109 protein-coding genes, 6 pseudogenes and 1 riboswitch (1 of these 116 only partly in view) are annotated in these 113,706 nt (G+C 53.8%); of the genes and pseudogenes, 54 read left to right on the top strand and 61 right to left on the bottom strand.

Annotation, left to right across the window (positions count from 1 at the left end; genetic code table 11):
* The 7 genes and pseudogenes from uca to ACLGE8_RS00545 all read right to left on the bottom strand — a co-directional run.
* Positions 1-3,599: the 5' portion of an urea carboxylase gene (gene uca / locus ACLGE8_RS00575; protein ID WP_410995801.1), read on the bottom strand. The gene continues 4 nt to the left of window position 1, outside the view; the window shows 3,599 of its 3,603 coding nt (coding positions 1-3,599); it begins with the start codon at positions 3,597-3,599; the stop codon falls past the left edge of the window.
* A 152-nt stretch (positions 3,600-3,751) separates the two neighbouring features.
* Positions 3,752-4,384 carry an urea amidolyase associated protein UAAP2 gene (locus tag ACLGE8_RS00570; RefSeq protein ID WP_410995800.1) on the bottom strand — a complete coding sequence of 211 codons (633 nt, stop codon included), beginning with the start codon at positions 4,382-4,384 and terminating at the stop codon, positions 3,752-3,754.
* Positions 4,385-4,395: 11 nt separating this feature from the next.
* Complete coding sequence (locus tag ACLGE8_RS00565) at positions 4,396-5,112, bottom strand: urea amidolyase associated protein UAAP1 (RefSeq protein WP_410995799.1); 717 nt, start codon at positions 5,110-5,112, stop codon at positions 4,396-4,398.
* 4 nt (positions 5,113-5,116) lie between these two features.
* Entirely contained in the window at positions 5,117-5,893 is a 777-nt protein-coding gene (locus ACLGE8_RS00560) for an ABC transporter ATP-binding protein (RefSeq protein ID WP_185666342.1), read from the bottom strand.
* Positions 5,890-6,705, bottom strand: coding sequence for an ABC transporter permease (locus ACLGE8_RS00555; RefSeq protein WP_185666343.1), 816 nt, complete (start codon positions 6,703-6,705; stop codon positions 5,890-5,892). Before ACLGE8_RS00555 ends, ACLGE8_RS00560 begins: the two co-directional genes overlap by 4 nt.
* 17 nt (positions 6,706-6,722) lie before the next feature.
* Positions 6,723-7,781, bottom strand: coding sequence for a putative urea ABC transporter substrate-binding protein (locus ACLGE8_RS00550; protein ID WP_410995798.1), 1,059 nt, complete (start codon positions 7,779-7,781; stop codon positions 6,723-6,725).
* 57 nt (positions 7,782-7,838) lie between these two features.
* Positions 7,839-7,937, bottom strand: a riboswitch (guanidine-I (ykkC/yxkD leader).
* Between the two features lie 224 nt (positions 7,938-8,161).
* Positions 8,162-8,827: pseudogene (locus tag ACLGE8_RS00545) on the bottom strand (ABC transporter permease); the annotation flags it as partial.
* Between the two features lie 121 nt (positions 8,828-8,948).
* Between ACLGE8_RS00545 and ACLGE8_RS00540 the strand changes: the two are divergent.
* Genes ACLGE8_RS00540 through ACLGE8_RS00530 form a run of 3 tightly spaced genes read left to right on the top strand, consistent with a single transcriptional unit; the run spans position 8,949 to position 11,052 of the window.
* On the top strand, positions 8,949-9,473 hold the full coding sequence (locus ACLGE8_RS00540; RefSeq protein ID WP_410995797.1) for a PAAR domain-containing protein: 525 nt from the start codon (positions 8,949-8,951) through the stop codon (positions 9,471-9,473).
* A 2-nt stretch (positions 9,474-9,475) separates the two neighbouring features.
* Positions 9,476-10,654 (top strand): hypothetical protein, encoded by a 1,179-nt coding sequence (locus ACLGE8_RS00535; RefSeq protein ID WP_410995796.1) that lies wholly within the window; start codon positions 9,476-9,478, stop codon positions 10,652-10,654.
* Positions 10,655-10,656: 2 nt separating this feature from the next.
* On the top strand, positions 10,657-11,052 hold the full coding sequence (locus tag ACLGE8_RS00530) for a hypothetical protein (protein ID WP_410995795.1): 396 nt from the start codon (positions 10,657-10,659) through the stop codon (positions 11,050-11,052).
* 132 nt (positions 11,053-11,184) lie between these two features.
* Here the strand turns inward: ACLGE8_RS00530 and ACLGE8_RS00525 are convergent, their stop codons facing one another.
* Both ACLGE8_RS00525 and ACLGE8_RS00520 read right to left on the bottom strand, forming a co-directional pair.
* The gene (locus tag ACLGE8_RS00525; RefSeq protein WP_410995794.1) at positions 11,185-12,399 is read right to left on the bottom strand and encodes a citrate synthase family protein; all 1,215 of its coding nucleotides are present in this window, start codon (positions 12,397-12,399) and stop codon (positions 11,185-11,187) included.
* A 31-nt stretch (positions 12,400-12,430) separates the two neighbouring features.
* Positions 12,431-13,492, bottom strand: a complete 1,062-nt coding sequence (locus ACLGE8_RS00520) for a DctP family TRAP transporter solute-binding subunit (protein WP_410995793.1) — start codon at positions 13,490-13,492, stop codon at positions 12,431-12,433.
* A 529-nt stretch (positions 13,493-14,021) separates the two neighbouring features.
* Between ACLGE8_RS00520 and ACLGE8_RS00515 the strand changes: the two genes are divergently transcribed.
* The 4 genes from ACLGE8_RS00515 (at position 14,022) to ACLGE8_RS00500 (ending at position 17,650) form a co-directional block, all read left to right on the top strand.
* Positions 14,022-15,350 carry an MFS transporter gene (locus ACLGE8_RS00515; RefSeq protein WP_410995792.1) on the top strand — a complete coding sequence of 443 codons (1,329 nt, stop codon included), beginning with the start codon at positions 14,022-14,024 and terminating at the stop codon, positions 15,348-15,350.
* 85 nt (positions 15,351-15,435) lie between these two features.
* Positions 15,436-15,813, top strand: coding sequence for a VOC family protein (locus tag ACLGE8_RS00510; RefSeq protein WP_410995791.1), 378 nt, complete (start codon positions 15,436-15,438; stop codon positions 15,811-15,813).
* A gap of 70 nt (positions 15,814-15,883) precedes the next feature.
* Positions 15,884-16,837, top strand: coding sequence for a 2-hydroxyacid dehydrogenase (locus tag ACLGE8_RS00505; protein WP_410995790.1), 954 nt, complete (start codon positions 15,884-15,886; stop codon positions 16,835-16,837).
* A 57-nt stretch (positions 16,838-16,894) separates the two neighbouring features.
* Positions 16,895-17,650: an SDR family oxidoreductase gene (locus ACLGE8_RS00500; protein WP_410995788.1), complete on the top strand. Its 756-nt coding sequence runs from the start codon at positions 16,895-16,897 to the stop codon at positions 17,648-17,650.
* 84 nt (positions 17,651-17,734) lie between these two features.
* On the opposite strand, the gene ACLGE8_RS00495 is transcribed toward ACLGE8_RS00500, so the two are convergent.
* Positions 17,735-18,307, bottom strand: a complete 573-nt coding sequence (locus ACLGE8_RS00495; RefSeq protein WP_410995787.1) for a hypothetical protein — start codon at positions 18,305-18,307, stop codon at positions 17,735-17,737.
* A gap of 185 nt (positions 18,308-18,492) precedes the next feature.
* Between ACLGE8_RS00495 and ACLGE8_RS00490 the strand changes: the two genes are divergently transcribed.
* The 4 genes from ACLGE8_RS00490 (at position 18,493) to ACLGE8_RS00475 (ending at position 21,890) form a co-directional block, all read left to right on the top strand.
* A complete protein-coding gene (locus ACLGE8_RS00490; RefSeq protein WP_410995786.1) occupies positions 18,493-19,263 on the top strand; it encodes an alpha/beta fold hydrolase in 771 nt (256 codons plus the stop codon).
* Positions 19,264-19,329: 66 nt separating this feature from the next.
* Complete coding sequence (locus ACLGE8_RS00485; RefSeq protein WP_410995785.1) at positions 19,330-20,007, top strand: heavy metal response regulator transcription factor; 678 nt, start codon at positions 19,330-19,332, stop codon at positions 20,005-20,007.
* Positions 20,004-21,404: a heavy metal sensor histidine kinase gene (locus tag ACLGE8_RS00480; protein WP_410995784.1), complete on the top strand. Its 1,401-nt coding sequence runs from the start codon at positions 20,004-20,006 to the stop codon at positions 21,402-21,404. Before ACLGE8_RS00485 ends, ACLGE8_RS00480 begins: the two co-directional genes overlap by 4 nt.
* Positions 21,405-21,605: 201 nt before the next feature.
* A complete protein-coding gene (locus tag ACLGE8_RS00475; protein WP_410995783.1) occupies positions 21,606-21,890 on the top strand; it encodes a VF530 family DNA-binding protein in 285 nt (94 codons plus the stop codon).
* Here the strand turns inward: ACLGE8_RS00475 and ACLGE8_RS00470 are convergent.
* Complete coding sequence (locus ACLGE8_RS00470; protein ID WP_410995782.1) at positions 21,880-22,869, bottom strand: zinc-binding dehydrogenase; 990 nt, start codon at positions 22,867-22,869, stop codon at positions 21,880-21,882. The genes ACLGE8_RS00475 and ACLGE8_RS00470 overlap by 11 nt on opposite strands.
* Positions 22,870-23,082: 213 nt before the next feature.
* Here ACLGE8_RS00470 and ACLGE8_RS00465 point away from each other — a divergent pair, with 213 nt between their 5' ends.
* Positions 23,083-24,366, top strand: a complete 1,284-nt coding sequence (locus ACLGE8_RS00465; protein ID WP_410995781.1) for a glycoside hydrolase family 10 protein — start codon at positions 23,083-23,085, stop codon at positions 24,364-24,366.
* Between the two features lie 276 nt (positions 24,367-24,642).
* On the top strand, positions 24,643-25,911 hold the full coding sequence (locus ACLGE8_RS00460; RefSeq protein ID WP_410995780.1) for an amino acid permease: 1,269 nt from the start codon (positions 24,643-24,645) through the stop codon (positions 25,909-25,911).
* 208 nt (positions 25,912-26,119) lie between these two features.
* On the opposite strand, the pseudogene ACLGE8_RS00455 reads toward ACLGE8_RS00460, so the two are convergent.
* From ACLGE8_RS00455 to cfa, 3 genes and pseudogenes are all read right to left on the bottom strand, one after another.
* Positions 26,120-26,260: pseudogene (locus ACLGE8_RS00455) on the bottom strand (type II toxin-antitoxin system HipA family toxin); the annotation flags it as partial.
* Positions 26,253-26,567: a helix-turn-helix domain-containing protein gene (locus tag ACLGE8_RS00450; protein ID WP_185669095.1), complete on the bottom strand. Its 315-nt coding sequence runs from the start codon at positions 26,565-26,567 to the stop codon at positions 26,253-26,255. The gene ACLGE8_RS00450 and the pseudogene ACLGE8_RS00455, both read right to left, overlap by 8 nt.
* A gap of 181 nt (positions 26,568-26,748) precedes the next feature.
* Positions 26,749-27,903: a cyclopropane fatty acyl phospholipid synthase gene (gene cfa, locus ACLGE8_RS00445; RefSeq protein WP_410995779.1), complete on the bottom strand. Its 1,155-nt coding sequence runs from the start codon at positions 27,901-27,903 to the stop codon at positions 26,749-26,751.
* A 106-nt stretch (positions 27,904-28,009) separates the two neighbouring features.
* Between cfa and ACLGE8_RS00440 the strand changes: the two genes are divergently transcribed.
* A complete protein-coding gene (locus ACLGE8_RS00440) occupies positions 28,010-28,816 on the top strand; it encodes a helix-turn-helix domain-containing protein (RefSeq protein ID WP_410995778.1) in 807 nt (268 codons plus the stop codon).
* Here ACLGE8_RS00440 and ACLGE8_RS00435 read toward each other — a convergent pair.
* Entirely contained in the window at positions 28,813-29,163 is a 351-nt protein-coding gene (locus ACLGE8_RS00435) for a PerC family transcriptional regulator (protein ID WP_410995777.1), read from the bottom strand. The two genes, ACLGE8_RS00440 and ACLGE8_RS00435, sit on opposite strands and share 4 nt — an antisense overlap.
* A 260-nt stretch (positions 29,164-29,423) precedes the next feature.
* On the opposite strand from ACLGE8_RS00435, the gene ACLGE8_RS00430 reads away from it, so the two are divergent.
* Both ACLGE8_RS00430 and ACLGE8_RS00425 read left to right on the top strand, forming a co-directional pair.
* Positions 29,424-30,200, top strand: a complete 777-nt coding sequence (locus tag ACLGE8_RS00430; protein WP_410995776.1) for an MBL fold metallo-hydrolase — start codon at positions 29,424-29,426, stop codon at positions 30,198-30,200.
* A 14-nt stretch (positions 30,201-30,214) separates the two neighbouring features.
* On the top strand, positions 30,215-31,177 hold the full coding sequence (locus ACLGE8_RS00425) for a GlxA family transcriptional regulator (RefSeq protein WP_410995775.1): 963 nt from the start codon (positions 30,215-30,217) through the stop codon (positions 31,175-31,177).
* A gap of 312 nt (positions 31,178-31,489) precedes the next feature.
* Here ACLGE8_RS00425 and ACLGE8_RS00420 read toward each other — a convergent pair.
* From ACLGE8_RS00420 to sad, 8 genes and pseudogenes are all read right to left on the bottom strand, one after another.
* A pseudogene (locus ACLGE8_RS00420) lies at positions 31,490-31,603 on the bottom strand (GNAT family N-acetyltransferase); the annotation flags it as partial.
* An 89-nt stretch (positions 31,604-31,692) separates the two neighbouring features.
* Positions 31,693-32,607 (bottom strand): bestrophin family protein, encoded by a 915-nt coding sequence (locus ACLGE8_RS00415; protein ID WP_410995774.1) that lies wholly within the window; start codon positions 32,605-32,607, stop codon positions 31,693-31,695.
* Between the two features lie 286 nt (positions 32,608-32,893).
* Positions 32,894-34,345 (bottom strand): tagaturonate reductase, encoded by a 1,452-nt coding sequence (locus ACLGE8_RS00410; RefSeq protein ID WP_410995773.1) that lies wholly within the window; start codon positions 34,343-34,345, stop codon positions 32,894-32,896.
* A gap of 114 nt (positions 34,346-34,459) precedes the next feature.
* On the bottom strand, positions 34,460-34,987 hold the full coding sequence (locus ACLGE8_RS00405; protein ID WP_410995772.1) for a GNAT family N-acetyltransferase: 528 nt from the start codon (positions 34,985-34,987) through the stop codon (positions 34,460-34,462).
* An 87-nt stretch (positions 34,988-35,074) separates the two neighbouring features.
* Positions 35,075-36,067 carry a diguanylate cyclase gene (locus tag ACLGE8_RS00400; RefSeq protein ID WP_410995771.1) on the bottom strand — a complete coding sequence of 331 codons (993 nt, stop codon included), beginning with the start codon at positions 36,065-36,067 and terminating at the stop codon, positions 35,075-35,077.
* A 165-nt stretch (positions 36,068-36,232) separates the two neighbouring features.
* Positions 36,233-36,598, bottom strand: coding sequence for a DUF4186 domain-containing protein (locus tag ACLGE8_RS00395; protein ID WP_410995770.1), 366 nt, complete (start codon positions 36,596-36,598; stop codon positions 36,233-36,235).
* Positions 36,598-37,524 carry a glutaminase B gene (gene glsB / locus ACLGE8_RS00390; RefSeq protein WP_410995769.1) on the bottom strand — a complete coding sequence of 309 codons (927 nt, stop codon included), beginning with the start codon at positions 37,522-37,524 and terminating at the stop codon, positions 36,598-36,600. Before glsB ends, ACLGE8_RS00395 begins: the two co-directional genes overlap by 1 nt.
* Positions 37,525-37,594: 70 nt before the next feature.
* Positions 37,595-38,980 carry a succinate-semialdehyde dehydrogenase gene (gene sad / locus ACLGE8_RS00385; RefSeq protein WP_410995768.1) on the bottom strand — a complete coding sequence of 462 codons (1,386 nt, stop codon included), beginning with the start codon at positions 38,978-38,980 and terminating at the stop codon, positions 37,595-37,597.
* Between the two features lie 105 nt (positions 38,981-39,085).
* On the opposite strand from sad, the gene ptrR reads away from it, so the two are divergent.
* Positions 39,086-39,955: a putrescine utilization regulator PtrR gene (ptrR, locus tag ACLGE8_RS00380; protein ID WP_410995767.1), complete on the top strand. Its 870-nt coding sequence runs from the start codon at positions 39,086-39,088 to the stop codon at positions 39,953-39,955.
* On the opposite strand, the gene ACLGE8_RS00375 is transcribed toward ptrR, so the two are convergent.
* Entirely contained in the window at positions 39,918-40,388 is a 471-nt protein-coding gene (locus ACLGE8_RS00375; RefSeq protein WP_410995766.1) for a GNAT family N-acetyltransferase, read from the bottom strand. The two genes, ptrR and ACLGE8_RS00375, sit on opposite strands and share 38 nt — an antisense overlap.
* Before the next feature lie 156 nt (positions 40,389-40,544).
* Here ACLGE8_RS00375 and ACLGE8_RS00370 point away from each other — a divergent pair, with 156 nt between their 5' ends.
* Positions 40,545-41,489, top strand: a complete 945-nt coding sequence (locus tag ACLGE8_RS00370) for an L-lactate dehydrogenase (RefSeq protein WP_410995765.1) — start codon at positions 40,545-40,547, stop codon at positions 41,487-41,489.
* Positions 41,490-41,503: 14 nt separating this feature from the next.
* Here ACLGE8_RS00370 and ACLGE8_RS00365 read toward each other — a convergent pair whose 3' ends face one another.
* From ACLGE8_RS00365 to dtnK, 3 genes are read right to left on the bottom strand one after another with little or no spacing between them, the layout of a single operon-like run.
* Positions 41,504-42,265 carry a DeoR/GlpR family DNA-binding transcription regulator gene (locus ACLGE8_RS00365; RefSeq protein ID WP_410995764.1) on the bottom strand — a complete coding sequence of 254 codons (762 nt, stop codon included), beginning with the start codon at positions 42,263-42,265 and terminating at the stop codon, positions 41,504-41,506.
* A 1-nt stretch (position 42,266) separates the two neighbouring features.
* Positions 42,267-43,253 carry a D-threonate 4-phosphate dehydrogenase gene (locus ACLGE8_RS00360; protein WP_410995763.1) on the bottom strand — a complete coding sequence of 329 codons (987 nt, stop codon included), beginning with the start codon at positions 43,251-43,253 and terminating at the stop codon, positions 42,267-42,269.
* Positions 43,246-44,484 (bottom strand): D-threonate kinase, encoded by a 1,239-nt coding sequence (dtnK, locus tag ACLGE8_RS00355; protein ID WP_410996079.1) that lies wholly within the window; start codon positions 44,482-44,484, stop codon positions 43,246-43,248. Before dtnK ends, ACLGE8_RS00360 begins: the two co-directional genes overlap by 8 nt.
* A 172-nt stretch (positions 44,485-44,656) precedes the next feature.
* Between dtnK and ACLGE8_RS00350 the strand changes: the two are divergent.
* The 6 genes and pseudogenes from ACLGE8_RS00350 (at position 44,657) to ACLGE8_RS00325 (ending at position 50,705) form a co-directional block, all read left to right on the top strand.
* Positions 44,657-45,802: pseudogene (locus ACLGE8_RS00350) on the top strand (iron-containing alcohol dehydrogenase).
* A 20-nt stretch (positions 45,803-45,822) separates the two neighbouring features.
* The gene (locus tag ACLGE8_RS00345; RefSeq protein ID WP_410995762.1) at positions 45,823-46,704 is read left to right on the top strand and encodes a dihydrodipicolinate synthase family protein; all 882 of its coding nucleotides are present in this window, start codon (positions 45,823-45,825) and stop codon (positions 46,702-46,704) included.
* 275 nt (positions 46,705-46,979) lie between these two features.
* On the top strand, positions 46,980-47,741 hold the full coding sequence (locus ACLGE8_RS00340) for a TerC family protein (RefSeq protein WP_410995761.1): 762 nt from the start codon (positions 46,980-46,982) through the stop codon (positions 47,739-47,741).
* 29 nt (positions 47,742-47,770) lie between these two features.
* A complete protein-coding gene (locus ACLGE8_RS00335) occupies positions 47,771-48,943 on the top strand; it encodes a sialidase family protein (RefSeq protein WP_410995760.1) in 1,173 nt (390 codons plus the stop codon).
* Positions 48,940-49,410, top strand: a pseudogene (locus tag ACLGE8_RS00330) (YhcH/YjgK/YiaL family protein). The gene ACLGE8_RS00335 and the pseudogene ACLGE8_RS00330 overlap by 4 nt, the downstream one beginning before the upstream one ends.
* Positions 49,411-49,424: 14 nt before the next feature.
* Entirely contained in the window at positions 49,425-50,705 is a 1,281-nt protein-coding gene (locus ACLGE8_RS00325; RefSeq protein ID WP_410995759.1) for an SLC13 family permease, read from the top strand.
* 65 nt (positions 50,706-50,770) lie between these two features.
* Here the strand turns inward: ACLGE8_RS00325 and ACLGE8_RS00320 are convergent, their stop codons facing one another.
* Positions 50,771-51,559, bottom strand: a complete 789-nt coding sequence (locus tag ACLGE8_RS00320; RefSeq protein ID WP_410995758.1) for a PhzF family phenazine biosynthesis protein — start codon at positions 51,557-51,559, stop codon at positions 50,771-50,773.
* A gap of 200 nt (positions 51,560-51,759) precedes the next feature.
* Here ACLGE8_RS00320 and ACLGE8_RS00315 point away from each other — a divergent pair, with 200 nt between their 5' ends.
* Positions 51,760-52,959, top strand: coding sequence for a sugar transporter (locus tag ACLGE8_RS00315; protein ID WP_410995757.1), 1,200 nt, complete (start codon positions 51,760-51,762; stop codon positions 52,957-52,959).
* A gap of 51 nt (positions 52,960-53,010) precedes the next feature.
* Here the strand turns inward: ACLGE8_RS00315 and ACLGE8_RS00310 are convergent, their stop codons facing one another.
* Positions 53,011-53,679, bottom strand: coding sequence for a MarC family NAAT transporter (locus ACLGE8_RS00310; protein WP_220440156.1), 669 nt, complete (start codon positions 53,677-53,679; stop codon positions 53,011-53,013).
* A 229-nt stretch (positions 53,680-53,908) separates the two neighbouring features.
* Here ACLGE8_RS00310 and marR point away from each other — a divergent pair, with 229 nt between their 5' ends.
* Genes marR through marB form a run of 3 tightly spaced genes read left to right on the top strand, consistent with a single transcriptional unit; the run spans position 53,909 to position 54,990 of the window.
* Complete coding sequence (gene marR, locus ACLGE8_RS00305; RefSeq protein WP_185669036.1) at positions 53,909-54,343, top strand: multiple antibiotic resistance transcriptional regulator MarR; 435 nt, start codon at positions 53,909-53,911, stop codon at positions 54,341-54,343.
* A gap of 20 nt (positions 54,344-54,363) precedes the next feature.
* Positions 54,364-54,747 (top strand): MDR efflux pump AcrAB transcriptional activator MarA, encoded by a 384-nt coding sequence (gene marA, locus ACLGE8_RS00300; RefSeq protein WP_035895737.1) that lies wholly within the window; start codon positions 54,364-54,366, stop codon positions 54,745-54,747.
* A gap of 30 nt (positions 54,748-54,777) precedes the next feature.
* Positions 54,778-54,990 carry a multiple antibiotic resistance protein MarB gene (marB, locus tag ACLGE8_RS00295; RefSeq protein WP_185669037.1) on the top strand — a complete coding sequence of 71 codons (213 nt, stop codon included), beginning with the start codon at positions 54,778-54,780 and terminating at the stop codon, positions 54,988-54,990.
* A gap of 39 nt (positions 54,991-55,029) precedes the next feature.
* Here marB and eamA read toward each other — a convergent pair whose 3' ends face one another.
* The gene (gene eamA, locus ACLGE8_RS00290; protein ID WP_410995756.1) at positions 55,030-55,932 is read right to left on the bottom strand and encodes an O-acetylserine/cysteine exporter; all 903 of its coding nucleotides are present in this window, start codon (positions 55,930-55,932) and stop codon (positions 55,030-55,032) included.
* Positions 55,933-56,127: 195 nt separating this feature from the next.
* Here eamA and ydeE point away from each other — a divergent pair, with 195 nt between their 5' ends.
* The gene (ydeE, locus tag ACLGE8_RS00285; protein ID WP_410995755.1) at positions 56,128-57,318 is read left to right on the top strand and encodes an efflux MFS transporter YdeE; all 1,191 of its coding nucleotides are present in this window, start codon (positions 56,128-56,130) and stop codon (positions 57,316-57,318) included.
* An 86-nt stretch (positions 57,319-57,404) separates the two neighbouring features.
* On the opposite strand, the gene ACLGE8_RS00280 is transcribed toward ydeE, so the two are convergent.
* Both ACLGE8_RS00280 and ACLGE8_RS00275 read right to left on the bottom strand, forming a co-directional pair.
* Positions 57,405-58,508 carry a cobalamin-independent methionine synthase II family protein gene (locus ACLGE8_RS00280; protein ID WP_410995753.1) on the bottom strand — a complete coding sequence of 368 codons (1,104 nt, stop codon included), beginning with the start codon at positions 58,506-58,508 and terminating at the stop codon, positions 57,405-57,407.
* Between the two features lie 151 nt (positions 58,509-58,659).
* Positions 58,660-59,058 (bottom strand): rhodanese-like domain-containing protein, encoded by a 399-nt coding sequence (locus tag ACLGE8_RS00275; RefSeq protein ID WP_410995751.1) that lies wholly within the window; start codon positions 59,056-59,058, stop codon positions 58,660-58,662.
* 84 nt (positions 59,059-59,142) lie between these two features.
* Between ACLGE8_RS00275 and ftrA the strand changes: the two genes are divergently transcribed.
* Together ftrA and mgtS are read left to right on the top strand one after the other, a co-directional pair.
* On the top strand, positions 59,143-60,132 hold the full coding sequence (gene ftrA, locus ACLGE8_RS00270; protein ID WP_410996077.1) for a transcriptional regulator FtrA: 990 nt from the start codon (positions 59,143-59,145) through the stop codon (positions 60,130-60,132).
* An 84-nt stretch (positions 60,133-60,216) separates the two neighbouring features.
* The gene (gene mgtS, locus ACLGE8_RS00265; protein ID WP_185669042.1) at positions 60,217-60,312 is read left to right on the top strand and encodes a protein MgtS; all 96 of its coding nucleotides are present in this window, start codon (positions 60,217-60,219) and stop codon (positions 60,310-60,312) included.
* A 138-nt stretch (positions 60,313-60,450) separates the two neighbouring features.
* Here mgtS and ACLGE8_RS00260 read toward each other — a convergent pair whose 3' ends face one another.
* Both ACLGE8_RS00260 and dcp read right to left on the bottom strand, forming a co-directional pair.
* A complete protein-coding gene (locus ACLGE8_RS00260) occupies positions 60,451-60,621 on the bottom strand; it encodes a hypothetical protein (RefSeq protein WP_410995750.1) in 171 nt (56 codons plus the stop codon).
* A 349-nt stretch (positions 60,622-60,970) separates the two neighbouring features.
* Positions 60,971-63,016 carry a peptidyl-dipeptidase Dcp gene (dcp, locus tag ACLGE8_RS00255; RefSeq protein ID WP_410995749.1) on the bottom strand — a complete coding sequence of 682 codons (2,046 nt, stop codon included), beginning with the start codon at positions 63,014-63,016 and terminating at the stop codon, positions 60,971-60,973.
* Between the two features lie 521 nt (positions 63,017-63,537).
* On the opposite strand from dcp, the gene ydfG reads away from it, so the two are divergent.
* Entirely contained in the window at positions 63,538-64,287 is a 750-nt protein-coding gene (ydfG, locus tag ACLGE8_RS00250; protein ID WP_410995748.1) for a bifunctional NADP-dependent 3-hydroxy acid dehydrogenase/3-hydroxypropionate dehydrogenase YdfG, read from the top strand.
* Positions 64,288-64,379: 92 nt separating this feature from the next.
* Positions 64,380-65,066: a GntR family transcriptional regulator gene (locus ACLGE8_RS00245; protein ID WP_410995747.1), complete on the top strand. Its 687-nt coding sequence runs from the start codon at positions 64,380-64,382 to the stop codon at positions 65,064-65,066.
* Positions 65,067-65,099: 33 nt separating this feature from the next.
* Here ACLGE8_RS00245 and ACLGE8_RS00240 read toward each other — a convergent pair whose 3' ends face one another.
* The 8 genes from ACLGE8_RS00240 to ACLGE8_RS00205 all read right to left on the bottom strand — a co-directional run bounded on the left by ACLGE8_RS00240 (position 65,100) and on the right by ACLGE8_RS00205 (position 74,616).
* Positions 65,100-65,528 (bottom strand): universal stress protein, encoded by a 429-nt coding sequence (locus ACLGE8_RS00240; protein WP_410995746.1) that lies wholly within the window; start codon positions 65,526-65,528, stop codon positions 65,100-65,102.
* Positions 65,529-65,749: 221 nt separating this feature from the next.
* On the bottom strand, positions 65,750-67,207 hold the full coding sequence (locus tag ACLGE8_RS00235; RefSeq protein ID WP_410995745.1) for a mannitol dehydrogenase family protein: 1,458 nt from the start codon (positions 67,205-67,207) through the stop codon (positions 65,750-65,752).
* Positions 67,208-67,374: 167 nt separating this feature from the next.
* The gene (locus tag ACLGE8_RS00230; protein WP_410995744.1) at positions 67,375-68,916 is read right to left on the bottom strand and encodes an MFS transporter; all 1,542 of its coding nucleotides are present in this window, start codon (positions 68,914-68,916) and stop codon (positions 67,375-67,377) included.
* A 25-nt stretch (positions 68,917-68,941) separates the two neighbouring features.
* Complete coding sequence (uxaC, locus tag ACLGE8_RS00225; RefSeq protein ID WP_410995743.1) at positions 68,942-70,348, bottom strand: glucuronate isomerase; 1,407 nt, start codon at positions 70,346-70,348, stop codon at positions 68,942-68,944.
* A gap of 83 nt (positions 70,349-70,431) precedes the next feature.
* Entirely contained in the window at positions 70,432-71,808 is a 1,377-nt protein-coding gene (locus ACLGE8_RS00220; RefSeq protein ID WP_410995742.1) for an MFS transporter, read from the bottom strand.
* 51 nt (positions 71,809-71,859) lie between these two features.
* The gene (locus ACLGE8_RS00215; RefSeq protein ID WP_410995741.1) at positions 71,860-72,879 is read right to left on the bottom strand and encodes a Zn-dependent oxidoreductase; all 1,020 of its coding nucleotides are present in this window, start codon (positions 72,877-72,879) and stop codon (positions 71,860-71,862) included.
* A 13-nt stretch (positions 72,880-72,892) separates the two neighbouring features.
* Entirely contained in the window at positions 72,893-74,107 is a 1,215-nt protein-coding gene (rspA, locus tag ACLGE8_RS00210; protein WP_185669055.1) for a starvation-sensing protein RspA, read from the bottom strand.
* Between the two features lie 182 nt (positions 74,108-74,289).
* Complete coding sequence (locus tag ACLGE8_RS00205) at positions 74,290-74,616, bottom strand: YnfA family protein (protein ID WP_410995740.1); 327 nt, start codon at positions 74,614-74,616, stop codon at positions 74,290-74,292.
* A 150-nt stretch (positions 74,617-74,766) separates the two neighbouring features.
* Here ACLGE8_RS00205 and ACLGE8_RS00200 point away from each other — a divergent pair, with 150 nt between their 5' ends.
* Positions 74,767-75,105, top strand: coding sequence for a DUF1283 family protein (locus tag ACLGE8_RS00200; RefSeq protein ID WP_333499849.1), 339 nt, complete (start codon positions 74,767-74,769; stop codon positions 75,103-75,105).
* A gap of 57 nt (positions 75,106-75,162) precedes the next feature.
* Here ACLGE8_RS00200 and ACLGE8_RS00195 read toward each other — a convergent pair whose 3' ends face one another.
* Positions 75,163-75,873 (bottom strand): YnfC family lipoprotein, encoded by a 711-nt coding sequence (locus tag ACLGE8_RS00195; protein WP_410995739.1) that lies wholly within the window; start codon positions 75,871-75,873, stop codon positions 75,163-75,165.
* 183 nt (positions 75,874-76,056) lie between these two features.
* Here ACLGE8_RS00195 and ACLGE8_RS00190 point away from each other — a divergent pair, with 183 nt between their 5' ends.
* Entirely contained in the window at positions 76,057-76,311 is a 255-nt protein-coding gene (locus tag ACLGE8_RS00190; RefSeq protein WP_410995738.1) for a DUF1161 domain-containing protein, read from the top strand.
* 33 nt (positions 76,312-76,344) lie between these two features.
* On the opposite strand, the gene ACLGE8_RS00185 is transcribed toward ACLGE8_RS00190, so the two are convergent.
* Positions 76,345-76,746 carry a dTDP-glucose pyrophosphorylase gene (locus ACLGE8_RS00185; RefSeq protein WP_410995737.1) on the bottom strand — a complete coding sequence of 134 codons (402 nt, stop codon included), beginning with the start codon at positions 76,744-76,746 and terminating at the stop codon, positions 76,345-76,347.
* Between the two features lie 271 nt (positions 76,747-77,017).
* Here ACLGE8_RS00185 and ynfE point away from each other — a divergent pair.
* The 5 genes and pseudogenes from ynfE (at position 77,018) to clcB (ending at position 82,910) form a co-directional block, all read left to right on the top strand.
* Positions 77,018-79,449 (top strand): annotated as a pseudogene (ynfE, locus tag ACLGE8_RS00180) (selenate/tellurate reductase subunit YnfE).
* 10 nt (positions 79,450-79,459) lie between these two features.
* On the top strand, positions 79,460-80,077 hold the full coding sequence (locus ACLGE8_RS00175) for a DMSO/selenate family reductase complex B subunit (protein WP_410995736.1): 618 nt from the start codon (positions 79,460-79,462) through the stop codon (positions 80,075-80,077).
* Between the two features lies 1 nt (position 80,078).
* Positions 80,079-80,936, top strand: a complete 858-nt coding sequence (locus ACLGE8_RS00170; RefSeq protein ID WP_410995735.1) for a dimethyl sulfoxide reductase anchor subunit family protein — start codon at positions 80,079-80,081, stop codon at positions 80,934-80,936.
* 47 nt (positions 80,937-80,983) lie between these two features.
* The gene (gene dmsD, locus ACLGE8_RS00165) at positions 80,984-81,598 is read left to right on the top strand and encodes a Tat proofreading chaperone DmsD (protein ID WP_410995734.1); all 615 of its coding nucleotides are present in this window, start codon (positions 80,984-80,986) and stop codon (positions 81,596-81,598) included.
* Positions 81,599-81,614: 16 nt separating this feature from the next.
* A complete protein-coding gene (gene clcB, locus ACLGE8_RS00160; RefSeq protein ID WP_410995733.1) occupies positions 81,615-82,910 on the top strand; it encodes a voltage-gated ClC-type chloride channel ClcB in 1,296 nt (431 codons plus the stop codon).
* Here clcB and bioD read toward each other — a convergent pair.
* From bioD to ACLGE8_RS00145, 3 genes are all read right to left on the bottom strand, one after another.
* Positions 82,863-83,558 carry a dethiobiotin synthase gene (gene bioD, locus ACLGE8_RS00155; RefSeq protein WP_185669100.1) on the bottom strand — a complete coding sequence of 232 codons (696 nt, stop codon included), beginning with the start codon at positions 83,556-83,558 and terminating at the stop codon, positions 82,863-82,865. The genes clcB and bioD overlap by 48 nt on opposite strands.
* A 131-nt stretch (positions 83,559-83,689) precedes the next feature.
* Positions 83,690-84,907 carry a sugar metabolism global transcriptional regulator Mlc gene (gene mlc, locus ACLGE8_RS00150; protein ID WP_333010650.1) on the bottom strand — a complete coding sequence of 406 codons (1,218 nt, stop codon included), beginning with the start codon at positions 84,905-84,907 and terminating at the stop codon, positions 83,690-83,692.
* 113 nt (positions 84,908-85,020) lie between these two features.
* On the bottom strand, positions 85,021-85,938 hold the full coding sequence (locus tag ACLGE8_RS00145; protein ID WP_410995732.1) for a LysR family transcriptional regulator: 918 nt from the start codon (positions 85,936-85,938) through the stop codon (positions 85,021-85,023).
* Positions 85,939-86,052: 114 nt separating this feature from the next.
* Between ACLGE8_RS00145 and ACLGE8_RS00140 the strand changes: the two genes are divergently transcribed.
* A complete protein-coding gene (locus ACLGE8_RS00140) occupies positions 86,053-87,303 on the top strand; it encodes an MFS transporter (RefSeq protein ID WP_410995731.1) in 1,251 nt (416 codons plus the stop codon).
* 155 nt (positions 87,304-87,458) lie between these two features.
* On the opposite strand, the gene ACLGE8_RS00135 is transcribed toward ACLGE8_RS00140, so the two are convergent.
* Complete coding sequence (locus ACLGE8_RS00135; RefSeq protein ID WP_410995730.1) at positions 87,459-88,097, bottom strand: hypothetical protein; 639 nt, start codon at positions 88,095-88,097, stop codon at positions 87,459-87,461.
* Between the two features lie 326 nt (positions 88,098-88,423).
* On the opposite strand from ACLGE8_RS00135, the gene ACLGE8_RS00130 reads away from it, so the two are divergent.
* The 3 genes from ACLGE8_RS00130 (at position 88,424) to ACLGE8_RS00120 (ending at position 91,438) form a co-directional block, all read left to right on the top strand.
* Positions 88,424-89,620 carry an MFS transporter gene (locus tag ACLGE8_RS00130; RefSeq protein ID WP_410995729.1) on the top strand — a complete coding sequence of 399 codons (1,197 nt, stop codon included), beginning with the start codon at positions 88,424-88,426 and terminating at the stop codon, positions 89,618-89,620.
* Between the two features lie 170 nt (positions 89,621-89,790).
* The gene (gene asr, locus ACLGE8_RS00125) at positions 89,791-90,279 is read left to right on the top strand and encodes an acid resistance repetitive basic protein Asr (protein ID WP_410996075.1); all 489 of its coding nucleotides are present in this window, start codon (positions 89,791-89,793) and stop codon (positions 90,277-90,279) included.
* Between the two features lie 334 nt (positions 90,280-90,613).
* Positions 90,614-91,438 (top strand): trypsin-like serine peptidase, encoded by an 825-nt coding sequence (locus ACLGE8_RS00120; RefSeq protein WP_410995728.1) that lies wholly within the window; start codon positions 90,614-90,616, stop codon positions 91,436-91,438.
* Here the strand turns inward: ACLGE8_RS00120 and ACLGE8_RS00115 are convergent.
* The 3 genes from ACLGE8_RS00115 to mdtJ form a co-directional block, all read right to left on the bottom strand.
* Positions 91,435-93,600 (bottom strand): putative bifunctional diguanylate cyclase/phosphodiesterase, encoded by a 2,166-nt coding sequence (locus tag ACLGE8_RS00115; RefSeq protein WP_410995727.1) that lies wholly within the window; start codon positions 93,598-93,600, stop codon positions 91,435-91,437. The genes ACLGE8_RS00120 and ACLGE8_RS00115 overlap by 4 nt on opposite strands.
* Before the next feature lie 92 nt (positions 93,601-93,692).
* A complete protein-coding gene (mdtI, locus tag ACLGE8_RS00110; RefSeq protein WP_410995726.1) occupies positions 93,693-94,022 on the bottom strand; it encodes a multidrug/spermidine efflux SMR transporter subunit MdtI in 330 nt (109 codons plus the stop codon).
* On the bottom strand, positions 94,015-94,383 hold the full coding sequence (gene mdtJ / locus ACLGE8_RS00105; RefSeq protein WP_410995725.1) for a multidrug/spermidine efflux SMR transporter subunit MdtJ: 369 nt from the start codon (positions 94,381-94,383) through the stop codon (positions 94,015-94,017). Before mdtJ ends, mdtI begins: the two co-directional genes overlap by 8 nt.
* A 404-nt stretch (positions 94,384-94,787) precedes the next feature.
* Here mdtJ and ACLGE8_RS00100 point away from each other — a divergent pair, with 404 nt between their 5' ends.
* On the top strand, positions 94,788-95,819 hold the full coding sequence (locus ACLGE8_RS00100; protein WP_410995724.1) for an AI-2E family transporter: 1,032 nt from the start codon (positions 94,788-94,790) through the stop codon (positions 95,817-95,819).
* Positions 95,820-95,821: 2 nt separating this feature from the next.
* On the opposite strand, the gene ACLGE8_RS00095 is transcribed toward ACLGE8_RS00100, so the two are convergent.
* The 10 genes from ACLGE8_RS00095 to ACLGE8_RS00050 all read right to left on the bottom strand — a co-directional run bounded on the left by ACLGE8_RS00095 (position 95,822) and on the right by ACLGE8_RS00050 (position 104,931).
* The gene (locus ACLGE8_RS00095) at positions 95,822-95,995 is read right to left on the bottom strand and encodes a GhoT/OrtT family toxin (protein ID WP_333499864.1); all 174 of its coding nucleotides are present in this window, start codon (positions 95,993-95,995) and stop codon (positions 95,822-95,824) included.
* Between the two features lie 197 nt (positions 95,996-96,192).
* Positions 96,193-96,429 carry a hypothetical protein gene (locus tag ACLGE8_RS00090; protein WP_410995723.1) on the bottom strand — a complete coding sequence of 79 codons (237 nt, stop codon included), beginning with the start codon at positions 96,427-96,429 and terminating at the stop codon, positions 96,193-96,195.
* Positions 96,430-96,558: 129 nt separating this feature from the next.
* Positions 96,559-96,804, bottom strand: coding sequence for a hypothetical protein (locus ACLGE8_RS00085; protein ID WP_410995722.1), 246 nt, complete (start codon positions 96,802-96,804; stop codon positions 96,559-96,561).
* A 35-nt stretch (positions 96,805-96,839) separates the two neighbouring features.
* Entirely contained in the window at positions 96,840-98,264 is a 1,425-nt protein-coding gene (gene patD / locus ACLGE8_RS00080; protein ID WP_410995721.1) for an aminobutyraldehyde dehydrogenase, read from the bottom strand.
* 14 nt (positions 98,265-98,278) lie between these two features.
* Entirely contained in the window at positions 98,279-99,094 is an 816-nt protein-coding gene (locus ACLGE8_RS00075; RefSeq protein WP_410995720.1) for an ABC transporter permease, read from the bottom strand.
* On the bottom strand, positions 99,084-100,013 hold the full coding sequence (locus tag ACLGE8_RS00070) for an ABC transporter permease (protein ID WP_410995719.1): 930 nt from the start codon (positions 100,011-100,013) through the stop codon (positions 99,084-99,086). The genes ACLGE8_RS00075 and ACLGE8_RS00070 overlap by 11 nt, the downstream gene beginning before the upstream one ends.
* Positions 100,014-100,025: 12 nt before the next feature.
* Positions 100,026-101,039 (bottom strand): ABC transporter ATP-binding protein, encoded by a 1,014-nt coding sequence (locus tag ACLGE8_RS00065; RefSeq protein WP_410995718.1) that lies wholly within the window; start codon positions 101,037-101,039, stop codon positions 100,026-100,028.
* A gap of 17 nt (positions 101,040-101,056) precedes the next feature.
* On the bottom strand, positions 101,057-102,202 hold the full coding sequence (gene ydcS, locus ACLGE8_RS00060) for a putative ABC transporter substrate-binding protein YdcS (RefSeq protein WP_410995717.1): 1,146 nt from the start codon (positions 102,200-102,202) through the stop codon (positions 101,057-101,059).
* A gap of 273 nt (positions 102,203-102,475) precedes the next feature.
* Positions 102,476-103,888 (bottom strand): PLP-dependent aminotransferase family protein, encoded by a 1,413-nt coding sequence (locus ACLGE8_RS00055; protein ID WP_410995716.1) that lies wholly within the window; start codon positions 103,886-103,888, stop codon positions 102,476-102,478.
* An 89-nt stretch (positions 103,889-103,977) separates the two neighbouring features.
* Complete coding sequence (locus ACLGE8_RS00050) at positions 103,978-104,931, bottom strand: AraC family transcriptional regulator (protein ID WP_410995715.1); 954 nt, start codon at positions 104,929-104,931, stop codon at positions 103,978-103,980.
* 91 nt (positions 104,932-105,022) lie between these two features.
* Between ACLGE8_RS00050 and ACLGE8_RS00045 the strand changes: the two genes are divergently transcribed.
* The 9 genes from ACLGE8_RS00045 (at position 105,023) to ACLGE8_RS00005 (ending at position 113,612) form a co-directional block, all read left to right on the top strand.
* The gene (locus ACLGE8_RS00045; RefSeq protein ID WP_410995714.1) at positions 105,023-106,876 is read left to right on the top strand and encodes a DUF2264 domain-containing protein; all 1,854 of its coding nucleotides are present in this window, start codon (positions 105,023-105,025) and stop codon (positions 106,874-106,876) included.
* A 4-nt stretch (positions 106,877-106,880) separates the two neighbouring features.
* The gene (locus ACLGE8_RS00040) at positions 106,881-108,131 is read left to right on the top strand and encodes an oligosaccharide MFS transporter (RefSeq protein WP_410995713.1); all 1,251 of its coding nucleotides are present in this window, start codon (positions 106,881-106,883) and stop codon (positions 108,129-108,131) included.
* Between the two features lie 30 nt (positions 108,132-108,161).
* Positions 108,162-109,313, top strand: a complete 1,152-nt coding sequence (locus ACLGE8_RS00035; protein ID WP_410995712.1) for a glycoside hydrolase family 88 protein — start codon at positions 108,162-108,164, stop codon at positions 109,311-109,313.
* A gap of 55 nt (positions 109,314-109,368) precedes the next feature.
* Positions 109,369-110,073: an oligogalacturonate-specific porin KdgM family protein gene (locus ACLGE8_RS00030; protein ID WP_410995711.1), complete on the top strand. Its 705-nt coding sequence runs from the start codon at positions 109,369-109,371 to the stop codon at positions 110,071-110,073.
* A 149-nt stretch (positions 110,074-110,222) separates the two neighbouring features.
* Complete coding sequence (locus ACLGE8_RS00025) at positions 110,223-110,546, top strand: hypothetical protein (RefSeq protein WP_410995709.1); 324 nt, start codon at positions 110,223-110,225, stop codon at positions 110,544-110,546.
* A 145-nt stretch (positions 110,547-110,691) separates the two neighbouring features.
* Positions 110,692-112,083, top strand: coding sequence for a cytochrome ubiquinol oxidase subunit I (locus ACLGE8_RS00020; protein WP_410995708.1), 1,392 nt, complete (start codon positions 110,692-110,694; stop codon positions 112,081-112,083).
* Positions 112,080-113,090, top strand: a complete 1,011-nt coding sequence (gene cydB, locus ACLGE8_RS00015) for a cytochrome d ubiquinol oxidase subunit II (RefSeq protein ID WP_410995707.1) — start codon at positions 112,080-112,082, stop codon at positions 113,088-113,090. The genes ACLGE8_RS00020 and cydB overlap by 4 nt, the downstream gene beginning before the upstream one ends.
* Entirely contained in the window at positions 113,090-113,215 is a 126-nt protein-coding gene (locus ACLGE8_RS00010; protein ID WP_410995706.1) for a DUF2474 domain-containing protein, read from the top strand. The genes cydB and ACLGE8_RS00010 overlap by 1 nt, the downstream gene beginning before the upstream one ends.
* Positions 113,216-113,342: 127 nt before the next feature.
* The gene (locus ACLGE8_RS00005; RefSeq protein ID WP_410995705.1) at positions 113,343-113,612 is read left to right on the top strand and encodes a hypothetical protein; all 270 of its coding nucleotides are present in this window, start codon (positions 113,343-113,345) and stop codon (positions 113,610-113,612) included.
* Positions 113,613-113,706 lie beyond the last annotated feature (94 nt).

The following is a 113,706-nucleotide window of genomic DNA, read 5'->3' as shown; positions in this document are numbered from 1 at the left end:
GCCGTTTTTTCCAGCACCACCACACACTGGCCCGCTCGCACCGAAGAACCCGGCTGAACGCGTACCTGGCTAACCACGCCGTCCTGCGAGGCTAGCAACGGGATCTCCATTTTCATCGACTCCAGGATCACCAGTACGTCCCCTTCACGTACGGCTTTACCGACCTCAACGTTAACCTGCCACAGGTTGCCTGATATCGGGCTGTCGATACCCGCCTGCCCTGGCCGCAACGGTGCATCATCGCCCTCATCCACCACCACGTCGCTGCTGTCGAAATGGGCCTGGCCGTTGGCAATCCAGCGCTCGCGCTCGGCGTCAAATGCCCCCTGTTGATGGGCGCGGAATGCATCAATGCCAGGCGCTTCATCCGCGAGGAACTGTTGGTAGTCGGCCAGATTCAGCGTGGTATGTTCGATACGCAGCGGATAGCGCCCCAGCGGAAAATCACGGCGAATGGTCAGCAGTTCATCGGCGGAGACCGGGTAGAAACGAATCTGGTCAAAGAAGCGCAACAGCCACGGCTTACCGCCAAAATCGTCAACCGCGTGATAGCGATTCCACATCTGCAGCGTACGCCCAACGAACTGATAGCCGCCCGGCCCTTCCATGCCATAAACGCAGAGATAGGCCCCACCAATTCCTACCGAGTTTTCCGCCGTCCAGGTTCGGGCCGGGTTGTACTTGGTGGTGACCAGACGATGGCGCGGGTCGAGCGGTGTCGCGACCGGCGCACCAAGATAGACATCCCCTAACCCCATTACCAGATAGCTGGCGTCGAAAACCGTCTTATACACTTCATCAATATTCGCCAGATCGTTGATACGACGAATAAACTCCAGATTGCTCGGACACCATGGCGCATCGCGGCGCACGGTGGTCATGTATTTGTCGATGGCTTTCTGACATGCCGGGTCGTCCCAGGAGAGCGGCAGCCAGACAATACGCGACGGCACCGCCAGCGACGCCTGCTCGCAAACCCCTTGCCATACCCCGGAGATTATCTCCAGAAGGGTTCCCAGACTTAGCGTTTCCGGCTGATAGTGAATTTGCAGCGAGCGGATCCCCGGCGTGAGATCGACGATCCCGCACAGTGATTTTTCCTCCAGCGCCTGCATCAACGCATGCCCGCGAAAACGCAGTACCAGATCCAGCTCCGGCTCGCCAATCTCCAGCAACAGATGGGTATCACCGGAGAGTCGCGCTACCAGGCGCTTGTCTGCGCGCCCTTGTTCCAGCACCACCGGTGACTCAAAGTGAACGGGTTCCCAGACAATCTGCTGCGGTTCGAGGCTGGCGATCTCTGCTTTCTGAGCCTGCGCCAGACTGCGCGCGGTGGCGATATCAACCGGCACAAAACGGATTTTATCCCCGGCTTTCACCTGCCCGACTGCCGGTAAATCGGCCTCGATAATGGTCACCGGGCAGACAAATCCGCCCAGACTTGGGCCATCCGGCCCCAGGATCACCGGCATATCCCCGGTGAAATCGACCGCGCCAATGGCATATGGGTTGTCGTGAATGTTTGACGGATGCAGACCCGCCTCGCCGCCGCTCTCACGGACCCACTCCGGCTTCGGCCCGATCAGGCGCACACCGGTCCGGCTGGAGTTAAAATGCACTTCCCATTCGGTGGCGAAAAAGGTCGCCATATAGCCCGGCGTGAAATATTCCGGCGCGCCGTGTGGGCCGTAGATCACCCGCAGTTCGCGTACGGCACCCAGCGTAGTGCGCAGGGCATAAGGCAGTTCGTTCTCCTGAACCGGTTCCGTTAACGGCGCAATATGCAGCACGTCACCGGTGCGCAGCGCCCGTCCAGCGTGGCCGCCGAACTGCCCGAGGGTGAAAGTGCTCTTGCTGCCCAAATAATCCGGCACGTTGAATCCGCCGCGTAGGCAGAGGTAGCTGCGCACCCCCTGATTGCTGATTTCGCCCATGCGTAGCGTCATGCCTGCCCGCACGGTGAAAACACGATTATTCACCAGTGGCTCATTATCCAATGTCAGCGCAATCTCTGCCCCGGTGACTACCAGTTGTGCATCGCAGTTAAATTTGAGCATCGGGCCGCTGAGGGTGATTTCCAGCGCGGCGGCACTTTCATCATTGCCTAACAGGCGGTTGCCTAACCGCAGCGCTCGACTGTCCATCGGGCCAGAGGGCGGAACGCCTACCGCCCAGTATCCTGTCCGCCCAGGATAATCCTGCACCGTAGTCTGCGTACCCGCGTTAAGCACTTCCAGCGTAAAGGCCTGATAATTTAGCCCTTCCAGGCAGCGGGTCCAGGGTTCACCGCAAGCAAATGGCGTGAAGGTTAAAATCTGCTGCAGATAGCTGCGGTTGGTTTCTACGCCGTAAAGACGGGTTTCTCCCAGCGCGGAATGTAACGCCTGAACGGCGGCTTCGCGCGTCGGTTGCCAGGCGATGATTTTCGCCAGCATCGGGTCAAAAAATGGCGGGATATCGCAGCCGGACTCCACCCAGCTGTCAATGCGCAGCGTGCGGCGATCGTTTGCCGGAAAAGCCACTTCGGTAAGCAGCCCCGGAGACGGCTGAAACTGGCGACCGGGATCTTCAGCATAAACGCGGGCCTGAATAGCATGACCATTCGGTTTGAGGGTTTGATTTAATTCCGCCAACGGAGGTAACGTCCCCGCCGCCAGTTCAATCATCCAGCGCACCAGATCGACGCCCCATACCTGTTCGGTTACGCCGTGCTCAACCTGCAAACGGGTGTTCACTTCCAGGAAGTAAAACCGTTCGGCGTGGCTGTCGTAAACAAATTCAACGGTACCCGCGCTGCGGTAGTTGACCGCTTTACCCAGCTTAATCGCCGCCTCACACAACGCATTTTCCATGCCGGCAGGCAGGTTTGGCGCGGGGGTCTCTTCCAGTACCTTCTGGTTACGGCGCTGCACCGAGCAGTCGCGCACGCCGAGGGCAATCACTTCACCTCTGCCGTCGCCAAACAGCTGTACTTCAAGATGTCGCGCCCGCTCGATGTATTTCTCGATAAACACACCCGCGTCGCTAAAGTTATTTTTCCCCAGCCGCACCACCGCGTCGAACGCGTCGTTGAGCTCTTCTGGGCTATAGCAGACGCGCATCCCGATACCGCCGCCGCCCGCCGTGCTTTTCAGCATTACCGGATAGCCGACGCGCTCAGCGGCGTGCAGCGCTTCCGCCACATCAGCAAGGAGTTCAGTACCCTCCAGCATCGGCACGCCGTGCTGCTTAGCCAGCGCACGAGCGGTATGTTTCAGCCCAAACAGGCGCAGCTGTTCCGGCGTGGGGCCGACAAAGGCTATTCCAGCCGCTTCACAGGCCTCCGCAAAAGCTGCGTTTTCCGATAAAAAACCATAACCAGGGTGAATAGCCTGAGCGCCACTGGCCTGCGCGGCGGCAATCAATTTATCAATCACCAGATAGGTATTGGCCGCCGGGCCCTCGCCCAGACTCAGGGCTTCATCCGCTTCACGGATATGCAGGCTGCTGATATCAGCCTCAGAATAGACCGCCACGCCGCGCAGATGCATGGCGCGCAGGGTACGCAGGATGCGGCAGGCTATCGCCCCACGGTTCGCAATCAGGAGTGTCGTCAACATAGGTCAGACTCAATCGTGGCGGGTCGTCCCGCCGGAATTCGGCTCACCCATGGTCGTCCACGGGGGCAAAAGCGTTTACGGCAGGAGGCGTCCGGCACGGACTTCAAACAGGCGATAAATCGCCTGACGCAGGCGTTGCCAGCGAGTTGGCGTTAGTTCCATATCAGCACCTCGGCAGGCGTTGGGTTCCAACCGTTGCAGGGGTTGTTCAACTGTGGGCAGTTGGAGATGAGCACAATGACGTTGCACTCGGCGCGCAACTCCACGTATTTACCCGGCGCGGAAATCCCATCTTCAAAGGTCAGCCCGCCCTGCGGGGTCACCGGGACGTTCATAAAGAAGTTGATATTCGCGCCAATATCGCGCTTTTGCAGACGGCCGTCGTGCAGGCAGGCGCAGAGGAAGTTATCCCGGCAGCTATGCATGTGCCGTTTGTCGAGGGCATAACGTACGGTATTACTCTCCTGTGCACAGGCGCCGCCGAGGGTATCGTGACGCCCGCAGGTGTCGGCGACGATGGTCAGCAGCGGGTTGCCAAGGTTCGAGTACAGCACGCTGCCGTTGGTGAGATAGGCATTGTTCTGGCGACGCAGCGTACGCTGGGCATCGTAGCGTTCGCGCGGTTTATCCGCGTTATAGAACAGCGTATCTACCGCTTGATTGCCTTCCAGATCGAGCAGACGCAGCGTTTGCCCTTTCTTCACTTCAAACAGGTAAGGTTCACCCGCCGGGATCACGTGGCGGAAGCTGGCGTGCTGGGCTTGTTTTTCGCTGGCTACGGTCATCTTATGGCTCCTTAGAGGGCAAAAAGTTGGGTGTTGGTGAGGGCGCGTTCGTTTTCCGGTCGCGTCAGCAACGCATTCATCGCAGCATCTTCATCTTCAGCTTGTCTCCAGCTCAGCTCCACTGGGCGCGGTGCATACTCGCGGGACGGGTCCATTGGGTGCGGCAACGCGGTCATCACTATCAGCGTGTCCATGGGCGCGAACAGTTCGACGTAACTTCCCGGCTGCGAATGGCCGCTGTGGAAGCTGAACTGCCCGTGGTCATCCACGGTGACCTTGCTGAAGAAGTTGACCACCATCAGCAGATCCTCAAGGTTGAGATCCCACTTGCCCATCTCGACCAGCAGATTGTCAGTACCGTTACGGTAGAAACCATTTCGCAACTCCTGGTAGCGCCCCTGCCCGTATTTTTCCGCCACTTCCTGTGCGTTCAATACGCCGCCAAACGGGTCGTGCCAGCCGCTGGTATCGGCAGCGATCCCGGCCAGCACGCGGCCCATGTCGGAGTAAAAACAGTGCCCGGCGGTGAGGCGCGCCGTGTGTTGGCCTTTCAGCGTATCGGGCAGATTCAGACGCTCGCTTTTGTGGTGCGGGTTAAGCATTAACAGGCTGACGTTTGCCCCGCCTTCCATGTCCGTCATACGCAGAATCTGCCCGCGCTTGAGCACAAAAGAAAGATGCCCGCCGCCCGGCAGAATCTCTTTGCGCAATGGTGTGTTAGTTTTCATAGGGTTAACCTTTTAATGCATAAACGTTGTCGGGAGCCGTTCCGCTCAGCGCGGAGAGCCGCGTCTCGTTGAGCGGAATGTCATAGGTAATGCGCGCACCAAAGGCATTCGGTGCCTGTGGGTCGATGCGCACTTTGTCGAACACCAGTAAACGGGTACCGAGGTTGAAGCCTTCTGAAAGATCGTGCGTCACCATAAACACGGTCATCCGGGTTTCACTCCACAGTTGCAGCAGCAGCGCATGCATGTCTTTGCGGATGCCTGGGTCGAGTGCGCCAAAGGGTTCATCAAGCAGCAGCACGCGGGGTTGCATAATGAATGCCTGAGCGATGGCTAAACGCTGCTGCATGCCGCCGGAAAGCTGCGCCGGATATTTATCCAGCGCATGGCTGAGCCCCACTTTTTCCAGCATCTCCGCCGCCCGTTCGCGCGCCGCGCGTTTTTTGGCGCCAAACAGTCGCCCGAACAGCGGCGATTGCGGCAGTTCGAGGCCAATGGTGACGTTATCCAGCACGCTGAGGTGCGGAAAAACGGAGTAACGCTGGAACACCACGCCGCGGCTGCTATCCGGCTCGGCGCTCAGCGGTTTGCCATCCAGGGTAATCGTTCCACGGCTTGGCGCTTCCTGGCCGAGCAGCAGGCGCAGAAAAGTCGATTTTCCGCAGCCGGATGCCCCAACCATCGAGCAGAACTCGCCCGCTTTGACCTGCAAGTTCAGACGCTCCAGCACGACGTGGTCGCCATACTCCTGCCAGATATTGTTGATAGTGATAAAACTCATGCCTTCCCTCCTTCCGCCCAGGGAAAACAGGTTTTATGTAACTGACGCAGCCCCAGATCCATCAGCCATGCCAGCAGCGTGATCCACAGGACATAAGGAATAATCACGTCCATAGCCATATAGCGACGGACGAGGAAAATGCGGTAACCCAGCCCGGCAGTGGACGAAATCGCTTCGGCCGAAATCAGGAATAACCATGCCGATCCCAACAGCAGGCGCAGCGAGGTCAGCAGCCGGGATAACAGCTGTGGCAGCACCACGCGCAGGACCAGCGTCCAGCTGTTGGCACCTAGCGTTTGGGCTTTAATCAGGATCTCCGGCGGGATTTCGCAGGCGCGATGCTCCAGATCGCGCGCCAGCATCGGTGTGATGCCAATAACAATCAGCATCACTTTCGACAGTTCATCCAGTCCGAAAACGATAAACAGCACCGGCAATATCGCCAGCGGCGGGATCATCGACAGTACCGTCATCAACGGTGACAGCGACGCGCGCCACAGCGGGAACACGCCGGAAGTCACGCCAATACACAGGCCCAGCAGTGAAGCAATCGCCAGCCCGACCAGCAGACGCGCCAGGCTGACCAGGGTATCGACCCAAAACAGATACTCGCCGCTGCGTTTATCCGGGGTAAACGCCATCCGCGATAGCGCGTCCAGCATCTGCTGTAGACCTGGCAGAAGCTTGTCCTGTGGGTTCGCTTCCAGCCGCACTGCGGAGCCGAAAAAGTAGGCCGCAAGCAGCAGGAAGAAAGGCAACATGACCAGCATCAGCCGTAGGCCAGAAGTGGGATGACGATTAATTTGTCGCATCGAAGTTCCGTCCGTTATCACAGCGTGCCGGCAGCGGCCATTTTCACGAAGCTGTCGTCAAAGCGCAGTTTGACGTTATGGGCATCGCCCTGGGTCACGTTGCCCGGGAAGTTCATGCCGATAAAATCAGCGCTCTGCGCCCCATCGCCCAGTAGCCCTTTATCGAAGGAGAACGCGGCCACCCGCTGCATGGTTTTCGCCAGCTCAGGGGAGCTGATAAAGGCAATGTTGTCCTGTGGGGTATAGAACAGATGGGTGGTTTTGAGCTGCGCCTGGTAGCCAGCCAGATCGGTACCGGAAGCGGCGGCCATCGCATTTAGCGCGTTAGCATCCTGGGCTTTCATCAGCCCCATCATCTCGTACCATGCGCCGGTCAACGCTTTGCCCAGCGCCGGGTTGTCCTTCAGGGGTTCACTGTTAACCACCATCATGTCGATAAGCTCACCCGGTACCTGCGAAGAGTTGAATACTTCGGTGGTTTTTGGCGTGCCTTTGATGACGGAAAGCTGCGGATTCCAGGCCACTGCGGCCTGTACGCCGGAGGTACCGAACGCCGAGACGATATCAGCATCCGAGGTGTTCACCACGGTGACGTCTTTCTCTACCAACCCAGCTTTTTCCAGGCCACGGACCAGCAAATAGTGAGAAACGGAGAGTTCTGGCAGATAGACCTTCATCCCTTTGAGGTCTTTGAGGGTTTTGCCCTCGCCCTTCATTACTACCCCGTCGTTGCCTTCCGAGTAGCTACCGAGGATCAGTGCGGTGGAATCCACCCCGCCCGCTGCCGGAATGGTGAGCGCATCCATGTTGGTCATGGTGCAGCCGTCGAACTGTCCTGCGGTGTACTGATTGATGGATTCGATGTAGTCGTTGAGCTGGACAACGTTGATTTTGATGCCGTACTTGTCGGCCCATTTATCGATGATTTTGCTACTGCTGATGGTGCCCCAGGGCATCCACCCGGCGTAAATGGTCCAGCAGACGTTGAACTCTTTTTTCACGGCAGCAAAGGTGGGGAGACTGACCAACATTGCCAGCGACAGTACAAGAGAGCGGAGTAATGGCGTTTTTTTCATGCTTGACCTCTGAGTGGCACAAAATTAGGGGGCAGCGCGACACCGACTGGTGCTGCTGTCTCCCGGGCTTTTGTCCCGCCGTGTAACCTCTCAGAGGTCGCCCGCTCTTGGACCAGTCATTCACCGAAGTGAACCGGAACCCTAGCCAGCTATTGGTCAAATTGTGTGTGCTGCCCTTTCAGGTTTATCTAAGCAAGGGGTATGCCAGGTTTAAAATATATTATTTATTATAGAGTTAGTGATTATCGGCGATGCTGGTTCACTATTTTGGGGAGGTTTTGTGGGGCGAGTGCACTGCGGTGGTGCCTGGAGGATATTATACAGAATGATAATAACCCCCCGGCACGCGAACGAACGGAGAGAACCGGTCAATAATCGCCTAACACGCAGCCATTCCCCTCTACCTTCAGTTGCAGGCGATGCTGCTCGCGCGGTGCACCTGAACCCACACGGGCATAGCGCGCTGTGCCGCGCCTCGTCCCTTCGAGCGTCAGGAATACCAGGCAGCAAAGTGCCAGCACGCCCGCCAGCATATTTGCCGCCGTGCCGCTAAACGTCGACTGGAACTGATCGTAAATGGCGGTGGTAAAGGTATCAAAACGGATCATCGCATACAGGCCATATTCCGCCAGCAGATGCAGGGTGACCAGCAAGGCCCCGCCCCAGATAGCCAGTTTCAGCTGGGGCAGAACGATACGGAAGAAAGCGGCCAAGGGCGGCGTGCCTAACGATGCGGCAACATCTTCCAGCGTCGGATCAAGGCGGCGCATTACCGCAGAGACCGGGAGATAAATAAAGGGGTAATAGGCCAGCACCGAGAGAAAGACCCTGGCGCACAAGCCATGAATGGACAGCACCGCACTGACCCAGGCGTAGCTCTGCACAAAAGCTGGGGTCGCCAGCGGCGTGACGGCCAGAACTGACCAGATACGGCGCCCGGCCAGGAAGGTTCGTTCCGTGAGCCAGGCAAGCATTACCCCTACCAGCACACAGAGAGGAACGGAAATTATCACCAACAGCAGCGTATTGCTGAGCAGTTCAGCAACAGCCCCTCCCAGATATGCCGAATTCAGGCACTGTACCGGCAACCAGAAGCCGAAGATTTTGGTTAAGTTGTGATTATTGTATGATGCCGGTGAGTATAACCGCTTATATATTGAGGGATTAATGATGGCAAGAGCACTGGCCTGTCTTGGTGATAAAACGAGTTACGGAGACATCATTTCAGCGACTGCGTCCTGGTTTGAAGGAAGTAAAGCAATAGCCCGGACCGGCGACAAGGCATCATGCAGCAAATGTAACGGGTATTTTGAAATTCTGGCCTCCGCGCAGGACTGGGCAGAAGAAGGCAAAGCGTATGCGGCCACAGGTGACAGAGTGCTGTGCCGTTGCCCAGATCACTATGTGTACGGTTCAGCCACGCAGACTACCAGCACAGGCACCGGCTCTCTGACCTCCCGCAATACCCTTCAGTCGCCTGTCCCGGCGCAGCAGGCACAGGATTCCGGCGCCCGGAACTGTATTCGCTTTCAGTGCGCCGGTGACGATGGCCAGCTAATGGCTGGTTGCCGCTACACTCTGATATTCCCGGACGGACGTTCTGAAGCTGCTGTTACCGATGAACACGGGGTTACCGGATGGCATTATGCTGAATCCGCAGAAAATATTAACCTGCATATATTAATGGATTAATTATGGCTGTTTACCATCTCAGTACCCGTATTAACTCTAATGTTCCGGCTGATTCTTTGCTGTATGACCTGTGTATTTATCGCATGGACTCCAGCAGGCATAAATCCCCCCTGGTGGATGTGAAGCTACAGCCGTTTCTGAGCAATTATGAAACACAGAGTCACATGACCAGAAATACAAATGAGTCACTCTCGACCATTTATATTATGGAAATGAAGCTTTATCGAAAAACCATGTTGCATACGCACTGTGTAACGCCTGTTCCGTTCACTAAGATGTACACGCTGGAAGAATTTGCGTCAGGTAAAGCCTGGTCTCCGGTGAAACGTGAAAACCCCTGTTATTTTGAGTCAAAAGGGACAATGAAACCTGAAAGTCAGGGGGGCGAAACAAAGCAGATAAAAATCACCATTCCTGAACGTCCATTTATAGCGAAAGAATATCCTATCGGAACACCGCAGGATCCGTTTGAAAAAAACAAAATTGATTCTGAAATAAACGACAGATTTTATCATTATTCTTACCCTTATCAGGATAGGGCAAGTGTATGTGGACCTGCTGCATTTATTTACTGTGTTCAAATGGACCGTCCTGATGTATATGCACAAGCTGCCAGGGAACTATGGCGGTATGGAAAGACTAAAATAGGTGCACTGACCATCTCCCCTCGCGAAGGGTGTAAACACCCTTCAGGTATGTTTTATACAGGTGGAGGTCAGCCAAGGATCTTAGGGCTTGACTGGATGACACTGGCTGGACTCAGGGATTCAGAGAATACCATGCTGAGCTTTGATGCTCTTGATTCGCCAGTGGCTGGTATCACAATGTGGCAAACACTGACTGAATGGTTTGAAAAGGCCGGTTATGAAAAAGTGTTCAGTAATGTAGGGATCACTCAGGCTGGTGTCCAGGGAATCAGAGATTTAAATAAGTATGTAGAGCAAGGCTATAAAGTTGTGACATTAATAAATGATGGACTGCTTGAAGGTAGTACAAACAACACGACATTACCTACGCACTGGATTGTATGGGATGGTCCTGTAATACAGGATAATAATGGATATGTTAATTTAAAATTATTTTCCTGGGGGCAATCAACTAACTGGGTTAAACAGAAAAAAGATTTGCAATTTTTTATCAATAGATTTTTCGGGGGAGTGGTTTTCAAGCCATTAAAATAGCCATGAGGATATTTTCTGTTCTTTTTATTTCATTTGCAGTATCAGCATGTACATTACATGCTGATGTTACTCCTGATGGTAATTCACTTAACGATGCTATAGTAGGAACACTGTATGCCAGTGAAATAAATATAAATGGTGGTGCTGTATCATCTTTAGATTCTAGAGGAAAAGAAAGATTCGTAGGTGAAATAACTCCATCCGATACAGGATTAACTTTAAGGTATTGTAATGATTCTCCAGCTCACAATTGCGTCAGGGTTCAGGGAGTACCAGTAAAGCCGGGGATCGTCACCGTACGAGTATCAGGCGGATTGTTTGGCACTAATGTATCGACAGGTGGGGAATTTGATAAAACATATACTATTAAGATCAAAGATTCAGAAGGATCTTTTTAAGATCGTTTGAGCGGTGCTCTCAGCATCGCCCATCAAGATACGAGAATCCGCTCAGAGAGCGGTTTCCTCACATCTTAGTGGTCAAAAAACAACCTTAACGTACAATAATTTTCGATATCCAAACTGACCCCTTTACTGGCGAGAAAAGTGGCACGGCCTCCCGACGCTATCCGAGAAACAGGTATCGCTTAGCGTCTCTAATTCTGGGCCTATATACCGCCCACGCGGGCGAATCACTTTACCAGTATTAATTTGCTCCATGGCGTGCGCCAGTAGTCCCACGCTGCGGGCGATGGAGAACAGCGCAAACGCGGCATCGCCCTGTAAACGATAGCGAGCCACCAGAGCGGCCAGTACCACATCAATGTTGGGTTGAAGGCCGGTCAACGTAATCACTTTTTCAATAAATTTTGCAATCTCCGGCGACGGCTCAAACTCTGCCAGCAGCGCGGTGGCACGCGGATCGCCATCGGGATAAAGATGATGGCCAAATCCCGGGATCGGCAGCGCCGAAGAGAGATAGCGGTTCACCACCCGATCGGCATTTGAGTGCTCAACTTCATCAAAAAGCGCCTTGACACGTTGGGTAGCATCGCCATGTAGCGGCCCGGTAAAGGCCGCCAGTCCGGTAAGCAGACAGGCGGGTAATGAGGCGCCGTTGGAAGCGGCGATCCGGGAGGCAAACGCAGAACTGGTCAATTCGTGATCGGCGAGCAGCACCATCGCCCGGCGCAGGATATTCGCCATCTCTTTTTCCATGCCCCACCCCAAAGCAAGACGCTGATGAATCGCCATCTCGGGTTGGTTGAGCGCGCCAAACGTCGAAGCCAGGTGGCCCACAAGCGTCGCGGCTTCAGCATGCAGAACCTTAAGCGTTCGGCCATGCGTCGAATGGCCCGATGCCGTTGCCTCAGCGAGAGCGATAAACGCATGGGATCGTTCCGGCGGTGACGGCGGATAATTCCGGGTGAGGACCGAAAAGCCAGAAGTGATTTCGGCATTCCATAATAAACGCGCCGTCTCTTCAAGGGTCGCGTTTTCAGAAAACGAAATAACATCTTTTCCCCGATAATATAAATGACCTTTGGCAAAGGTAGAGATGGCCGTTGGAATGCTTGGCTCGGTACCAAACAATGTATTAACGGCAAGGGTTTCGCGTTTTCTTCCCTGCTGCTTTTTCAGTTTCAGGTTTTGAATGTTTTCCGCGCTATACAGGCTACGACGCGTATTCTGCGGGTCCGGGTGTGACGCGATTAATCCACGACTGACATACGCATAGATAGTTTGTGGACGAACGCCGAGAAATTCCTGAACTTCATCCAGCGTGAGCCAGGGGGCCAACTTCATATTTGGTTGCATGGTTTAGCTCAGATACCTATCAAATGAGAGATCGGGTAAGCGGGATGCCGTCGTCGGCCAGCATGGCATTAATCTTCCTCAACCAGTCATCACCGTGTTTGTCGATAAAATCACGTTCTATCGCCGGTTTCATCAATTCTCTGAACGGTTTGGGATCAACGTCATTAACCTGCAATCCCGCGCGCTTCATCCGGGCAAGGAATGTTGCTTCATTTTCATTAGAAAAATTCCGCGTCGCCACAGCGCCAGCGTAAGAGGCGCTGAGCAAAATATCCTGCTGCGGCTTATTCAGCGAGGTAAAGGTGACGCTATTCATCACCTGAATAAGCGGACCATACATGTGGCGCGTCAGCGAGAGATAGCGCTGCACTTCAAAAAGTTGTCGCGCATAAATCACTGAAATTGGGTGCTCCTGGCTATTGATAACGCCTTCCTGAATCGCCGCATAGATAGCGCCAGACGGTAAAGGATGCGTATCGATACCCACGCTTTGCCATAATGTTTCGTGTACCTGATTGCCCGGCATGGTGCGAATTTTCAGACCGCAGAAATCATCAGGATGAACGATCGGTTTAACGTTATTGGTAAACGAACGGATGCCGTTTTCCCAAAAACTCAGCCCTTTAAGTTTTTTCGCAGCCAGGACATCCAGCATGTCACGCCCGAAGTCACTGTCCATTACCTTGTAGGCTTGCTCAACGTTTTCAAAAAGATAAGGAATATCAAAAATGTTAATCCGCCCATCAAGCGCAGCAAAGTAGCCCGCGCCGCCAAGAAAGATATCCAACTCTCCCTGCTGGACACTCTCCACCATTTTCGGGCCGTTACCCAGCTTTGCGTCGGGATAAAGTTCAAATACCATTTCCCCTTGCGATGATTGCTCAGCAACGCGAACCATCTCCTGAATGCCAACGCCCTGTGAACTTGCCATCGAGCCTTCAAAACCGATGCTAAAACGGCGCTTTTCACGGTTTCCTGCTGTTGAAAATACCATTTCCTGTACTCTCCCAAATGCCGCTGTGGACGGGTGATAAATTGAACCGAATAAGAAAACAGTACGTTTACATTTTTGGTCAATCAAGATTGATTAATTAAATCAACTGATAAATAGATCGCAAAAATGGCTGAATATGTTCCAGAGCCAGAATATTATCCATGGGCTATTTCGAAATAAGCACAATATTCTAACAATCATTTTCCGACCACCGTTCAGACGATGGTGTCAACAAGCAATTTCAATCTATCGCTACCGCATCACACTCCGGGACTATCAGCACAAATATGAGTGTTGATTTTTTTAATCAAGATTGATCCCGGCAATTCGCTAATTTAACGTCAAACCCATCAATCGTCATATGCAGTGAAGCCTGACAAATTGATGTCCTAAAAGCCAAAAACACAGCAAGCGACGGAATCGACAGAAAAAAGGGGTTTCTCGGGATTAATCTTCCGGAAGGTAAATTTACCGATTTTTTATTCGTAGAACCGTTGCTCATGAAAATCGATGGGCATTTGGGTTGGATAGACATCTTACAAAATAATGATTAACCCCCGTCTGTAAGGGTTAACGAATATACCGTATACCTACAAATCCATGAAGGACGAAAAATATGAGTAATATTCAACAACAAGAGCTGAGCGAGGCATCGATAGATGCCAGAGCAGTTCCCCAAAAGAAGGCAACTCGCATCAGATATTACATGCTGGCCCTGATACTCTTTGCGACAATTATCAACTTTGTCGACAGATCGAGCCTGGGTATTCTGGCGCCATTTATCAGTAAAGACCTGCAACTGGATAAAGTTCAAATGGGGCAAATTTTCGCCGCATTTGGTCTGACCTACGCATTTGCCCTCATTCCTGGAGGGATTATTGCGGATGTTTTAGGCTCGCGTATTGCCTACGCGCTTTCCCTTATTACCTGGTCTCTGGCTACCATGACACAAGGGGTGGCAAGCGGTTTTAATATGCTTTTTGGTTCTCGTCTGGCAATTGGCGCACTTGAAGCCCCTGCTTTTCCATCAAATGCCCGCGCCGTTACCATGTGGTTTCCAACCGGTGAGCGCGGCTTTGCTACCAGCGTTTACGTTATGGGGCAATATATCGGTACGCCACTATTCACCGGCCTGTTGCTGTGGATCGCCAACGGCTTTGGCTGGCGCTCCGCCTTTTATTTGACCGGCGGCGCAGGCGTAATATTTGGTATTTTATGGTATCTCTGGTATCGCGATCCGTTAAATCACAAAGCAGTTAACGAAGCCGAGTTGAAGCATATTCAGGACGGCGGTGGGTTGGTTGGTAAAAAAACACGGGATCGTTTTGACTGGAAAAACGCGCTGCGACTGCTGAAGCATCGACAAATCCTGGCTATTTGCCTGGGGAAATTTTGTAATAACGCCATTCTGGTTTTCTTTACGACCTGGTTTATGACTTACCTGGTTGAAGAACGCCAAATGACGATGATCAAAGTCGGTATATTCCAGGCGTTACCGTTCATCGGGGCAACCGCTGGGATATTACTAGCAGGTTTCTTCTCAGACTTCTTCATTCGTCGTGGGTATTCGATGTCTGCAGCCAGAAAAGCGCCATTGATTATCGGCACGCTGCTAGGATCATCAATATTACTCGTTAACTTTGTAACCTCTAACGAGATGATTATCGTTATTTTAACTATCTCATTCTTTGCCCAAGGCGTCGGTTCATCATCGTGGGCGGCGGTATCTGAAATAGCGCCACGGCAATACATTGGATTAACCAGTAGTATCACCAGTCTCGCCGCTAATATCGCTGGCGTCACGACGCCAATAATGATTGGCTATATCCTTCATGCAACCGGTCAATTCTTCTGGGCGCTCAATATGATGGGAATTATGTGTTTAATTGGCGCATTCGCTTATTCATTCCTGCTGGGGCCATTATCCCGCATCGAAATGGACTAATAAGTTAACGCGGGTTCACCCGGTTTGAGTCGCTATCTTCGTTCACATGTGGCTCAAACCGGCATTATAGAGATGAGGAGTAAACGTGTCCGAATATACATGGGATCATTTGCAGTTGCGTAGTCCTGACCCTGAACTGACAGCGGCCTGGTTTGAACGCTGCCTGAACGCAGAGATCGTTCGCAAGCCTGGCAAGGTGGATATCCGTTTAGCCGGTATCAATATCTTCATCGCCCCGGTCACCGAGGGGGACGGCGTTGCGCCACCGCCGCTGCCGCCCTATCAGGGGCTCGACCATTTTGGCCTGACGGTCGATAACCTTGATGAAACCGTCACCGAATTAAAAAACAAGGGCGTGGTATTCACTCAGGAGCCGATCGCTATTCGTCCCGGCGTACGTGGCTGTTTTATTCGCGGTCCGCAAAATATCTCGATTGAAATACTTGAGCGACGCTTGGGCTAATCGCCTCCGGCATACGTAAACATAAAAATTTAGCCTGCCATTTATTGGCCGTAACTATGGATATAGCATAATGAAACCCAACATCCTGCAGTTGAATCCGATCCTTATCCCCGCGATTAGCGAGAAATTAAACGCGCTTTATACCGTACACCGTTTCTTTGAGCTGGAAGATAAAGATGCGTTTATCAAAGAATATGGCAATAGCATTCGCGGCGTCATTTCTGGCGGTCACACCGGCATCAGCAATGCATTAATGGCGCAACTGCCCGCGCTGGAAGTCGTCGCTATCAACGGCGTTGGCGTTGATGCCGTTGACCTGGACTATGCGCGTAAACGTAAGATCCACGTTACCGCCACCCTAGGTGCGTTGACTGAGGACGTTGCCGACCTTGCCATTGGCATGCTGATTGCCACCTGCCGGGGAATTTGCTCAGGCGATCGTGTGGTACGCCACGGTGAATGGGCAAAAAATCCGCATCCGGGGGCGATTCCCCTCTCCCGCCGCTTCAGCGGTATGCGCGTGGGCATCGTTGGCATGGGCCGCGTTGGACGCGCCATCGCCACGCGCGCCTCGGCGTTTGGTTGCCCGGTTGCCTATACCGATCTTCATCAGATGAGCGACCTCGACTATCCGTTTATTGCCGGACTACAGGACCTGGCCCGACAGAGCGATGCACTAATCCTTGCGGCCTCTGCTGATAAAGCGGAAGGTATTGTCGACGCTGCGGTACTCGACGCACTCGGTAAGAACGGTTTCCTCGTCAATATTGCCCGTGGCAAGCTGGTCAATGAACCGGATCTGGTGGATGCCCTGGTTGCCGGGCGAATTCAGGGCGCGGGGCTGGACGTTTTCGTTGATGAACCGAACGTTCCCGCACCGCTTTTGGGGATGGATAACGTCGTGCTGCAAGCGCACCGCGCAAGCGCCACGATTGAAACCCGGACCGCCATGGGCGAAATGGTGTTGGCAAGCCTTGCACAGGCTTTAAGTGGGCAGCGTCCTGAATGCAGCCTGACTGCCTGAAAGGCAACACTTTAGCCAGCTATTCCAATAACGTTAATTAAGCAGAAGGACGTAGCCATGTTCACTTCAAGTAAAATCGCCCTGGTCACCGGCGCAGGCAGCGGGATTGGCAGAGCGACGGCCATCGCGCTGTCGAATGCCGGTTATTTTGTGGTCCTCGCTGGGCGCCGCCTGGAGCCCTTGCTGCAAACCGTGGCGGAATTTGACGGCAGCGAGCAGTCAATGGTCGTACCGACCGACGTCACGAGCCCGGAGTCTGTGGCCTCTCTGTACGCCCGGATCCAGGAAAAATGCGGCCATCTTGACCTGCTGTTCAACAACGCGGGCACCAACTTCCCCGGAATTCCTTTCGAGGAGCTGAGCTATGAGAAGTGGGCTGCAGTCGTGGACGTTAATCTGACGGGGATGTTCCTCTGCGCGCAGGGCGCTTTCCGCATGATGAAAGAACAGCGCCCTCAGGGCGGCAGAATTATCAACAACGGTTCCATCTCTGCCCACGCACCTCGCCCTGACTCGGCGGCCTACACCGCAACCAAGCACGGCGTGACCGGCCTGACGAAAAGCATCTCCCTCGATGGGCGGAAATATGGCATAGCCTGCGGTCAGATTGACATTGGCAATGCGCATACCGAACTGTCGCAGCGTATGTCGAAGGGCGTTAAACAGGCAAATGGCGAAGTGGCCGTTGAAGCCATGATGGATGTCTCGCAGGTCGCTAACAGCGTGGTTTATATGGCAGGCGTCCCGCTAGACACCAACGTGCAGTTTATCACCGTGATGGCCACGACCATGCCGTTCGTTGGCCGCGGCTGATAGGCGCTGAAAAGGCGTGATGCCGTCAAGCGGGTATTGGCAAACTGGACTTTCAATGCCCGCTTGTTCAGCGGGCATTCGCGACTAGATGCAAGGCCCGGTCGCACATCCGTACATCATATACAGCGGGAACAACGGGATTAAGGGGATCATCGCGATGGTGCCCAGCGTGGTAATCGATTGGGTCTTATCACTGATGGAGACCACAATAGGTTGCTCCAGTCGGTATGGCGCGCCCAGGTCATCAGAAGAATCAGATAAAACCCAGAAACCGCTGGCTTTAAACATCACCCCGAGATGGTCGTTATCAATCGGCTTCGCCTTATACTGATTAACCAGCACGGTTTGTTGCCCGGCATCCACTTTGCGCTTGTCAATCACCACCAGGTACTCCGCCGTTAGTTCGTGGTTCTCGGCCACAAAGTTAACTCGTACGCCTGACGCCTGTTGATGAAAGCGATCGTAGAATGTTTTATAGCGCTGATACTCCTGAGGCATCCCCGCACGCCCGAAACGATAGCTGTATTTTTCTGAACTGGCGATGATGCCTGAATCATCCGGTTTTATCGCCACAATGGTATCCGTTGGCGGCAAGTTTGGCGTGTTGGCGCATCCAGCCAGTAGCAGCACGGCCAGCAGTGAGAGGTATTTCAGCATGTTAACCTTCCCGGTTGATTATTTTTATCTCCCTGTTTACCACATCATCAGTAGCTTGCCACCTCCCTGATTCTTATAGATACGGTTTTCTGCTGTCATTTTTTTGTCATTTCAGCGTCAGCACTTTGTGGCTCCCCGGCCACTACAGTAGCCATGACCCCTATTGCTGAATCTGAGGATAGACCATGAAATTACGCCATATTGCCGTTCTGAGTTCCCTGATGCTCGGCGCATTAAGCCCGCTCGCCGCGCTGGCGGATACGCCACAGACAGTTAAAAATATCGTGCTGGTGCACGGCCTGTTTGCCGACGGCTCCAGCTGGAGCAAAGTGATCCCGCTGCTGCAGGCGAAAGGCCTGCACGTCACGGCGGTGCAGAACCCAACAACCTCTCTGGAGAATGACGTGGCGGCGGTTAAACGCGCGCTGGCGCAGCAAAATGGCCCGGTGATTCTGGTGGCGCACTCGTACGGCGGAATGGTGATAAGCCAGGCGGGCGATGAGCCACAAGTGAAAGGACTGGTCTATATTGCCGCCAGAGCTCCGGAGGCGGGTGAAGATTATCCGGCATTGACGAAACGTTACCCTGCGGCACCGGCGTCTGCTGGCCTGAAATGGAGTGATGATGGCTATGGCGCATTGAGTGAATCGGCGTTTATTCATGATTTTGCGGGCGACTTGCCAGAAAGCGAAGCCAAAGCCTATTTCGCCGTACAGCAACCTATCGGTAAAGCGATTACCCAGGCAAAAACCACGGTTGCCGCCTGGCAGCACAAACCAACCTGGTACGCGGTATCCACGGATGATCGCACGATTAACCCCGATCTGGAGCGCTTTATGGCGAAACGGATGCACGCACAGACCATCGAGCTGAAATCCAGCCACGTCTCGCTGCTCTCGCAGCCTGAAGCGGTGGCGAACCTGATTATGAAAGCGGCCCACGTGCCGGGATACTAAGGTTATACTGACAAAATTGGGGGCGCTTTCCGCGCCCTTTTCTCTCCTTTTTACAGGACCCGCTGGGTGAAAATCCTCATTATTGAAGACGAAGCGAAAACCGCCGCCTATCTGGTGAACGGGCTAAATGAAGCGGGTTATACCGTGGACTGGGCCGCCAACGGTATCGACGGGCTGCATCTGGCGCGGGAAGAACGCTATGACCTGATATTGCTGGATGTGATGTTGCCGGAAATGAACGGCTGGACGGTCATGGAACGCTTACGTGCTCATAGCCAGATTCCGGTGCTATTTCTGAGCGCACGCGGGGCTCTGGAGGATCGCCTGCGCGGGCTAGGTCTGGGCGCCGATGAATATCTGGTGAAGCCATTTTCATTTGCCGAACTGCTGGCGCGTATTCGTATAATTTTACGCCGCGGCCAGCGTCAGCCGGAGCCAGAGACGCGTCTCTCACTGGCGGATCTGGTAGTGGATATCGAAAAGTTTCGCTGCGAACGAGATGGCAAACTTATCACGCTCACCAACAAAGAGTTCAAGCTGCTGGTTTGCTTCCTGCAGCATCCCGGCCAGGTACTTTCACGAACGTTTCTCGCCTCCCGCGTCTGGGATATGAACTTTGACAGTGATACTAACGTGGTTGATGTGGCGGTACGCCGACTGCGGCAAAAAGTGGACGACCCCTTTAGCGAACGGCTAATTCATACGGTGCATGGCGTAGGTTATCGCTGCGAGAAAGCGTCATGAAGCGCAGGTCCCTGACCTTTCGGTTAGCCGTTCTACTGGCGGTGTTCTCCTTTGTGGCCTTAACCGTTATGGGCAGCGCCCTCTACTATGCGCTGCGCCAGCAATTATCGTTACGTGACGATGCGGCGCTGGTCTCTCGCGTCGACCAGATCAGTACGCTGCTGCGGGATCTTGATGCCCGTGATTTGATCCACGAAAAGCCCCATCTGTTTGCCAATATGCTGGGCAACACCGAGTCGCTGTTGATTATCCGCTACGTTGGCGGGCCGACGCTGCTGGAAGTCAATCCGATGCGGCGCGATATTCCAGCCGTTACTCCCGTTGCAGCCAACCAACTGCTTACGCCCGCGGCCGTGCATCATGCCAACAGCGTGGACGGCACGCCGATGGTCTATATGGCGGCAATCAGTCCGTCGGCCAACGGCCAGCCGCCGCTGGAAATTCTCTCTGCCAGAGTGCTAAGCGAACGCACCCATATTCTTGAGGTGTACCGTAACAACATCATGCTTTTTACCGCCATGATGGCGGCTATTTCCGTCATACTCGCGGTTATTTTTGCACGACGAGGGATGTCGCCGTTACGTCAACTGGCCGAACGCACTGCAAAAATCGGCACGCAAACGCTCTCTTCCCGGCTCGATAAACACGATGTACCGACCGAACTGGATACCCTGATTGATTCGGTGAATGCGATGCTCGAAAGGCTAGAACGTGGATTCCAGCAGCTTAAACAGGTCAGCGCAGATATGGCCCACGACCTGCGCACACCGATTAACACCCTCCTCGGCCAGACTGAAGTAGGCCTCAGCGCAGCTCGGGACAATCACTACTACCAGCAACTGTTGGGGTCAAACTTCGAAGAACTACAGCGCATGTCGCGGATGATCGACAATATGCTGTTCCTCGCCCAGGCGGAGCAGCCTGACCGGGCCATTCAGCGCCACAAGATAAACGTCGGCGAAGAGATTCAGCGCCTGAGTGACTATTTTGAGGATCTGGCCGCCGATCGTGGCGTATCCTTCCACGCCCAGGCCAGCGGAACGGTGTATGCCGATACCCAGTTGCTGCGCCGCGCGCTGGCAAACCTGCTGTCTAACGCGGTGCGTTACGCCGAGCCGCAAAGCGTGATTACGATAGCGGTCACGGCCGAAGCAGACGGCATGGCTATCCGGGTGATAAACCGGGGGGATACCATCTCACGCGATCACCAGAATAAATTGTTCGATCGTTTTTACCGAGCCGATCCGGCGCGCCACGATTCGGCTCACTCTAGCGGGCTGGGTCTCTCTATCGTGCGTTCGATAATGCAGCTGCATCAAGGGCGATGCTGGGTAGAAAGCGAAGACCATATCACCAGTTTCGGGCTGTGGTTTCCCAATAAAAATTTAACTATTTGATTTTAAATCATTTCGTTGTTTTATCGTGCGCTACGTGAATTCTGGTAATTTAGCAGTATCGTTATGCGTCAGAATTTGCGTACAGCCGCCTGAAAAGTGAGCGACATTTCAACGGCTAAACGCGAGCCATTGCCGGAGGTTCCGCTTTCTTGTAACCTTCCCCCGCTCACTCTTTTTCACTCATTGTTTAACGGACCCCGCATGACAGCACATATTTCAAAAGATCCTTTGCACGGCGTCACTCTGGAGATGCAGGTCAATGCGCTGGTGGCGCGTTTTGGGTGGGAGCAATTGAGCAAGCTGATTAACATCAACTGTTTTAAGAATGAGCCGAGCGTAAAATCGAGCCTCAAGTTTCTGCGCCGTACGCCGTGGGCACGCGCAGAAGTAGAAGCCCTCTACCTCGACTCACTGTCGGGTGATGTGGATATCGCGCCGGAAGAACCGGCGTTCAATCCGTGGGGAACCGGTCGTTCTAAGGATTAACTCGCACCAGCGGTTTGCCGCTGAACTGACGGTGACGGAGCTGGTCCAGTAGCTCCGGCAGCTTATCGAACCCGGTAGCCACCGTCTCTTCCGCCACCAGACGACCAGCGGCGAGATCGGCCATTATCTTCTCGCCGGCAGCGGTGAGCTGATACCATGCCTCATCATCGCCATACCAGTGCAGCGCTCCAAGCGCCACTTCATGCATGGACAGGGTTCTGCCGAACGGCGCACAGGGCCATTCGCTTAGCCGCCCCTGAATCGCAATAATATGGCCGTTAGCCTTCAGCGCTGGCGTCAGGCGAGCGGCGTGATCTTCATTCACGCTGTCAATCACCGCATAGAACGAAGCGGCATCCGCTTCTGGCCAGGATTGCCCTGCAGCTAATGGCCCGGCAATACAGCGCTGTGCGCCCATTGCCTGCAAACGCGGCCAGTGGCGTTGGTTGCACATCGCGGTCACCGCAAATCCTCTCGCCGCCGCAAACTGAACAAGGTAATGACCCACCGCGCCGCCGGCACCGCTAATCAGCAGCGGCGCATTAGGGATGACGGGCAGCTTTTCGATAGCTAACCAGGCGGTGAGTGCCGGGCATGGGATACTCGCCGCGGTGTCAAAGCTCACCTCATCCGGAACGCGCATCAGGGCGCGGGCGGCAACCGGCGTGTGTTCCGCATAGCTGCCGGGTTTTGCCAGGCTCTGATGATACGCCACACGCTGGCCGAGCCAACGGCTATCAACCCCTTCCCCCAGCGCAACCACCGTGCCCGCGCCATCAACGCCTGGGACATGGTCATTCTCCCAATCAATTAACCCCGGCCCCAGCACTTTCCAGTCAACCGGGTTCAGTCCGATAACCGCATTTCGAACCAGCGCTTCACCGGCGGCCAATGACGGAATGGCGATACGTTTCAGCTCGAGCGCGTCCGGTTCGGCGCTGCCTTGCCAGGTCCAGGCAAGATGTGAATGTTCAGACATAGGGCTTCCTTACTTTTTTCTGGATGAATATCCATCAACGATAAGAAATCCGTAGAAATAAGGCAAATGGCATATCGGGATGATCGTTATCATTTCGTGTGATATCAGCACAGCTAATTGATTGACTTCGTCTTAAATAGTACGAGAATGTTCTCACTTGATTTAACCCGAATAACGGCACCTATGATTCTCAGTTCTTTTCGTTTATTTCGCATGTCGAAAACAAAAAAAGCCGCAGCGCTGATTGCCGCTGCGTTATTTCTGGTCAGCTGTGACTCAAAGACTCCCGTTAAGTCGCCCTCTAGCGTCAATAGTGGCAAAACCCAGCAGAGTAATGAACCGATGCGCGGCGTCTGGCTCACTACGGTATCTCGTCTCGACTGGCCGCCGATTAGCTCCATCAATGCCAGCAGCAGCATGCAGCGCGTTATTCAGCAGCAGGCCGCGCTGCGCGAGAAGCTCGATAAGCTGAAAAGCCTTGGCATTAATACTGTCTTCTTCCAGGTTAAGCCTGATGGTACGGCACTCTGGCAGTCCAATATTTTGCCGTGGTCTGAAACCCTGACCGGCACTATCGGCCAGTATCCAGGCTACGACCCGCTACAGTTTATGCTGGATGAAGCGCACAAGCGCGGCATGAAGGTACACGCGTGGTTTAACCCATATCGCGTTTCCACCAACATAAAACCGTCCACCGTGACGGCATTGAATAATACGCTGTCGATGATGCCACCGAGCGTTTACGTTCTGCATCGTGACTGGATCCGTACCGCGAGCGACCGCTTCGTGCTCGATCCGGGCATCCCGGAAGTTCGCGACTGGATAACGAGCATCGTGGCTGAAGTGGTCTCCCGCTATCCGGTTGACGGCGTGCAGTTTGACGACTATTTCTACACCGAAACCCCCGCTTCAGCGCTCAATGACAACGCAACCTACCGTCAGTACGGCCAGGGCTTTGCGTCGAAAGCCGACTGGCGTCGCAACAATACGCAGCAACTGATTGCCCAGGTTTCTCACACCATTAAACAGCTCAATCCAAACGTCGAGTTTGGCGTGAGCCCGGCGGGCGTCTGGCGTAACCGTTCACACGACCCGGCCGGTTCCGATACGCGCGGCGCGGCGGCTTACGATGAATCTTATGCCGATACTCGCCAGTGGGTGCAGCAGGGTCTGCTCGACTATATTGCCCCGCAGCTTTACTGGCCGTTTGCCCGCGATGCAGCGCGCTACGACGTGCTGGCAAAATGGTGGGCCGACGTGGTGAAACCAACCAATACCCGCCTTTATATCGGCATTGCGCTGTATAAGGTAGGTGAACCGTCGAAGAATGAGCCGGACTGGGCGGTTCAGGGCGGCGTGCCGGAGCTGAAAAAGCAGATTGATATGAATGAGTCCGCGGCAAATATCGATGGCACCATCTTGTTCCGCGAAGGCTACCTCGAACAGCCACAAACTCAGCAGGCAGTTGATTATTTAAAAAGCCGCTGGGGTAATTAACCGTCATCAGGAATCGGCGAGCGATCGCCGATTCCTTTAATATTAATGGTAATAAGTTAAGATGGTGTGAATGTGTGTTATTAACCATCTTGTAGTTTCCAGAAAATACCAAAAAACAGTTGCGAGGCTTATCCCGCTGCCAGTAGTATCGAAAAGAAGGCATTAGAATCGCCTCAAGTAATAATAAATCAATGCTACCCCGTTTATTCTTTCCGCTTAGGTTACCCCAATAACTCTCCATTAACGTTCGCGTTATTCTCGAAATATATGAGTACTATGACTAAAGAAACAGCTATATCTCGTCCTCAGTGGACGAAAAAAGATACCATCTGGATGATGGGTGTTTATGGCGCTACTGTTGGTGCAGGCACGCTTTTCCTACCGGTGGAAATTGGTACTCGCGGCCCGCTCGTCTTTATTCTGCTACTCCTTCTTGGATTTCCGCTATCGTTAGTGCCGCACGTGCTGATTTGCCGCGTCTTTATGCGCGATCGGCAGGGCGATGACGGAGAGGATCGGACGCTGCCGCTGTTTGGATCGTTCTTTGGGCCAAAAGGCCGTCAGGCGATGAAACTGTTTTTCTGCGTGGCGCACTATCCGGTGACGCTGGTCTACGCCGTGTCGCTAGTAAACGCCCTCAGCCACTTCCTGAGCGAACGTTTGCACATTGCCGGTATTAACCGTGCTACGCTGACGCTGGTGGTGCTGCTGATCCTCCATCTGGTGCTGAGCAAGGGCCGCGACCGGGTTGTCAGTACCATGAGTGCGCTGGCTCTGCCGTTTGCAATTGCGATTATCGTTATCGCTGCCTCGCAGATTCCGGCATGGGACATCAGCAACGTGACGCACGCCTGGCAGCAGACCCACGCCTCAACGGTTGGCAGTTCGCTGAAAGATTTGTGGCTGACGCTGCCGCTTATCGCCTTTTCTCTCTGCTCTGCTCCGCTGATTCCTGCGCTGGCCTCCTGGTATCGTGAACCGGGTAACGGCGGCGAAGAACAGTCGGTACGGGTTATCCGTCGCGCTTACGGCCTGATTTTCTTCAGTATTATCTTCTTCGTACTGAGCTGCATTTTAAGCACGCCGCGCGAAACCTTTGAAATGGCGAAAGATCAGAACCTGAACGTGCTGTCGGTGATCGGCGGCAACGGCGGCATGAGCGCGCTGCTCTATCTGGCACCGTTTATTGCGATACTGGGGATGACAAAATCCTTTTTAGGCATTTCGATGCCGGTGGCCGAAACCTTTAACGTCCTGGCGACCGACCTGTTTAAGGTTAAACGTACCAGCCATATTAAGCGGATTAAGTTAATCACTTCGGTGCTGATGTTTATTGTGACATCGGCAGTGGTTTATATTAACCCCGACGTCATTAATATGATTGAAACCCTCTGCGGGCCGTTAATTGCGATCTTCCTGTTTGTGATCCCAACCTGGCTGATATTCACCCGTCCGGCACTGAAAACTATGCGCGGATTTACCACAGTGATGGTGATGGCGAGCGGCGCGTTGACCGTTTCGGCGCTGCTGTATGCGATGTTTTAATTGAGTAAAGTGAGGGGCGGTGCGAACGGCCCCTCACCACAACCTCTCCCCAAAGCGGCGAGGAAACTGCTGTGAGAATGGTCAGAGTGGCTTTTTTAATCGACTGATATTATCGCGAATCTGCCGCTGAATCTGCCCCAGCGTCCCTTCGGTAATCCGGCCTGGATATAGCGACCTTGCGGTTTCGGCAAACGCGTTACCCACCGTGCTCCAGCCCTTTGCGTACAGCTTCTTCGCTGTATTCAAAGACAATCATTGGCCGCTCGGTCAGCGCAGTTGAGGAAACCAGCCGCCCCCATAGCCAACGCTCTCCCCAACCCTCGTAGTAAATGTCGACCTGATTAGGCATCGTCGTGCTTCCTCTTTACCCGGTGGCGCGTAGCGCTTTTTTCATAGCGCAGGATATCGTCCAGGCTCTCGATCTTTGGCTTAAACAGCGTTTCCAGTTCGCCGGCGAACCCCAGTACCATCGCCACCCTGACCAGACTATCAAAGTTGACGTTACGCCCTGCTTCCAGGTTAGAGACCGTGTTAACCCCGACACCGGCGCGCGCCGCGAGGTCAGCCTGGGTCATTTGCTGTGAAAGCCGCTCCTGGCGCAGTCGGCCGCAGAGCAGTTTGACAATTTCTGCTGGTTTGCTAAGTGATAAATCCATCATAGTGTGGCTTATCCAGAATAATTCAGGTTAATCCCCAATATTATAGAATTAAGCAGCAAGAATAGAACGATTAGATAACACACAAAATATAGGAGTTAACGCACAGATAGTGAGATAAGAAACAATAAAATGGAATTAAATCAGAAACACGCCGCCAGAAGGCGACGTGCCAGAGCCATTAGCGATAGACGTACATGCCGCCTTCGGCACCACGGCTGAATAACACCTGCCACAGTTCGATATCACGCGCGCGGAACGCCCCGGCACAGGCGCACAGATAGTAGTTGAACATGCGGCGGAAACGCGGCGTGTAGTTGGACGACAGACCCGACCATGCCTGGTTAAAACGCTGGTGCCACGCCATCAGGGTTTTGTCGTAATCGCTGCCAAAGTTATGCCAGTCTTCCATAATCAGACGTGACTCGCTGACGCTGGCAATCTGGCGAATCGACGGCAGGCAGCCGTTCGGGAAGATGTATTTGTTGATCCACGGGTCAACGCTGAGCCCGGTCTGATTACTACCAATGGTGTGCAGTAAAAACAGCCCATCGGGTTTAAGGCAGCGATCAACAACGCTGAAGTAGGTATCGTAGTTTTTCGGCCCAACGTGCTCAAACATCCCGACCGACACAATCCGGTCGTAGCCGGTGTTAAGATCACGATAGTCCTGCAGCAGGATATTCACATCCAGACCTTCGCAGCGCTGCTGCGCCAGCTTTTGCTGTTCGCGAGAAATGGTAACGCCGTCCACGCTAACGCCGTAGTTCTGCGCCGCATAAGCCGCCAACCCGCCCCAACCGCAGCCGATATCCAGCAGACGCATACCGGGTTTGAGCTGCAGTTTTTCACAGATCATTTTCAGCTTGGCGTTTTGCGCCTCTTCCAGGGTCTGCACGTCACGCCAGTAGCCGCAGGAATACTGCATATGTGGGTCTAGCATCAGCGCAAAGAGATCGTTGCCAATATCGTAGTGTTCTTTACCAACAATCCATGAACGGCTGCGCGACTGAAGATTAAACAGACGCGCGCTGACCACGCGTAAAATATCCCTCAGATTGCCAGGCACCTGTTTATCCAGCTTTGCTTTGAGGATTTTGCAGAACAGAATATCCAGGCGTTCGCAGTCCCACCATCCTTCCATATAGCTTTCACCTAAACCCAGCGAACCCTGCTGAAATACACGCTTAAAGAAATCAGCGTGGTGAACCTGAATATCCCATGGCCGTGCACCATTGATTTTAATATCGGCCTGACTGAGCAGGTCATTCCCCATCCGCGACCAATTATCGTTCAATTCATCAATGTTAATTACGTCTGAGCAAACCGTGGCCATGTTTCTTATCCATAAATGAGTCAATATGATGTGCAGAAGATTATTATGGATAAGCCGATGGTATGTATTATGATGTGAGGACAATATTTATCGAACAGATGCCATAATGATGGACGATCGCACCCCTTTCACGCTCCGGCAGGCTAAACAGTGGTTTTCATCGCAAGATGACTCGATGAAAGAGCTGCCGCAGTCAGTCTATTTTCGTTCGTACGTGCTGGAAGCCAACAACCATGTCGCCGAACATAGCCACGCCTTTGCCCAGTTTCATTTTGCGCGCAAAGGCAGTATGCGGATTGATGTTGCTGGAAAATGCTGGGTCATCCCCGCGCATTATGGAATTTGGATCCCACATAACACCGTGCATGCGGTGTGGGCGCTGGATGATGTACATCTGGAAAACCTGGATATTGACCCCGACTTTTTACCCGCGCCCATTAGTGATTGTAAAGTGGTCGCCATCAGCGATTTTGTGCGCGAATTTATCCATTACGCCACCACGACCACGCCAGAACGTTATGATATTGCAGGCAAAGAAGGCCAGTTAGTCAGCGTGCTGCTGGATGTGATTTTGAAACTTCCAGAAGTGGAGTTAATGCTGCCATGGCCGCACGATGCGGCGCTAATCAAAGTCTGCAGGACGATTCAGGAGTCGCCGGGCCTTGAACACGCGATGGAGGATTGGGCTCACCATCTTGGGATGTCGGCCCGCACCTTTTCCCGCCATTTTAAGAAAGAGACCGGCATGCCGTTTAGCGCATGGAAACAGAAAATGCGTATTCTGGAGTCGGTCATTCATCTGAAGAAAAATAAGAACGTGACGGCGGTTGCGCTGGAAGTGGGATATTCCAGTACCGCCGCCTTTAGCTACGCTTTCCGCCAGGCATTCGGCGTGCCCCCTTCCAGCTATTAATGGATGGTCTTATTCCTGGGGTTATATTTATAGATAAAGGCAATCGAACGGCCGGTCAGATGCTGTATTTCTTTAATGCTATGACCCTGTGCCAATAGCTGCTGAATCTTGAGTTTATCACGCTCCACATTCTGCTTTCGGCTATCGTGAACGGGTGCAACCGCCGGACTATTCATTTGCAGTTGCAGGTGGCAGGCGCTTATTTTGTCCCAGGCCAGACGACACTGCTCCTTCGTGGCATCAAAATGCGTCGATATTTCTTGCCAGATACACAAAGCACGGCGATAAAAACCCTTAGATTCGTTGCATTGAGCAAGCGTAATGAGAGCGTTGACTTCTGCGGTCATAATCAAAAACCCACGAGTGAATGAGTGGAACGCTAGTGCGCTGTGGCTTAATTCATTTGTATGATAAATACAATTTCACTGCCCTGTCTACGCCTTTGCCGTCCAGATTTCATACTCATTTTTCATGATAACTATGCCCGGATGGCATTATTGCGTTTTAAATTGGCCCAATCACATCGAAAGTTGGCTTTTAGCCAGCGGCGTGGGAATATCGCAACGCGCATACTGTGATCATTAAAACAGTACACGAGGATGCCACAATGAACATTACCCAGATTCGCAACGCCACCCAGCTGATTACCTACGCCGGCAAACGCTTTTTAATCGACCCGATGCTGGCGCCAAAAGACGCTTACCCTGGATTTTCCGGCACCGCGCGTTCAGAAGTGCGTAACCCAATGGTCAACCTGCCGTGCAGCATTGATGACCTGTTGGATGTCGATGCCGTTATCGTGACCCACACCCATACTGACCATTGGGATGAGACGGCGGTAAACGCCATCCCTAAATCGATGCTGATTTTCGTGCAGAACGCCAGTGATGAAGCGCTGCTTCGCTCCCAGGGGTTTACGCAGCTACAGCAGTTGTCCGCAACCAGTCGCTTCGGCGATATCGCGTTGATAAAAACCGATGGGCAGCACGGCTCCGATGAAGCCTACGCGGTTCCGGAACTGGCCGAACGACTGGGTGAAGCCTGTGGCGTCGTTTTCCAGCACCTAGAGGAGAAAACACTCTACCTGATCGGCGACTCCATCTGGATTGACGGCGTGGCGGATAACCTGCGCCATTACCAGCCAGGCGTAGTGATTATGAACACCGGCTGGGCGCACGTGCTGGACTTCGGGCCGATTATCTTTGGTCAGGAAGATGTGTTGAAAGCACATCAAATTGTGCCAGAGGCACAGATCGTGGGCACCCATATGGAGGCGGTCAATCACTGCTTAGTCACCCGCCGCGCGCTGCTGGCCTATGCGGAAGATAACCAGATACTCGACTATGTAAATGCACCTAATGACGGTGACACTGTCACGTTTTAATGGAGAAATAACCTATGCCCACCACCTCGGTTGCGATTGTGGCCAGCGAAGGATTCAGCACCTTTCACTTTTCCGTGCCGCTGATCCTGTTCGGTAATAGCGTGAGCGAAACGCCGCGTTTCACACGCTATATTTGCGCCGAAGCGCCGGGGCTGGTGTGGTCAAAGGAAGGTACCGCCGTGCAGGCCGATAGCGATTTTTCCGTGCTCGCCGGGTGCGATATCGTCATCGTACCCTTCTGGCGGCACGTGGATGAAAAACCATCATCAGCGCTGCTTGAGGCACTGATTAGCGCCCGCCAAAACGGCGCAACTCTGGTGGGATTGTGTCTCGGCACCTTTGCGCTCGCCTATGCGGGTCTGCTCGATAATCGCCGCGCCGTCACGCACTGGGAATTTGAGAAAGCGTTTGAGCGCCTTTTCCCCCGTGCCCAACTTGATGTCAACGTCCTCTATACCGATGACGACGGTATCATCACCTCTGCCGGCACCGCCGCCGCGCTGGACTGTTGCTTGTACGTAATTCGCCAGCGTTTTGGCGCGAGTGTCGCTAACCAGATCGCCCGCCGAATGGTCACGCCACCCTACCGTGAAGGTGGTCAGGCGCAGTTCATTGAGCAGGTTGTACCGCACCGTACCGGCGATACGCGGATTAACCAACTGCTGACATATCTGCAGGATAATCTTCAGCAGCCGCATCAAATTGATGCGCTGGCAGAACGGGTTGCCATGAGCCGTCGAACGCTTACCCGCCATTTTCAGAAAGCGACCGGTATGTCGATTGGTGAATGGATAACCACTGAGCGTCTGCGCCGCAGCCAGATGCTGCTGGAGAGCAGCACGCTTTCGATTGAACAAGTGGCGGAACGTTCTGGTTTTCAATCATCCATCACCTTCCGGCAGACTTTCCGCGAGAAATTGGGCGTTAGCCCGGTGGAGTGGCGTAAAACCTTTCAGGGGATGGCGAGCGAGAGCTAACGAAAATGTTATCCACAGAAACGGTGCACAACCTTGTGGGTAATTAGCCTAAAAGCCGTTGATTATCTGAAGATTCATTCGCTGCTCAAGGGCGCAGCAGTGGTCTGCGCCCGAGCAGGAGTACTTTATTGAGGATTAGCGGCCTACCAGTTGAAGGCGCGAACCAGCGATAAGTCCCAGGCTGTGGCGAAGAGTGAGATGAACACAATGATGTTCACGGCAGTTTCGATTCTTTTTTCCATTTTGATTCTCCTTATGTCGGTGCAACCATTAAACATGGAAAACCTTAATGATTTATTCTGCTCGTTTACCTTAAAGCGTAACAGAATAGCGGACGAAATCGTCGGCTGCGACAAACTCATCATAAAGCTTACGGGCCGGATTATGAATACGAGTATGCCAGTAGAAGCGTGACCATCCCTGCTCTTTCGCCTCGTTTAGCACAAATTGCTGCTGTAGAAATCGTTGTACCCTTTCCTATCGTCTTCCTGTACAGCGCGTCACCGACCCCTCTCTTAACTCAGCTGATAGTACTTATCGACGGTGATCCGGGCGGGTATCTGTGGCTCATCATTCATCTGCAGCAAATCTATCTCGATAGCGTTACAGATAGCGTCCAGTGGTAAGTCATTATTTTCCATACCGAAGGGTTCTTCAAGCTCTTCAGCCAGGGTATCCAGTGAGATAAAGGTGTACGAAATCAGCACCGAAATAAACGGCGTCATGTAGTGCAGGTCAACAACCAGCGCAAACGGCAGCATGATGCAGAACAGGTAGACGGTGCGGTGCAAAATCAGCGAATAGGCAAATGGCACCGGGGTATTGGCGATACGCTCGCAGCCAGCCAGTACGATAGACATGTCGTTCAGACGAATATTCAGGCTGTGAAACAGAATATCGGAAAGCGCCCCTGAACGGCGGCGCTCGGCGAGCCAATCGCCCATGATAAGCAGAATACGGTTTGCCGGTGACTGCGCGGCTAATACCTGGGCCAGGTGTGCTTCGCTGAGGTACTTGGCCAGTACCGCGCGCGTCGGTTGGCGGCGTAACGTCAGGCGCAGACAGTGCGCAAAAGCAATCTGCAGCCGAACGAACTCCCCTACATGCGGGTCGTCATGCAGCGTATTTTTCACTTCGCGCAGCAGCGAGCGTGAGGCAATCATCAACTGGCCCCAGAGTTGGCGCGCTTCGACGTAGCGGGCGTAACAGGCGTTATTACGAAAACCGAGGAATATCGCGATGGCGACACCCAGAATGCTGAACGGGGCGACGGTGAGCTTAAAGCCTAACGAGGAGTACCACGGCAGGATGAGGATCACCACTATCGAGAGCAGGAAGTTGAGCAGTAAGCGGGAGAAGATTTTCGGCAGTACGGAGCCGTGCCAGACGAAGATACGTGCCAGCCAATGCTGGTGTGGTCGAACGATCATGAGTTTTTCAATCAGGTGTTAATAAGTTGTGTATTAAACGTGATCTCGGTCATGTATTCAAGCGGTACTGTGGGGGAACTGGTATGCTTGCGGGGCCCTTTTTGTGCTGTTTAGCCCTGTTGGCACAGGGTTTAGGTGTGGATGAGTAAACAGAACAAATGGATGTTGTAACTAATAAAGTGCTGGATTGAAGGGAACGGCGCGTCCCCGGAGTCGACTTTTCCTCGTCCGGCTACATTCGTAAAAAACCCGGCCGGAGCCGGGTTTGATACGTGCATGGGTCAAATTAGCAGAGCGGTTGTACCGCTTTACGCATGCCATTTGCCAGGATGGCGTCAAGGTCTACTGCAACCTGTTCGACCAATCCATCAACCTGTGTAAGATCTTGTTCCCAGTGTTCGCTCACGGACAGTACCGCTTTCACCAGATCGGTGGTGCTAATCTGCTGGTCACGATGCTGCGCCCACAGCTGCTGGTAGCGGTCAATCCAGTGCGCGTCGTCCTGCACCGGGTACGCTTCGCCGTTACGTTCTGCGCGATAGAAGGCAATCAGTGCCGCCAGCGCAAAGGTCAGACGTGCCGGCAGTTTGCCGCTCGCCTTCTGCCCTGCCAGCAGCTGCGGCAGGATGCGGGTGCGGAACTTAGTCATGCCGTTCAGCGCGATAGAGAGCAGCTGGTGTTTAATGTACGGGTTACGGAAACGGCCGGTCACCGCGCTGGCGAAGGATTCCAGCTCGTCTTTTGGCAGATCCAGTACCGGGATAATCTCTTCGTAGATAGCTTTTTCAACGAATGCGCAGATTTCTGCATCGTTCATCGCTTCGCCCACGGTATCAATCCCCGCCTGGAACGCGACTGGAACCAGCGCCGTGTGCGCGCCGTTAAGGATAGCGACTTTACGCTCTTTGTACGGTTTGATGTCGTCTACGATCAGTACGTTCAGCGCCAGTTTGTCCAGACGCAGTTCGCTGGCCAGTGATTTTGGCCCCTGGATAACAAACAGGTAGAAGTGTTCAGCGGTATCGAGGAAACCGTCTTTATAGCCCAGTTCCGCTTCCAGTTTGGCCGCTTCATCGCGCGGGTAGCCGGTTACGATACGGTCCACAAGCGTAGAGCAGAAAGCGTTAGATTCATTCAGCCAGGTCATAAACTCAGCCGGCAGCGCCCATTCCTGAGCGTAGCGAACCACCAGCTCGTGCAGCGCTTCGCCGTTGTAGTCGATCAGTTCACAAGGGATGATCACCCAGCCTTTATCCGCTGCACCATTGAAATGAGTGAAGCGTTCGAACAGCAGACGCGTCAGCTTAGCCGGGTAGCTTACCGCAGGCGCATCATCAAATTTGTCACCCGCATGATAGCTGATGCCCGCTTCGGTGGTGTTGGAGAACACGAAGCGCATGTCCGGGTTGTGAGCCAGTTTCAGGTATTCCGGGTAATCGGCGTAGGCGCTGATTTCACGATTTACAGAACGGATCAGGCGCGCGTCGCTGACGGCTTCGCCCTTCTCATTCAGACCACGAATAATCGTGGTGTAGAGGCCATCCTGAGTGCTCAGGGACGGTGGGAAATCGCTCGCGATAGGACGAACGATCACCACACCGGAATTCAGGTCGGTATGTTCGTTCAGCAGGTCGATCTGCCAATCAACGAAGGCACGCAGGAAGTTGCCTTCACCGAACTGGATAATGCGTTCAGGATAGTGGGCACCGGGGAAATCATGGCGGTTCAGTGTTTTCACAATGGGTTCCTTTCTGGATTAGTCATACAACCTGCTCAATTGGTCTAATAACTTATCAGATTTTCCGCTTATGAAACCGTGTTTTGATCAAAAGTGAGAGAATAAATAGTGAATCTATAAAAATTTGTAAAATAAGGAGGTTGCCGTCAGTTCACCATCTGGCATATAGGCATAGCGCGGCAGTTCGCCCGCTTTCTGCCAACCGCAGCGTGCATAGAAGGTCTCCGCCCCGCTACCGGTGGCGGTATCCAGCACCAGCACGCTTTTCTGTGCATCAACGGCAATCTCTTCCAGACGCTGCATCAGCGCACGAGCAATACCGCCACGACGCGCGCATTCATGCACCAGCAGCTTCGAGACATCGGCGCGATGCGGCTGGTTCTCCGGCTGGTCGATAACTAATTGCACCGTCCCGACGATCTTCTGGTCGCTATCTTTCGCCACCAGCACCACGCGCTCCGCACGGGCAACGCTCGCCGCCGTTTTCTGCCAGAACGCCTTCGCGGTTTCCAGTTTAAAAGGCAGCATAAAGCTCACTGAGGCGCCGCCATTAACGCAGTTGCTAAGTACGTCGGAAAGCGGTTCGAGGTGCGCAAGAATGTCAGCCTCAGAAAAGGTATACAGAGTAAAAGGCGTGGTCATGTTTATTCTCCTTGTTAGTGTGCTACACACTATCAAGCTAACAATTTGATAACACAACAGGTTTAATCAGTGGATTTTCTTATGCTGCTAGTGGGCGAAGATCTGATTTTTTCCGCGACGTTTCGCTTCATAAAGGGCGCTATCCGCCGCCTGCAGCCAGTCGGAAACTTCATGCATGTCCGGTAAGGCATCGGCAATACCAATGCTCAGGGTCAGCGTCTGATGATGATTCGGTCGGTCCGTCACCACCGCAGTGGCATCCATAATACGCTGCGCAATACCACGCCCCTCTTCCAGGGTGGTATCCGGAAGCAGGATCACAAACTCATCTCCCCCAAGCCTGGCGGGCGTATCGGTACCGCGCGTCGCCATCTGCAGTATCTGCGAGACGGTTTTGAGCATCACGTCTCCGACCTTATGCCCGTGACGATCGTTTATCTCTTTGAAGTTATCGAGGTCAATAAACATCAGCAGCGAGTGACCATAGTTCTGCTTAAGCCGGACCAGCTCCCAGGCGATACGCTGTTCGAGCAGACGACGGTTGGCAATGTCAAGCAGTGGGTCCAGCATCGCGATACGTTCCAGCTCCTGGCTTTTCAGCCGCAGCTTCACCGCAATACTGTCGGTCAACAGGCTCAGGGCCAGCACGTAGAGAGAGAGCAGCGGCAGCGTTGCCAGCATAGTCTGCTGCGTCACCTCGCCATAAAACGGCATCCCGGTTAGCACCCAGGTACCGGCAAACACCGAGAGCATCGTCATCGCCGCTTTACGCATCAATGGGATCCCTCCGGCAGAGAGACGATCCGCCAGCAGGATCGTGGCAATCGTCACCGAAGGCAGCGGGTTTAATGCCATTAAGGCAATCCAGAATCCCCCGGCCCCGGCATCAAACAGCAGGTTCTGGTATTCAGCGTCGCGGGGGATAGGCGCACGGACGGCGCGCAGATAGGCTACCGTAGGCCAGATAAACGCATTGCACGCCAGCAGCAGCTCAAAATAGACCGGCTGATGACGTTCAATAAGCACTGACACAATTGGCAGGAAGCAAAGAAAGGTACCGAGCATCCGCATCAGATACATTCGTCTGACAAACCGGGTTCCCGTTACCCCTTTATTCGTAATTAGTTTGTCAAATCCGTTCATAACACAATTTATTCCGATACGTCGCCCGGCCTATCATATTGGACGGACGAAGTCACATCAACCTATCAAAAACGATAGCTTTTCAGAATAAACTGATAAGTGTTAGCCGCCTGGCGGGTTCATCTGCAGCACCAGCCAGCGGTGGATAACGCGGACAATGTAGTTTTGCTGCTCAGCGCTGAGCGCCTGCCCCTGAGGAATATGATGCCATTTCTCCAGGCAGCCGCGACAACAGGTCGCCGTTGCGTGCTGGGCGATAAACACCGGATGCCCGCGCATCGGCGTCTGCTTGCCGTCATTCTTCGGCCACGCCGGAGCCAGCCTGCCCGCAACAAAGTCAGCGGCATGCTGATCAATCGTTGGCGCCCCTTTGTCATAACAGTACTGCCGTTCTTTTACGCCCAGATGAAAGCGGCTGCGAAACGGCGAGCGTTGCAGTCGCACAAACAGGCTTTCTAACGCGTCCATCAGTAAACCGAGCGTCCTATTTGTTGAGTCAGTTTTTCCAGCACGGCAACGCCCGCCAGCGAGTTCCCCGTCTCATCAAGCTCCGGGCTCCAGACGGCGATCGCCATCTCGTGCGGCACAATCGCCACCACGCCGCCACCAACGCCAGATTTCGCCGGCAGACCCACACGCCAGGCAAACTCCCCGGCGTTCTGATACATGCCACTGGTCGCCATCAATGCATTCACCTGACGCGCCTGCATCGGGGAGATAACCGGCGTATCGAGATGAATCGACTTCCCCTGGTTAGCCAGGAATAAGAAGGTATGAGCCAACTCAATGCAGTTCATCTCCAGCGCACAGTAATGGAAATAGTTCTGCAGCACCGTCGTGACATCGTGATGGAAGTTGCCGAAAGATTTCATCAGCCAGGCAATCGCTGCATTACGCGCCGAATGTTCAAACTCGGAACGCGCCACCTGCGCATCGTAACCAATACTGGAGACGCCGCTAAGCTTACGCACAATTTCGAGCATTCGCTGACGCGGAGCGCTAAGTCGCCCCTGCAGCATATCGCAGACCACCAGCGCACCGGCGTTAATAAACGGGTTGCGCGGAATGCCCTGCTCGATTTCAAGCTGCAAAAGGGAGTTGAAGGGTTGGCCGGAAGGATCTTTCCCGACGCGAGACCAGATCTCCTCAGCCTGATAGTGGTTCATCGCCACCACCAGACTCAGGACTTTCGAAATCGACTGGATAGAAAAGCGTTCATTAGCATCGCCCGCACTATAGTGCTGCCCGTCGACGGTGCTGATAGCAATCCCCAGTTTATTGCCGCTGACGCAAGCCAGTGCCGGAATATAATCCGCCACCTTCCCCTGCCCAATCAGCGGCCTGACCTCATCCAGAATGGATGTCAGCATGGCATTATTGATAACCGTAGCCACTTACACTCCTTGCCCACAGGCTATTTTCGGCCTGGGAGTATAGCAGAGCCTAAGGGCTACGTCGTTTCGCTTAGTGACGATCTTTCCATACCGTCTGCACATTACAGAACTCGCGCAGACCGAAGTGCGACAGCTCACGACCAAAGCCGCTTTTCTTCACCCCTCCAAACGCAACACGGGCATCGCTGGCGCTATAGCCATTGATAAACACCCCGCCGCACTCCAGTTCATCCGCAAAGCGCTGGGCCTGCGCCGTATCGTTGGTAAAGACGGTCGCCGACAGGCCAAACTCGCTATCATTTGCCAGCGCCAGCGCATGGTCAGCGTCACGGGCGACGGTAATCGCCGCCACCGGGCCAAACATCTCCTGACGGAAGGCGGTCATGGTCGGCGCCACGTTCGCCAATACGGTCGCCGGGTAGTAGTTACCCTCACTACTCAGCAGTTCGCCGCCGAGCAGCAGCGATGCGCCCTCATTCACGGTTGCCATCACCTGGTTATGCAGTTCATCGCGCAGGTCAAAACGCGCCATTGGACCCAGATAGTTCTCTTCGTCAGTCGGCTCACCCATTTTGAGCGCCGCCGCTGCCGCAACAAACTTCTCGGTAAACTGATCAGCAATGCCCGCTTCGACGATAAAGCGTTTCGCCGCCGCGCAAACCTGCCCGGTATTCTGATAACGGCCAATCACCGCCGCCTGCACCGCCATTTCGATATCGGCATCGTTCAGGACGATAAACGGATCGGAACCGCCCAGCTCCAGCACGCATTTTTTCAGCGCCGCACCGGCCTGAGCACCAATCGCTTTACCGGCACGCACGCTACCAGTCACGGTAACTGCCGCAATGCGCGGGTCGTTGATCATCTGCGTCACGCCGTCGTTAGTCGCGTTAACCCAACTAAACACGCCCGCCGGAACGCCCGCCTGCGCCACGATATCGCCAATCAGCGCCGCACAGCCCATTACGTTAGGGGCATGCTTCAGGATATAGCTATTACCTGCGAGTAAAATAGGCACCGCCCCGCGCAGCACCTGCCACAGCGGGAAGTTCCACGGCATGATCGCCAGTACCGGGCCAAGCGGACGGTATTCAATCACCGCCTGATTGTTCTCAACCTGGGTAGATTCGGTAGCCAGCATCGCCGGGCCGTGTTCGGCATACCAGTCGCACAGATGGGCTGATTTCGCCACTTCACCACGCGCCTGTTTGATCGGCTTACCCATTTCGCGGGTGATGCATTGCGCCATCTCTTCACCACGTTCACGCAGCACGCGGCCTATCGCGCGCAGTGCGTCAGCGCGTTGCTCAATTGCCGTCTTACGCCATTGACGAAACGCGGTATCCGCCAGCGTAATGGCAATATCCACCTCCGGGCCGGTTGCCCACGGCAGCGAAGCGATGGTTTCGCCATTTGCCGGGTTAATAGAGACAGCGTGCGTTGCAGGTGAAGTCATCTTATTTCTCTCTCAATTAATTGCGTAGTGATGACAGTTTCGCCTATCCTGCCATTTATGAAAAATGAATAATATTAACCGAACCATTCACAATATGAGAATGCTATGGATTTAACCCAGCTTGAGATGTTTAACGCCGTTGCTGAGACCGGCAGCATTACCCAGGCCGCCCAGCGGGTGCATCGCGTGCCCTCCAACCTGACGACCCGTATTCGCCAGCTGGAAGCGGATCTTGGCGTCGAGCTGTTCATTCGTGAGAACCAGCGGCTGCGTCTGTCGCCGGCCGGGCATAGCTTTCTACGCTATAGCCAGCAGATCCTCTCGCTGGTTGACGAAGCCCGCATGGTGGTCGCTGGCGATGAGCCGCAGGGGCTATTTTCTCTCGGCGCGCTGGAGAGTACTGCCGCTGTACGCATTCCCGAAACGCTGGCCCGCTATAACCAGCGTTATCCGCGAATTCAGTTTGATTTAGCCACCGGCCCATCTGGCACCATGACCGATGGTGTGCTGGAAGGCACGCTCAGCGCCGCATTCGTCGATGGGCCGGTGATGCATCCTGGGTTGGATGGGATGCCGGTCTACCCGGAGGAGATGATGATTGTCGCCGCCCACGGGCATCCGCCGATTACCCGCGCGAGTGAGGTCAACGGTGCCAGTATCTATGCGTTTCGCGCCAACTGCTCTTACCGTCGACATTTCGAAAGCTGGTTCCATGCCGACCAGGCAACGCCGGGGCGTATACATGAGATGGAGTCCTATCACGGAATGCTGGCCTGCGTGATTGCCGGAGCCGGGCTGGCGTTAATGCCGCGCAGCATGCTGGAAAGCATGCCGGGACATCATCAGGTAGAAGCATGGCCACTGGCAGAGAAGTGGCGCTGGCTGACGACCTGCCTTGTCTGGCGACGCGGGGCGATGAGCCGCCAGCTGGAAGCCTTTATTGCGTTACTGGATGAGCCAGCGGTTTCACCATAAAGACGCTGAGCGGGTCCGGCTGATACGGCGCAAAAGCGTCACACACTTCATAGCCGCAGCGCTGGTACAGGCAGATAGCCGCATGCTGGTGAATTCCCGTCTCCAGTTGCAGCGTGCGGCAACCGCGCTGCAATGCGGCGGTTTCAAGTTCTGCCAGCAGCTTTTCCCCCAGCCGCTGACCACGATGCGTCGGGTTGATAAAGACCCGCTTCATCTCACCGCGCCCCGCATCATCCAGCACAATCGCCCCACAGCCGACGGCCTCTTCTCCTTTACGGAGAAGCATCACGATAAGCTGGTTCTGCGGCAACGAAGTGAGATCCAACAGATGATTGCTCTCCTCGGGGTAGAGCGTACTTTGATAGCGGTCAAGCTCGGCTATCAGGGCGTTGACGGCGGGGTCGGTAGATTGGGTTATCACTGTCGTGTACATGGTTGCAGGGTCCTGTTTTATTGTTGTTTTTCTACTCTAGCATTCACCATCGTTTAGTCTCATAGCATTAACTTATAATTTGCCTCGGCTATTGCGCTAACCGGTTGTTAACGAGTAGTTTTATCCACTGTTATTTGTCCCTGTACTGGAATAACCATGAACACGAAAGCCCGTAAAGTCATGATCATCGGTGCCGGTAACGTCGGCGCATCAGCCGCTTACGCGCTGCTGAATCAGAATATTTGCGAAGAATTAATCCTGGTCGACCTGAATAAGACTCGTGCCGAAGCGCACGCACAGGATCTCAGCGATGCCGCGGCCTATATGCCCGGCATGATGACCATCTCCTGTCGCGATGCCAGCGACTGCGCCGATGTGGATATTGCGGTGATTACCGTCTCCGGCGGTGCGCTGAAGCCCGGCCAGACGCGTCTCGATGAGCTGAAAAGTACGGCCAACATTGTGCATAGCATCGTGCCGCAGATGATGGCCGGTGGCTTTAACGGTATTTTCCTGATTGCCACCAACCCCTGCGACATTATCACCTGGCAGGTGTGGCAGCTTTCTGGCCTGCCGCGCAGTCAGGTTATCGGTACCGGCGTATGGCTCGATACCACGCGTCTGCGCCGCAAGCTGGCTCAGGATCTGGATATTGGTGCGCAAAGCATCGACGCGTTCATTCTCGGCGAGCACGGCGACAGCCAGTTCCCGGTATGGTCGCACTCGTCGGTATACGGTTCGCCTATCGAGAACGTCTATCTGCAGCGCACCGGTAAAGCGCTGGATCGTGAATCGATGGCCGATAGGGTTCGTAAGTCAGGCTTTGAGATTTACGCCGGGAAAGGCTGCACCGAGTACGGTATTGCCGGAACCATTGCCGAAATCTGCCGTAATATCTTTACCGGCAGCCACCGCGCGCTGGCGATTTCCTGCATTCTGGACGGGGAGTACGGCGTTGAAGGCGTTGCCATCGGCGTTCCCGCCGTGCTGGCGCAAAACGGCGTACAGCAGATTATTGAGCTGCAGCTCGCCGCCGAGGAGCAGGAGAAGTTTGCCCGCTCGGTGGAGATTATTAAGGCGAATATTACGCTGCTACCGTAGCTCAGACGACCCGGTTAGCCCGCAATGGTTAGCCGGGGTTTCCTGTTTTCCAGCGCCAGACGCGTGTCGTCGCTCAAGTGACGGTCGGTGATGATGTCGGTCAGCGAATCCAGATGCACGATATTAAACAGCGACCAGGCGCCGTATTTTGAGCTATCGGCTAACAGCACCCGGCGGCGGGCGTTCGCAATGAGATCGCGCTTCAACGCGGCCTTCTCTTCCGTCGGCGAAGTAATGCCTTTCTCCAGATCCCATCCGTTGCAGCTTAAAAATGCCAGATCGGGCCAGATGTTCTGCAATAAGCGTCGACCATGATCGCCAATACAGGACTGGCTGCTATCGTCAATGCGGCCGCCAATAATGGTGACCTCAATTTGTTTAAATTCCGCCAGAAACAGCGCGATATGCAGATCGCTGGTGATCACGCGCAGCGGCAGGTGGGTAATCTGCCGCGCCAGCTCAATCATGGTGGTACCGGCATCCAGCACGATAGCATCACCCGCTTTCACCATCGCCGCAGCTGCGGTGGCAATCGCCTGTTTTTCCTGTGGACTACGCTGCGATTTTTCAACCGTCGTGGGCTGGATAGGAATAAACCGGTTAAGCGTAACGCCGCCGTGCGTTCGGCTGATAACCCCTTCCTGATCGAGTTTAATCAGGTCGCGGCGAATCGTGGCGGGTGACGCATTCGTCGCCGCGACCAGTTGGTCGACTGTGACCAGATTATGGCTTTTGAGAAAGTCCATAATCTGCTCTAACCGGTTATATCCCTTCATGTTATTCCTGTGCTATTTGCATGGCGAGCGCAATGGAGGTTGCCATGCTCTCAGACTTAGCTTTACCTGTCCAGGCAATATCAAACGCGGTGCCGTGATCGGCCGAGGTACGAATAAACGGCAGTCCGGCAGTGATGTTCACCCCATCATAAAAGCCTAACAGCTTCAGCGGAATATGCCCCTGATCGTGGTACATCGCCACCACCATGTCATACAACCCTTCGTGACATTGCATAAAGACCGTATCCGGTGGACAGGGCCCCGTCACCTGGATGCCCTGCGCTTGCATTGCGTTTACGGCCGGGCCAATGATGCGAATCTCTTCATCACCGAACAGTCCATTCTCCCCAGCATGCGGATTGACGCCCGCAACGGCGATACGCGGCTGGCGGTAACCCACACGCCGCAGGAAGCGGTCAGCAATACCAATCACCGTCTCAACACGCTGTTGGTTAAGGTTATCCAGGAATTTACGCAGCGCCACATGGGTAGAAATATGGATGACTTTGAGCTTATCGGTATAGAGCACCATGGCGTAATCTTTGGTGTGCGTCAGATGCGCCAGCATTTCAGTATGCCCCGGGTAATCATGCCCCCCCAGATGCAGCGCCTCTTTATTGAGCGGCGCGGTGGCAATCGCGAAAACCTCACCGGCCATCGCCAGTTCCGTGGCGCGTTTGATACAACGATAGGCCAGGTCCCCGGCCTGCGCCTGCACCACTCCAGGTTTAAGCGCCTGCGGGTTAGCCAGCGGTTCATTGATAACGTTGATCGTGCCTGGAGTAAACCGCGCCTGCGAAGGACGCTCAATCACCAGCAACTCGGCGTGCGGTGTGATCCCTAATGCCAGTATGCGACGAAAAGTCTCGACGCATCCCACCACTACCACCGGCGCACCGTTCAAATCCCCTTCCGTTAGCGATTTAATAATGATCTCCGGGCCAATGCCCGCCGGGTCGCCCATCGTTACTGCAATGATGTTAGTCACTCATTTTCTCCTCAATAGAATCTACGACTTCACGCAACGTGGTTTCGCTGCCGAATCCGCCTGCTTTGGTCATTACCGGACGTTGCCAGTGGCTGCCAAGAAAATGGCCGTACGGCACGCACTGCGCCACACGGCCTGTAATTTGAAACCCGGTCGCATTCAGCGCGGTTGCCACCGCGATAGCGACATCGCCACCGGACAGATACAGCGCGCCGGGTTGGCTGCTCTGCAGCGTTGCATTAACCAACTGCGCCAGGTGACGGCAGATCCGCTCGCCAAGTTCGGCCCGCGTGACGCCACGCACCCGGCACTGTTCGCTAATGCGCTCCCGCGTTTGGGCATCCACCGTGGTTGTCACCACACAGTGCAGGCCGCGTTGAATCACCTCAGCGATCCGCTGTGCATCATCTGTCGTGTTGCCGGTGAATGCCTGCTCAACGTCGATAGTTATCTGCCGCACTCGAGGGTGACCATGCAGCACGGCAATTTGTTGTTGAGCGATTTCACTCATCGACCCTACGACAGCCAACAGCGGCCCGTGCTGGCGATGGGCAAGATGGCGAGCCAGCGCGTCACAGATGCCGCCAGAACCCACCAGCAGAACGCGGCGTTGGCTACGGGCAATCCCGGCAACGATGGCGTTGAGGTCCGCATCGGTTTGCGCATCAACGATCGCTATCTCCCCCGAGGTCATGCTATGAGACAGCGTGTTATCCAGTTCACTGAGCGCGATAGCTCGACATGGCAACTGACTTTGCTGCGTAATCAGGGTGGCAATATCGGCATGCGTGACGGGGGTTTTCGGGTCGCTGGCAAACTCAGTCTCGGTAAGCAGTACGCCGTTTACATAACAACGGCCCCCTTGCGTCACCCGCCCCGCCGACGGATACGCTGGGGCAACAATGGCAAGCGAACACGCCAGCGCCTGCATCATGGTTTCAATCTCCGCCCCCACGTTACCGCGTAAGGTAGAGTCGATTTTCTTTACCACCCAGCGCGACGCAAGCGACGCCCCCCTCTTTTGCAGTAACGCGCTAACCCGCCGTACCGCCTCAGTTTTTGTTAGCGCCCGACTGTCGCTATTGAGGATCAGCGCCTGCGCATCCCCCAGGTAATGTTCATCAAACGCAACATCAACCCGCATACCGGTTTCCGCCAGGCTGACCCCAGCATCGTTGGCGCCGGTAAAGTCGTCCGCCAGGACCAAAACCTTGTTATCGCAGAACTGCATGGTTTTCCCTTTTTGCACCGTTGAATTTCTGAATTGATTATATTCAATCACATTTGATTAAGTGTGAGCAACTTCAAGTTATTAAAGCGCGGGATAAATTATAAATTCTCGCCATGTTGTTATCCGCATTGCTATCAGATTGATTGATTTCAATCACACACAGGAGAAGAGAGTGGCTACCATAAACAGTACGCTTATCAGCGGAGCCGGGGCGTTCAGCGCCCTGACGTCGTTATTGCCAGAAAAGAAAAAGGTGTTGCTGGTCACCGATAGCAACGTCGGAAAGCTGGCCGCCACGACGGCGATCCACGCACTCCTGACGGCGAACGGCAAAGAGGTGCAGGTCATTGATACCGTACCGGCAGAACCAACCCAGCACGATATGGCGCAGATTCATAACGTTGCCAGCATCTGGCAAACCGAACTGGTGGTAGGCATTGGCGGTGGCAGCGTGCTGGACGTGGCCAAGCTGCTGTCGGTGCTTTTACATCCACAGTCTCCCGGCCTGGATGCGCTGCTGAACGGTGAAAAGCCAACGCATAAGATCGCGTCATTATTGATTCCCGCGACGGCAGGCACCGGTTCGGAAGCCACGCCCAACGCCATTCTGGCGGTCCCTGAGTAAAATACCAAAGTCGGCATTATCTCCCCGGTGCTGCTACCTGATTACGTCGCGCTGTTGCCAGAGTTAACCACCAGCATGCCGGCGCATATTGCCGCATCGACGGGAATTGATGCGCTGTGCCATTTGCTCGAATGTTTTACGGCTACGGTAGCGAACCCGGTGAGCGATAACGCCGCGCTTATCGGTCTGCATAAACTGGTTCGCTATATCGACCTTTCAGTACAGCAGCCCGACAATTTAGCCGCCAGGCTGGAGATGCTGTGGGCGTCCTATTATGGCGGCGTGGCGATAAACCATGCGGGAACGCACCTGGTTCATGCCCTTTCCTACCCGCTTGGTGGAACCTGGCACCTGCCGCACGGCGTGGCGAACGCTATCCTGCTGGCCCCTTGCATGGCCGTGGTTCGCCCTCACGCCGAGGAAAAATTCGCGCAGGTCTGGGATCTGATCCCCGATGCGGATCGTTCATTAAGTACGCAAGAGAAATCCTATGCGCTGGTTGACTGGCTGGCGGCCTTAGTCAAACGACTGGCGCTTCCCGATAGCCTGCTCGCTCTCGGCGTGCCTCCAGAGAGTATTGATTCCCTGAGCGAAGCGGCACTCAACGTGAAGCGCCTGCTCAATAACGCCCCCTGCCACGTCAGCAAGGACGATGTTCAGGCTATCTATCGTACGCTCTTTCCGACGTGCTAATCCCAAACAAGGAATCCATTATGAGTCACTCAGTTACCGGCGTATTAACCGCCATCGTCACCCCTTTCGATAACGACGGTGCGCTGAATATTCCCGAGCTTAAACATCAGGTTAATCGGCAGATTGACGCCGGGAACGGCATTTTCTGCGGCGGCACCAACGGCGAGTTTTTTGTGCTCAATGAAGATGAGAAAGTCGCGGTGGCGAGTGCCTGCGTCGAGGCCGCCGCAGGACGCGTGCCGGTCGTTGCCCACATTGGCGAAGTCTCCACGCGGGAAACTATCCGTCTCGGTCAGCGCATTGGCCAACTGGGCGTGGATGCCGTCTCAGTTATTACCCCGTGGTTTGTTCCCCTGAAACAGGATGAACTGGTTACGCACTATAGCGCCATCGCCGACGCCCTGAGCGTTCCGATGTTCCTCTACAACATTCCTGCGCGCACCGGCAACACCATTGAGCCGCAGACGGCACGCCAGTTAGCGCAACATCCGAACATTATTGGCCTTAAGGACAGCGCGGGGAGCTACGAGAGCCTGAAGGGTTTCCTTGATGCCGTGCGCGATATCCCGAATTTCTCGATTTTGAACGGCCCGGATTCGCTGATTCATCAGGGCTATGTAGACGGCTGCTCTGCCTGTATTTCCGGCCTGGCCAACGTCGCGGCAAAAGAGATTAACGCTATCTGGTCCCGTTTTCAGGCGGGCGATATTGAAGGTTCACGGCAGGCTCAGGAAAAGGTGACCGTCCTGCGCACCGAACTCTACAAAATCGCGTTCTCACCTGCGGTAGTGAAAAAAACGCTGCAGCTTAACGGTCACAACGTCGGAGAGAGCCGCTACGCAGTCGCGTTTACTCCGGCCCAGCAGCAGCAAATAAAACAGCTCGGCGCGCCGTATTGTTAATCACGTCGCATATTTCACTCTATTTTACGATTAATTGTTTCACCGAATAACACGGTTGGGAACGGCATTCCCAACCAGAAATACCAGAAAGATTCAAACGCAATGACGCGTTAAATAAATGCATGCTGAAGATATTATTGTCACTCACTGGACAGATCATTTATTGATAATTGTTATTATTTGGAAGCTCTATTTATACGTTCTCAGTCTGCAGTATTTTAATAAATAACGGGTTGCTTACTGGCACCCTACCATTCTGCGAAAGGGCTTTGTCAATGTTTATATGGCTGTTCGACCCCGACATATGGTTAACGTTAGTCACGCTAACGTTTCTGGAGATTATTCTCGGGGTCGATAATATTATATTTCTTTCACTGGTTGTGGCAAAACTACCGCTAGCGCAGCAGAACATGGCGCGAAAACTGGGGCTTGGCGGCGCGATGATAATGCGGATTCTGCTGCTTATCTCCATCGCCTGGTTAGCGCATATCACCGCCCCCCTGTTGACTATCGGGCACTTCCCGGTCTCGCTGCGCACGATGATTCTCTTTGCCGGCGGCCTGTTCCTGATCTACAAATCGCTCCAGGAGATTCTGGCCGAAATCCGCCAGGAACAAGAGCAGCATGACGATGATAAGCGTCAACTCACTCTGATGGGCGCAATTGTCCAGATTATGTTATTGGATATCGTGTTCAGTCTTGACTCAGTGATTACCGCCGTGGGGTTATCGCAGCATATCTTTATTATGGTGGCGGCAGTAATGATAGCGGTCGGCGTGATGATGTTTGCCGCTAAAGCTATCGGTGATTTCGTCAATAATACGCCTTCAATAAAAATACTGGCATTAACCTTCCTGCTGTTTGTCGGTGTGTTACTACTGGCGGACAGCGTCAATATCCATATTGCTAAAGGCTATCTCTATTTCGCTATCTTCTTCTCTCTGACCGTGGAAATTATCAATATTGTGCGCAACCGGCGACTCATTAAAACAACAAATACGCATAAATCGTTTGAAACCTTAGAACTGAATAAATAAAACCCTGAAAAATAAAATGGAGTCTGATTATGTCTGTAACCCTTATTCGTGACGGTATTATTCGTCATGACCGTCACGACACGCAGGTTGCCACCGCCATGCTGCCGTCGACCTGCCCGCAAAACCATGCCGCTAATCTATTACCCCTGCCGGACGGTGCGCTGCTGTGCGTATGGTTCGGCGGCACCCAGGAGGGCGTAGCCGATATCTCCGTCTGGGGATCGCGGCTGGCGCCCGGCAGTAAGCAATGGAGCGAGGCCGTTAAACTGTCTCACGACAACACCCGTTCTGAGCAAAACCCGGTGCTGTTTCTGGACCCGGACAACGTGCTGTGGCTGCTGTGGACCGCACAGTTCTCCGGCAATCAGGATACCGCGATTGTCCGTTACCGCCAGTCGCACGACCTCGGGCTCAGTTGGGGAGAAACCGCCACGCTGCTTGACCAACCGGGAACGTTCATCCGCCAGCCTATCGTGGTACTGGAGAACGGTCATTGGTTACTGCCCGTATTTTACTGCCGCACCCAGCCAGGCGAAAAATGGGTCGGCAATGATGACATCAGCGCGGTGAAGATTTCCGCCGATAAGGGAAAAACCTGGGGGGATGTCATTGTCCCCCGGAGCCTTGGATGCGTGCATATGAATATCACCCCACTCTCTGACGGCACGCTGCTGGCGCTGTTTCGCAGCCGCTGGGCCGACCATATCTATGCCAGTCACTCCACGGATGGCGGCGAAAGCTGGTCCATCCCCGAAGCGACCAACCTGCCGAACAACAACTCCTCTATTCAGGTGACAACGCTTGCCAGCGGCGAACTGGCGCTGGTCTTTAACGCCATGAGCGCCGCCGGTGCTCTGGAACGACGGGCCTCGCTGTACGACGAAATTGACGATGGTGATAACAGCCGTAAAGAGCCGCAGCCCGCGGGCGGCAAAAGCGCTTTCTGGGGAGCGCCACGCGCACCGATGACCATTGCCATCTCGGATGACGGCGGAAAAACCTGGCCGTGGCAGCGCAACCTGGACGAAGGCGACGGCTACTGCATGACCAACAATTCGCTGGATAAACGCAACCGCGAGTTCTCCTATCCCAGTATCAAGCAGAGCCCGGATGGCACTTTACATATTGCCTACACCTGGTACCGCCAGGCGATTAAGTACGTCCGCACTACCCCTGAATGGATAAAAGGAGCCGCACAATGATTATCGGCAATCTCAACGCCCTGGCAATGGCAGGGCTCCCTCTCGCCATTCGGCAATTACTTTCTCGTCCCGACTGTTCGCTCGACGCTTTAATCGCGCGGGAAGATGGACGATGACAGCCGGTGGATAACTCATGGTTTTGCACCATCGGTAACGCGCAAACGCAAGCCACTGAGCAACGTCACACGGAGTATCACCGGGAGTGGGCCGATATACAGGTGATGCTGTCGGGGCGCGAGTTGATTCACGCTGGCGTGCAGGATGTCGCGAAGTTTGATGATGAAGAGCGCAAACCGGACCTGTTTATCACCCACAGCGCTACGCCAGGCGTCGCCATTACGCTGCAAGTGGGAGATTTCGCTCTTTTTATGCCGGGAGAACCGCACCAGGCACTTTGTCTGGTCGGCGCACCTGCCACCGTGCGAAAGGCGGTCTTTAAAATCCCTCGCGACATGCTGGATGCCTAAAAAGGAGCTAGAAAATGACCACGGAAATGATTCTGTCGCTTGGAATACTCATCCTGATGATCGTGCTGATCATGACGGACAAACTTCCTTTTGGCGCACCACCTTTGCTTGCCTGCCTGCTGTTAGTCGTCTGCAAGGTTTCCACGATTCAACAAGCCTTTGCCGGGTTTGTGAATTCCACCGTCATTATGCTGGCGGGTTTTATGGTCGTAATGGCGGGATTACAAAAAACCCGGCTGATTAGCAGTATCAAAACGGCAATGATGGTGCATCTCAACCGGGGTGGCTATAAAAGCTATATTCTGTTGCTGATGATCGTCATGCTTGGCGCAAGCCTGGCGGGGACTGGGGCAACGGGGTATTACGTCCTGATTCTGTCGCTTATCGCATCACTGCCATATAGCCAAAAGCTACCCACCTCGAAACTTGTGATGCCGTTAGGTTTTGCGACTAACCACCCGCTGATCCCGATTAACGTTGCGCTGCTTTTCGGCGTTACCGTCTCCGTACTGCAGGCATCGGGAATTAACCAGGAAATTTCGATGATGAAATTCGCCCTGGTCAACCTGGTGATGTCCGCGGCCTATTTTGCCTGGAGCCTGATTGCATACCGTTTTTTGCCCAATCATCCGATTGCAGACGCGGCAGATGAAAATGCAGCGGCGCTGGAAGATGAGGCATCAACCCTCCCGGCATGGAAAGAGAAATGCACCGTGGGGGCGTTCTTCTTCAGCGTGATTGGCATGATGCTGATGAGCACCTTAGGTGATATTGCCTATATTGCACCGGGCTTAGCAGGCGCGTTTCTGCTCTTTATTGGCGTACTCGACTTTAAAGAGGTCCGCGACCATATGGGCGCGCCGGTGATCATCATGACCGCCTGCGTCATTGGAGTAGCCGACGCGCTTGCCGGTACCGGGGTGACGGCGATGATTGGTAATGCCGTTGCTGGCGTGCTGGGCACCAGCGTTTCACCGTTCATTTTTATTCTTATCCTGGCTTTGCTAACCAGTACCTGCGCGACCTTTACCGGGTCAACCATCGGCTCAATTTTTATCTTTGGGCCTATCGGCATCGCGGCCTGCACCGGGCTAGGGCTGAACCCAACGGCCGCGGCTATTGCGATCACCATATCCGGCTGGAACGGTGGTTATATGCCAATTGACGGTATGCCCGCCATGATTATGGGGATGGGGAAATACAAAATGTCGGAGTTTTGGCTCTTCACCATTCCGATGTACCTGATTCGCATTCTGGCGCTGTGCGCGGGCGCCATCTTTATCTTCCCGGTATGATGCTCTAGCAACAGAAAACCCCGGCCGGGCAATACGGGTCGGGGTTTCCGAGTCCGGGCGACGGATTAATCCAGCAGTACCTTCCCTTGTAAATAGGTTCTCGCCACCCCGCTCATCAATACCCGATCTCCCACCCATTCACAGCGTACGTCGCCACCGCGCGCGGAAACCTGACGCGCCAGCATCCTGGTTTTACCGAGCTTTTCGCCCCAGTACGGAATTAACATGGTGTGTGCAGAGCCGGTGACCGGGTCTTCCCACACCGCTTCGCCCGGTGAGAAGAAGCGGCTAACAAAATCATAGTCACCGTCGCCTGCGGCGGTGACGGACACCTTATGTTCGCCGGGGATCATGGCGCTGATATTGGGTTTCAGCGCTTCAATCTGCTGCCGGTTTTCCAGTTCAATCACCCAGGCGCGGCCTTTACGGGCATTCAGGTAGTGGGTAATGCCCAGCGCATGCAGCATGTCCGCCGGAGGCGTAGCCTCGTGGGTCGCACCTGCTGGGAAATCCAGCGTCAGCCATTCGGCGCGGCGCGAGACGGTTAAGCGGCCGGACAAGGTGTCGAAATGGACGCGTTCATCAGGATAATGAAGGTGCTGAAACACCACGTGAGCGCTGGCAAGCGTTGCGTGACCGCAGAGGTTAACTTCATTTTGGGTGGTAAACCAGCGCAGGGCAAAACCGCCGTGCTGCTTAACAATAAACGCCGTTTCCGATTGATTATGCTGACGGGCCATTTTCAATAGCGTCTCATCAGGCAGCCAGTCGTCAAGCAGACAAACCGCGGCCGCGTTACCGCCGAAAGCATGGTCGCTGAAGGCATCAACCATAAAGAAATCAATCTCGTGCATGCGTATCCCCTGAATCATATGTGCGAGATAGCAAACTGACATAAAAAATGAACACCGGCAACTCGCTTTCTCGCATAGAAAGTGACAACGTCACACAATTACAAAAATGAGAGGTTAATCACAAAATAATTGTATTTGTCGTAATAATCGCTTTAAGATCGCTTATCTGTTCCTTTCTTTAACGCTCCCGGTGCATTTTTATGACAACAAACACGGTCTCTCGTCGGATCGCGTGGCTTCGGGTAGTCACGCTGGCTATCGCTGCTTTTATCTTCAATACCACTGAATTTGTCCCGGTTGGGCTGCTCTCCGACATCGCCAACAGTTTTGGCATGCAGACGGCGCAGGTCGGGATCATGCTGACCATCTACGCCTGGGTGGTGGCGCTGATGTCGCTGCCGTTTATGCTGCTGACCAGTCAGATGGAGCGGCGTAAATTGCTGATCGGGCTTTTTATTCTGTTCATAGCCAGCCACGTGCTGTCGTTCCTGGCGTGGAACTTCACCGTGCTGGTGATAAGCCGTATCGGGATTGCCTTTGCCCATGCGGTGTTCTGGTCAATTACCGCCTCTCTGGCGATTCGAATGGCACCAGCCGGTAAGCGCGCACAGGCGCTGAGCCTGATAGCGACCGGCACGGCGCTGGCAATGGTCTTCGGCATTCCGATTGGGCGTATCGTGGGGCAATACTTTGGCTGGCGAACCACCTTCTTTGCCATCGGCGTAGGTGCGCTCATCACCATGCTGGCGCTGATTAAGCTGTTACCTAAGCTGCCAAGCGAACATTCCGGCTCGCTGAAAAGCCTGCCGGTGCTGTTCCGTCGCCCAGCGCTGATGAGCATTTATCTGCTGACCGTGGTGGTGGTGACCGCCCATTACACCGCCTACAGCTACATCGAGCCGTTTGTGCAAACGGTAGCCGGGCTGAGCGGCAATTTTGCCACCATTCTGCTGTTGGTGCTGGGCGGTGCGGGGATTATCGGTAGCGTTATCTTCGGCAAGCTCGGCAATAAACATTCGTCAGGGTTGATCAACGGCGCCATTGGCCTGCTGCTAATCTGCCTGCTGTTGCTGCTTCCCGCCGCGCAGGATGCGACTCACCTCGCCGTGCTCAGCATCTTCTGGGGTGTTGCCATTATGGTGATTGGTCTGGGGATGCAGGTGAAAGTGCTGGCGCTAGCCCCGGATGCCACCGACGTGGCAATGTCGCTGTTCTCCGGGATTTTCAATATCGGGATTGGCGCCGGCGCGCTGCTGGGCAGCCAGATAAGCACCCATCTGTCGATGTCGTCGATCGGTTATGTGGGAGCGGCACCGGCGCTGGCGGCGCTAATCTGTTCGGTGATTATTTTCCGCCGCTGGCCTGCAGCATCGTTAGAGGAACAGGCGCACCAGCATTGATACGCTTCCCGGTGTCGCTGCGCCTGGCGGGCGCGGCGACACCGGGATCCGTCAGGCGTGATAGGTCGTAATAATCTCCAGCACGCCATTAATAATAAACTGCACGCCCATACACACCAGCAGGAAGCCCATCAGACGGGAAATCGCTTCAATCCCCCCTTTCCCTACCAGACGCATAATCGCCCCTGAGCTACGTAAGCATCCCCACAGGATAATGCCCACCAGCGCAAAGATAATCGGCGGCGCGACCAGAATCACCCAGTCCGGGAAATTTGCCCCATGCTTCACCGTCGATGCGGAGCTGATGATCATCGCAATCGTCCCCGGGCCTGCCGTACTTGGCATGGCGAGCGGGACAAAGGCGATGTTAGCCGTCGGTTCGTCTTCCAGTTCCTCCGATTTGCTGCGCGCTTCCGGCGAGTCATGCGCCTTCTGCTGCGGGAACAGCATGCGGAAACCGATAAAGGCCACGATCAGCCCACCGGCAATACGCAGCCCAGGTATTGATATACCGAATGTATTCATCACCACCTGGCCCGCATAATAGGCCACCATCATGATAGCGAAGACGTAAACCGAGGCCATCAGCGACTGCCGGTTGCGCTCTGCGTTATTCATATTGCCGGAGAGCCCAAGGAACAGCGCCACGGTCGTTAAAGGGTTTGCCAGCGGCAGCAATACCACCAGCCCAAGCCCTATTGCCTGAATAAGTTCCTTCATAAGCGTCCCAAAATCCTGTCTGTTTGACGAAAAATTACATGCTGTACACCAGACCATTCCTCACCAGCGCAGCACATCTGGCTTCGGGCAGGCTAAGTACAGGATATCCTATTTGCGGCTATCTGAAGCGTTTTAGCAATTCGTGGCATCACTCAATCCATTCAGTTGACTTATGATTGCGTGAGAAATAATATCCACCGCAACTAAAGTACTTGCCAGGGCAACCATTGTGAACAGCACAAGCAATCTCTTCAATGAAATGATTCCACTTGGGCACCTGATTCACATGGTTAACCAGAAAAAAGATCGCTTACTCAACGAGCATTTATCGCCAGAAGAGATTACCGCCTCACAGTTCAGAGTGCTTTGCTCTATCCGTTGTCAAGGCAGTATCACCCCCGTGGAGTTGAAAAAGACCCTTTCGGTGGATCTAGGCGCGCTCACCCGCATGCTTGATCGTTTGTTGTGTCGGGGCTGGATAGCCCGGTTACCCAATCCAAATGATAAGCGCGGGGTATTGATTCAGCTGACGCCAGAAGGCGCAGCCATTTGTGAACAATGCCACCTGCTCGTTGGGCAAAACCTGCACCAGGAATTAACAAAAAACTTAACGGCAAATGAAGTTGCGACGCTCGAACTTCTGCTTAAAAAAATATTGCCGTAAACAGAAGAAGAGGTAAGACGATGTCCAGACGTAACACTGACGCTATTACTATTCATAGCATTTTGGACTGGATCGAAGATAACCTGGAATCCCCTCTGTCACTTGAGAAAGTGTCCGAGCGTTCCGGTTACTCAAAATGGCACCTGCAGCGGATGTTCAAAAAAGAGACCGGTCATTCATTAGGTCAGTACATTCGCACCCGTAAACTGACGGAAATCGCCCAGAAGTTAAAAGAAGGCAATGAGCCTATTCTCTATCTGGCCGAACGTTACGGTTTTGAATCGCAGCAGACGCTGACGCGGACGTTTAAAAACTACTTTGATGTGCCACCGCACAAGTACCGCGTGACCAATATGCGCGAGGACTCTCGCTACCTGTTCCCTATTAATCACTGTGTCTGTTAATCGCCTGCAAAAAGACGTATCGAGGAAATAATGAAACTGTTCGCTGCCGTTGCTTTCGTCGCCCTGACGATGGCCGCAAGCGCAAGCTATGCGGAACAACTACCGGCACAAAATCACGCCCATCAGGACATGCTGATGCCATCTGCCAGCAACCAGTCGCCGTTTGATTTTAATCATATGGCCGCCGGTAGCGATAAATCAGATGAACTGGGTGTACCGTACTACAACGATAAAAATCGCTAAACGTTATTGCCCCGCTTCGGCGGGGCTTTTTTTATCCCGTTATCCCTTCACCGCCCGACGCAGCCCCGGAATACGCAGGCCAAAGACGTTAATCAGCAGCCCGGCCATAATCAGCAGCGCCCCTGCCAGTTGCATCACCGACAGCGTCTCACCAAGCAGCAGCGACGCGCTGGCGAGCCCCACCACCGGCACCAGAAGCGACAGCGGCGCCACGCGCCAGGTCTCATAGCGTCCCAGCAGCGAACCCCAGATCCCGTAGCCTACGATACTGGCAATAAAGGAGAGATAGGCCAGCGATAGCACGGTAGTGAGATCAATATGAATCAGACTCTGCGCCATCAACTGTGGTCCTTCGAAAATCCACGAACTGAGCATAAACGGCACAATCGGAATCAGCGCGCTCCAGACCACCAGCGACATCACGCCGGTTTTCGACGGGTGCAGCATAATCTTTTTGTTGAAGATATTGCCGCACGCCCAGCACAGCGCCGCACCCAGTGTCAGCATAAAGCCCAGTAGCTGCACATGCTGCCCGGTCATACTGGTTTCAATCAGCACCAGTACACCGAACACCGCCAGTGAAATCCCGACCAGTTGCTTGCGCTGCAGGCGTTCGCCAAAGACAAACGCGCCAAGAATAATGGTAAAGAAGGCCTGCGCCTGCAGCACCAGCGACGCCAGCCCGGCGGGCATACCGAAGTTAATGGCGCAGAACAGGAAGGCAAACTGGCCGAAGCTGATGGTCAGCGCATAGCCCAGCAGCAGAGGCAGCGGAACGTGGGGGCGTGGGACAAAGAACAGCGCCGGGAAGGCCACAAACAGGAAGCGTAATCCCGCCAGTAGCAGTGGCGGCATGCCGTGCAGCCCCACCTTAATAACCACAAAATTCAGACCCCATACTACGACCACCAGCAGCGCCAGCAGCCCATCTTTACGCGTCATACACGCCCCACCGTTTATTAAATTTATGTAAACACATTCAAAGTAACGAAAAATTCAGCCCAGGAATAGATCATTATTTCTGGCGGGGTGAAATCGCACTTCCCGACACGCGCTCAGGTATACAAGCCGCTTATGTCATGATATTTGTGAATGCGATAACAAAAAAACGCACAACGACACCTCTCGGGCAGGAAAATGAAACCAACGACCAGACGATCCACGATTGCGCTGCTGGCATCGTCGTTACTGTTAACCATCGGGCGCGGCGCGACCCTTCCGTTTATGACCATTTACCTCACGCGTAAGTACGCGTTGACGGTAGACACCATCGGCTATGCGCTGTCTATCGCGCTGGTGGCCGGCGTTATCTTCAGCCTCGGCTTTGGCATTCTGGCGGACAAGTTCGATAAGAAACGCTATATGCTGATCGCCGTGACGTTCTTTATCGCCGGCTTTGTCGCCATTCCGCTGGTGCATAGCGTGCCGCTAGTGGTGTTCTTTTTCTCGCTGATCAACTGCTCCTATTCGGTCTTCTCGACCGTGCTGAAGGCCTATTTCTCCGACACGCTGACGGCAACTACCAAAGCGCGCATTTTTTCGCTTAACTACACCTTCCTGAACATCGGCTGGACCATTGGCCCGCCGATTGGCACGCTGTTGGTGATGCACAGCATTAACCTGCCGTTCTGGCTGGCCGCGGTTTGCGCCGCGTTTCCACTGCTGTTTATCCAGCGCTACGTGGCGCGCGTTAACGCCGCCGAGATGGCGGAAACGCCCGTGGCCTGGTCGCCGTCCGTGCTATTGCACGACCGCGCGCTGCTGTGGTTTACCCTTTCCGGCCTGCTAGCCTCATTCGTTGGCGGCTCATTCGCCTCCTGTATGTCACAGTACGTGCTGACGATTGGCGATAGCACCTTCGCCGAAAAGGTGGTGGCGGTGATCCTGCCGGTGAATGCCGCGGTGGTGGTGACCTTGCAGTACGCTATCGGTCGTCGGTTAACGGCGACCAATCTGAAACCGCTGATGACCTTTGGCACCTTCTGCTACGTGCTGGGTCTGGCTGGATTTATGATATCGGGCAGTAATTTACTGTTCTGGGGGCTGGCGGCGGCGGTCTTTACGCTGGGCGAAGTCATCTACGCACCGGGAGAATACATGCTGATTGATAACATTGCCCCACCGGGCATGAAAGCCAGCTACTTCTCCGCTCAAGCCCTTGGCTGGCTCGGCGCGGCGCTAAACCCGTTGTTGACCGGGCAAATCCTGACCCATTTCGCGCCCTACGCGCTGTTCCCGATCATGATGGTAGTTATCGTGCTGGCGTGGTGGCTGATTATTCGTGGCATTAAGGCCAGCACTTGGGGTGCCACGGTGAGCGTGGCGTAATGTTCCCCTGGGGTCGGCGTTCCGCCTCGCCGGGCTACAGGATAGGTAGCCCGGCCAAGCGAAGCGCAGCCGGGGATACACTGTAATTACCAGATATCTGCCGCAATCCCCGTCACCAGACGTACTTTATCCCACTGCTGCTGCTCGCTCAGGCTGTTTCCCTCTTCCGTTGAAGCAAAACCACACTGCGGGCTGAGGCAAATCTGATCTAACGCCACATACTGAGACGCTTCTTCTACCCTCGCCTTCACGCCCTGGGGGTTTTCCAGCTCGCCGTTCTTGGTGGTAATCAGCCCCAGCACGGCTTTCTGCTGGCCTGGACGGATAAAGCGCAGCGGCGCGAAGTCGCCGGAGCGATCGTTGTCATACTCGAGGAAGAAGGCATCGACGTTTACGCGGCCAAACAGGATCTCTGCCACCGGCTCATAGCCGCCTTCTGAAATCCAGGTCGAACGGAAGTTACCGCGACACACGTGCAGCCCGACAATCAGGTCATCCGGCTTCCCTTCCAGCGCGCGATTCAACACGTCAGCATAGATAGCCGCCAGCTTATCCGGATCGTCACCGCGTTCACGCACCTGGCGACGCTGGTCGTCGGAGCACAGATAGGCCCATACGGTATCGTCGAGCTGCAGATAGCGGCAGCCAGCATCGTAAAACGCGCGGATAGCATCACGCCAGGTATCGGCCAGGTCATTAAAGTAGTCGGCCAGATCCGGGTAAACGGTCGCATCGATATCTTTACGCCCACCACGGAAATGCAGCACGCTCGGGCTTGGGATGGTCATTTTTGGCGTCGCTTCGCCGCTGATGCTTTTCAGGAAGCGGAAATCTTCCAGCATCGGATGTTCGCCAAAACCCAGTTTTCCGGTTACACGAATGCCATGAGCGCGGGTTTGCACGCCGTTAAACTGAATACCGCTTTCAGAGTCATAGCGTTCAACGCCCTGTAGGCCGTCAAAGAAATCGAAATGCCACCAGGCGCGGCGGAACTCACCGTCGGTGACCACGTGCAGGCCGCAGTCGCATTGATGCTGCACCACACGCCGAATCTCGGCATCCTCTACGGCGCGCAGCTGCTGTGCGTTGATTTCACCGTTAGCCAACTGTTGACGGGCTTCTTTAATTGCCAGCGGGCGTAAAAAACTGCCTACGATGTCAGCGCGATAAGGGGCGTGTTGGTGTGTCATGCGATCTCCTTACTCCATCAGGCAAACTCGTTGCCCTGAGTGATAATTTATTATTTGAACCATTTAGACTTCTGGATGGCTATATGTCTGAATAGTGTCATTCGAAAGAGCCCCAGGCAAACGAGAATAATTCATCACTGTTGAAAGATTTTCATGATCCCGATTGGAAGGCGAATCCCTCATCCTGCCAGCCGGTGATCCCGCCAATCATCACTTTGACAGGACGACCCAGTAACGCCAGCTTAAGCGCTGCCTGGTCGGCGCCGTTGCAGTGCGGCCCGGCACAATAAACCACGAACAGCGTCTCAGCGGGCCAGGAGTTCATTCTTTCAGCGGAGATATCGGCATGCCGCAGGTGAAGCGCGCCGGGAATATGACGGCGCGCGAAGGTTTCAGCGCTTCCCACCACGTGAAGCAGCACAAAGTCGACGTCGGGTTGCTGCAGTGAGGCGTGCACGTCAGCGCAGTCGGTTTCAACGCTCAGGCGCTGGCGAAAATGGGCGACTGCTTCGGCGGCGCTTGCAGTGGGGATGTCGGTCACGTAACTCATCGTTAATTCTCCGGTTCTGTGTTACCACTATGGTAACGACCGGATGAGTATAAACAGGCCCCCATGCAACAACCGCCCGCAGAAATGACAGAAAACAGCCAGAACATGACAAAGTGCGCCCCGATGGTAGTGGCGTTAGCCTATGACGGCCTCTGCACCTTTGAGTTTGGCGTGGCGGTGGAGATTTTTGGGCTCCCCCGGCCCGAAATGGGCGCAGGCTGGTATCGCTTTGCCGTTGCCGCCGTCGATGCAGGTGAGCTACGAGCCACCGGCGGCATACGGGTCATGGCGGACGGAGATTTAAGTATGCTGGAGCATGCCGATACCATCGTGGTGCCAGGCTGGCGCGGCGTCGATGCCGAAGTCCCCCCTGCACTGTGTCAGGCGCTCAGGCAGGCGCATCAGCGCGGATGCCGGGTGATATCCATCTGCTCTGGCGTTTTCGTGCTCGCCGCCGCGGGCCTGCTCGACGGCAAACGCGCTACAACCCACTGGCGCTATGTCGATACGCTCCAGCAACGCTACCCGGCGCTCGAGGTCGTGGAAGATGTGCTGTATATCGCACAAGAGTTCGTATTCACCTCAGCCGGAAGCGCCGCCGGGATCGACCTCTGCCTGCACGTGGTGCGAACGGATTTCGGCCTGGAGGCGGCAAACCAGGTCGCTCGACGTCTGGTCATCCAGCCCCATCGCGATGGCGCGCAGAAGCAACAGGTTGCGCACCCTGTCGCCCGGACGCGGGAAAGCCAGCGCCTGGGCATGCTGTTTGATTTTCTTTATCAACATCTGGCGGAAAGCCATAGCGTCAGTTCATTGGCGCAGCGGGTGGGAATGAGCGAGCGAACCTTTTTACGCCGCTTTCAGGATGCCACCGGGAAAACCCCTGCCCGCTGGCTGCTCGATGCACGTTTGCAGCAGGCGCAACATCGCCTGACCAGCAGCCGGGATAGCGTCGAAAAAGTGGCGGAGTTAAGCGGGTTCGGCAATGCGAAAAATCTGCGTTTACGCTTTCAGCAACATCTGGCAATAAGTCCGCTGGCGTACAGAAAAAAATTTACTGCAACAAATAATTAATTCACAAATTACGGCGTTAGTCTAAGTTTAAATCAGTAGGCTAATTAGGTGCTCATTGTGAGAATCGTTAAAGAGGAGGTCATCATGCTGGATAATATGCAAGTGTTTCTGGTTGCCGTGGGGCTCATTCTGTTTTCCGGTTTCCTGACTGCCTATTTTAGCGGAAGATGGAATGATTAACGGATAAAAAAAACCGCCAGGTTAACTGGCGGCATAAATGCTTGCATGGATAGATTTTTTGTTTCTACAATCGTCCGCTCTTCCTGATTGGACCATCGTTGCTAACCACTACCCTACCACCGCAATATTCAACTAAAGCTAAACGGAGAGTGCATTATTTAAGGCATAATTTTTCCACGCCTTTTTACTCTGACAGCTGGCCTGACGGCCTGCCCACAATCTGCCTGAGCGGGATTCCTGCAGGTCCTGATGCTCAGGACGATTAGACCAGATGGACTTGCGACGCGCTTTACGCTGGGATACTTTCATGTTTGCCTCCGGGCAGATTGTCGAAATTAAATCCATTAACTCAACGATTTACACAGCGATAATAGCAGCCCGAATGGCGAGTTTCTTCAATAAGTGAACGCATTTGTAAAGAGGAAACCTGACGCATTGCTGCGTAATTCAGCGATTTATCCCCTACCGAATATGTCAGGTTGTTAAATTGTTACAAATACGTAAAACTAGCGGCGTTGTCTTTCCTCCAGGAATGATAGCAAGAATGCTCTATTTATTGATGTACTTAACCCGCCAGCCCTGTGTGCGGGTTTTTTTTATATTTTTTTGTGGTTTCTGGCGTGAATAGACCACGCCAGATATGCGTTAGCTAAACAGGTTATTCACTCAGCCCTCGGTTTTTCAACATTGGGGTAATAAGCGGATCGTGGCCTCGCCAGTCGCGATAAAGTTGTTCTAAATCGCTGCTGTTACCGCGCGACAAAATAGCCTCGCGGAAACGCTGACCGTTTTCCCTATTCAAACCGCCCTGCTCAACAAACCATTGATAACCATCATCCGCCAGCATTTGAGTCCATAGATAGGCGTAGTACCCGGCCGCATAGCCCCCGCCGAAAATATGCGAGAAATAGCTGCTGCGATAACGAGGGGGCACGGCACAGAGATCCAGGTTTTCCAGCGCCAGCGTCGCCGTTTCAAACTGTTCAACGTCCTGCGGCAGCGACTCAGCGCTCAGGCTGTGCCAGTTCATATCCAGCAGCGCGGCGCTCAGCAACTCGGTCATGTCATAACCTTTGTTGAAGTTGGCTGCGCGGAACAGGCTCTCGCGTAGGGCTTCCGGCATCGGCTCACCGGTTTCATGATGAAGCGCATAGTGGGCGAAGACGTCAGGATGGCTGGCCCAGTGTTCGTTGATCTGCGACGGGAACTCGACAAAATCGCGCGGCGTATTGGTCCCCGACAGCGTGACGTAGCGTTGGCTGGCAAACAGCCCGTGCAGCGCGTGACCAAATTCGTGGAACAGGGTAATCACATCATCCCAGGAGATAAGCGCGCTTTTTCCGGCGGCCGGTTTCTGGTAATTACAGACGTTATAGATAACCGGACGCGTACCGTTCAGGGTAGATTGCGGCACAAAGTTGTCCATCCACGCCCCGCCGCTTTTGCTGTCGCGGGCGAAGATATCACCGTAAAACAGCGCCATTCCCTCTCCGTTGGCATCAAAGATTTCCCAGACGCGCACGTCAGGGTGATAAACCGGCAGGTCGAAACGTTCAATAAACGTTATTCCAAACAGCTGGCTGGCAGACCAGAAAACGCCGTCAACCAACACGCGCTCGAGGGCGAACCACGGTTTAATCTGCGCTTCATCGATAGCATATTTTTCACGACGTACCTGCTCAGAATAGAACAGCCAGTCCCATGCTTCGGCGGTAAATGAGGCTGAGCCGTTATCGATAAGCGTCTGAATATCTGCCAGTTCGCTTTCCGCCCGCGCCCGCGCCGCCGGGGTAATCTCGCGCATAAAATCGAAAGCCGCTTTCGGCGTTTTCGCCATTTGATCGGCCATACTCCAGCTGGCATAGTCGCTATAGCCCAGCAGCGCAGCCTGACGCGCGCGGATCGCCACCAGCTTTAGCAGTTTCTCCCGCGTGTCGTTAGCATCGCCCATCTGGTTGCGGGCCCAGGCGGCTTTATACAGTTTTTCCCGGGTTTTGCGTTGACGAAGCTGAGCCAATGCCGGTTGCTGGGTGGTGTTCACCAGCGGGATAAGCCAGCGGCCCGCCAGACCGCGATCGTTCGCCGCTGCAGCGGCAACGGCAATTTCATCTGCGCTGAACCCCGCGAGTTCCTCCACGCTCTCTACCACCAGCCCGCCGCTTTTTGCCGCGCCCAGCAGACACTGGTGAAACTGGCTGCTCAGGGTTGCCGCTTCGGTATTGAGGGTTTTCAGCTCCGCTTTTTCCGCATCCCCCAGCCTTGCTCCAGCCTGAATGAAACGCTGATAGATGACCTCAACCAGGCGACGGGACTCCGCATCCAGATCGAGCGCATCGCGCTGCTGCCACACGTATTCAATACGGCTAAACAGCGCATCATTGAGGTAAATATCGTTGGCAAGCCCAGCCAATTCAGCGGAGAACGCTTCGTCCAGTTGCTGGATGGTATCGTTGCTGTGGGAGGCGGCCATGGCAAAGAAAACGGCGTTGACCCGAGAAAGCATCTCCCCGCTTTTTTCCAGCGCCACAAAGGTGTTATCGAAGGTTGCCGGAGACGGGTTATTGGCAATGTCGGCAATCTCCTGACGCTTGCGCTTTAGCGCTTCGTCAAAGGCCGGACGATAGTGGCTATCGTTAATCGCATCAAAAGGCGGTGCCTGGTAAGGTAACGTACTGCTGGCAAAAAATGGATTCATGGCCGACATCCTGGATTCCTGAAAATAACAGGGTTCCAGAGTAGCAAGCTCTTGATAGACCGCAATGGTTTTACCCGGCAGGAGCGTTTTTTCTTTGAGGGATGGCGTTAGCTCGATAAAAGTGGCACAGATATCTGCCGCTCCCAGAGGCAGGAAGCATAGTGGTGAGTGCGCCTGAGAGAGATGCAACCGTATCGCTATCAGCCGTTTATTGCTGAAACTAGCTTATTGTTTCAAAAAACCGATCTCAATAAGCGCCTGAGCTACCAGTAAGACGAACATGACTGCAACCATTGGAGTGTACATGTTGAGCCTCCAGCGAACGCCGTTATAAATAGTATAGGTTATTTCTTAATCAACCCATCATTCATCTATTACGCCTAACCGGCGCGATGCTAATGGCAGACTGATAACGTTGTGTTTTTTGCTGACATTTTGCAGAAAGAAAAAATCTCATTACAAAACAGATGATTGAAAACCGGGTGTTCTGCTATCGTAATACAACACTTAAGCGTTGAAGGAACAGAGAGATGATCGTACTGGTAACCGGAGCAACGGCAGGTTTTGGCGAAAGCATTACGCGCCGTTTTATTGCCAACGGGCACAAAGTCATTGCCACTGGCCGTCGCAATGAGCGTTTAAAAGCGCTGAAAGATGAGTTAGGCGACAGCATTCTGACCGTTCAGCTGGACGTGCGTAACCGTGCGGCAATTGAAGAGACTATTGCCAATCTGCCCGCTGAATGGCGTGACATCGATATTCTGGTCAACAACGCCGGGCTGGCGCTGGGGCTGGAACCGGCTCACCGCGCAAGCGTTGAAGATTGGGAAGACATGATTGACACCAACAACAAAGGTCTGGTGTATATGACTCGTGCGGTACTGCCGGGCATGGTAGAGCGCAATCGCGGGCACGTAATTAATATCGGCTCCACCGCCGGTAGCTGGCCATATGCGGGAGGCAACGTTTACGGCGCGACCAAAGCGTTCGTGCGTCAGTTCAGCCTGAACCTGCGTACCGATCTGCACGGCACCGCCGTTCGCGTAACCGATATCGAACCAGGTCTGGTAGGTGGCACGGAGTTCTCCAACGTGCGCTTTAAAGGTGACGACAGCAAAGCCGGTAAAACCTACGAAAATGCCAACGCGCTAACGCCAGAAGACGTGACCGAAGCAGTATGGTGGGTGGCGACGTTGCCAAAACACGTCAATATTAACACCGTCGAGATGATGCCGGTCAGCCAGACCTATGCTGGCCTGAGCGTTCATCGCCAAAGTTAGCATTTAAACTCAACCCGACCCCCGGTCGGGTCTGGGCTCGGCGGCAAAAAAAGCGTAAAATAGCAGCTTAATCAGCTGATAAGAACGACTCAATGGCCGCCGAAACCCAACTGAACCCAACACAACCCGTCAACCAGCAAATTTATCGCATCCTGCGTCGCGATATCGTGCACTGTCTTATTCCGCCAGGCACCCCGCTTTCGGAAAAAGAGGTGTCGCTGCGGTTTGACGTTTCTCGCCAGCCGGTGCGTGAAGCGTTTATCAAACTCGCTGAGAACGGTCTGATCCAGATTCGCCCGCAGCGCGGCAGTTACGTAAACAAGATTTCACTTTCCCAGGTGCGTAATGGGTGTTTCGTTCGTCAGGCTATTGAATGTGCGGTGGCAAGACGCGCAGCCACGATGATCACCGATGCACAAAGCTATCAGCTTGAGCAAAACCTGCACCAGCAGCGTATTGCCATCGACCGCCAGCAGCTGAACGATTTCTTCCTGCTCGACGACGAATTCCACCAGCTGCTGTCAAATATTGCAGATTGCCAGTTAGCCTGGGATACTATCGAGAATATAAAAGCCGCTATCGACCGCGTGCGTTATATGAGCCTTGATCATGTCTCCTCACCGGAGATGTTATTAAAGCAGCACCATGAAATATTCGCTTCGCTGGAAAAACGCGATGCGGATGCGGTAGAAAAAGCGATGACCCTGCACCTGCAGGAAATTGGTGAATCAGTGTTGTTAATTCGTCAGGAAAACAGCGACTGGTTTAGCGAAGAATAAGAAATAAGGCCTTCATTACTGAAGGCCTTATTTTTATCGAATGACCATTGTCGGAATATTGGCGTAACGCAGAATAGATTCGGCGTTCGACCCCAGAAGGTGCGTGGTCATCCCTCGCTGGCGTGAGCCAATGACTATCGCATCGTACTCCCCGCTCTTGCTCAGCGCGATCACTTCATCGCGGATATTGCCAAAGCGGACGTCGGTATGCAGCCGCTCGGCAGGCATATCAAAGAGGCGCTGCAGGTTTTTCATTTTCTTGACCGACTCTGCCTGCATGAAATCTTCAAATTTTTTAATATCCGCCGCGAAGCCGCGTAAAATAGAGCGATTGCTGTTAGGTAATACATTTAATAGCGTAATTTCACCCGTCTCACCGGCCAGAAAAACGGCATGGCGAATCGCTTTATCACTTAAGTCCATTTCAAAAATATCTACAGGCATCAGAATTTTTTTGTACATAGCCCGAGCTCCTTATTTCACAGTGTCCATTATTCTTTCGCTATAACCATGACATATTTGTGACTATGCCGATAGCATTAATTCACCAAAATGATAGTTGCGGCGTGCAAATAATCGTCCATTATTTCAAGGGGCTTGAATTACTTTAAAGAAGTGTAATGACGGCAGATATAAAAGAAAATGCCGCCAGTAGCGGCGGCATTAATGGTCATACAACGAAATCAGGCAGCAAATTCAGCAACGGTCGCTTTTGCACCTTTGCTCAGCAGTGACAGATAGGCTGCCGTCACCTGCTCAACGAATTTCGCTTCCTTAGGCAGGTCTTTACCGAAGATAGCTTCAATACCCAGCAGCGCTTTCACGCGAGCTTCACCCTCTTCACTCTGCTGTACCACGCCCTGGATAACCGGCAGCAGCGGATCGCAAACTTCAATCGCGTTGCCCTGCTCATCCACGCCGCCTACGTAGCGCATCCAGCCTGCAACACCCAGTGCCAGCAGTGTAAAGCTGCTGTTATCAGCCAGATGCCAGCGTACAGAATCGAGCATACGCTGAGGCAGTTTCTGGCTACCGTCCATGGAGATCTGCCAGGTACGGTGACGCAGCGCCGGGTTGGTGTAACGCTCAATCAGCAGATCGGCATAGCGCGCCAGATCGACGTTTTGCACTTTCAGGGTTGGAGCCTGCTCTTTGAGCATCAACGCATGCGCTGCGCGGCGGTAGTTATCATCACCCATGCAATCGTTGATGTGCTGATAGCCTGCCAGATAGCCCAGATAGGCCAGGAAGGAGTGGCTGCCGTTCAGCATGCGCAGTTTCATCTCTTCAAACGGGATGACGTCGCTGACCAGTTCAGCGCCCGCGTTTTCCCATTCCGGACGGCCAGCGACGAAGTTATCTTCGATAACCCACTGACGGAACGGCTCACAGGCAACACCCGCTGGATCGCGAACGCCGGTCAGCTGTTCGATTTTATCCAGCGTTTCTGGCGTAACGGCAGGAACGATACGGTCAACCATGGTGGATGGGAATGTCACATGAGATTCGATCCAATCAGCCAGACCCGCATCTACCGCACGTGCAAAGGCACATACCACATTACGCATCACATGACCGTTTTCCGGCATGTTGTCGCAGGACATCACGCTAAATGGCGGCAGGCCAGCGGCTTTACGGCGAGCCAGCGCTTCAACGATAACGCCCGGCGCAGATTTTGGCTGATGTGGGTTCTGCAGGTCAGCCACAATAAATGGGTGATCGAGCATCAATTGGCCGGTGGCCGGAGAGTGGCAGTAGCCCTTCTCGGTGATGGTCAGGGAAACGATAGCGACCTGTGGTTCGCACATCTTCGCCAGAACGGTTTCCAGGCCATCAACCTGCGCGTGCAGCGCTTCTTTAACGACGCCCACCACGCGGGCAGTCCATGCATCCGCGGACATTTCCGCCACGGTGTATAAATTGTCCTGATTGTTCAGGTCGGCAATCTGCTGCTCACCGCCGATCAGGTTAACTTCGGTATAACCCCAATCGCTGCCGTGTTCTGCGGCAAGGATATCAGCATAGACAGCCTGATGGGCGCGGTGAAACGCACCAAAACCGAGATGTACAATGCGCGGCACCAGTTTGCTGCGATCGTAGCTTGGGAGAGTTGCCTTAGCGGTTAATAGCTTATTCTGCATCTTTTTGACTCGCTGTAGAGAATGTTGATTGCCATACTAGTTTAACGAGACCATCACACGAGATTTTGATTTGCGTTAATATATTGGCTATTGGTATGACATGGTTTTTAAGTTGTGTGACAACCCTGACAAGCCGCAACGCAGTCGTCAGGGTTATCATAGAAACATTAATTGACTGGCGCCGTGTGCTTCAGATGCCCCTCAGCCGGCTGCGGTTCGTTCCACAGGTCGTCATAAGAGTAGCCCGTCAGGTCTTCGACAATCTTGCGCGTCTCAGGCGTAACATCGCGCTTTGAACCCTTCGCTTTCAAGCGCTCAACTTCATCGACAAAGATTTTGTGCGTGCGTTTATTCAGGTGGAACGTCACCGCCTGCCACAAAGCAATCAGCAGCAGACCCGCCGTACCGGCAAACAACAGCACTGCAATCGTATTCACGGCACTTTCAGGCTGTACCAGGCTGCCCTTCACAAAACCGCCCTCTTGCAACATCACGCCCACCACAAACGTCGCGATAGCCACGGTCGTTTTACGGGAGAAGGTCATCACCGCAGCAAACAGCCCTTCACGACGCTGACGGGTGATCATCTCGTCGATATCCGGAATGAAGGGGAAAACGTTCCACGGTGTAAACTCCAGAACACAACGGCCTACTTGATACACCGCAGCCAGCACGACCAGGATGGTCACTTTATTGTCCGGTGGGAATTGGTAAACCATGAAAAGCCCTACCAGGCACAGCATCATCAGGGTATAAGCAAAAACATACAGGCGTGATGGACCATATTTGATGATCGCCACCCCGGCCAACAGCGTTACTGGCAGGCCCACAATACTCATCGACAGCAGCGTACCTGACAGCGAAGACGAGACGTTCAGGCAGTACACGCAGAAAAAGACGAATACGGTGTTATAGACATCTTTTGCAGTGAAAGAGAACAGATAGATAGCCAGATGCTTTCTGAATGCCCGCACTTTCAGCGTTGAGTAGTATTCTTTAAACAGCTTGCCCGTCGCGATCACCTTGTCGATAAAGGAGGTTGGCTGACGGTGACTTTCCAGTTCTGCTTGCATTTCCGGCGTCAGGTCGCGCTCCCAGGTCACTTTCCAGGAGATGAAGACGCAGAACATAAACAGAATCGCAAACACCACACCATTGATAAAGTAAGCATGCGGATCGTGCTCGCCAAAGTGACTGATCAGCAGTCCCGGAATAAAGGTCGCCAGGAACGTACCGGATGCCGACAGGAACATACGACAGGTAGAGAGTTTGGTTCTGGAATTAAAGTCTTTGGTCATTTCAGATGGCAACGTTTCCCATGGGATCAATACCATCGCCGCGATAATTTCAAAGGCCAGATAAACAGCCAGATAGAACCAAAAACTCATCCCGGTTATCCATAACAGGATATATACCAGCATTAATGGCGCGCCGAGTAATAAGAAGAAGCGGCGACGGCCAAATCGTTTACCTAATGAATTTTTATAGAAATGGTCAGTAAAGCTGCCCATAAACAGGCTGACAATCGCATCAACAATACGGGCGATCGCCACGATGGAGGCAGCTTCAACCGGAGATAAGCCGACGAACGTTGTGTAAAAGAATAGCAGCCAGGCACCGATGACGGTAAATGCCCCGCCGCCCATAATATCCGTTAAGCCATAGCCAATACTGACTGGAATTGTTATTTTTCTATTAGTACGAGACATGTTCTACCCTCATGCAAGGAAGGATTTAAAATTTGAAATAATTAACGGCGTTATCGTGACAAATATTTCTAACCATCTGCGATAAGATCCTGTGGTTGTCAGGTACCTCGCCGCGGTCAACCCAACCTCCAATTAAGTTGCAAAGAATTCGACGGAAATAATCATGACGGGTGTAGGAAACAAGACTGCGGGAATCCGTCAGCATGCCGACAAAGTGCATTAATAATCCCTGGTCAGCGAGGCTATTAAGTTGGTTCTCCATGCCGCGACGGGTATCGTTAAACCACCAACCAGATCCAAACTGTATCGGCGATTTCACGCCGTCTTCACCGGACTGGAAGTTAGCGATGGTCGTCGCCACTACGTCGTTGTAGCTGGCGTTCAGGTTATAGAGAATGGTTTTCGGCAGGCCACCATTCAACGCCATGGCGTCTAGCAGACGATTCAGTCCCACCGCCAGATGGGTTTGATCGGCAATGGAGTCAAAGCCAGTATTAATCCCTAATTTTTGGAACATCCGGGTGTTATTACTGCGGATGGCACCAAAGTGGATTTGCATTGCCCAACCGCGCTTTTTGTACTCACGGGCCAGCATGACAAACATCGCACTATTGAGTTGCGCTGTTTCATACTCGTTCAACGCTTCGCCGCGACGTTTCTGGTTGAACAGATCATTGATGCAGGCAGCATCGGCTGGCTGATACTCCACGGTAACCGGGCCATGATCCGAGATACGGCAGCCTGTTTCATGGAAGTGATCGATTCGCAGCGCTAGCGCTGCTGCAAAATCGTCAAAACCGTGAATGTCTCGCCCGGTCATCTGCGCGAGCTTAGCGGTGAACGCAGCGAAATCCTGCGCGTTGTCGGTGAACAGATCGTCCGGGCGGAACGTCGGCAGCACCTGGGTTGTAAAGGTGGTGTCCTGTTGTAACAGGCGATGGTATTCCAAAGAGTCTAATGGCGCGTCGGTGGTACAAATGACGGCCACATTAGAGCGTGCGATTAAGCGGCGTGGTTTAAAATCATCAGTGGTAATTTGCTGATCACAATGCTGCATAATCTGCTGCCAGTTTTCACTGCTCAACATGTCATTGCAGCCGAAATATTTATTCAGTTCCAGGTGAGTCCAGTGATATAGCGGATTACCAAATGAGGCCTCCACTGTTTCAGCCCAGGCTTTAAATTTCTCTTCCGCCGTTGCATCGCCGGTAATATAGCGTTCTGAAATACCGTTTGCACGCATTGCACGCCATTTATAGTGGTCTCCTGCCAGCCACAGTTGCGTGATATTATCGAAGTTTTTATTTTCGTAGATTTCTTTTGCATCGAGGTGACAGTGATAATCGATAATCGGTAGTTGAGCGGCTACATCTTTATATAACCGAACCCCAACATCACTCTCGATCATAAAACGATCGTTAATAAAGTTCATTTTTCCTTAACCACGTATAATATTTTTTAGATTAATCTCGCCAATATAAAAAGCCCATCGCAATGCTGCGATGGGCTTCACAATCAGGCATATTGTTGGTTTGTCTTTTTCTCTGCGGTAGCAGTCGCGTCAGCAGCGTCTTCAGCCAGGCTGAGGTCACGGTCGCAGACCTCAGGCATCAGTAATGCCGCAATAAGACCAATCACCGAATAACAAATCAGCATAATGACAATCGGGTACCACGACCCGGTCATATTGCAGAAGATCCCCGCCAGTACCGGCCCAAAACCAACGGCAACCAGACCACCTGCCTCTTTCGAGATAGCCATGCGAGTAAAGCGGTTACGCGAGCCGAACATCTCAGCCATCGTAATGTTTTCCAGCGCAAACAGGCCTAGTACCGCAAAGTTATGGATAATAATGATCGACATCATTATTACGCTGGCGCTGTAGGTCTTATCGACAATAATCGACACCATTGGGTACGCCAGAATAATGGCGGAAATACAGAGCAAAATATAAGGCAGACGACGACCGTATTTATCGGACAGCCAACCAAGCAGCGGGATGGTCAGGAAGCCGATAACGGAACTTATCATCAGCGCATCCGTTGGGATCCCTTTATCAAACAGCAGCGTTTGAACCAGATATCCTGCAAGGAACGTCTGAATCAAACCGGAGTTACCCGCCTGACCAAAACGCAGCCCCGTGGCTAACCAGAAGGATTTGCTACGGAACATCGCACCGATGGTATTGTCATTCGCCGGAGTTTCAGTAACCGCAACATCGGCTTCACTCACTTTTTCAAATACCGGGCTTTCTTTCAGGTTCAAACGTAACCAGATAGCGAAGATCATCACCACGACGCTTGCCAGGAAAGGTATACGCCAGCCCCAGGCGATCAGTTCTTCACGATCAAGCAGAAAGAACATTACCGCCCAGATAGCCGTTGCAGTAAGCGTACCGCAGTTGGTCCCCATCGCCACCAGGGAGGAGATCAGACCGCGTTTGCCTTTAGGGGCGTATTCCGCCAGCATGGTACCTGCACCGGAGATTTCAGCGCCCGCACCTAACCCCTGGATAATACGCAATGTCACCAACAGAATTGGCGCAAAAATACCAATCTGTGCGTAGGTTGGTAGTACGCCAATTAACGTGGTGCAGATCCCCATCATGGTGATGGTAATAAACAGCACCTTTTTACGCCCGACGCTGTCACCCATTTTGCCAAAAATAAATGCCCCAACAATACGCGCAATATAGCCGGCACCGTAGGTCCCCATCGCCAGAATTAATGCCATTGCTGCCGACTGTTCAGGGAAGAATATTTCATGGAAAACAAGTGCTGCACCTAATGAATAGAGCTGAAAATCCATAAACTCTAATGCAGTTCCAAGCCAACCGGATACGGCGGCTCTCACTAAATCAGATGTCGTTCTTTCATGTGTTAATTGCGTCATTGCAATCATCTCCGGGTAAGATGCGTACAGCTTAATCGCATGATCTTGTTTTTATTTATCAAACGTGAGTAAGACCTTACAGCAGGATTTTTGATCCTTTTCAAATAATTCAATGGCATCGATAACATGGTGGTAATCAAAGTAATGCGTGATGAGTTTGTCAGGATCAATTAATCCTTTTTCTAACCACTCGAGAACCACCGGGAATTTATTCGCGTTAAGTCGCGAAGAATAAATAGAGAGCTCCTTACCTGTGATACCTTGTTGAGTAATGGTTGACGGATCGCTGGAAAAACCCATCAGAACAATACGCGCTGCCGGAGAGGCCAGCGTGATGGCCTCTTGTAAAATCGTCGGATGACAAGCGGCATCGACGATCAACGTCGGTTTAAGCCCCTTCTCATCGAGCCATTCAGCCAGCGGTTTCTCGCCGTTATTAATGACCCAATCAGCACCGCAGCGCTCTGCCATGGCCAGCCGTTCATTAATTCGGTCGGCTACAATGACCTGCTTAACGCGATAAACGCCTTTCAGCGCCTGCAGGGTGGTTAAACCCATCGGGCCCGCGCCATAAATCAACGCTACGTCAGCTTCCGTTGGATTGACCTGGCCGGTGACGTTTGCCGCAATCGTGAAGGGTTCAACCATTACGGCGTGGTGATCGGCAATATTATCCGCAACGCTCCAGGCATTTTTCGCCGGGACGACGGTATATTCACTGAAACCACCATCGCGATGGACGCCGAGCACCACCAGAGACGTACAGACGTTAGGTTTGCCTACAGAACAGGGGTAGCAATGACCGCAGCTGATCACCGGATCAACACAAACGCGCTCACCTATCTGCTTATCGGTGACACCTTCGCCAACGGCATCAATCACGCCAAAAAACTCATGACCGATAACGCGTGGATAGCGCGCAAAAGGGTTATGGCCGCGATAAATATGGCTATCAGAGCCGCAGATACCGGCTATTTTCACTTTAACGCGGACTTCTCCGACGCCAGGTTCTGGCAATGGACGTTCTTCAATAACCAGTTCTTCAGGCTGTTTAATCACGATACTTTTCATTTTGTGTTCCTTATTACCAGTTCCACAACGTGCCATCTTCCAGACGTGCTACAGGCAGATAAGCTGGATCGTACGGATATTTCGCTGCCAGTTTTTCGTCAAACTCGATGCCTAAGCCCGGTTTGTCGCCTGGGTGCATATAGCCGTTATCGAAGGTCCAGTTATGCGGGAAGACTTCCAGCATCTGTTCGGAGTAACCCATGTATTCCTGAACGCCGAAGTTTGGTACCCACAGGTCAAAGTGCAGCGCGGCAGCCATGCAGACCGGAGAGAGATCTGATGGGCCATGAGAGCCGGTACGTACCTGATACAGCGACGCAAAGTCGGCGATGCGGCGCATACCGGTGATGCCACCCGCGTGGGTAATGGTGGTGCGGATATAATCAATCAACTGCTCTTCGATCAGCTGTTTGCAATCCCAGATGCTGTTGAATACTTCACCGACCGCAATCGGAGTGACGGTGTGCTGGCGAATCAGACGGAAGCACTCCTGGTTCTCCGCAGGGGTTGGATCTTCCATCCAGAACAGGCGGTACTGTTCGATGCTCTTACCAAAACGGGCCGCTTCGATTGGGGTCAGACGGTGATGCATGTCGTGCAGCAGATGTTCATCAAAACCGAACTGATTACGTACCGCATCAAACAGTTTTGGCGTGAAATCGAGGTATTTCTCGGTGGACCACAGTTGCTCATCCGGCCACTGCCCTTTGGTTGCCGGTTCGTAGGCCAGCCCCTTGCCTTTAGACATACCGTAGGTGGTTTTCATGCCCGGCACGCCGCACTGAACGCGAATGGCTTTAAAGCCCATCTCTTTATGACGCGCGTAATCTTCCAGCACTTCATCAATGGTGTGACCAGTGGTGTGACAGTACACCATCACGCCCTCACGGGACGCGCCGCCCAGCAACTGGTACAGCGGCATATTGGCGGCTTTGGCTTTAATGTCCCACAGCGCCATATCAACCGCCGAGATAGCGGACATGGTCACCGGGCCGCGACGCCAATAGGCGCCTTTGTAGAAGAACTGCCAGATATCTTCGATGCGATGTGCATCGCGCCCCACCAGTTGCGGGCACAAATGATCCTTCAGGTAGGAGGCAACGGACAGTTCGCGGCCGTTTAGCGTGGCATCACCGTAGCCGACTAAGCCGCTATCGGTGGTAATTTTCAGCGTGACGAAGTTACGTCCAGGACAGGTTACAAAAACCTCAGCACCCACAATTTTCATCTTCAATCCTTAGCTTTACATCTCATAGGTTAGTGTGGCGAAATTACGCCTGACCAAACTACCATACAAGTATTAATATCGAAATTTACCGGAGAAGATCACAAAAATGAGAGGGGAAATTCAGTCCAAAAGACGAGAAATACGAAGATAAAGGGAGGGATATGGCCCTTTCGGGCCAGGAGTCAGGCGCGTCCCCAACCGGCGACTATAATCAGCATGCCGCAGAGCGCAACTGCCGCACCGAGCCAGTCATACATGGTTAGCTTTTCACCTTCAACGACACGCAGCCATAGCAGAGCGGTAAAGATATACACCCCACCGTAAGCGGCATAAACGCGGCCGCTGGCAGCGGGATGCAGTGTAAGCAACCAGACAAACAGGGCCAACGCGAGCCCTGCCGGCGCGAGCAACAGCGGCGTCGCCCCCCGCTTCAACCATAACCACGGTAAATAGCAGCCGATAATTTCACACAGCGCGGTAGCAAAAAAGAGCAGCGAAGTCTTTAACATCGTTTATCTTCATCAACATACGAATTTCCCTATGATACGCAAAAATCAACCAGATTCGACCACGGGGTTTTCACGGGTATGCCCGTCGCCTGAGTTGTAGTAGACTGCTTTCAGGAGTCATCGTATTTACCATGCTAAAGGAACTCACCGATGAAAATTACACTTAGCAAACGCCTTTGCCTGACGGCTATGCTGACGCTGGGTGCCATTGTGTACACCGCCTCCGCTTCTGCTGAAACCAACAAACTGGTTATTGAATCTGGCGATAGCGCACAGAGTCGCCAGAACGCGGCGATGGATAAAGAACAATGGAACGACACCCGTCAGCTGCGCCAGAAAGTGAACAAACGCGCTGAAAAAGAGTGGGATAAAGAAGATGTTGCTTTTGATGCCCGCGATAATTGCCTGAAAAGCACCAACGTGAATGCGTACTGGGAGCCCAACACCCTGCGCTGTCTTGACCGCTCAACCGGGCGCGTTGTTCGCTAATCACAGCAAAAAAGGGCGCTTCTCAGCGCCCTTTTCTTTGCCACTTATCTATTCACATCAGTAATATTCAATGGTGTTTTTGATGGTGTAACGCTGGGTCACCGGCGGCTTAACGCTCTGGTCCACCACCTCTAACTCGCAGCTCACCGGATTATCGTGGCGATCGTAATCACAGCTTTGCGTGACATTCCCCGCTGGCTGTTTATTGAGCATACTCACGGCGGTGTAATCGAGCTTTTTACGCGAATCCTGCGATGGGGTTGAGATAACCGACAGCGTAACCCCTTTTAACGTTGACACTTTACCCAGCGGATACCCTTCTTTGTCATAGCGGTAATCCACCTCGCTATCTTTACCAAGCGCCTTGACCACGAAGCCGTTATCGTCGGTTTCCCATTTAACGCCCGCTGAAGGGAATTCAGCCAACTGGCATTTGCCCTGTAACCGCACGCGTTTCTCGTGGGTGACACCGTCAAGATAATAGTTGGCGTTCAATACCAGCAGTGCGCCAGTATCCTGCTCGATATCATGAAACTCCAGCATATCGAAACAGCCTTCCGGCGAGAGTTGTGCGCTCACCCGCTTTGCCACCTCGCCTTTTTCGTTAAGCAGCGTCTGGCTGAAATCCTTCACCGGGCCGCGCAGCGGGTCGAAGTCGAATTCGTTAGAAAAACTTGCCATTTCCGGGGTGAACGCGGCCGGCGTAGTGTTGTTATCGCAGCCGCTCAGTACGGCAAACGCCGAGGCCAGTAAAATCAGTTTCTTCACGCCACAATCCTGTTTCGGGAATTTATTCAATTATATTAGCAATATAAAATTGTTTATAGTCTGGCCTGGCGGAAATCAAAAAATAACCGCCTTGCTAAGAAACATCAGAAAATGAGATTCAAAGACAAACGCTTACATTGCCCCTGCTATACTTTTCACGAATCTTATGAAAAGGAGCCGATCATGCTGTCTTCACGTTGGTTACTGGCACTACTGCTTGCAGGCGCGATGCCCGCGCTGGCAACCGTACCTGACTCCTGTGAACGCGTCAGGAGCGACATTCAGCAGAAAATCATGCAAAACGGCGTCGCTGAAAGTGCCTTTACTCTTGATATCGTGCCTAACGATCAGGCCGATAAGCAAGGGGCGCAGGTCGTCGGACACTGCGCAAATGACACCTTTAAAATTCTCTACACCCGCACCGATAACGCCCAGTAATGCACTACCGCCTCACTTGAGAGGCGGTGTCGCTTACCCCTTCTTCTCCACGACAAAATCCAGCGCAATCCCAATCAGCACGCCATCACGCAGCGAATGATCGTCGGAAAGCGCATCCAGCCCGCCCTGAAAACGCAGCTTTTGCGACATGGTGTTAATGGTTAATTTCGAGTGCAGGCACGGCAGCGCCTGAGAACTGATGGGATACACCACGCGCCCGGATACCAGCACCGGAATTTTTCGCAACTCAGCGGATCTTAGCACCCCAATAGTGGAATAGAGCACGGCAACCGGCGTCACGGCGAGGACTTTGCCGTCAGTCACGCTGATAAAATCGAGCAAAATTTCGGGACGCAAAAAATTTAACCCTTTGTAGGGAACCGTGACCGTCTCAATCGCGGGCATCGGAATAGCGGACGAATCAATATCCTGCATGGGTAGGTTCCATAAGTAACGGATTAGCGGTAAGAAAATCAGCCTGCGGGAACCCGCAGACCGTAACAAAACTGTTTTTATGTTGTAAAACAATTATGCACATGACCTCTTCACCTGGCAAACCCCGCCACACAAATACCCCATTAGGATGACCCGCTGTTTTGACCGGGATTAATACTTGTATACCACCAACCAGGTATTATCCCTTTCCATTGTTAGCAGGTTTTTAATTTCACGCTGGAATCATTAAACAAAAATAATGGAGTGAGTAATGTCTGATCAGGAAAAGCCAGGGGGGCTAAGCCGACGCACCCTCATTAAATCGTCGGCTATCGGCTCCTTAGCATTCGCAGCGGGCGGTCTCTCGCTCCCCTTCTCTTTACGCGCGACGGCCGCCGCCGTGCAGCAGGCCAGCCAGAAGACAAAGTGGTCTGGGGCGCCTGCTCGGTAAACTGTGGCAGCCGCTGCGCGCTGCGCCTGCATGTGAAAGACGACGAAGTATATTGGGTCGAAACCGACAATACCGGCCACGACATCTATGGCGATCACCAGGTACGCGCTTGCCTGCGCGGGCGTTCTATTCGCCGTCGCATCAACCATCCCGATCGCCTGAACTATCCGATGAAGCGAGTGGGTAAACGCGGCGAAGGTAAATTCGAGCGCATTAGCTGGGATGAAGCGCTGGACACGATCGCCAGCAACCTCAAACGGGTAGTGAAAGATTACGGCAACGAATCCGTCTACATTAACTACTCTTCCGGTATCGTCGGCGGCAATATCACACGCTCCTCGCCATCCGGTTCCGCCGTGATGCGCCTGATGAACTGCTACGGCGGTTCGCTCAACCAGTACGGCACCTACAGCACCGCCCAGATTGCCTGCGCCATGCCGTATACCTACGGCACCAATGACGGCAACAGCACCTCCGATATCGAAAACAGTAAACTGGTGGTGATGTTCGGCAACAACCCGGCGGAAACTCGCATGAGCGGCGGCGGTATCACCTATTATCTTGAACAAGCTCGCGAACGCTCAAATGCGCGCATGATCGTTATCGATCCGCGCTATACCGATACCGCTGCTGGTCGTGAAGATGAGTGGATCCCGATTCGTCCGGGTACCGACGCCGCGCTAGTTGCCGGCATTGCCTGGGTATTGATTGACGAGAATCTGGTTGATCAGCCGTTCCTTGATAAATACTGTGTTGGTTACGACGAGAAAACCCTGCCGGAAGGCGCGCCGGCCAACGGTCACTATAAGGCCTATATTCTCGGTCAGGGCGATGACGGCGTGGCGAAAAACCCACAGTGGGCATCTAGCATTACCGGTATTCCTGCCGACAGAATCATCAAGCTGGCACGTGAAATCGGCAGCGCTAAACCGGCCTATATTTGCCAGGGCTGGGGGCCGCAGCGTCAGGCAAACGGCGAGCTCTCTGCCCGTGCAATTGCCATGCTGCCGATTCTGACCGGTAATGTCGGTATTAACGGCGGCAACAGCGGCGCGCGCGAATCGACCTATACCATCACCATCGAGCGTTTCCCGGTGCTGGTTAACCCGGTCAAAACGGCCATCTCCTGCTTTACCTGGACCGATGCGATCGACCACGGCGCCGAGATGACCGCCACCCACGACGGCGTGCGAGGCAAAGATAAACTGGACGTGCCTATCAAGTTCTTCTGGAACTATGCGGGCAATACCATCATTAACCAGCACTCGGATATCAATAAAACCCACGAGATTTTGCAGGACGACAGCAAATGCGAAATGATCGTGGTGATTGAGAACTTTATGACCGCCTCGGCAAAGTACGCCGATATCCTGCTGCCTGACCTGATGACCGTTGAACAGGAAGACATTATTCCCAACGACTATGCCGGGAATATGGGCTACCTGATCTTTATCCAGCCGGCAACGGCACCAAAATTTGAACGCAAGCCGATCTACTGGATCTTAAGCGAAGTAGCGAAACGGCTGGGCGACGAGGTGTATCAGAAGTTCACCGAAGGGCGTTCTCAGGAGCAATGGCTGCAGTATCTGTACGCCAAAATGCGCGCCAAAGACGCAGATTTACCGACCTATGATGAACTCAAAAAAATGGGCATCTACAAGCGCAAAGACCCGAATGGGCACTTTGTTGCCTACCAGAGCTTCCGCAAAGATCCAGAGGCCAATCCGTTAAAAACGCCGTCGGGCAAAATTGAAATCTACTCCAGCCGCCTGGCCGATATCGCGGCGAAATGGCAGCTTGAGAAAGACGAGACCATCAGCCCGCTGCCGGTCTACGCCTCCACCTTTGAAGGCTGGGACGACCCACTGCGCGGCACTTTCCCGCTACAGCTGTTTGGTTTCCACTTTAAAGCTCGCACCCACTCAAGCTACGGCAACGTTGATGTGCTGAAAGCCGCCTGCCGCCAGGAGGTGTGGTTAAACCCGCTGGATGCGCAGAAACGCGGGATCCAGAACGGCGACATGGTGCGCGTGTTTAACGGCCGCGGTGAGCTGCGTATTCCGGCAAAAGTCACGCCGCGCATTATGCCGGGCGTCTCCGCAATGGGCCAGGGCGCCTGGCACGACGCCGAGATGAACGGAGACCGGATTGACCACGGCTCCTGCATCAACACGCTGACCACGCATCGCCCTTCTCCACTGGCGAAAGGCAACCCGCAGCACACCAACCTGGTTGAGATCGAGAAGGTATAAGGACTAGCCCATGAGCACCCAATACGGATTTTTCATCGACTCGGCCCGCTGCACCGGTTGCAAAACCTGCGAGCTGGCCTGTAAAGATTACAAAGACTTAACCCCAGACGTTAGCTTCCGCCGTATTTACGAATACGCGGGCGGCGACTGGCAGGAAGACAACGGCGTCTGGAACCAGAACGTCTTTGCTTACTATCTGTCCATCGCCTGTAACCACTGCGAAGACCCGGCCTGTACCAAAGTGTGCCCAAGCGGCGCGATGCATAAACGCGAAGATGGCTTTGTGGTGGTCAACGAAGATGTCTGCATCGGTTGCCGATACTGCCATATGGCCTGCCCGTACGGTGCGCCGCAGTACAACGAAGCTAAAGGTCACATGACCAAATGCGACGGCTGCCATGAGCGCGTGGCGGAAGGCAAAAAGCCAATTTGCGTGGAATCCTGCCCGCTGCGCGCACTGGACTTTGGTCCTATCGAAGCGTTGCGTCAGAAACACGGCCAACTGGCGGCGGTCGCGCCGTTGCCGTCCGCGCACTTCACCAAACCCAGCATTGTGATTAAACCTAACGCCAATGCACGTCCGTGCGGCGATACCACTGGCTATCTGGCCAATCCGAAGGAGGTGTGAGATGGGAAGCGGATGGCATGAATGGCCGCTGGTGCTGTTTACCGTGCTGGGGCAGTGCGTAGCAGGCGCGACAATCATCACTGGCTTAGGCTGGCTGGCGGCACGCCATGAACCGGCGGATCAACGCCGCATTGTGCTCACTATGTTTTTCCTTTGGGTTATCATGGGGATCGCGTTCTTCGCCTCGGTGCTGCACCTTGGCTCGCCGCTACGGGCGTTCAATTCACTGAACCGCGTGGGCGCATCGGCGCTGAGTAATGAAATCGCCAGCGGCTCCGTGTTCTTTGCCGTCGGCGGGTTCTGGTGGCTGCTGTCGGTTCTCGGCAAAATGCCTGCGGCGCTCGGGCGCGTCTGGTTATTGGTCAGCATGGTGCTGGGGCTACTATTTGTCTGGGCGATGACGCGTGTTTATCAGATAGATACCGTGCCAACCTGGTATAATGGTTATACAACGGCATCGTTCTTCCTGACCGTATTGCTCACCGGGCCGCTGTTTGCCGCGCTACTGCTGAAGCTGGCGAAAGTGCCGTTTAACGGTAAGTTCTTCGCCGCGGTCAGCGTGCTGGGCTATTTGCTCAGCCTGGCGGTCGTGGTGCTGCAAACCTCTGAGCTGGGCTTTATTCACAGCTCGGTTCAGCAGGCTAACGCGCTGCTGCCGGACTGGGGCCGCTTGCAGGTGTGGCGCTTCGTCCTGCTGGCAGCCGGTTTAGGCTGTTGGATCTGCCCGCTGCTGCGCCGAGTGCCACCACGCGCTGCGGGCCTGGCGCTGGGGTTAGTACTGATGCTGGTTGGCGAACTTATCGGTCGCGGGCTGTTTTATGGCCTGCATATGACCGTCGGCATGGCGATTGCCGGGTAAATCATCGGCGCGGGAGCTTTTCCGCGCCCAAATAAGGAAATGCAGTAATGAATGACGTTCAGCACAACGACGCCTTAGCGTTCTCTGCCCGGGTACTGGGTGCCCTGTTCTATTTCGCACCGAATAGCACGCTCGCCGAGCCGCTGGTTGCGGCGTTCACCGACGGTGAGTGGCTTGAGCAGTGGCCATATGTCGTTGAACATGCCGATGCCCTTTCCGCAGGGTTTGCTGCACAAAGCGATGAGTCATTGCCTCAGGCCTGGCAACGCCTGTTTATCGGGCCATCAGCGTTGCCGTCACCACCTTGGGGCTCCGTCTGGCTGGATCGTGAGAACGTGCTGTTTGGCGACTCAACCCTGGCGCTGCGCCAGTGGATGCGTGAAAACCAGATTGCTTTCGACGTAGAGCAAAACGAGCCGGAAGATCACTTTGGCACTCTGCTGATGCTGGCGGCCTGGCTTTTGGAAAACGGCCGTGATGACGCCTGTAATCAACTGCTGGCCTGGCATCTCCTGCCGTGGGCGCCGCGCTTCCTCGCCGAGTTTATCGAGAAGGCCGATCATCCGTTCTTTATTGCGCTGGGGCAGCTTGCACAACAAACGCTGGCGCAGTGGCAGTCCTCGCTGCTAATCCCTGTCGCTGACAAAAAACTGTACCGTTAAGCCACCGGAATAAGCGATGCAGCGTCTTCATCACTATCCCGATATTACGGCGATGTTTCGTCGCCTGCTGATTGCCACCGTCATTGGCATCCTTGCGGCGTTGGCGGTGGCGCTATTTCGTCACGCCATGTATCTGGGAGAGTGGCTATTTCTTAGCAATGACAGCGGCAGCCTGGTCAACGCCGCCGAAGGGCTAGTGTGGTGGCGACGGCTGCTGACTCCCGCTCTCGGCGGGCTTGCCGCCGGGATGCTACTTTGGGCCTGGCAGCGCCACACCCGCCAGCGCCCGCACGCACCGACCGACTACATGGAAGCGCTGGAAAGCGACGAAGGTAAATTCGATACCGGTGCCAGCTTGATTAAATCAGCCGCCTCGCTGCTGGTGGTCATCAGCGGTAGCGCCATCGGCCGCGAAGGGGCCATGATCCTGCTGGCTGCCCTCGCCGCCTCCTTTTTTGCCCAGCGCTTCACGCCGAAAGACGAATGGAAACTGTGGATTGCCTGCGGCGCTGCCGCTGGGATGGCCAGCGCCTATCATGCCCCGCTGGCGGGTAGCCTGTTTATTGCCGAGATCCTGTTCGGCACCCTGATGCTCGCCTCGCTCGGCCCGGTGGTGATTGCCGCCGTGGTGGCGCTACTGACCACACAACTGATGAACGGCGGCGCGGAACTGCTCTACCGCGTTGGCGAACTCCCTGCACTCAGCGCTGCCCATTACGCGCTGATGCTCGCCACCGGTCTGGTTTGTGGATTAGGCGGGCCGCTGCTAATGTGGTTGATGGGCATCAGCCACCAGGTTTTTTTGCGGCTCAAGCTATCACCCCCCTGGCAGCTTGCGCTCGGCGGGCTGTTTGTTGGTTTGCTTTCGCTACTGACGCCCGCCGTCTGGGGCAACGGTTACAGCGTCGTGCAGGGTTTTCTGCTGACCCCGCCAAGCTTTGCCATTATCGCCGGGATCTTTGTGTGCAAACTGCTCGCCATTCTTGCCAGCAGCGGCTCGGGCGCGCCCGGTGGGGTCTTTACCCCTACGCTGTTTATTGGTCTGGCTGTCGGAATTCTGTTTGCTAATACGTTGGGGCTGGTGTTTCCTGCCCATGAGGCGATGGCGATACTGCTGGGGGTCACGGGGATGGCTACGCTGCTGGCGGCAACGACGCATGCGCCGATTATGTCAACGCTGATGATTTGTGAAATGACCGGGCAGTATACGTTACTACCCGGTTTACTGATTGCCTGCGTACTGGCGTCGGTTCTATCGCGAACCTTACGCCAGAATTCTATCTACCGTCAGCACGTTACGGAGCATCGCTAGGTCAACGTACTGGCTCAGCTCACGCTGTTCCGGACGCGGCAGGTACGGCAGTTCGCCCACCAGCGGTGCTGGCAGCTTTTTGCTGAGGACATCGATAATTTCCGCGTAGTGCGCAAGCCCTGGGTTGATACGATTCGCCACCCAGCCAATCAGCGGCAGGCCGTCGTTAGCGATGGCCTGAGCGGTCAGCAACGCATGGTTAATGCAGCCTTCCTGAATGCCAACCACCATCAGCACCGGCAGTTGTTCCTGCACCACCCACTCCGAGAGCGGACGCAGATCGTTCATCAGGCTGCGCCAGCCGCCGGTCCCTTCAACCACCACGTTATCGACTTGCTGGCTCAGATTGGCCAGTCCGTCAGACAGTAAGGTGTAGTTGATGGGGCAACTGTGGGCGACGCTGCTCTCTTCTTCGCTCAGCGCAATCGGATTGATGGCGTCATAGGGTAAGTCCAGCGATGAAACGGCCTGCAGAACCAGCGCATCTTTATTGCGCAGCCCCTCTGCGGTTTCCTTGCTGCCTTTGGCAACTGGTTTGTATCCTGCCACCCGTTTCCCGCTGGCGGCGAGCGCCTGCAAAAGCGCACGAGAAACCACCGTCTTGCCGACAGAAGTATCAGTACCAGTAATAAAGAAACGATTAAGCATCACAAACTAACCCCACTTCTGCGCCCTGAAAATATCATGGCAATGAATAATTCAACGGAGTGAAAGTTTACGTGATGTGCGAATGGGTCAGATTGAGATAGCGCAATTTTTTGCAAAACTGCTAAAAATTGTTAACCCTGTAACAGTCTAATCAGCAATGTTCCATTATACAGCGCGTCTTTTACCAGCGCCGCCCCCGCCATGGTGCCACGGTTCGAGAACTGCGTCTGCTCTACCGCAATATGCTTGCTGTAGGCGGGGAGCGACTGCTGGCGAATGCAGTCGCCTATCGCCGGGAAGAGGATGTCGGCCGCCTGATTAAACGGCGAGCCAATTAAAATTTTCTGCGGATTGAAAAGGTTAACCATGATGGCGAGGATTCGCCCGACGTTGGTGCCGATGCTGCTGATGATATCCTTTGCCAGCAAATCACCCTGCATCGCGGCCTGACACAGCCACTCCACGCTGAGCGGCTTCTGATGCAGCATGGAACTCATCGACTGCTGCATGCGCACCTGGGTCAGTTCCATCACGCTTTCCACGCTGGCGATGGTCTCCAGACAGCCATGGTTGCCGCAATAGCAGCGCTTACCGTACGGATCGACCTGGGTATGGCCGATTTCTACCAGACTGCTGCTGCCAGCATGCAGTAAACGCCCATCGGTAATCACCCCTGCGCCGACGTTGTGGTCGATAACCACCTGAATCACATCACGCGCGCCGCGCGATGCGCCAAACAGCGCCTCGGCCATCGTCCAGGCGCTGATATCGTGCTGGATATACACCGGCACGCCAGTATGCGCCTCCAGCGTACCGCCCAGCGGAACATCGGTAACATCATAAAACGGCATACGGTGAATAATGCCGTTCTCGGTATCGATAATACCCGGCAGGGTGATAGCAATTGCGGTCAGACGTTCAAGCAGGCTCTGATGGCGAATAAAGAACTGGTCAATATGGGACACCACCCGGTTCAGGAACGGGATCTCATCTTCCAACGCCAGATCCAGCTGCTCTTCCACCACCAGCTTACTGCTGAGGTCGCGTAGCGCCAGATGGATAACGCCCCGGCTGATACGTACGGAAAGATAGTGCCAGGCTTCCGTTTCCACCATCAGGCCCACGGCAGGACGGCCGCGGCTGCCCGCTTCCTGAATTTCCGTTTCCTGAACCAGGTGGGCTTCCAGCAGTTCGCGAACAATTTTGGTGATACTGGCGGGCGCCAGTTGCGCAAGTCGGGAAAGGTCGATACGCGACACCGGGCCGAGCTGATCAATAAGGCGATAAACCGCCCCTGCGTTGGTCTGCTTGATTTGATCGATATGCCCTGGCTGACTGTCCGCTACCACCGTAAAAACTCCCTTATTTTCGCGCTTCGAAATAAACACTTTGGGCTATGGTGAAGTACTTGAACGCCCTGCGTCAAATTTTTACTTAGCCTTGTGATTTACTGCACAATTTTTCACACATTTGGCAGCGAAACGCTCACCTTTGCCGCGTTTAACAGGTGCTGTTTGAAACGCTGTGCCGCCTGGCTAAGCTCATGGTGTTTAGACCACACCAGCCACATTTCCGACACCGCATCCTCTTCGGTAATCGGCACCCAGCGCATTTCATGCAACTGGACCCGGCGAAACGACGCCGGCAGTATCGACACCCCTAAGCCCGAAGCCACCAGGCCGATAATCGTCATCGCCTCGCCCACCTCCTGGGTGATGGTCGGGACCGCATCGTAGCGGCGCATCAGACCCAGAATATCGTCGTACAGGCCGGTGCCCACGTGCGGGTCAAAAAAGACGAACGGCTCTTTCCCCAATTCCACCAGGCTGACCGCCGGTTTATTAGCGAGCGGGTGATCACGGTGGATCATCGCCAGCAGTGGTTCGCGCAGGATCACCTGCCAGTCGAGGGTGTCAGGAAGTAGGGTATTGCGCATCAGCCCCAGTTCCAGCACTCCCTCCGTTAACGGCGAAATCTGCTCGCGGGTATTGGTTTCCCGCGTCTGGATGTGCACATCCGGGTAGCACTGGCGAAAGGTGGAGAGCGTGTCAGAGACGGCCTTGATAAACGGCGCGGAAGAGGTAAAGCCGATATGTAACTCTCCCGTCTCCCCGTGATGCAGGCGGCTTGCCCGCGAGGCGGCTTCATTCACCTGCAGCAGGATCTGGCGGCTATCGGCAAGAAACTGCCGCCCAGCTTCCGTCAGACTTACGCTGCGGTTGGTACGGGCAAACAGCCGCGCCCCAACCTGCTGCTCGAGAATCTGAATCTGCTGGCTTAACGGCGGCTGGGAAATATTGAGCCGGGCCGCCGCGCGGCCAAAGTGCAACTCTTCGGCGACGGCAATGAAATAACGCAGGTGGCGAAGTTCAATATTCATATTTTAAAAGTATCATTTGAGATTATTAATATATTAGACAGAATATTTACAATTTCCTACTCTGATTATGTGACCTGAGTCGATATTACCCACTGTTTTACGCAAGGATTTCCCGTGAGCCGCACAACCACCGCAGACGACGCGCCTGCCATTGATGTCCGCGATGATACTCCCCTTCAGTCAAATGCTTTTATTCGCCGTGGTACGCCCGCTTTTATTCGGGTAACGCTCGCGCTGTTCTCCGCCGGGCTGGCAACGTTCGCGCTGTTGTACTGTGTGCAGCCAATCCTGCCGGTGCTGTCGCATGAGTTCGGCATTTCGCCTGCTGGGAGCAGTATTTCGCTCTCTATCTCGACGGCAATGCTGGCGGTGGGCCTGCTGTTTACCGGCCCGCTCTCCGATGCAATCGGGCGTAAAAAGGTGATGGTCACCGCGCTGCTGCTGGCCTCCTGCTGCTCGCTGCTCTCCACGATGATGACCAGCTGGCACGGCATTCTGATTATGCGTGCGCTGATTGGCCTGTCCCTGAGCGGCGTGGCGGCGGTCGGCATGACCTACCTGAGTGAAGAGATTCACCCAAGCTTTGTCGCCTTTTCGATGGGGCTGTATATCAGCGGGAACTCGATAGGCGGGATGAGCGGACGCCTGTTAACCGGGGTCTTTACCGATTTCTTCGGCTGGCGCGTGGCATTGGCGGTTATCAGCGCCTTTGCGCTGGCTTCAGCGGTGATGTTCTGGCGCATCCTGCCTGAGTCTCGCCACTTCCGTCCAAGCTCATTAAAACCGAAAACGCTGCTGATTAACCTGCATCTGCACTGGCGCGATCGCGGCCTGCCGCTGCTGTTTGTCGAAGGTTTTCTGCTGATGGGCGCGTTCGTCACCCTCTTTAACTACATCGGCTATCGCCTGATGCTGTCGCCGTGGTCGCTCAACCAGGCGGTGGTTGGCCTGCTGTCCGTGGCCTATCTGACCGGTACCTGGAGCTCGCCAAAAGCGGGGATGATGACCACGCGTTACGGTCGCGGGCCGGTGATGATCTTCTTTACCGGGGTAATGCTACTGGGCCTGCTGCTGACGCTGTTCTCGCCGCTATGGGTGATTTTCCCCGGTATGCTGCTCTTTTCCGCCGGCTTCTTTGCCGCCCACTCGGTCGCCAGCAGTTGGATTGGCCCGCGCGCGCGTCGTGCCAGAGGCCAGGCGTCATCGCTATATCTGTTCAGCTACTACCTCGGCTCCAGCGTCGCCGGGACGCTCGGCGGCGTGTTCTGGCATAACTATGGCTGGAACGGCGTCGGTGGGTTTATTGCATTACTGCTGGTTGGTGCGCTGCTGGTGGGCTTCACCTTGCATAAGCGTCTGCATTAATACCAAACATCACGTAGCCACGTAGCCCGGACGAGGCAACGCCGACTCCGGGGTATCCCAGAAAATAAGATAAAGCGCAAAAGAGCAGACACACGTGACGCTCAATTAAGAACAGGCTAAAAAATGCCTCAGCGCCCTAAACGCCGAGGCATTTTTTATTTGCAGTCTAAACTGATATTTTTTTGGAAAAGCCGTTCAGAGGATTTATCCGTTTTCATAAAATAGTAGGTAACAAGCAGCAGCCCTACCATAAATGGAATTTCATACAGCTCTTCCATAAGGTCTGCATATTGAGGATTATGAACAAACAGCGGAGCCAGCAGACGATGGTGCTCAACGGTATCGGAAATTAAAAACGTACAAACAGTCACCGCCAGCAACCACAGTGGCATAGTCTCTTCCTTAATCCTGCGGACAATGTCCTTGCGTAATGGCCCGGATAATAGAGAAAGCGCTAAACCTCCGATCAGAATGACGGAAATAACTTTAAACACTAGATGAGGCTGATCCGGGAAATAAACCCGCCCCCAACTCGTACTCCGTCCTAACAACACCACCCACCACAGCACGGCCCACATCCAGAACTGTTTTTCTCCTTCAGGCCTCGAGAGCGGTTTGATATACCAAGTGGTAAACAACACGCCAAACAGCAGCCACAGCGCCTGAGCGTTTTCAATCTGCGTCACCAAAGCACCGCCAAGCAGCGGTAGATGCCAGTTTGCGGCAAAAGGAAATAACAGCGCGAGACCCGCCATAGCAATAACAGAAAAGGGTAAATGCGTATCGAATTTCATAGAAATCATTCAAGTTAAAAATGTATTAGCGATAGTAGATTCTGAGAAATAGATACCATTAGCATTGGATGCTATCTTCTTAAGGTTATCTTAATGTTCGCATGAATTGTTCAAATCATCATTTGAAGCCCCCCATCTGCGCTGTTGTCGGTTTACCGCCCTTCGCTTTTATCTCAATCCGTAGATATGCTGAACGAAAAACGCTAAGTCTGGTACGCCCTCACTGCGCCCCTTGTGTGTTTTAGTGCGGAGAAAAGTTTAAGAACTTCAACAGAATACTGACAGGTTCTATAATGAACCCACTTTTGTCTTACCTATGTAGCGCTATGACGACCCGTGCCAGCAATACCCAGCTCAACCTTCGCATTATCTCGATCGTTGTTTTTACCTGTATCTGCTACCTCTCTATTGGCCTGCCGCTCGCCGTGCTGCCGGGCTTTATCCACTACAACCTCGGCTACAGCACTCTGGTCGCTGGCGCAGTAATCAGCCTGCAGTACATTTCGACGCTGGTCAGCCGACCGCACGCCGGGCGCTATACCGATATCTGGGGGCCCAAAAAAGTCGTCAGTTTAGGGATTGTCTGCTGCCTGATGAGCGGCCTGTTTACCCTCGCGGCGGCAGCTGCTCACGCCAGCCCCATTCTGGCGGTAGCGCTGTTGCTGGTCGGTCGAGTATTCCTCGGCGTAGGCGAAAGCTTCACCTCTACTGGCTCAACGCTATGGGGGATTAAAACCGTCGGCGCAATTCACACCTCCCGGGTGATCTCCTGGAATGGCGTTGCCACCTATGTGGCGATGGCGGCAGGTGCGCCGCTGGGCGTGGTGCTCAATGGCTGGTTCGGCATCAGCGGTTTTGCGGCGCTGATTGTCATTATCGCCGTGGTGGGCTTGCTATTTGCCCGTACCCGCGCAGACGTCAGCGTCAGCGCCGGAGTCAGGGCGCCCTTCCACGTGGTGGCCCGCAAGATCTGGCCATACGGTCTGGGGCTCGGGCTGGGCACAGTTGGCTTCGGTGTCATTGCCACCTTTATCACTCTCTACTTCTCCTCGCACGGTTGGGCGGGCGCGGCGTTTACCCTGTCGCTGTTCAGCATTGGCTTTATCTGTATTCGTCTGGTGCTTGGCAACACCATCACCCGCTTTGGCGGGCTACGGGTATCGCTTATCTGCTACGTGGTGGAGTGTCTGGGGCTGTTGATCATCTGGTTTGCCCCGAACGCGTGGATGGCGGGCGTCGGCGCATTCCTGACCGGTTCGGGTTTCTCGCTGGTGTTCCCGGCGCTCGGCGTTGAAGCCGTGAAGCAGGTGGAAGAGCAAAACCAGGGAACCGCATTGGGTACCTATTCCGCCTTTCTCGACCTGGCGCTTGGCCTCACCGGCCCGGTGGCGGGCTGGATTGCCGGCTATCAGGGCTTAGGCAGCATTTACCTGATTGCCGCTATCGTCGTGGCCTGGGCCTTCGTGCTGATCCTTCGCGTGTACCTCTCCCAGCGCAACAGACAGCCCCCCTGCCAGAGCTAACCCCTTGCGGGGCGGTCAAAAACCGCCCCGTTACGGATGTACAACATATCTCGTACATTACGTTACACGCCGAAACCAATCACTCACGGAAAGCCGGCTCGCTCATCGATATAGTTATTTCAACGGCCCCGCAGTGGGGTTGAATGAAAAACCAATTCGAGGGTATTAGAATGAAAAAAGTATTAGCTCTGGTTGTTGCCGCTGCTATGGGTCTGTCTTCCGCTGCATTTGCTGCTGAAGCAACTGCAACTCCGGCTCCGGCTGCTTCCGCTACCGCAACTCACGCGGCACCGGCTAAAGCCACTCACCACAAAAAACACAAGAAAGAAGCCGCTAAACCAGCTGCAGAGCAGAAAGCTCAGGCCGCTAAAAAACACAAAAAAGCCGCTGCTAAACCAGCGGTAGCACAGAAAGCTCAGGCTGCTAAAAAACACAAGAAAGCAGCTGCTAAACCAGCTGTAGCGCAGAAAGCTCAGGCTGCTAAAAAGCACCACAAAGCAGCAACTAAACCAGCTGTAGCGCAGAAAGCTCAGGCTGCTAAAAAACACAAAAAAGCAGCTGCTAAACCAGCTGTAGCACAGAAAGCTCAGGCTGCTAAAAAGCACCACAAAGCAGCTAAACACACTGCTGCTAAACCAGCCGCTCAGCCAGCTGCATAATCATTCTTGATAACGTATCTGCGTAGCGATACGCAGATAACAGGTGGCGCCGGGAGGCCAGTAGCAATGCTGAATCCGGGTAGCCACCTGAGTTAATCAATTATCATATCGGCGCTTATATAGCGCCGATTTTTTCCCGGAGAGCAATCATGTTGCGGCGCTATCGTTTCGAGCTCATCCTGGCATTTCTTATCATCTGCGCACTGATCGCAACCCAGTTTTTCTTTTACTGAGCGTAGTTCGCTGATTTTACTCCCACTTTTAGCTTCTCCCGTCTATAGTAGTCTCATTGGGTTTATTTTTTATAATCATAATTGCCCCATCAGAGAGTGATATGCGCAAAGCCTTTGTGTGTTGTTTACTGGGAACGTTATCCGTACTACCGTTGATTTCCCACGCTGATGACGATGATATTGGCATCAGTGCAAAAGACATTAAAACCCTGTTCTTTGGCCAGGACGATCGTACCCTTGTCAGCCATCCCGCCCAGGCTCCCTGGGATGCGATTGGCCAGCTGGAAACCGCCAGCGGCAATCTGTGTACGGCAACCTTGATTTCTCCCCACCTGGCGCTCACCGCCGGGCACTGCCTGCTTGAGCCACCGCGCGGCAAGCTGGATAAAGCCGTCGCGCTGCGCTTTGTGTCGCAGAAAGGTACCTGGCGTTATGAAATTCATGATATTCAAGGCCGCGTCGATCCTTCTTTAGGTAAGCGCCTGAAAGCCGATGGCGACGGCTGGATTGTTCCGGCTTCCGCCGCGCCGTGGGATTTTGGCATTATCGTGCTGCGCAACCCGCCTTCAGGCATTACGCCATTGCCGGTATTTGCGGGCAATAAAGACGATCTCACCGCCGCGCTGAAAGCCACCGGCCGCAAAGTCACCCAGTCGGGTTATCCGCTTGACCACCTTGATTCGCTGTACAGCCATGAGGATTGTACGGTAACGGGCTGGGCGCAGACTTCGGTCCTTTCGCATCAGTGCGATACGCTGCCGGGGGATAGCGGCTCACCGCTGCTGCTGAAAACGGACACGGGTTGGCAGGTGATTGCGGTACAAAGCTCTGCGCCAGCGGCAAAAGATCGCCAGCGTGCCGACAACCGCGCCATCTCAGTGACCGGTTTTCGCGATAAGCTGGAAGCGCTGGCCGCCGGAAACTAACTCTGCCGCTGCTGGTGGCGTAACGCCAGCAGCGACGAGAGCGGCATCGGCTCGCTGAAGTAAAATCCTTGCAGCTGGTCACAGCCAGCGAGCCGCAGCAATTTCATCTGTTTCTCCGTTTCAACCCCTTCCGCAATCACCGTCATTCCCAGCGCGCTGGCAATACGAATGGTGCCACCGACCAGCGCTGCCGCCTGATCGTCATCATCCACCAGCCCGGCCAGCGATTTGTCGATTTTAATGGTGTCGAAGTTAAACCGACGCAGGTAGCCAATGCTGGAATACCCCGTGCCAAAATCATCCAACGCCACGGCGGTGCCCAACGATTTCAGCGCAGAGATCGCCGCCCTTGCCCGTTCCGGCCTTTCCAGCACGTAGGTTTCGGTGACTTCAAGCTGCAGTCGCGCAGGCGGGAAACCGGAGGATTTCAGCACGCTTGAGACCTTATCCTCAAACTCCGGGTCGCGGAACTGGGCCGGGGAGATATTGACCGACAGCTTTAAATCATTATGCGCCAGCAGATCCCGACAGGCCCTTGCCAGCACGAACTGTCCGAGCGAATAGATAAGCCCGCTGGTCTCGGCAATCGTAATAAACGCATCCGGCATCAGCTCGCCCTTCGCCCGCCGCGGCCAGCGCACCAGCGCCTCCACCCCAACCATCGCCTGCGAACGAGCGCAGACGATCGGCTGATACCAGACCTCAAACTCATCGTGCTCCAGCCCATGGCGAATATCGTTCTCCAGCGAGAGTTGATATTCGCGAGCGCTGCTCAACTCGGCGTCGTAATGGGTAATGCGCCCTTTGCCGGTGATTTTCGAGTGATACATGGCGATATCCGCCTGACGGAACAGCTCCGAGCTGGTTTTCTCCTGTAACGTACCACTGGCGATACCGAGGCTGGCGCTGATGTGCAGCGTCCGTTCGCCAATGCGAATGGGCGTGCTGAGGTAGTTCAGCACGCTACCGGCGAACACGGAGGCGCTGGCTTCGGAGTGCGCGCCGCCAACGGTCATCGCAAATTCATCGCCGCCCATACGCGCCAGCATACCGCCTTGCGGCACCAGCGTTTGCAGCATATCCGCGATACGAATGATCAGAATATCGCCGACATCATGGCCATAAATGTCGTTAACATCCTTGAAACCATCGAGATCGATAAACACCACCGTTTTGATATCCCGATCGCCACGGCGGCTGATGCGCTCAAGCTGCTCGATCAACGCCCGCCGGTTGGGCAAATGGCTCAGCCAGTCAGTTAAAGCTATCTCCCGCGCTTGCCGTTCACCGCGCGCCAGCTTCCACAGCCCCAGACTACTGACGAGAATAAACAGTAGGATCAGCCCGGTTGCCAACAGCACAATCTCACGAATTTCCGGCGAGGCCGCCTGCGCCGCCTCCACGCCCGGCTGGCGCAGTTGCCAATCCAGCCAGCCAACCACCTCACCGCTGGACGTCCGTATCGGTATGTTGTACTTGTTTTGCGGCGAGTCGGTGAGGGTCAGATTTTCGATCTGGAAAGTGTTGCCGAGAGTACGCAGCAGCAGAGGGTTGATATGCCGGGTGATGACCAGATAGCGACGGGTCGAGTCATAGACCTTCAACCGCCCCACCATCGGGCGAATCAGGCCAATACCGATAAACGCGAGCCCTTCCCGGGTTTTGGTTATCCCGGCAAAATTGTTTTTCCCCCGGCGCAGCGGGTCTTCATTGTGGGCTATCAGCGCTTTTAGCCCATCACCAAAAAACGCGAGATCGTGTTCGCTAAACGACGAGCTGCGAAACGATCCCCACAGCACCCGGTAGTTTTCATCCAGCACGAAAGTGCCATCATAAAGATTATTGATTTTAAAACCCGCGCCCCAGGTGTTGTACAGCCAGGTGGTATCGAGCTTTGACGCATAAACTTCGCGCACCGCATCATCCCAGATGGCGTTATCGATAACCAGCGAGAGGACGCGGTTGATAGAGGTCTGCATCGCGCCGTCAACCGAGAGCGCCGAGCGGCGAGCATCGATATCGTTGGTTTTGCTGGTAATAAGGCTTTGGGAGAGGTAGAGAAGCGAAATAATAGAAAAAATCAGGCCAATGCCAGCAAAAAAGATAATCACGAACAGCGTTCTGGCCGTGGCGATATCACGCCAGCGTGATGGATCGAACATGGTTCACCCTCGCATCAATTACGCTAACCCTTTGTTACAAGCGTAATACAGACACGGGATTTCGCTGCCCGATTTCTCAGGCAGCGATCACATCAGGCGAGCTTGATCATCACCATACCGATCAACAGCAGGCCTAAACCCACCCAGCCTTTGTTGTTCAGTCGCTGGCCGAAGAGGATCCACCCCGCCGCCAGCGTCGCGGCGACGCCGAAACCACCCCAGATGGCGTAGGCGACGGAGAGGTCAATCCCCTTTACCGCCTGCGACAGGGCGCTAAACGCGGCCAGTACGGCAACCAGCGACAGAATGCCGTAGCCTTTACGACGAAAGCCGTCAGAGAACTTGAGGAAAATATTAGCGACAATTTCCAGTACGATGGAGCCTGCCAGCCATATGCCGTGAATCATCTCAAAGTTATGCATGATTCACCTCTTTGTGCAGCGTTGTATTCGCCTTCGCGGGCTTACGGGTACCGGACTTAATCAGTACGATACCGGCAATCAAGGTTGCCAGACCCGCAGCTTTCATCACCGTAAGGCTTTCGTCAAACAGCAGTACGCTAAACAGGGTGATCAATACGATACCAATGCCTTCCCACAGCGCATAGGCGACACCCAGAGCGATTTTTTTAACCGCAAACGAAAGGAAAATATACGACAAGGCGATCATCACGAGCATCAAAATAAAACCGGTGTTGCCATCAGATACGCTCGCCCATTTCATAGAAAGCGTACCAGTAATTTCTGCAACAATGGCCAGGGCTAATAAAATCCAGTAAAACATGGTCCTTCTCCTGCATGAGAATATAATCCGTGCAGTTCGCGGCGATGCGCAAACTGAAATAAAATGATTAAAATTTAGCTCAAACGAAGAAGGGTACTATAGCGCGTTGCGCCAGTGCTGCTCACCACAGAAGGCAGAAAAGGAAGGTAAAACAGAAGGTTTGGTAAAGCTGAACGTCCTGAACATATTGTCCATAAAATTACAATTATCCGCGGTATTGCTTCTCATCGTTGCGGATTAAAATTGTCCTCGGTAGTTAAACACAGCTAATTTCTAACACAGATGTCGAAGTATCTCAAAATGTTTGCAAATCTTTACCGAGACTGTTTGATGTTAATGCATTTATTATTAGTTGATTCGCAATTATCATATTCTGCATAGGTTTTAGCAGGAGCTAACAAAACATGTCCAGACCGATCATTACGCTTAATGGATTAAAAATTGTCATCATGCTGGGCATGCTGGTCATCATTCTCACCGGCATTCGTTTTGCCGCCGACATCATCGTGCCGTTCGTGCTGGCGCTGTTTATCGCCGTGGTGTTAAACCCGGTGGTGCAACTAATGGTGCGCTGGCGCGTGCCGCGGGTGCTGGGCATTTCGCTGCTGATTGGGGTCATTATTCTCGCCGCCGTGCTGCTGCTGGCCACGCTCGGCACTTCTCTCAATGAACTGACGCGCACTCTGCCGCAGTACCGTTCGTCGCTGGCGGTCCCCATCTATAATCTTGAGCCCTGGCTGCAGCGCTTTGGTATCAGCGTCAGCCCGGATGAGCTGATTAAGTATATCGACCCTAATGCCGCGATGACGCTGGTTTCACGCTTGCTGACTCAGCTTTCAAACGCCATGTCGTCGATATTTTTACTGCTGCTGACGGTGGTGTTTATGCTGCTGGAAGTCCCGCAGTTACCGGCCAAACTGCAGCAAATCATGGCGAAACCGACGGAAGGTATGGCCGCTATTCAGCGGGCGCTGGATAGCGTAAGCCACTATCTGGTGCTGAAAACGGCGATAAGCGTGGTGACAGGTCTGGTGGTATGGGCAATGCTGGAACTGCTCGGGGTACGTTTTGCCTTTATCTGGGGACTGCTGGCATTTGCGCTCAACTATATTCCGAATATCGGTTCAGTGCTGGCAGCCATTCCCCCTATCCTTCAAGTGCTGGTGTTCAGCGGTTTTTATGATGCGCTGATCGTCCTGGCGGGGTATCTGGTGATTAACCTCGTGTTCGGCAACATTCTCGAGCCCCGCATCATGGGACGCGGACTGGGACTCTCGACGCTGGTGGTGTTTCTGTCGTTAATCTTCTGGGGCTGGCTGCTTGGCCCGGTCGGCATGCTGCTTTCCGTCCCGCTGACCATTATCGTTAAAATTGCCCTTGAGCAGACCGAAGGCGGCAAAAGCATCGCCATCCTGCTCAGCGACCTAAGCAAATAGCGTCAGAATAGCGACAGCATCAGCGCAACGGGAAAGCTAAACGGCCAGGTTGCGCCAATTAACAGCGTTGCAATCAGGCGAATTGAGGTGCTTTCGCGGGTAAGAAACCAGGTAATAATGGCGCAGATAACCGCCATCACGGCGTAGAAGATGAGCATATGTTGATATAGCGTCACCAATCGAGTCCTTGTAATTGATCGTTAAAGCGGCGCAATATGCTACGTTTTTTGACGTACATCAAGTTTTTCGCCGCTTATCGCTGAAATATTGTGCAATCCAGACATTCAGCTCCAGCCGAATTGACTGCTAAATAGAAAAAACCCAGCACTACGTTACGCCGCGCTGGGTTTTATTTCTGTGACACGCTGTACGGTTAGCGCTTTGGCACGGTGGACGCGAAGATGCTGTCCGTCGTCGGGTCGCTCACATAATGGTTGGGGTCGTACTGCGGCACTAAGTTTACCTTTTCCGTATCCCAGGCCTGCGCGACGCAGGCGGCGCTCACGCGGTTTTGTCCTTCACAGGTCGCCACGCGGCTGGCCGAATAGTAGGTCCCAATCCCCATTACCACGGCAATCACCGCAGCAGAACACACGATACTTTTTTTCATTTTTCTGACTATACCCGGTTTTACAACGGCGCGGATCCTCGCACGTTGCACCGGGTATGTCAAAAACAAGGGAGAGGTAGCGGCAGGCATCGCGCCTACCGCGAAGGGGGTAATGATGAGTAAAGGTCGCTAGTGAGTCTCAGGTTTGTATCTCTCAAAAGCCGCCAGCCAATCGTACCTGGTCAGGGTACCAACCTCTTTCTCCCCCTCCTCAAGTTTGATGATCAGCCTTCGCTTATTGATGCTCTCCTGGTTAAAGAAATAAGGCGTCAGCCTCTTTGCCAGCGACTCATACATTTCCTGAGCGACACTTTCACCGGCCTCGGGTCCATATTCCTCAAACGCATTTTTGATATCCTGGAAATCCTGATTCACGCCATCTCCCACCCAATCATGCGCTTAACGCGCGATCAATGTTTTATCATCACATGGCGAACCACGGTGTAGTCTTCCAGCCCGTAAATCGACATGTCCTTACCGTAGCCCGAAAGCTTCTGGCCGCCGTGCGGCATTTCGCTGACCAGCATAAAGTGGGTGTTCACCCAGGTGCAACCATACTGTAAGCGCGCGCTCAAACGATGCGCACGCCCGACGTCCTGCGTCCACACCGATGAGGCCAGCCCGTACTGGGAGTCGTTCGCCCAGCCCAGCACCTGTTCTTCGGTATCAAATACCGTGACGCTCACCACCGGGCCGAACACTTCACGCTGCACGATATCATCTTCCTGTTTTGCCCCCGCCAGCAGCGTCGGCTGGAAGTAATAGCCAGCGCCTGCCGCTTTCTCGCCGCCGGTCACCACCTTAATATGCGGCAGCGCTTTGGCGCGCGCTACGGCGTCGCTCACTCGCGCCAGGTGCGCCTGCGAACTGAGCGGCCCCAGTTCGGTGCTTTCATCGTCCGGTGCCCCGGATTTCAGGCTTGCTATTGCCGCGCCGAGTTTCTCCACCAGCCGTTCATAAACGCCCTTCTGCGCGTAAATTCGGCAGGCCGCCGTACAATCCTGCCCGGCGTTGTAGAAACCAAAGGTTCTGACGCCTTCCACCACCGCATCTATATCAGCGTCGTCAAACACAATCACCGGCGCTTTGCCGCCCAATTCCATATGCGTGCGCTTAATCGACGACGCCGTGTGCCCCAGAATGTGCTCTCCAGTAGCAATCGAACCGGTCAGCGATACCATCCGTACTTTGGCGTGCCCGGTTAACGGGTCCCCCACCGTTTTGCCGCGGCCAAACAGCACGTTCAGCACGCCCGCCGGGAAGATATCTTTTGCCAACTCCGCCAGAGTTAAGGCGGTAAGCGGCGTGATTTCAGACGGCTTGATCACCACGCAGTTCCCTGCCGCCAGCGCTGGGGCCAGCTTCCAGGCCGCCATCATCAGCGGATAGTTCCACGGTGCAATCGAGGCCACCACGCCCACCGGGTCGCGTCGAATCATTGAGGTGTGGCCTTCCAGATATTCGCCGGCCGCCAGTCCGTTCAGGCAACGCGCGGCACCGGCAAAGAAGCGGAACACATCCACTACCGCCGGAATTTCATCATTGGTCACGCAGTGCAGCGGTTTACCGCAGTTGAGCGATTCCAGACGGGCAAAGGTGGCGGCGTGTTCTTCAATGACATCCGCCAGCTTGAGCAGGCACTCCGCGCGATGCTTCGGCGTGGTTTGCCCCCACTGAACAAACGCCCGGTCAGCGGCGTTCACCGCCGCATCCACCTGGGCCGCCGAGGCTTCCGCAATCGTCAGCAGGATCTCACCCGTCGCAGGATTGTAGACCGGTTGGGATTCCCCTTCACCTGCGACCAGTTCACCATTAATCAGTAACTTATGTTGCATAGCATGATCCTGTTTTATTTAAATGTCGTACCACCGTTGGCGGCCCCATCGTCTTCGCGAGTCAGCCACCACGCCCCTAAAATCGGTATCATCGTCAACAGCATAACCATCAACGCCACCACGTTGGTCACCGGCACATCGCGCGGACGACCGAGTTGATTAAGCAGCCAGAGCGGCAGCGTACGCTCATGCCCGGCGGTAAAGGTGGTGACGATAATTTCATCAAACGACAGCGCAAACGCCAGCATGCCCCCGGCCAGCAGCGCCGAGCCCAAATTCGGCAGCACCACGTGACGGAAGGTTTGCCAGCCGTTCGCGCCCAGATCCATCGACGCTTCCACCAGGCTCCACGACGTCCGGCGGAAACGGGCAATCACGTTGTTAAACACCACCACTACGCAGAAGGTGGCGTGGCCGATAACAATGGTGATAAGTCCCGGCTCAAGGTTGACCGCTTTAAAGGCGGTCAACAGCGCCAGGCCGGTAACGATGCCCGGCAGCGCAATCGGCAGCATCAGCAGCAGCGAAATTGCGCTTTTGCCGAAAAAGTCTCGTCGCCACAGCGCTGCTGCAGCAAGCGTGCCAAGTACCAGTGCAATCGCCGTCGACAGCGCCGCAATTTTCAGTGACAGTGTCACGGCCTCAAAGATATCCCCGCGCGATGCCGCTTCGCTGAACCAGTGCAGCGTCAGGCCTTTCGGCGGGAAGCTGAACGCCGCGTCTTCGGTGTTGAAGGCGTAGATGGCGATAATTGCCAGCGGGAAATGGAGGAAGATAACCCCGCCCCAGGCGGCAATTTTGAGAAACAGCGGTGCCCTTTCAGAGTGCATCGAACGCTCCCAGACGCTTCACGAACGCCAGATAAAGGGCAATCAGCACGATGGGTACCAGCGTAAACGCCGCGGCCATAGGCATATTGCCAATAGCGCCCTGCTGGGAATAGACCATGTTGCCAATGAAATAGCCCGGCGGCCCCACCAGCTGTGGCACGATAAAGTCGCCGAGGGTCAGTGAGAAGGTGAAAATGGAACCCGCGGCAATTCCGGGGATCGCCATCGGCACCACCACGTGGCGGAAAGTCTGACGCGGGCGCGCGCCGAGATCAGCAGACGCTTGAAGCAGCGAACCGGGAATGCGCTCCAGCGCCGCCTGCACCGGCAGGATCATAAACGGCAGCCAGATGTAGACGAACACCAGAAAACGGCCCAGCCCGGAGGTAGACAGCGTGTTGCCGCCGACGCCGGGCACCGTCAGAATCGCCGCCAGCAGCGTTTCCAGGCCCATATGGTTCAGAAACCACTGCGCCACCCCATCCTTCGCCAGCAGCAGCGTCCAGGCGTAGGCTTTGACGATATAGCTGGCCCACATCGGCAGCATCACCGCGACGTAGAAAAAGGCCTTTTGCTTGCCGCTGGTGTAGCGCGCCATATACCACGCCATCGGAAACGCCAGCAGCGCGCTGGCTACGGTGACCGCCAGCGCCATCACCAGCGTACGGATAATGATGTCGTAGTTGGCAGGGTTAAACAGCGCGTAGAGGTTCGCCAGCGTTAGGGTTGGCGTGACGGACATGGTGAAATCGTCGAAGGTATAAAACCCTTGCCACAGCAGCGTCAGCAGTGATCCAAAATAGACAATCCCGAACCACATCAGCGGGCCGAGCAGCAGTAAAAACAGCCCGAGGGTTGGCTTACGCCAGAACAGGCTGGATAATCGCCCCTGACGGCGAGCGGGAGGAACCGGCGTCATACTCATCTCCATTCACCTCCCTCCGTCCAGCGCCACCATGGCATCGCGCGCCCATGACGCCTGCACCACGTGACCCACGGTCGGGCCTTCGGCAGTTAGCCCAGCAGAGAAGTTAGCCTGACTGACCAGCAGTTTTTCGCCACCCTCCAGCAGCAGTTCATAGCGCGTCGCCGCGCCCTGGTACTGCACCGCCTGTATGCGTCCCTGTACCTGAACCTCACCGCTTTCATTGAGGCGAATATGTTCCGGGCGCAGCGCCCAACTACCCGTCATTCCGCAGAGCGTTTCCGCCATCGCCGGGGCGAACACGTTAGACGTGCCGACAAAGCTCGCTACAAACGGCGTACGTGGGCGCAGATACAGCTCGCGCGGCGTATCTACCTGCTCAATACGACCATTGTTGAACACCGCCACCCGGTCAGACATCGACAGCGCCTCACCCTGATCGTGGGTGACGAAAATAAAGGTAATACCGAGATCCTGCTGGAGTTTTTTCAGCTCAAACTGCATCTGCTCGCGCAGCTTCAGATCCAGCGCACCCAGCGGTTCATCCAGCAGCAGCACCCGTGGTTCGTTCACCAGCGCACGGGCAATCGCCACACGCTGGCGCTGGCCGCCGGAAAGCTGCGAAGGCTTACGCCCGCCCACAAAGCCAAGGGCGACTTTTTCCAGCGCCTGTGCCGCTTTTGCCTGACGCTCTTTTTTTCCGACGCCTTTCACCATCAGGCCGTAGGCAACGTTATCGAGCACCGACATATGCGGGAACAGCGCATAGTCCTGGAAGACAGTGTTGACGTCCCGCTCCCAGGGCGGCAGTTCGCTGGCATGTTTACCAAAGATAGAGATAGCGCCGCCGGAGAGCTGCTCAAACCCGGCGATCAGCCGCAGACAGGTGGTTTTGCCGGAGCCAGACGGCCCCAGCATGGAAAAGAACTCCCCATCGAGGATAGCAATGCTGACGCCATCCACCGCCCGCACGTCACCATAAAGTCGCGAGACGTCATGAAACTCAACCGCATACGTCATGTTGGACTCCCGGATAATTAGCGACCGCCCATAATGGCGATATAGTCCTGCGTCCAACGGCTGTAAGGCACGTATTTACCGCCTTCGGCGATAGGCGTTTTCCAGAAAGCGATTTTGTCGAAGAAGCTGTAGCCGTTAGTCTCACACCCTTTATCGCCCAGCAGCGTGCTGGCTTTACAGCCTTCCGGCACCACCGGCAGCGAACCAAACCACGCCGCTACATCGCCCTGAACCTTCGGCGTTAACGACCAGTTCATCCATTTGTAAGCGCAGACCGGGTGCTTCGCTTCAGCGTGCAGCATGGTGGTATCGGCCCAGCCGGTGACGCCCTCTTTCGGGAAGACGGTGGCAATCGGCTGCCCTTCACCTTTCAGCCCGTTGGCCTGATATGGCCAGGCGCTGGAGGCCACCACGCCTTCGTTTTTGAAGTCGCTCATCTGTACGGTGGTGTCGTGCCAGTAGCGGTGGATCAGCTCATGCTGATCGCGCAGCACTTTTAGCACGGCCTGATATTGCGCTTCGGTAAGCTGATACGGGTCGCTGATGCCCAATTGTGGCTGGGTCGCTTTGACAAACAGCGCGGCATCGGCGATGTAGATTGGGCCGTCATAGGCCTGCACGCGGCCCTGGTTGGTTTTGCCGTCCGGCAGATTTTGTTTAACGAAGATAACGTTCCAGGAGTCCGGCGGGGTTGGGAAGGTTTTGGTGTTGTACATCAGCAGGTTCGGGCCCCACTGGTACGGCGTGCCGTAGACTTTACCGTCGACGTTAAACCAGGCCCCTTTTTCCAGGCGTGGGTCGAGGGTTTTCCAGTTATCAATCAGCGCGGTGTTAATCGGCTGCACGCGTTTACCCATGATCAGGCGCAGCGAGGCGTCTCCCGAGGCGGTCACCAGGTCATAACCGCCCTTCGCCATCAGGCTCACCATCTCGTCGGAGGTCGCCGCCGTTTTCACGTTGACCTGACAGCCGGTCTCTTTTTCAAACTGCGTCACCCAGTCGTAGCCTTTATCGGTCTGACCCCGTTCGATATAGCCCGGCCAGGCAATAATATCCAACCGGCCTTCCGCTTTCCCCAGCGACGTTGGCGGTTCGGCTGCATTCGCGGTCGCCACGGTCATCACCAGCGCGCACAGGCTGCTGCGGGCAAATTTCTTGCTCATAAAGTTATTACTCCTGTCACAATGAATTTGAGCGGCAGCCTTGCCGTTAAAAATATCTCCCTTACTAAAAATAGACAGCGCCAGACGCTCCACCGGTACAGCGGCGAGATATTTGCACAGGTTGTGACCAAGGGCGCATTCCGCAAAAATGGAAAACGAGCTGAGATAATATGGATTATAGACAAGGGGTTACCGGCCAAAGGCGTTATGCATATTTCCTATGACCGGGTGTTATCAGGAGTATTATCAGGGAATGGCAGGTGCAACCGTGGGTTATTTCATCATCTCGCGAATCAGCGCGCCGAGGGTTTCTACCGCCCGCTCCTCGCGCTCGCTCCATCCCCAGGCGGTATTAAACCGAAAGAACGACGCCCAGTTATCGGTCGTGGAAAACATTTTGCCCGGGGCGATGCTGATATGGTGTTCCAGCGCTTTTGCGCTCAGCACGCCGGCATCAAGGCCCGCCGGCAGTTCCAGCCACAGAAAGTAGCCGCTGTCATTATGGTAGATGTGCACCTCAGGCGGCAGCGCGCGCATCAGCGCCTGCCAGGCCTGCTGTTTGCGCTCAGCAAGCTGACGGCGAAGGCGACGCAGGTGCGCGTCGTAGCGTTTGGTCGCCAGATAATCGACCAGCGCCAGCTGCATCGGCGAGCTGGTCGACAGCGTGCTCATCAGCTGTAAATGCTGAATGCGCCGGGCGTGCTTGCCCGCCGCCACCCAGCCTATGCGGAACCCCGGCACCAGGCATTTTGAAAATGAGCTGCAGTGCAGCGTCATATCGCTTTTATCCCACGCCTTCGCGGGCAGCGGCTTATCGCGGCCGAAATAGAGCTCGCTGTAGACATCATCTTCAATCAGCGTGACGTTGTATTCGCTGAGGATCGCCACCAGGCGCGCTTTCTTTTCCGGCGTCAGGGTAAAACCCAGCGGGTTCTGGCTGTTAGTCATCAACCAACAGGCTTTTACCGGATAGGTTTGCAGTGCCTGCACCAGCGCATCAAGATCAATACCTTCTTTTACATCGGTCGCCACCGAAAGCGCTTTTAATCGCAGGCGTTCCAGCGCCTGCAGCGCGCCGTAAAAACAGGGGTTCTCGACAATCACCCAATCGCCCGGCTCCGTCACCGCCTGCAGGCTGAGGTTCAGCGCCTCCAGCGCACCGGCGGTGATAACAATTTCATCCGGGGAGATGGTCATGCCCTGTAGCGCATAGCGCCGCGCGATGGCATGACGTAACTCGTCATTGCCCGGCGGCAGGTTTTCAATCACGCTCATCGCCGTTGCGGTTTTGCTGACCTGCGCCAGCGAGCGGTTAAGCTGCGGTAGCGGGAACAGCTTGGGGTCGGGGAAGGCGGAGGCAAACGGCAGCACCGAGGCATTCCGGCTGGCCTGCAGCACTTCAAAGATATAGGTGTTGATGTCGACGGCGTTATCAGGCATCACCTGCGCTGGCGCCGTAACCGCTCGGGTGGTTACCGCGCGCGGGGCAACATAATAGCCGGACTGCGGGCGTGCCACGATGCGTCCCTGGCTTTCCAGCAGTTGGTACGCGTGGCTGACGGTCATAAAGCTCATGCCGCTATTCACCACCTGCTCACGCAGCGACGGCAGTTTATCGCCCGGCAACCACACCCCAAGGGCAATCTGTTCCATCATCTGCTCGGCGAGGCGCTGGTATTTTTTCATGATCAATTCCGCTAAATCTTACATTGCGTCTATATTATATCAGCGTTACAAAATATGCATTTTTATGTAACTGATATGGGTTTTATGTTTTAGCGGTTCTGTTTGTTTCTGTAACGCAATGGGGCGCAGCCCAATAGCTCTTTGAAGCAGCGAATAAAATAAGTGACATGGTTAAACCCTGCCCGCTCGGCCACTTGCGACACCGATAACTCGGTGTTTTCCAGGAGGTCACAAGCGTACTTGACGCGTCGAATCATCAGGTATTCCTGAATGGTTCCACCGGTCTCTTTGCGAAAGACTCGTGAGGCATAGCTCTGCGATATTTCCAGACTCTCGGCAATCGCTTTCAACGTCAAAGGCTGACGGAAATCCTGCTCAATAAGACGCATAATTTTCGAGGAAATTTTCCCTGTTGATGTGGTCCGTACGTAGGCATCCTCGGAGAAAAGCTGAAACAGATTCAGCAATAGCACGGCCATAACTTCAACTTTATTCGAAACCGACTGATATTTCCTCTCATAAGTATCAAACATCTTTTGAATAAAATCATGGTGCTGCAATAGGTCGAAAACAAACGCTTTTGAATCCGTCGATGAGATATTTTCGAGAATATTATGAAATTCATTAAAAGGCTTGAAATAGCCGGCTAGCACATTAGCATCAATATGCAGTATGTTGCGCTTATAATAATTAGATGGACTATTCTCTACCGTTACTTTATGCAGTTTTCCTTGCGGGAAGATAAAAATCCTACCAGGCCGCAATGTGTATTGTTGGTTATCGACAACGACAATCCCCACCCCATCATAAATATATAAAACCTCCAGACACTGATGCCAGTGATAATAATCTACACTTTTCCCCTCCACCCGACGAAACTCCGCATAGAGATCATCGAATTCAATGCGATCAAGTAATAACTCAGCAGTCATAACGGCGATGTCAAGATAGTTCAACTTTGATTCAGAATAATTCAAAATTTCGAAAAAAAATCCTCTTTTTTCTGTGTGCGGAGTCAAATCCTCGTTTTTTGTGATCTTCATAACGAATTACATCATCGAACAACAATAAGTTACGTGCCATTGCATGGCGTTATGAAACGTTATTCCATTTTACTATCAAGGTATATGTTTGATGAAACTTCCACCATGTTCACTGCAACCGCTGTGTACCAGAAGTGATGTTGAAAATGAATTCAACACCCTTTTTACTGCCGCCTGGTCGCTTCACCAGGATGGCGCAACCGGCATTCTGCCGGGTAAAGCCATCCCACTTTATGGCAGTAAAATTGCAGCAATGGAGACATTTTCTCGCCTGATGTGGGGGATTTTCTCGCAATTGGCCTGTCCGGATAGCCCGTCATTACCTGTTGCGCCATTATTTCGGCTCATTGCTGACGGCACTAACCCTAAGCACCCGAACTACTGGGGAACTCCCGGAGATTTTGATCAACGCTGCGTAGAAATGGCGGTATACGGCGTCGGCCTGGCGCTAACAGCACGGCAATTCAAAGCACACCTCTCTATCGAAGAATTTGCCAATCTGGTGAGCTGGCTTAAACACATCCGAAGCGTGAAACTGCCGCAAAATAACTGGTCATTCTTCCCCATTATGGTTGAAACCGGGTTGTGTATTGCGGGAGAAAATTGGCAGCCGGATGCCATTGCACACCACTTTTCTCTCCTTGATGAATACTATCTGGGAAATGGATGGTATAGCGATGGCAAAGGCCGTCCACGTGATTATTATAACGCCATGGCATTGCATTATTATGGGCTGGTTTATGCACAACTCATGGGCCAGCGCGACCCGGAAAGAAGCCATATCCTTCGTGAACGCGCCACCCTCTTTGCCCGTGACTTTATCCATATGTTCGCCGACGATGGCAGCGCTATTCCATTTGGCCGCAGCCTAACCTACCGTTTTGCACAATCCGCCTTCTGGAGCGCCGTCGCTTTTGCTGAACTCCCGGTATTTCCTGCCGGTGTCGTTAAAGGGCTGATTCTGCGCAATATCAACTGGTGGCGACAGCAGGAACTCACCGATAGCCGCGGCATTATGAATGTCGGTTATACCTATGATAACAATGGAATATCAGAAGATTACAATGCACCAGGATCGTCCTACTGGGCATGTAAAACATTCCTTATTCTGGCATTAGATAAACAGAGCGCTTTCTGGAAAAGCGAGGCTCTACCGCTGCCAACGGCAACCGCACAACATGAATTTGCGCATGCCGGACAGATTGTTCATCACGATACCCGCAACCAGCACCATTATTTACTCAACGCCGGTCAGTTTCCAGCCAAAAACTATAATAACAGCGAGAGCAAATACGCGAAGTTCGCCTATTCATCTCTGTTAGGGTTTAACCTTGAGCGTTGTCGCTATGGCATTGAAATGAACGCTTGCGATTCGATGCTGCTGTTTTCCGAGCATGACGACTACTTTCGTGGACGCCGCATTAATCAGTACTCGGAAGTGCACAATCACTATATCCATTGTCGCTGGCAGCCACAATCAGGCATTTCAGTTCAAACCTGGCTTGTCCCGCTATCGAGCGGCCATTTCCGGCTGCATATTATCGAAACCGATAAGAATATAAAAACCGTAGAAGGCGGTTTCCCTATTCCTGTAGACACTACCGAAACCGCCGTTCCCGGGGAGAAGAAAAGTGGAATAATAAATATTCAGAAAAATCTTTTCAGCATGATTAACGATCTATCTCCTGTCTTAACACGCACCGCTGAAATTGTCATTTCACCACCTGCAAGCAACATTATTTTCCCCTGCAGTAGCGGCGTTCCCACATTACAAAATGCTCTGGAGCCCGGCAAACATCTCTTATCCTGTCTGGTTCGGGCGGGCCACGGCACTCCCGGTGAAAGCGATGTATCGGTAGATATCGACCCACAACAGCGTTATTTCACCATTCAGGATGAAGGAACATCCCTCACTATTTCGCTAACCCCTAAATCCGAAAGGTAACCCTATGTACGCAGTAAATAAAGTCGATTACATAAAGATAAGTACATTTATGTTCCTCTATTTCGTGGTGTGGACCATGAGTTTTAGCCTATATGCTATATGGCTAGGGCAGCACGCCGCATTATCAAGTGCAGAAATTGGCGCCGTCTTTGCCGTTAATGGCGCCTTCGCCGTCGTGTTAAAACCTTTTTATGGCTACATCACCGACAAGCTGGGAATGAAGAAGCATCTACTCTATTTTGTGGCCATCATGTCCGCGCTGCTGATGCCCTTTTTCGTTTACGTCTATCATCCACTGCTGATTGCAAGTTTCCCGATAGGCGTTGTGGTTGGTGCAATCTACCTCAGCCTCGCCTGGTATGCTGGTATAGCCGTATCAGAATCCTATTGTGACCGTTTTGGGCGCCTTAAAGGTTTTGAATTTGGCCGTATCCGCATGTGGGGGTCCTGCGGTGCGGCGGTCACTGCTTCCTTCGCAGGGGTGCTGTTCAACATCTCACCGGTCATTAACTTTACCATTAGCAGCGTGGTCTCATTAATTATGTTGGCCGTCTTGATCAGCATAAAAATCCCTGATGCCGACAACAGCGAAAACGCCGTGGTGCCAGCCAAAAAAATCAATATGGCCGATGTCCGTGAATTGATTAAACAAGGTAAATTCTGGCGTTTTTGTTTCTATGTCGCAGGCATCGTATGGTTTATGCATATCGCGGAGCAGCAGTTCCCTCGTTATTTTGTTTCATTCTTCCACGGCGATAAGTCAGGAAACTCCTGGTACGGTTATTTAAGTACCGTTCAGGCAATAGTCGAATTCATCTCAATGCTGACCGTACCCTGGATTGTCAATAAACTGGGGGCGCGTAAGACGTTAATCATTGCCGGTTTGTTAATTGGTGCACGTTTACTTATTTCTGGATTTGCCACCAGCCCATTAATGATCGCCTTTATCAAACCTTTCTACGGTCTGGAGAACTCACTTTTGTTGATTGCTGTATTTAAATACATCGCAGAGCATTTTGATAAAAAAGTTAACTCCACCATGTATCTGATTGGTTATCAATGCTTCATCTACATTGGCACTATTTTCGTCTCCGCACCAGTGGGTTATCTATATGATCATATCGGTTTTGGGAATGCCTACTTTATTATGGGTGCCATTATTATCGCCTTTTCGCTGATGTCTATTTTTGTGCTCTCCAGCGATAAAGAAATGCCAGGGCATCATCACCCGGTCGCTAAACGCTCACTCAGTTAATTAATGTTGTTGTCGCAAAGAGAATTTCATATGCAGAACATAGATAAACCGTCGGTTAAAAATGTCCAATATCTTCAAAGCATCACCCATCAACTGGCAGATAAACTCGCCTTTCAGCTCGGCCAGTTTAATGGACAATTTCCTGCCGCTTGTAGCATCAACGGCATTTATCCGCTAACGCCAAATACCGATTGGACAAGCGGCTTCTGGAGCGGTATGACGGCGCTTGCCGCAACGTTCAGCCATCAGGAACGTTTCTTTAACGCTCTCGGACAGCAGGTGGAGAGCTTTGCGCAGCGCCTTCGCGTAAAGCACGATCTGGAAACACACGATCTTGGTTTTCTGTATTCACTCTCCTGCGTAAATGCCTGGCGAATGACCGGCAATATCAACGCACGTGACTGTGCCTTGCAGGCCGCTGATATGTTAATGGCCCGCTACCATCCGCAAGCGAGGATTATTCAGGCATGGGGCGATTTACAGGATCCTGAGCAGCAGGGACGAATGATTATCGACTGCATGATGAATTTACCGCTGTTGTATTGGGCAAGTGAACAGACGGGTAACAGCGAGTACATGAATAAGGCTTATCACCACGCACAGCAAGCCCGGAAATATCTGTTCAGAGAGGATAGCTCGACGTTCCATACCTACTACATGGACGTGAAAACCGGCCAGCCTTTAGGTGGCAAAACGCATCAGGGATTTTCCGATAATTCCTGCTGGGCCCGAGGACAGGCATGGGCCATTTATGGTTGCGCGTTGAGTTACCACTACACTGGCGATAAACAGTTTTTGCAGGCTGCAAAAGAGGCCGCTCGCTACTTTCTGAAGCATCTTCCCGCCGACGGCATCTGTTACTGGGATTTAAGTTTGACCGCAGCCGAAACGCATAAGGATACTTCCGCGGCAGTCATTGCCGTTTGCGGTCTGCTTGAACTGGCTAACCATCTCTCTGTCGTAGACCCGGAACGTCGCGATTTTATCGAACAAGCGCTCAGCATGATGGACACGTTGCTGGAGGCTTATTTTGATCGTGAGCTTAACTATGGGGGCTATTTAACCCAATCCGTTTATAACATGAATAAAAATAGAGGTGTCGGGGAATACAGTACCTGGGGAGACTATTTCCTGTTCGAAGCAATATCCAGACTCGTATCACCCGAAGTTAAATACTGGTAAAACATCTTAATTAATTTTATATCCTGACAGGGGTAGACATTCCCTCGGAGTAATCATGCGTATAATAAAAGCATTTCCTTATTCTATATCTTTAATACTTCTGAGCATCTCTTTTTCTTCAATAGCAGGCGGCTTTATTGAAGTCCGAGAAGCTTATGAGAGCGCATCAAAAGATCATCAACTTAAATTAGGCGGTGGATATAATTTTGATAATGGCGCTGGGGTATTATATCAAACGGTTTTTAACACCTGTAAAAACCTCGAACAGTTAAAACACACATTTGATGAACTCGAGGGATGGTATCCTCTCTGGAAAATCACGGACAAATTGACCTTCTATCCTGGCGGGATTATTAACTCCACCAGCGCAGGCTCCACTACCTCACCGTATGTACAATTGGCTTATGTTTATAATCATGATTTGGCGATGGCATTTAAGTATCGTTATAACCACATGAACTACCAGACTGCCGATCTACAAGGCGAGCCTGATTACAATGATAATCATCAGCTTGTCATGGTCGTAAATTATAAAATGACGGAAAGCATCAGCTATGAGTTTGAACCCGATCTTTATATCAATACCGGAGACTACAATCGTAAAAACGGTAAAGATCATAGCTGGGAGTTGAACCATAAATTCACCTGGAAGATGACCAACACCTGGCGACCTTTCGTGCAACTCTCCTGGCTGGATCGCGACAACGGTAACAATGCTGAACGCTACCGCATCCGTCTGGGTATTCGTTACTACTTCTGAGAGTCATCACTCGTTGAATACCGCCAGCAGGCGGTATTCAGTTCAACCGTTGCGCGATACGTTCTGACGCCTGTAGCAACATCCTGAAAGCCGCAAATGATTGACCTGCGACATAAAAGCAGCACACCCGGTGCGGAAAACACCAGATCATGACATTTATGATTAGCAATAACTGCCCAAAACGCCATTATGTGCAGCTTGCTATCAGGCACGCACTGCAACCTGCGGCCCAACGTCAGGCAATCACCTTGGTTATCAAGAAGGCAGATCTATTTTTAATGAAAATGACAAGTATTGAACTGTTAGGCTATTCGGCAGCGCTGTGTTTTTCCTCAGTCATCGCCTCCGGCGAGCTGCATAATGAAGTGCTGGCGATGATTAACCCGCTCCTGTTTGTTGTCGTGATGGGTAGCGGCCTGGCGTGCATTTACCCAAAAACGAAAAATCTCACGGCACGTTTCAAAAAAAATTAACAAACACATAAAGATAGTGATAACAGTTCCCCAAAACTGAAAGAGAAATTAAAACTGTTATCATTTAATAGCCCCTGACTGTCTCTGCCCCCATTCCGCCCCACCCTCTAAAATCAAGCCGAGTCTTCTTCTCCACGGAGTTTGCATGTTCGGTCTTGATGCGTTTCACCTCGCGCGAATTCAATTTGCCTTTACCGTTTCGTTTCACATTATTTTTCCCGCCATCACCATAGGTCTCGCCAGCTATCTGGCGGTGCTTGAAGGCCTGTGGTTGAAAACCCGCAACCCGGTCTGGCGTTCGCTGTATCAGTTCTGGTCAAAGATCTTCGCCGTCAATTTCGGCATGGGGGTGGTGTCCGGGCTGGTGATGGCCTATCAGTTTGGTACTAACTGGAGCGGCTTTTCGCAGTTTGCAGGCAGCATTACCGGCCCGCTCTTAACCTATGAAGTGCTGACCGCCTTCTTCCTGGAAGCCGGTTTTCTCGGCGTGATGCTGTTCGGCTGGAACCGCGTCGGCCCGGGGTTGCACTTCTTTGCCACCTGCATGGTGGCGCTGGGTACTATCATCTCCACTTTCTGGATCCTCGCCTCCAACAGCTGGATGCAGACCCCGCAGGGATATGAAATCGTCAACGGCCAGGTGGTGCCGGTCGACTGGTTTGCCGTTGTGTTTAACCCGTCGTTCCCCTACCGGCTGCTGCATATGTCCATTGCCGCGTTCTTGAGCAGCGCGCTGTTCGTCGGCGCGTCGGCCGCCTGGCATCTATTGCGCGGCAACCAGACGCCAGCCATTCGCACCATGTTTTCGATGGCGCTATGGATGACGCTTATCGTTGCGCCCATTCAGGCGATGGTCGGTGATATGCACGGTCTCAATACGCTCAAGCACCAGCCAGCGAAAATTGCCGCCATTGAAGGCCATTGGGAAAACCCTCCAGGCGAACCTACGCCGCTGCTGCTGTTTGGCTGGCCGGATATGGAGCAGGAGCGTACTCGCTTTGGGCTAGAGATCCCGGCGTTGGGCAGCCTGATCCTCACCCACAGCCTGGATAAACAGGTTCCAGCGCTCAAAGAATTTGCCAAAGAAGACAGACCCAACTCCACCATCGTCTTCTGGTCATTCCGCATCATGGCCGGGCTCGGCATGTTGATGCTGCTGCTGGGCGTCATGGCGCTTTGGCTGCGCAAGCGACAAACCCTTTACACCTCGCGCCCGTTCCTGTGGTTCGCGCTGCTGATGGGCCCTTCTGGCCTGGTGGCGATCCTTGCCGGATGGGTGACGACGGAGGTGGGCCGCCAGCCGTGGGTGGTTTATGGGCTGCAGCGCACGGCTGACGCCGTCTCGGCGCACGGTGACCTGCATATGAGCATCAGCCTGCTGACCTTTTTCGTGGTCTACAGCTCGGTCTTCGGCGTGGGCTACAGCTATATGGTGCGCCTGATCCGCAAAGGCCCACAGCCGTTTAGCCCCGACCCGCAAGGAACCCCAGCACGTCCGTTGTCCGCCGCAATGTCCCACAAGGAGGAACGTGTATGAACATCGATCTGTCCATCATCTGGTTTGTGATTATTGTGTTTGCCACCCTGATGTACATCGTCATGGATGGTTTCGATTTGGGGATTGGCATTCTCTTCCCCTTCACCCGCAGCGCACAGGAGCGCGACGTGATGGTGAACAGCGTGGCGCCGGTCTGGGACGGCAATGAAACCTGGCTGGTGCTCGGCGGTGCAGGGCTATTCGGCGCATTCCCGCTAGCCTACGCGGTGATTATCGATGCGTTGACTATCCCGCTGTCATTGATGCTGGTCGGCCTGATTTTTCGCGGCGTGGCCTTCGAGTTTCGCTTCAATGCCACGCCGTCACACCGGCCGTTCTGGGACAAGGCCTTTATGGGCGGTTCGATTCTGGCGACCTTTTGCCAGGGGATTGTCGTTGGCGCGGTGATTAACGGCTTCGAGGTGACGGGACGCGCCTACAGCGGCGGCGCCTTCGACTGGTTCACACCGTTTACGCTGTTTTGTGGCGTGGGGCTGACTATCGCCTATGCGCTGCTGGGTGCGACCTGGCTGGTGATGAAAAGCGAAGCCTCGTTACAGCATACGATGAAGCGCAGCGCGCGCGGGCTGCTGCTGGCGCTGCTGGCGGTTATCGCGATTATCAGCCTCTGGACGCCGATGCAGCACGAGGCCATTGCCCGGCGCTGGTTTAGCCTGCCGAATCTCTATTATCTGCTGCCGGTGCCGCTGCTGGTCATCGCCGCCAGCGCCCTGCTGTGGCGGCATCTGGCACAAGATACCAGCCATGCGCAGCCGTTTATTCTGACGCTGGTGCTGGTGTTCCTCGGCTTTAGCGGGCTTGGGATCAGCATCTGGCCAGCCATTATTCCGCCGTCCATTACGCTCTGGAAGGCGGCAGCGCCCGTGCAAAGCCAGGAATTCATGCTGATTGGCGCGCTGTTTATTATCCCGGTTATTCTGGTGTACACCTTCTGGAGTTATTACGTTTTTCGCGGCAAAGTGCCGCAGGATGAGGGCTATCATTGATGAAAAATCGCTGGGTTTCACGCCTTTTCTGGCTGGTCGCACTGTGGGGCGGCAGCGTACTAACGCTCGCCATTGTGGGGAGTCTATTTCGTGTGCTAATGACCGCGGCTGGATTTAAATCCTGATATAACAAAGGGATGACAGCTTTAAGCTTTACGTGCCCGGACTATTCTTAATTGGACGGGCCATCACATTTTCTCCATGTTTTATTGGTCAACTACGTCCCATACACAAAAGCAATGTATGGAGTACATGATGAAGAAAATTATTGCACTGTCTGCAATCCTGGCAATGGGTCTATGTTCAACCGCTTTCGCTGCTGACCATCAGCAGCCGCCGAAAAAGCCGCCTGTAGAACAGCAGCATAATGGTCAGCAGCCGCACGATAATAAAGGCCCGCAGCACGATGGCAAAGGCCAGCCGCCGCACGACAATAAAGGCCCGCAGCATGATGGCAAAGGCCAGCCGCCAAAACATGACGGCGACAACAAACTGCCACCCAAAGACGGGCAGCATAACTAAATAAATATCCTCCGGCATAGCCGGAGGTTTTTCTGATGCGCCTATAAGGCTCTCTTACCAGCCGCGCCCTAACAGGCGCATACGATCTGACATT

Source organism: Kluyvera sp. 142486 (assembly GCF_046569695.1).
In the GTDB taxonomy this organism is placed as follows: Bacteria; Pseudomonadota; Gammaproteobacteria; order Enterobacterales; family Enterobacteriaceae; genus Kluyvera.
The sequence above is the reverse complement of the archived record's forward strand: the minus strand, read 5'-3'. Positions and strand labels throughout refer to the sequence as shown.

Bases quoted from the DNA above. Each gene is read 5' to 3' on its own strand.
- ACLGE8_RS00365 (WP_410995764.1), bottom strand. From the start codon at position 42,265: ATGAAGGGATATAACCGGTTAGAGCAGATTATGGACTTTCTCAAAAGC.
- ACLGE8_RS00240 (WP_410995746.1), bottom strand. From the start codon at position 65,528: ATGTACAAAAAAATTCTGATGCCTGTAGATATTTTTGAAATGGACTTA.
- ACLGE8_RS00345 (WP_410995762.1), top strand. From the start codon at position 45,823: ATGAGTCACTCAGTTACCGGCGTATTAACCGCCATCGTCACCCCTTTC.
- ACLGE8_RS00215 (WP_410995741.1), bottom strand. From the start codon at position 72,879: ATGAAAAGTATCGTGATTAAACAGCCTGAAGAACTGGTTATTGAAGAA.
- ACLGE8_RS00310 (WP_220440156.1), bottom strand. From the start codon at position 53,679: ATGAAGGAACTTATTCAGGCAATAGGGCTTGGGCTGGTGGTATTGCTG.
- ACLGE8_RS00175 (WP_410995736.1), top strand. From the start codon at position 79,460: ATGAGCACCCAATACGGATTTTTCATCGACTCGGCCCGCTGCACCGGT.
- dcp (WP_410995749.1), bottom strand. From the start codon at position 63,016: ATGTCGGCCATGAATCCATTTTTTGCCAGCAGTACGTTACCTTACCAG.
- ACLGE8_RS00515 (WP_410995792.1), top strand. From the start codon at position 14,022: ATGAGTAATATTCAACAACAAGAGCTGAGCGAGGCATCGATAGATGCC.
- mgtS (WP_185669042.1), top strand. From the start codon at position 60,217: ATGCTGGATAATATGCAAGTGTTTCTGGTTGCCGTGGGGCTCATTCTG.
- ACLGE8_RS00395 (WP_410995770.1), bottom strand. From the start codon at position 36,598: ATGGACGCGTTAGAAAGCCTGTTTGTGCGACTGCAACGCTCGCCGTTT.
- ptrR (WP_410995767.1), top strand. From the start codon at position 39,086: ATGGATTTAACCCAGCTTGAGATGTTTAACGCCGTTGCTGAGACCGGC.
- ACLGE8_RS00505 (WP_410995790.1), top strand. From the start codon at position 15,884: ATGAAACCCAACATCCTGCAGTTGAATCCGATCCTTATCCCCGCGATT.
- rspA (WP_185669055.1), bottom strand. From the start codon at position 74,107: ATGAAAATTGTGGGTGCTGAGGTTTTTGTAACCTGTCCTGGACGTAAC.
- ACLGE8_RS00055 (WP_410995716.1), bottom strand. From the start codon at position 103,888: ATGAAAAAATACCAGCGCCTCGCCGAGCAGATGATGGAACAGATTGCC.
- ACLGE8_RS00460 (WP_410995780.1), top strand. From the start codon at position 24,643: ATGACTAAAGAAACAGCTATATCTCGTCCTCAGTGGACGAAAAAAGAT.
- ACLGE8_RS00135 (WP_410995730.1), bottom strand. From the start codon at position 88,097: ATGAAATTCGATACGCATTTACCCTTTTCTGTTATTGCTATGGCGGGT.
- ACLGE8_RS00260 (WP_410995750.1), bottom strand. From the start codon at position 60,621: ATGAAAGTATCCCAGCGTAAAGCGCGTCGCAAGTCCATCTGGTCTAAT.
- ACLGE8_RS00275 (WP_410995751.1), bottom strand. From the start codon at position 59,058: ATGAGTTACGTGACCGACATCCCCACTGCAAGCGCCGCCGAAGCAGTC.
- ACLGE8_RS00025 (WP_410995709.1), top strand. From the start codon at position 110,223: ATGACATTTATGATTAGCAATAACTGCCCAAAACGCCATTATGTGCAG.
- ACLGE8_RS00340 (WP_410995761.1), top strand. From the start codon at position 46,980: ATGTTTATATGGCTGTTCGACCCCGACATATGGTTAACGTTAGTCACG.
- dtnK (WP_410996079.1), bottom strand. From the start codon at position 44,484: ATGCAGTTCTGCGATAACAAGGTTTTGGTCCTGGCGGACGACTTTACC.
- ACLGE8_RS00550 (WP_410995798.1), bottom strand. From the start codon at position 7,781: ATGAAAAAAACGCCATTACTCCGCTCTCTTGTACTGTCGCTGGCAATG.
- ACLGE8_RS00560 (WP_185666342.1), bottom strand. From the start codon at position 5,893: ATGAGTTTTATCACTATCAACAATATCTGGCAGGAGTATGGCGACCAC.
- dmsD (WP_410995734.1), top strand. From the start codon at position 80,984: ATGAATGACGTTCAGCACAACGACGCCTTAGCGTTCTCTGCCCGGGTA.
- ACLGE8_RS00245 (WP_410995747.1), top strand. From the start codon at position 64,380: ATGGCCGCCGAAACCCAACTGAACCCAACACAACCCGTCAACCAGCAA.
- ACLGE8_RS00100 (WP_410995724.1), top strand. From the start codon at position 94,788: ATGTCCAGACCGATCATTACGCTTAATGGATTAAAAATTGTCATCATG.
- asr (WP_410996075.1), top strand. From the start codon at position 89,791: ATGAAAAAAGTATTAGCTCTGGTTGTTGCCGCTGCTATGGGTCTGTCT.
- ACLGE8_RS00470 (WP_410995782.1), bottom strand. From the start codon at position 22,869: ATGTCTGAACATTCACATCTTGCCTGGACCTGGCAAGGCAGCGCCGAA.
- ACLGE8_RS00185 (WP_410995737.1), bottom strand. From the start codon at position 76,746: ATGCAGGATATTGATTCGTCCGCTATTCCGATGCCCGCGATTGAGACG.
- ACLGE8_RS00090 (WP_410995723.1), bottom strand. From the start codon at position 96,429: ATGAAAAAAAGTATCGTGTGTTCTGCTGCGGTGATTGCCGTGGTAATG.
- ACLGE8_RS00145 (WP_410995732.1), bottom strand. From the start codon at position 85,938: ATGAATATTGAACTTCGCCACCTGCGTTATTTCATTGCCGTCGCCGAA.
- mdtJ (WP_410995725.1), bottom strand. From the start codon at position 94,383: ATGTTTTACTGGATTTTATTAGCCCTGGCCATTGTTGCAGAAATTACT.
- ACLGE8_RS00005 (WP_410995705.1), top strand. From the start codon at position 113,343: ATGATGAAGAAAATTATTGCACTGTCTGCAATCCTGGCAATGGGTCTA.
- ACLGE8_RS00040 (WP_410995713.1), top strand. From the start codon at position 106,881: ATGTACGCAGTAAATAAAGTCGATTACATAAAGATAAGTACATTTATG.
- ACLGE8_RS00200 (WP_333499849.1), top strand. From the start codon at position 74,767: ATGAAAATTACACTTAGCAAACGCCTTTGCCTGACGGCTATGCTGACG.
- ACLGE8_RS00495 (WP_410995787.1), bottom strand. From the start codon at position 18,307: ATGCTGAAATACCTCTCACTGCTGGCCGTGCTGCTACTGGCTGGATGC.
- ACLGE8_RS00235 (WP_410995745.1), bottom strand. From the start codon at position 67,207: ATGCAGAATAAGCTATTAACCGCTAAGGCAACTCTCCCAAGCTACGAT.
- uxaC (WP_410995743.1), bottom strand. From the start codon at position 70,348: ATGAACTTTATTAACGATCGTTTTATGATCGAGAGTGATGTTGGGGTT.
- ACLGE8_RS00450 (WP_185669095.1), bottom strand. From the start codon at position 26,567: ATGGATTTATCACTTAGCAAACCAGCAGAAATTGTCAAACTGCTCTGC.
- ACLGE8_RS00170 (WP_410995735.1), top strand. From the start codon at position 80,079: ATGGGAAGCGGATGGCATGAATGGCCGCTGGTGCTGTTTACCGTGCTG.
- ACLGE8_RS00530 (WP_410995795.1), top strand. From the start codon at position 10,657: ATGAGGATATTTTCTGTTCTTTTTATTTCATTTGCAGTATCAGCATGT.
- marB (WP_185669037.1), top strand. From the start codon at position 54,778: ATGAAACTGTTCGCTGCCGTTGCTTTCGTCGCCCTGACGATGGCCGCA.
- ACLGE8_RS00070 (WP_410995719.1), bottom strand. From the start codon at position 100,013: ATGACGCCGGTTCCTCCCGCTCGCCGTCAGGGGCGATTATCCAGCCTG.
- ACLGE8_RS00050 (WP_410995715.1), bottom strand. From the start codon at position 104,931: ATGAAGATCACAAAAAACGAGGATTTGACTCCGCACACAGAAAAAAGA.
- ACLGE8_RS00220 (WP_410995742.1), bottom strand. From the start codon at position 71,808: ATGACGCAATTAACACATGAAAGAACGACATCTGATTTAGTGAGAGCC.
- ACLGE8_RS00280 (WP_410995753.1), bottom strand. From the start codon at position 58,508: ATGACACACCAACACGCCCCTTATCGCGCTGACATCGTAGGCAGTTTT.
- ACLGE8_RS00440 (WP_410995778.1), top strand. From the start codon at position 28,010: ATGATGGACGATCGCACCCCTTTCACGCTCCGGCAGGCTAAACAGTGG.
- ACLGE8_RS00335 (WP_410995760.1), top strand. From the start codon at position 47,771: ATGTCTGTAACCCTTATTCGTGACGGTATTATTCGTCATGACCGTCAC.
- ACLGE8_RS00205 (WP_410995740.1), bottom strand. From the start codon at position 74,616: ATGTTAAAGACTTCGCTGCTCTTTTTTGCTACCGCGCTGTGTGAAATT.
- ACLGE8_RS00030 (WP_410995711.1), top strand. From the start codon at position 109,369: ATGCGTATAATAAAAGCATTTCCTTATTCTATATCTTTAATACTTCTG.
- ACLGE8_RS00480 (WP_410995784.1), top strand. From the start codon at position 20,004: ATGAAGCGCAGGTCCCTGACCTTTCGGTTAGCCGTTCTACTGGCGGTG.
- ACLGE8_RS00500 (WP_410995788.1), top strand. From the start codon at position 16,895: ATGTTCACTTCAAGTAAAATCGCCCTGGTCACCGGCGCAGGCAGCGGG.
- ACLGE8_RS00315 (WP_410995757.1), top strand. From the start codon at position 51,760: ATGACAACAAACACGGTCTCTCGTCGGATCGCGTGGCTTCGGGTAGTC.
- ACLGE8_RS00570 (WP_410995800.1), bottom strand. From the start codon at position 4,384: ATGACCGTAGCCAGCGAAAAACAAGCCCAGCACGCCAGCTTCCGCCAC.
- ACLGE8_RS00430 (WP_410995776.1), top strand. From the start codon at position 29,424: ATGAACATTACCCAGATTCGCAACGCCACCCAGCTGATTACCTACGCC.
- ACLGE8_RS00065 (WP_410995718.1), bottom strand. From the start codon at position 101,039: ATGACGTATGCGGTTGAGTTTCATGACGTCTCGCGACTTTATGGTGAC.
- cydB (WP_410995707.1), top strand. From the start codon at position 112,080: ATGAACATCGATCTGTCCATCATCTGGTTTGTGATTATTGTGTTTGCC.
- ACLGE8_RS00010 (WP_410995706.1), top strand. From the start codon at position 113,090: ATGAAAAATCGCTGGGTTTCACGCCTTTTCTGGCTGGTCGCACTGTGG.
- ydcS (WP_410995717.1), bottom strand. From the start codon at position 102,202: ATGAGCAAGAAATTTGCCCGCAGCAGCCTGTGCGCGCTGGTGATGACC.
- ACLGE8_RS00475 (WP_410995783.1), top strand. From the start codon at position 21,606: ATGACAGCACATATTTCAAAAGATCCTTTGCACGGCGTCACTCTGGAG.
- ACLGE8_RS00325 (WP_410995759.1), top strand. From the start codon at position 49,425: ATGACCACGGAAATGATTCTGTCGCTTGGAATACTCATCCTGATGATC.
- marA (WP_035895737.1), top strand. From the start codon at position 54,364: ATGTCCAGACGTAACACTGACGCTATTACTATTCATAGCATTTTGGAC.
- ACLGE8_RS00375 (WP_410995766.1), bottom strand. From the start codon at position 40,388: ATGTACACGACAGTGATAACCCAATCTACCGACCCCGCCGTCAACGCC.
- ACLGE8_RS00425 (WP_410995775.1), top strand. From the start codon at position 30,215: ATGCCCACCACCTCGGTTGCGATTGTGGCCAGCGAAGGATTCAGCACC.
- ACLGE8_RS00020 (WP_410995708.1), top strand. From the start codon at position 110,692: ATGTTCGGTCTTGATGCGTTTCACCTCGCGCGAATTCAATTTGCCTTT.
- ACLGE8_RS00130 (WP_410995729.1), top strand. From the start codon at position 88,424: ATGACGACCCGTGCCAGCAATACCCAGCTCAACCTTCGCATTATCTCG.
- ydeE (WP_410995755.1), top strand. From the start codon at position 56,128: ATGAAACCAACGACCAGACGATCCACGATTGCGCTGCTGGCATCGTCG.
- ACLGE8_RS00320 (WP_410995758.1), bottom strand. From the start codon at position 51,559: ATGCACGAGATTGATTTCTTTATGGTTGATGCCTTCAGCGACCATGCT.
- sad (WP_410995768.1), bottom strand. From the start codon at position 38,980: ATGACTTCACCTGCAACGCACGCTGTCTCTATTAACCCGGCAAATGGC.
- ACLGE8_RS00035 (WP_410995712.1), top strand. From the start codon at position 108,162: ATGCAGAACATAGATAAACCGTCGGTTAAAAATGTCCAATATCTTCAA.
- ACLGE8_RS00120 (WP_410995728.1), top strand. From the start codon at position 90,614: ATGCGCAAAGCCTTTGTGTGTTGTTTACTGGGAACGTTATCCGTACTA.
- ACLGE8_RS00190 (WP_410995738.1), top strand. From the start codon at position 76,057: ATGCTGTCTTCACGTTGGTTACTGGCACTACTGCTTGCAGGCGCGATG.
- ACLGE8_RS00115 (WP_410995727.1), bottom strand. From the start codon at position 93,600: ATGTTCGATCCATCACGCTGGCGTGATATCGCCACGGCCAGAACGCTG.
- ACLGE8_RS00075 (WP_410995720.1), bottom strand. From the start codon at position 99,094: ATGCACTCTGAAAGGGCACCGCTGTTTCTCAAAATTGCCGCCTGGGGC.
- ACLGE8_RS00400 (WP_410995771.1), bottom strand. From the start codon at position 36,067: ATGTATCTGATGCGGATGCTCGGTACCTTTCTTTGCTTCCTGCCAATT.
- mdtI (WP_410995726.1), bottom strand. From the start codon at position 94,022: ATGCATAACTTTGAGATGATTCACGGCATATGGCTGGCAGGCTCCATC.
- ACLGE8_RS00490 (WP_410995786.1), top strand. From the start codon at position 18,493: ATGAAATTACGCCATATTGCCGTTCTGAGTTCCCTGATGCTCGGCGCA.
- ACLGE8_RS00565 (WP_410995799.1), bottom strand. From the start codon at position 5,112: ATGAAAACTAACACACCATTGCGCAAAGAGATTCTGCCGGGCGGCGGG.
- eamA (WP_410995756.1), bottom strand. From the start codon at position 55,932: ATGACGCGTAAAGATGGGCTGCTGGCGCTGCTGGTGGTCGTAGTATGG.
- ftrA (WP_410996077.1), top strand. From the start codon at position 59,143: ATGACAGAAAACAGCCAGAACATGACAAAGTGCGCCCCGATGGTAGTG.
- ACLGE8_RS00535 (WP_410995796.1), top strand. From the start codon at position 9,476: ATGGCTGTTTACCATCTCAGTACCCGTATTAACTCTAATGTTCCGGCT.
- ACLGE8_RS00230 (WP_410995744.1), bottom strand. From the start codon at position 68,916: ATGTCTCGTACTAATAGAAAAATAACAATTCCAGTCAGTATTGGCTAT.
- ACLGE8_RS00555 (WP_185666343.1), bottom strand. From the start codon at position 6,705: ATGCGACAAATTAATCGTCATCCCACTTCTGGCCTACGGCTGATGCTG.
- ACLGE8_RS00540 (WP_410995797.1), top strand. From the start codon at position 8,949: ATGATGGCAAGAGCACTGGCCTGTCTTGGTGATAAAACGAGTTACGGA.
- ydfG (WP_410995748.1), top strand. From the start codon at position 63,538: ATGATCGTACTGGTAACCGGAGCAACGGCAGGTTTTGGCGAAAGCATT.
- cfa (WP_410995779.1), bottom strand. From the start codon at position 27,903: ATGGCCACGGTTTGCTCAGACGTAATTAACATTGATGAATTGAACGAT.
- ACLGE8_RS00465 (WP_410995781.1), top strand. From the start codon at position 23,083: ATGTCGAAAACAAAAAAAGCCGCAGCGCTGATTGCCGCTGCGTTATTT.
- ACLGE8_RS00525 (WP_410995794.1), bottom strand. From the start codon at position 12,399: ATGAAGTTGGCCCCCTGGCTCACGCTGGATGAAGTTCAGGAATTTCTC.
- bioD (WP_185669100.1), bottom strand. From the start codon at position 83,558: ATGCTTAATCGTTTCTTTATTACTGGTACTGATACTTCTGTCGGCAAG.
- ACLGE8_RS00435 (WP_410995777.1), bottom strand. From the start codon at position 29,163: ATGACCGCAGAAGTCAACGCTCTCATTACGCTTGCTCAATGCAACGAA.
- ACLGE8_RS00045 (WP_410995714.1), top strand. From the start codon at position 105,023: ATGAAACTTCCACCATGTTCACTGCAACCGCTGTGTACCAGAAGTGAT.
- patD (WP_410995721.1), bottom strand. From the start codon at position 98,264: ATGCAACATAAGTTACTGATTAATGGTGAACTGGTCGCAGGTGAAGGG.
- ACLGE8_RS00370 (WP_410995765.1), top strand. From the start codon at position 40,545: ATGAACACGAAAGCCCGTAAAGTCATGATCATCGGTGCCGGTAACGTC.
- clcB (WP_410995733.1), top strand. From the start codon at position 81,615: ATGCAGCGTCTTCATCACTATCCCGATATTACGGCGATGTTTCGTCGC.
- ACLGE8_RS00415 (WP_410995774.1), bottom strand. From the start codon at position 32,607: ATGATCGTTCGACCACACCAGCATTGGCTGGCACGTATCTTCGTCTGG.
- ACLGE8_RS00405 (WP_410995772.1), bottom strand. From the start codon at position 34,987: ATGACCACGCCTTTTACTCTGTATACCTTTTCTGAGGCTGACATTCTT.